Annotated in this window: 109 protein-coding genes and 1 pseudogene (2 of these 110 cut by a window edge); 62 read left to right on the top strand and 48 right to left on the bottom strand. The window is 68.9% G+C overall.

The window, feature by feature from the left end:
- The 4 genes from VMT65_RS24900 to VMT65_RS24885 all read left to right on the top strand — a co-directional run.
- A protein-coding gene (locus VMT65_RS24900; protein ID WP_326311194.1) for an MFS transporter crosses the window boundary here: on the top strand, nt 1–1,277 show its 3' portion. The gene continues 22 nt to the left of window position 1, outside the view; 1,277 of the gene's 1,299 nt are visible here — the last part of the coding sequence; the start codon falls outside the window, past its left edge; the stop codon is at nt 1,275–1,277.
- A 19-nt stretch (nt 1,278–1,296) separates the two neighbouring features.
- A complete protein-coding gene (locus tag VMT65_RS24895) occupies nt 1,297–1,956 on the top strand; it encodes a response regulator transcription factor (RefSeq protein ID WP_326310806.1) in 660 nt (219 codons plus the stop codon).
- 4 nt (nt 1,957–1,960) lie between these two features.
- Entirely contained in the window at nt 1,961–3,418 is a 1,458-nt protein-coding gene (locus VMT65_RS24890) for a sensor histidine kinase (RefSeq protein WP_326310805.1), read from the top strand.
- Between the two features lie 115 nt (nt 3,419–3,533).
- Nucleotides 3,534–4,448, top strand: a complete 915-nt coding sequence (locus tag VMT65_RS24885) for a TAXI family TRAP transporter solute-binding subunit (protein WP_326310804.1) — start codon at nt 3,534–3,536, stop codon at nt 4,446–4,448.
- 179 nt (nt 4,449–4,627) lie between these two features.
- Here VMT65_RS24885 and VMT65_RS24880 read toward each other — a convergent pair whose 3' ends face one another.
- Entirely contained in the window at nt 4,628–5,509 is an 882-nt protein-coding gene (locus tag VMT65_RS24880; protein ID WP_326310803.1) for a hypothetical protein, read from the bottom strand.
- Nucleotides 5,510–5,687: 178 nt separating this feature from the next.
- On the opposite strand from VMT65_RS24880, the gene VMT65_RS24875 reads away from it, so the two are divergent.
- A complete protein-coding gene (locus VMT65_RS24875; RefSeq protein ID WP_326310802.1) occupies nt 5,688–6,110 on the top strand; it encodes an ester cyclase in 423 nt (140 codons plus the stop codon).
- A 7-nt stretch (nt 6,111–6,117) separates the two neighbouring features.
- Here the strand turns inward: VMT65_RS24875 and VMT65_RS24870 are convergent, their stop codons facing one another.
- Nucleotides 6,118–6,696, bottom strand: coding sequence for a TetR/AcrR family transcriptional regulator (locus VMT65_RS24870; RefSeq protein WP_326310801.1), 579 nt, complete (start codon nt 6,694–6,696; stop codon nt 6,118–6,120).
- A gap of 94 nt (nt 6,697–6,790) precedes the next feature.
- Between VMT65_RS24870 and VMT65_RS24865 the strand changes: the two genes are divergently transcribed.
- From VMT65_RS24865 to VMT65_RS24840, 6 genes are all read left to right on the top strand, one after another.
- Entirely contained in the window at nt 6,791–7,609 is an 819-nt protein-coding gene (locus VMT65_RS24865) for an SDR family oxidoreductase (protein WP_326310800.1), read from the top strand.
- Nucleotides 7,610–7,624: 15 nt separating this feature from the next.
- Nucleotides 7,625–8,695, top strand: a complete 1,071-nt coding sequence (locus VMT65_RS24860; protein WP_326310799.1) for an NAD(P)H-dependent amine dehydrogenase family protein — start codon at nt 7,625–7,627, stop codon at nt 8,693–8,695.
- A 109-nt stretch (nt 8,696–8,804) separates the two neighbouring features.
- Nucleotides 8,805–9,197 carry a hypothetical protein gene (locus VMT65_RS24855; RefSeq protein WP_326310798.1) on the top strand — a complete coding sequence of 131 codons (393 nt, stop codon included), beginning with the start codon at nt 8,805–8,807 and terminating at the stop codon, nt 9,195–9,197.
- A 77-nt stretch (nt 9,198–9,274) separates the two neighbouring features.
- Nucleotides 9,275–10,222: a helix-turn-helix transcriptional regulator gene (locus VMT65_RS24850; protein WP_326310797.1), complete on the top strand. Its 948-nt coding sequence runs from the start codon at nt 9,275–9,277 to the stop codon at nt 10,220–10,222.
- A gap of 157 nt (nt 10,223–10,379) precedes the next feature.
- Nucleotides 10,380–12,023: a GMC family oxidoreductase N-terminal domain-containing protein gene (locus VMT65_RS24845; protein WP_326310796.1), complete on the top strand. Its 1,644-nt coding sequence runs from the start codon at nt 10,380–10,382 to the stop codon at nt 12,021–12,023.
- 10 nt (nt 12,024–12,033) lie between these two features.
- Nucleotides 12,034–12,444: a hypothetical protein gene (locus VMT65_RS24840; protein WP_326310795.1), complete on the top strand. Its 411-nt coding sequence runs from the start codon at nt 12,034–12,036 to the stop codon at nt 12,442–12,444.
- 449 nt (nt 12,445–12,893) lie between these two features.
- Here the strand turns inward: VMT65_RS24840 and VMT65_RS24835 are convergent, their stop codons facing one another.
- Complete coding sequence (locus VMT65_RS24835; RefSeq protein WP_326310794.1) at nt 12,894–13,847, bottom strand: glycosyltransferase family A protein; 954 nt, start codon at nt 13,845–13,847, stop codon at nt 12,894–12,896.
- A gap of 139 nt (nt 13,848–13,986) precedes the next feature.
- Nucleotides 13,987–14,649, bottom strand: a complete 663-nt coding sequence (locus VMT65_RS24830; protein WP_326310793.1) for a DUF4232 domain-containing protein — start codon at nt 14,647–14,649, stop codon at nt 13,987–13,989.
- 267 nt (nt 14,650–14,916) lie between these two features.
- On the opposite strand from VMT65_RS24830, the gene VMT65_RS24825 reads away from it, so the two are divergent.
- Together VMT65_RS24825 and katG are read left to right on the top strand one after the other, a co-directional pair.
- Complete coding sequence (locus VMT65_RS24825) at nt 14,917–15,348, top strand: Fur family transcriptional regulator (RefSeq protein ID WP_442790306.1); 432 nt, start codon at nt 14,917–14,919, stop codon at nt 15,346–15,348.
- A gap of 37 nt (nt 15,349–15,385) precedes the next feature.
- Nucleotides 15,386–17,614, top strand: coding sequence for a catalase/peroxidase HPI (katG, locus tag VMT65_RS24820; RefSeq protein WP_326310791.1), 2,229 nt, complete (start codon nt 15,386–15,388; stop codon nt 17,612–17,614).
- Between the two features lie 101 nt (nt 17,615–17,715).
- Here katG and VMT65_RS24815 read toward each other — a convergent pair whose 3' ends face one another.
- The 4 genes and pseudogenes from VMT65_RS24815 to mmuM form a co-directional block, all read right to left on the bottom strand.
- Nucleotides 17,716–18,228, bottom strand: coding sequence for a hypothetical protein (locus VMT65_RS24815; protein WP_326310790.1), 513 nt, complete (start codon nt 18,226–18,228; stop codon nt 17,716–17,718).
- Nucleotides 18,229–18,281: 53 nt separating this feature from the next.
- Nucleotides 18,282–18,905, bottom strand: coding sequence for an HAD-IC family P-type ATPase (locus VMT65_RS24810; protein ID WP_326310789.1), 624 nt, complete (start codon nt 18,903–18,905; stop codon nt 18,282–18,284).
- Nucleotides 18,906–19,014: 109 nt separating this feature from the next.
- A pseudogene (locus VMT65_RS24805) lies at nt 19,015–20,004 on the bottom strand (heavy metal translocating P-type ATPase); the annotation flags it as partial.
- Between the two features lie 333 nt (nt 20,005–20,337).
- Nucleotides 20,338–21,222 carry a homocysteine S-methyltransferase gene (mmuM, locus tag VMT65_RS24800; RefSeq protein WP_326311193.1) on the bottom strand — a complete coding sequence of 295 codons (885 nt, stop codon included), beginning with the start codon at nt 21,220–21,222 and terminating at the stop codon, nt 20,338–20,340.
- Between the two features lie 10 nt (nt 21,223–21,232).
- Between mmuM and VMT65_RS24795 the strand changes: the two genes are divergently transcribed.
- Complete coding sequence (locus VMT65_RS24795; RefSeq protein ID WP_326310788.1) at nt 21,233–22,084, top strand: alpha/beta fold hydrolase; 852 nt, start codon at nt 21,233–21,235, stop codon at nt 22,082–22,084.
- A gap of 44 nt (nt 22,085–22,128) precedes the next feature.
- Here the strand turns inward: VMT65_RS24795 and VMT65_RS24790 are convergent, their stop codons facing one another.
- Complete coding sequence (locus VMT65_RS24790; protein ID WP_326310787.1) at nt 22,129–22,875, bottom strand: SCO6745 family protein; 747 nt, start codon at nt 22,873–22,875, stop codon at nt 22,129–22,131.
- Between the two features lie 239 nt (nt 22,876–23,114).
- Here VMT65_RS24790 and VMT65_RS24785 point away from each other — a divergent pair, with 239 nt between their 5' ends.
- Both VMT65_RS24785 and VMT65_RS24780 read left to right on the top strand, forming a co-directional pair.
- The gene (locus VMT65_RS24785) at nt 23,115–23,825 is read left to right on the top strand and encodes a metal-dependent hydrolase (protein WP_326310786.1); all 711 of its coding nucleotides are present in this window, start codon (nt 23,115–23,117) and stop codon (nt 23,823–23,825) included.
- 39 nt (nt 23,826–23,864) lie between these two features.
- Nucleotides 23,865–24,359 carry a phosphoribosyltransferase gene (locus VMT65_RS24780; protein ID WP_326310785.1) on the top strand — a complete coding sequence of 165 codons (495 nt, stop codon included), beginning with the start codon at nt 23,865–23,867 and terminating at the stop codon, nt 24,357–24,359.
- Nucleotides 24,360–24,431: 72 nt separating this feature from the next.
- Here VMT65_RS24780 and VMT65_RS24775 read toward each other — a convergent pair whose 3' ends face one another.
- The 3 genes from VMT65_RS24775 to VMT65_RS24765 form a co-directional block, all read right to left on the bottom strand.
- Nucleotides 24,432–24,923 (bottom strand): peptidylprolyl isomerase, encoded by a 492-nt coding sequence (locus VMT65_RS24775; RefSeq protein ID WP_326310784.1) that lies wholly within the window; start codon nt 24,921–24,923, stop codon nt 24,432–24,434.
- Between the two features lie 212 nt (nt 24,924–25,135).
- Nucleotides 25,136–25,522 (bottom strand): SMU1112c/YaeR family gloxylase I-like metalloprotein, encoded by a 387-nt coding sequence (gene gloA2, locus VMT65_RS24770; protein WP_326310783.1) that lies wholly within the window; start codon nt 25,520–25,522, stop codon nt 25,136–25,138.
- Between the two features lie 70 nt (nt 25,523–25,592).
- Nucleotides 25,593–26,246, bottom strand: coding sequence for a hypothetical protein (locus VMT65_RS24765; RefSeq protein WP_326310782.1), 654 nt, complete (start codon nt 26,244–26,246; stop codon nt 25,593–25,595).
- Between the two features lie 18 nt (nt 26,247–26,264).
- On the opposite strand from VMT65_RS24765, the gene VMT65_RS24760 reads away from it, so the two are divergent.
- Nucleotides 26,265–26,441 (top strand): hypothetical protein, encoded by a 177-nt coding sequence (locus tag VMT65_RS24760; RefSeq protein WP_326310781.1) that lies wholly within the window; start codon nt 26,265–26,267, stop codon nt 26,439–26,441.
- Between the two features lie 15 nt (nt 26,442–26,456).
- On the opposite strand, the gene VMT65_RS24755 is transcribed toward VMT65_RS24760, so the two are convergent.
- Together VMT65_RS24755 and VMT65_RS24750 are read right to left on the bottom strand one after the other, a co-directional pair.
- The gene (locus VMT65_RS24755; RefSeq protein ID WP_326310780.1) at nt 26,457–27,308 is read right to left on the bottom strand and encodes a fructosamine kinase family protein; all 852 of its coding nucleotides are present in this window, start codon (nt 27,306–27,308) and stop codon (nt 26,457–26,459) included.
- An 84-nt stretch (nt 27,309–27,392) separates the two neighbouring features.
- Complete coding sequence (locus VMT65_RS24750) at nt 27,393–28,184, bottom strand: helix-turn-helix domain-containing protein (RefSeq protein ID WP_326310779.1); 792 nt, start codon at nt 28,182–28,184, stop codon at nt 27,393–27,395.
- A gap of 122 nt (nt 28,185–28,306) precedes the next feature.
- Between VMT65_RS24750 and VMT65_RS24745 the strand changes: the two genes are divergently transcribed.
- Nucleotides 28,307–29,092 (top strand): DeoR/GlpR family DNA-binding transcription regulator, encoded by a 786-nt coding sequence (locus VMT65_RS24745; RefSeq protein WP_326310778.1) that lies wholly within the window; start codon nt 28,307–28,309, stop codon nt 29,090–29,092.
- A gap of 36 nt (nt 29,093–29,128) precedes the next feature.
- Nucleotides 29,129–29,494, top strand: a complete 366-nt coding sequence (locus tag VMT65_RS24740; RefSeq protein ID WP_326310777.1) for a hypothetical protein — start codon at nt 29,129–29,131, stop codon at nt 29,492–29,494.
- Nucleotides 29,495–29,497: 3 nt separating this feature from the next.
- Here the strand turns inward: VMT65_RS24740 and VMT65_RS24735 are convergent, their stop codons facing one another.
- Nucleotides 29,498–30,367, bottom strand: a complete 870-nt coding sequence (locus VMT65_RS24735; protein ID WP_326310776.1) for an NmrA family NAD(P)-binding protein — start codon at nt 30,365–30,367, stop codon at nt 29,498–29,500.
- A gap of 245 nt (nt 30,368–30,612) precedes the next feature.
- On the opposite strand from VMT65_RS24735, the gene VMT65_RS24730 reads away from it, so the two are divergent.
- Entirely contained in the window at nt 30,613–31,449 is an 837-nt protein-coding gene (locus VMT65_RS24730; RefSeq protein ID WP_326310775.1) for an SDR family oxidoreductase, read from the top strand.
- A 54-nt stretch (nt 31,450–31,503) separates the two neighbouring features.
- Here the strand turns inward: VMT65_RS24730 and VMT65_RS24725 are convergent, their stop codons facing one another.
- Nucleotides 31,504–32,061 (bottom strand): sugar O-acetyltransferase, encoded by a 558-nt coding sequence (locus VMT65_RS24725; RefSeq protein ID WP_326310774.1) that lies wholly within the window; start codon nt 32,059–32,061, stop codon nt 31,504–31,506.
- 62 nt (nt 32,062–32,123) lie between these two features.
- Between VMT65_RS24725 and VMT65_RS24720 the strand changes: the two genes are divergently transcribed.
- The 3 genes from VMT65_RS24720 (at nt 32,124) to VMT65_RS24710 (ending at nt 34,760) form a co-directional block, all read left to right on the top strand.
- Nucleotides 32,124–33,023, top strand: coding sequence for a TIGR03619 family F420-dependent LLM class oxidoreductase (locus VMT65_RS24720; RefSeq protein ID WP_326310773.1), 900 nt, complete (start codon nt 32,124–32,126; stop codon nt 33,021–33,023).
- A 49-nt stretch (nt 33,024–33,072) separates the two neighbouring features.
- Nucleotides 33,073–33,432 carry an iron chaperone gene (locus VMT65_RS24715; protein ID WP_326310772.1) on the top strand — a complete coding sequence of 120 codons (360 nt, stop codon included), beginning with the start codon at nt 33,073–33,075 and terminating at the stop codon, nt 33,430–33,432.
- Between the two features lie 116 nt (nt 33,433–33,548).
- Complete coding sequence (locus VMT65_RS24710; protein WP_326310771.1) at nt 33,549–34,760, top strand: hypothetical protein; 1,212 nt, start codon at nt 33,549–33,551, stop codon at nt 34,758–34,760.
- 6 nt (nt 34,761–34,766) lie between these two features.
- Here VMT65_RS24710 and VMT65_RS24705 read toward each other — a convergent pair whose 3' ends face one another.
- The 3 genes from VMT65_RS24705 to VMT65_RS24695 all read right to left on the bottom strand — a co-directional run bounded on the left by VMT65_RS24705 (nt 34,767) and on the right by VMT65_RS24695 (nt 38,683).
- Nucleotides 34,767–36,422, bottom strand: coding sequence for a DUF4153 domain-containing protein (locus tag VMT65_RS24705; protein WP_326310770.1), 1,656 nt, complete (start codon nt 36,420–36,422; stop codon nt 34,767–34,769).
- Between the two features lie 367 nt (nt 36,423–36,789).
- Nucleotides 36,790–37,776 (bottom strand): HAMP domain-containing sensor histidine kinase, encoded by a 987-nt coding sequence (locus tag VMT65_RS24700; RefSeq protein ID WP_326311192.1) that lies wholly within the window; start codon nt 37,774–37,776, stop codon nt 36,790–36,792.
- Nucleotides 37,777–37,969: 193 nt separating this feature from the next.
- Complete coding sequence (locus VMT65_RS24695; RefSeq protein ID WP_326310769.1) at nt 37,970–38,683, bottom strand: response regulator transcription factor; 714 nt, start codon at nt 38,681–38,683, stop codon at nt 37,970–37,972.
- 119 nt (nt 38,684–38,802) lie between these two features.
- Between VMT65_RS24695 and VMT65_RS24690 the strand changes: the two genes are divergently transcribed.
- The 4 genes from VMT65_RS24690 (at nt 38,803) to VMT65_RS24675 (ending at nt 41,675) form a co-directional block, all read left to right on the top strand.
- Nucleotides 38,803–39,354: a hypothetical protein gene (locus VMT65_RS24690; protein WP_326310768.1), complete on the top strand. Its 552-nt coding sequence runs from the start codon at nt 38,803–38,805 to the stop codon at nt 39,352–39,354.
- A gap of 132 nt (nt 39,355–39,486) precedes the next feature.
- Nucleotides 39,487–40,047 (top strand): copper chaperone PCu(A)C, encoded by a 561-nt coding sequence (locus tag VMT65_RS24685; RefSeq protein ID WP_442790305.1) that lies wholly within the window; start codon nt 39,487–39,489, stop codon nt 40,045–40,047.
- Nucleotides 40,040–41,269, top strand: coding sequence for a Dyp-type peroxidase (locus VMT65_RS24680; RefSeq protein ID WP_326310766.1), 1,230 nt, complete (start codon nt 40,040–40,042; stop codon nt 41,267–41,269). The genes VMT65_RS24685 and VMT65_RS24680 overlap by 8 nt, the downstream gene beginning before the upstream one ends.
- Before the next feature lie 70 nt (nt 41,270–41,339).
- Nucleotides 41,340–41,675: a YnfA family protein gene (locus VMT65_RS24675; protein WP_326310765.1), complete on the top strand. Its 336-nt coding sequence runs from the start codon at nt 41,340–41,342 to the stop codon at nt 41,673–41,675.
- 113 nt (nt 41,676–41,788) lie between these two features.
- On the opposite strand, the gene VMT65_RS24670 is transcribed toward VMT65_RS24675, so the two are convergent.
- Entirely contained in the window at nt 41,789–42,418 is a 630-nt protein-coding gene (locus VMT65_RS24670; RefSeq protein WP_326310764.1) for a TetR/AcrR family transcriptional regulator, read from the bottom strand.
- A gap of 118 nt (nt 42,419–42,536) precedes the next feature.
- Between VMT65_RS24670 and VMT65_RS24665 the strand changes: the two genes are divergently transcribed.
- Together VMT65_RS24665 and VMT65_RS24660 are read left to right on the top strand one after the other, a co-directional pair.
- Nucleotides 42,537–44,141 (top strand): MFS transporter, encoded by a 1,605-nt coding sequence (locus VMT65_RS24665; RefSeq protein ID WP_326310763.1) that lies wholly within the window; start codon nt 42,537–42,539, stop codon nt 44,139–44,141.
- Nucleotides 44,138–44,824 (top strand): SGNH/GDSL hydrolase family protein, encoded by a 687-nt coding sequence (locus tag VMT65_RS24660; RefSeq protein WP_326310762.1) that lies wholly within the window; start codon nt 44,138–44,140, stop codon nt 44,822–44,824. The genes VMT65_RS24665 and VMT65_RS24660 overlap by 4 nt, the downstream gene beginning before the upstream one ends.
- Before the next feature lie 83 nt (nt 44,825–44,907).
- On the opposite strand, the gene VMT65_RS24655 is transcribed toward VMT65_RS24660, so the two are convergent.
- Nucleotides 44,908–45,258, bottom strand: a complete 351-nt coding sequence (locus tag VMT65_RS24655; protein ID WP_326310761.1) for a hypothetical protein — start codon at nt 45,256–45,258, stop codon at nt 44,908–44,910.
- Nucleotides 45,259–45,447: 189 nt separating this feature from the next.
- Between VMT65_RS24655 and VMT65_RS24650 the strand changes: the two genes are divergently transcribed.
- A complete protein-coding gene (locus tag VMT65_RS24650) occupies nt 45,448–46,434 on the top strand; it encodes a glycosyltransferase family 9 protein (protein ID WP_326310760.1) in 987 nt (328 codons plus the stop codon).
- 65 nt (nt 46,435–46,499) lie between these two features.
- Entirely contained in the window at nt 46,500–47,324 is an 825-nt protein-coding gene (locus VMT65_RS24645) for a class I SAM-dependent methyltransferase (RefSeq protein WP_326310759.1), read from the top strand.
- A gap of 24 nt (nt 47,325–47,348) precedes the next feature.
- Here VMT65_RS24645 and VMT65_RS24640 read toward each other — a convergent pair whose 3' ends face one another.
- On the bottom strand, nt 47,349–47,792 hold the full coding sequence (locus VMT65_RS24640) for a VOC family protein (RefSeq protein WP_326310758.1): 444 nt from the start codon (nt 47,790–47,792) through the stop codon (nt 47,349–47,351).
- 86 nt (nt 47,793–47,878) lie between these two features.
- Between VMT65_RS24640 and VMT65_RS24635 the strand changes: the two genes are divergently transcribed.
- Entirely contained in the window at nt 47,879–48,340 is a 462-nt protein-coding gene (locus VMT65_RS24635; protein WP_326310757.1) for a phage tail protein, read from the top strand.
- Here VMT65_RS24635 and VMT65_RS24630 read toward each other — a convergent pair.
- Nucleotides 48,324–49,208 carry an EamA family transporter gene (locus VMT65_RS24630; RefSeq protein ID WP_326310756.1) on the bottom strand — a complete coding sequence of 295 codons (885 nt, stop codon included), beginning with the start codon at nt 49,206–49,208 and terminating at the stop codon, nt 48,324–48,326. The genes VMT65_RS24635 and VMT65_RS24630 overlap by 17 nt on opposite strands.
- 72 nt (nt 49,209–49,280) lie before the next feature.
- Nucleotides 49,281–49,610: an ArsR/SmtB family transcription factor gene (locus VMT65_RS24625; RefSeq protein ID WP_326310755.1), complete on the bottom strand. Its 330-nt coding sequence runs from the start codon at nt 49,608–49,610 to the stop codon at nt 49,281–49,283.
- Nucleotides 49,611–49,793: 183 nt separating this feature from the next.
- On the opposite strand from VMT65_RS24625, the gene VMT65_RS24620 reads away from it, so the two are divergent.
- Both VMT65_RS24620 and VMT65_RS24615 read left to right on the top strand, forming a co-directional pair.
- Nucleotides 49,794–50,477, top strand: a complete 684-nt coding sequence (locus VMT65_RS24620; protein ID WP_326310754.1) for a M23 family metallopeptidase — start codon at nt 49,794–49,796, stop codon at nt 50,475–50,477.
- Between the two features lie 253 nt (nt 50,478–50,730).
- Nucleotides 50,731–51,789, top strand: coding sequence for a hypothetical protein (locus VMT65_RS24615; RefSeq protein WP_326310753.1), 1,059 nt, complete (start codon nt 50,731–50,733; stop codon nt 51,787–51,789).
- On the opposite strand, the gene VMT65_RS24610 is transcribed toward VMT65_RS24615, so the two are convergent.
- On the bottom strand, nt 51,740–52,066 hold the full coding sequence (locus tag VMT65_RS24610) for a hypothetical protein (protein ID WP_326310752.1): 327 nt from the start codon (nt 52,064–52,066) through the stop codon (nt 51,740–51,742). The genes VMT65_RS24615 and VMT65_RS24610 overlap by 50 nt on opposite strands.
- A 197-nt stretch (nt 52,067–52,263) precedes the next feature.
- On the opposite strand from VMT65_RS24610, the gene VMT65_RS24605 reads away from it, so the two are divergent.
- On the top strand, nt 52,264–52,599 hold the full coding sequence (locus VMT65_RS24605; protein ID WP_040813164.1) for an RNA polymerase-binding protein RbpA: 336 nt from the start codon (nt 52,264–52,266) through the stop codon (nt 52,597–52,599).
- A gap of 75 nt (nt 52,600–52,674) precedes the next feature.
- Here VMT65_RS24605 and VMT65_RS24600 read toward each other — a convergent pair whose 3' ends face one another.
- From VMT65_RS24600 to VMT65_RS24570, 7 genes are all read right to left on the bottom strand, one after another.
- Nucleotides 52,675–53,340: a hypothetical protein gene (locus VMT65_RS24600; RefSeq protein ID WP_326310751.1), complete on the bottom strand. Its 666-nt coding sequence runs from the start codon at nt 53,338–53,340 to the stop codon at nt 52,675–52,677.
- 99 nt (nt 53,341–53,439) lie between these two features.
- Nucleotides 53,440–54,222, bottom strand: a complete 783-nt coding sequence (locus VMT65_RS24595; RefSeq protein ID WP_326311191.1) for an ABC transporter permease — start codon at nt 54,220–54,222, stop codon at nt 53,440–53,442.
- Between the two features lie 92 nt (nt 54,223–54,314).
- Nucleotides 54,315–55,307 (bottom strand): ATP-binding cassette domain-containing protein, encoded by a 993-nt coding sequence (locus VMT65_RS24590; RefSeq protein ID WP_326310750.1) that lies wholly within the window; start codon nt 55,305–55,307, stop codon nt 54,315–54,317.
- Entirely contained in the window at nt 55,304–68,992 is a 13,689-nt protein-coding gene (locus VMT65_RS24585; protein WP_326310749.1) for a non-ribosomal peptide synthetase, read from the bottom strand. The genes VMT65_RS24590 and VMT65_RS24585 overlap by 4 nt, the downstream gene beginning before the upstream one ends.
- 372 nt (nt 68,993–69,364) lie before the next feature.
- The gene (lnt, locus tag VMT65_RS24580) at nt 69,365–71,038 is read right to left on the bottom strand and encodes an apolipoprotein N-acyltransferase (protein ID WP_326311190.1); all 1,674 of its coding nucleotides are present in this window, start codon (nt 71,036–71,038) and stop codon (nt 69,365–69,367) included.
- A gap of 73 nt (nt 71,039–71,111) precedes the next feature.
- On the bottom strand, nt 71,112–72,707 hold the full coding sequence (locus VMT65_RS24575) for an amidohydrolase (protein ID WP_326310748.1): 1,596 nt from the start codon (nt 72,705–72,707) through the stop codon (nt 71,112–71,114).
- A 121-nt stretch (nt 72,708–72,828) separates the two neighbouring features.
- Nucleotides 72,829–73,260 (bottom strand): MarR family winged helix-turn-helix transcriptional regulator, encoded by a 432-nt coding sequence (locus VMT65_RS24570; RefSeq protein WP_326310747.1) that lies wholly within the window; start codon nt 73,258–73,260, stop codon nt 72,829–72,831.
- Nucleotides 73,261–73,321: 61 nt separating this feature from the next.
- On the opposite strand from VMT65_RS24570, the gene VMT65_RS24565 reads away from it, so the two are divergent.
- Complete coding sequence (locus tag VMT65_RS24565; RefSeq protein WP_326310746.1) at nt 73,322–74,224, top strand: LLM class flavin-dependent oxidoreductase; 903 nt, start codon at nt 73,322–73,324, stop codon at nt 74,222–74,224.
- A gap of 36 nt (nt 74,225–74,260) precedes the next feature.
- Here VMT65_RS24565 and VMT65_RS24560 read toward each other — a convergent pair whose 3' ends face one another.
- The 3 genes from VMT65_RS24560 to VMT65_RS24550 form a co-directional block, all read right to left on the bottom strand.
- Nucleotides 74,261–74,755 carry an FxsA family protein gene (locus VMT65_RS24560; protein ID WP_326310745.1) on the bottom strand — a complete coding sequence of 165 codons (495 nt, stop codon included), beginning with the start codon at nt 74,753–74,755 and terminating at the stop codon, nt 74,261–74,263.
- Between the two features lie 80 nt (nt 74,756–74,835).
- On the bottom strand, nt 74,836–75,498 hold the full coding sequence (locus tag VMT65_RS24555) for a response regulator transcription factor (RefSeq protein ID WP_326310744.1): 663 nt from the start codon (nt 75,496–75,498) through the stop codon (nt 74,836–74,838).
- 26 nt (nt 75,499–75,524) lie between these two features.
- Entirely contained in the window at nt 75,525–76,757 is a 1,233-nt protein-coding gene (locus VMT65_RS24550) for a sensor histidine kinase (RefSeq protein WP_326310743.1), read from the bottom strand.
- A 110-nt stretch (nt 76,758–76,867) separates the two neighbouring features.
- Between VMT65_RS24550 and VMT65_RS24545 the strand changes: the two genes are divergently transcribed.
- Nucleotides 76,868–77,638, top strand: a complete 771-nt coding sequence (locus VMT65_RS24545) for a TSUP family transporter (RefSeq protein WP_326310742.1) — start codon at nt 76,868–76,870, stop codon at nt 77,636–77,638.
- Nucleotides 77,639–77,656: 18 nt separating this feature from the next.
- On the opposite strand, the gene VMT65_RS24540 is transcribed toward VMT65_RS24545, so the two are convergent.
- On the bottom strand, nt 77,657–78,466 hold the full coding sequence (locus tag VMT65_RS24540; RefSeq protein WP_326310741.1) for a TetR/AcrR family transcriptional regulator: 810 nt from the start codon (nt 78,464–78,466) through the stop codon (nt 77,657–77,659).
- Between the two features lie 186 nt (nt 78,467–78,652).
- On the opposite strand from VMT65_RS24540, the gene VMT65_RS24535 reads away from it, so the two are divergent.
- From VMT65_RS24535 to VMT65_RS24525, 3 genes are all read left to right on the top strand, one after another.
- Nucleotides 78,653–80,179 (top strand): TldD/PmbA family protein, encoded by a 1,527-nt coding sequence (locus VMT65_RS24535; RefSeq protein WP_326310740.1) that lies wholly within the window; start codon nt 78,653–78,655, stop codon nt 80,177–80,179.
- A gap of 38 nt (nt 80,180–80,217) precedes the next feature.
- Nucleotides 80,218–81,612, top strand: coding sequence for a TldD/PmbA family protein (locus tag VMT65_RS24530; protein WP_326311189.1), 1,395 nt, complete (start codon nt 80,218–80,220; stop codon nt 81,610–81,612).
- A 92-nt stretch (nt 81,613–81,704) separates the two neighbouring features.
- Nucleotides 81,705–81,992, top strand: a complete 288-nt coding sequence (locus tag VMT65_RS24525; protein ID WP_326310739.1) for a hypothetical protein — start codon at nt 81,705–81,707, stop codon at nt 81,990–81,992.
- Between the two features lie 19 nt (nt 81,993–82,011).
- Here the strand turns inward: VMT65_RS24525 and VMT65_RS24520 are convergent, their stop codons facing one another.
- The 4 genes from VMT65_RS24520 to VMT65_RS24505 all read right to left on the bottom strand — a co-directional run bounded on the left by VMT65_RS24520 (nt 82,012) and on the right by VMT65_RS24505 (nt 84,808).
- Nucleotides 82,012–83,157 (bottom strand): RNA polymerase sigma factor, encoded by a 1,146-nt coding sequence (locus VMT65_RS24520; protein WP_326310738.1) that lies wholly within the window; start codon nt 83,155–83,157, stop codon nt 82,012–82,014.
- The gene (locus VMT65_RS24515) at nt 83,154–83,558 is read right to left on the bottom strand and encodes a YciI family protein (protein WP_326310737.1); all 405 of its coding nucleotides are present in this window, start codon (nt 83,556–83,558) and stop codon (nt 83,154–83,156) included. The genes VMT65_RS24520 and VMT65_RS24515 overlap by 4 nt, the downstream gene beginning before the upstream one ends.
- A gap of 45 nt (nt 83,559–83,603) precedes the next feature.
- Nucleotides 83,604–84,101 carry a pyridoxamine 5'-phosphate oxidase family protein gene (locus VMT65_RS24510; RefSeq protein WP_326310736.1) on the bottom strand — a complete coding sequence of 166 codons (498 nt, stop codon included), beginning with the start codon at nt 84,099–84,101 and terminating at the stop codon, nt 83,604–83,606.
- Nucleotides 84,102–84,202: 101 nt separating this feature from the next.
- On the bottom strand, nt 84,203–84,808 hold the full coding sequence (locus VMT65_RS24505; RefSeq protein WP_326310735.1) for a GNAT family N-acetyltransferase: 606 nt from the start codon (nt 84,806–84,808) through the stop codon (nt 84,203–84,205).
- Between the two features lie 194 nt (nt 84,809–85,002).
- Between VMT65_RS24505 and VMT65_RS24500 the strand changes: the two genes are divergently transcribed.
- Complete coding sequence (locus VMT65_RS24500; RefSeq protein WP_326310734.1) at nt 85,003–85,599, top strand: dihydrofolate reductase family protein; 597 nt, start codon at nt 85,003–85,005, stop codon at nt 85,597–85,599.
- A gap of 126 nt (nt 85,600–85,725) precedes the next feature.
- Nucleotides 85,726–86,694, top strand: a complete 969-nt coding sequence (locus tag VMT65_RS24495; protein ID WP_326311188.1) for a S1C family serine protease — start codon at nt 85,726–85,728, stop codon at nt 86,692–86,694.
- Between the two features lie 36 nt (nt 86,695–86,730).
- Here the strand turns inward: VMT65_RS24495 and VMT65_RS24490 are convergent, their stop codons facing one another.
- Nucleotides 86,731–86,997 (bottom strand): helix-turn-helix transcriptional regulator, encoded by a 267-nt coding sequence (locus VMT65_RS24490; protein WP_326310733.1) that lies wholly within the window; start codon nt 86,995–86,997, stop codon nt 86,731–86,733.
- A gap of 77 nt (nt 86,998–87,074) precedes the next feature.
- Between VMT65_RS24490 and map the strand changes: the two genes are divergently transcribed.
- From map to VMT65_RS24465, 5 genes are all read left to right on the top strand, one after another.
- A complete protein-coding gene (gene map, locus VMT65_RS24485) occupies nt 87,075–87,842 on the top strand; it encodes a type I methionyl aminopeptidase (protein WP_326310732.1) in 768 nt (255 codons plus the stop codon).
- A 201-nt stretch (nt 87,843–88,043) separates the two neighbouring features.
- Complete coding sequence (gene ctaD / locus VMT65_RS24480; RefSeq protein ID WP_442790299.1) at nt 88,044–89,810, top strand: aa3-type cytochrome oxidase subunit I; 1,767 nt, start codon at nt 88,044–88,046, stop codon at nt 89,808–89,810.
- A 101-nt stretch (nt 89,811–89,911) separates the two neighbouring features.
- Complete coding sequence (locus tag VMT65_RS24475) at nt 89,912–90,601, top strand: hypothetical protein (protein ID WP_326310730.1); 690 nt, start codon at nt 89,912–89,914, stop codon at nt 90,599–90,601.
- An 88-nt stretch (nt 90,602–90,689) separates the two neighbouring features.
- The gene (locus VMT65_RS24470) at nt 90,690–94,055 is read left to right on the top strand and encodes a molybdopterin-dependent oxidoreductase (protein ID WP_326310729.1); all 3,366 of its coding nucleotides are present in this window, start codon (nt 90,690–90,692) and stop codon (nt 94,053–94,055) included.
- Between the two features lie 78 nt (nt 94,056–94,133).
- On the top strand, nt 94,134–94,820 hold the full coding sequence (locus tag VMT65_RS24465; RefSeq protein WP_326310728.1) for a TetR/AcrR family transcriptional regulator: 687 nt from the start codon (nt 94,134–94,136) through the stop codon (nt 94,818–94,820).
- A gap of 6 nt (nt 94,821–94,826) precedes the next feature.
- Here the strand turns inward: VMT65_RS24465 and VMT65_RS24460 are convergent, their stop codons facing one another.
- Nucleotides 94,827–95,531 carry a glyoxalase gene (locus tag VMT65_RS24460; protein WP_326310727.1) on the bottom strand — a complete coding sequence of 235 codons (705 nt, stop codon included), beginning with the start codon at nt 95,529–95,531 and terminating at the stop codon, nt 94,827–94,829.
- 115 nt (nt 95,532–95,646) lie between these two features.
- On the opposite strand from VMT65_RS24460, the gene VMT65_RS24455 reads away from it, so the two are divergent.
- Nucleotides 95,647–96,027 carry a PPOX class F420-dependent oxidoreductase gene (locus tag VMT65_RS24455; protein WP_326310726.1) on the top strand — a complete coding sequence of 127 codons (381 nt, stop codon included), beginning with the start codon at nt 95,647–95,649 and terminating at the stop codon, nt 96,025–96,027.
- Between the two features lie 70 nt (nt 96,028–96,097).
- On the opposite strand, the gene VMT65_RS24450 is transcribed toward VMT65_RS24455, so the two are convergent.
- Together VMT65_RS24450 and cobN are read right to left on the bottom strand one after the other, a co-directional pair.
- Entirely contained in the window at nt 96,098–96,634 is a 537-nt protein-coding gene (locus VMT65_RS24450) for a hypothetical protein (RefSeq protein ID WP_326310725.1), read from the bottom strand.
- Nucleotides 96,635–96,930: 296 nt separating this feature from the next.
- A complete protein-coding gene (gene cobN / locus VMT65_RS24445; RefSeq protein ID WP_326311187.1) occupies nt 96,931–100,566 on the bottom strand; it encodes a cobaltochelatase subunit CobN in 3,636 nt (1,211 codons plus the stop codon).
- A 322-nt stretch (nt 100,567–100,888) separates the two neighbouring features.
- On the opposite strand from cobN, the gene VMT65_RS24440 reads away from it, so the two are divergent.
- The 3 genes from VMT65_RS24440 to VMT65_RS24430 all read left to right on the top strand — a co-directional run bounded on the left by VMT65_RS24440 (nt 100,889) and on the right by VMT65_RS24430 (nt 103,355).
- Nucleotides 100,889–101,119 (top strand): hypothetical protein, encoded by a 231-nt coding sequence (locus VMT65_RS24440; RefSeq protein ID WP_326310724.1) that lies wholly within the window; start codon nt 100,889–100,891, stop codon nt 101,117–101,119.
- A 182-nt stretch (nt 101,120–101,301) separates the two neighbouring features.
- The gene (gene cobG / locus VMT65_RS24435) at nt 101,302–102,501 is read left to right on the top strand and encodes a precorrin-3B synthase (protein ID WP_326310723.1); all 1,200 of its coding nucleotides are present in this window, start codon (nt 101,302–101,304) and stop codon (nt 102,499–102,501) included.
- Between the two features lie 302 nt (nt 102,502–102,803).
- Nucleotides 102,804–103,355, top strand: a complete 552-nt coding sequence (locus VMT65_RS24430) for a hypothetical protein (RefSeq protein WP_326310722.1) — start codon at nt 102,804–102,806, stop codon at nt 103,353–103,355.
- Here the strand turns inward: VMT65_RS24430 and ddaH are convergent.
- Nucleotides 103,324–104,196 (bottom strand): dimethylargininase, encoded by an 873-nt coding sequence (ddaH, locus tag VMT65_RS24425; RefSeq protein WP_442790298.1) that lies wholly within the window; start codon nt 104,194–104,196, stop codon nt 103,324–103,326. The two genes, VMT65_RS24430 and ddaH, sit on opposite strands and share 32 nt — an antisense overlap.
- Nucleotides 104,197–104,351: 155 nt before the next feature.
- Between ddaH and VMT65_RS24420 the strand changes: the two genes are divergently transcribed.
- From VMT65_RS24420 to VMT65_RS24405, 4 genes are all read left to right on the top strand, one after another.
- Complete coding sequence (locus VMT65_RS24420) at nt 104,352–104,789, top strand: Lrp/AsnC family transcriptional regulator (protein WP_326310721.1); 438 nt, start codon at nt 104,352–104,354, stop codon at nt 104,787–104,789.
- A 100-nt stretch (nt 104,790–104,889) separates the two neighbouring features.
- Nucleotides 104,890–105,525, top strand: a complete 636-nt coding sequence (locus VMT65_RS24415) for a precorrin-8X methylmutase (RefSeq protein ID WP_326310720.1) — start codon at nt 104,890–104,892, stop codon at nt 105,523–105,525.
- On the top strand, nt 105,522–107,375 hold the full coding sequence (gene cobJ / locus VMT65_RS24410) for a precorrin-3B C(17)-methyltransferase (RefSeq protein ID WP_326310719.1): 1,854 nt from the start codon (nt 105,522–105,524) through the stop codon (nt 107,373–107,375). Before VMT65_RS24415 ends, cobJ begins: the two co-directional genes overlap by 4 nt.
- Before the next feature lie 32 nt (nt 107,376–107,407).
- Nucleotides 107,408–107,956 (top strand): PadR family transcriptional regulator, encoded by a 549-nt coding sequence (locus VMT65_RS24405; protein ID WP_326310718.1) that lies wholly within the window; start codon nt 107,408–107,410, stop codon nt 107,954–107,956.
- Nucleotides 107,957–107,981: 25 nt separating this feature from the next.
- Here VMT65_RS24405 and VMT65_RS24400 read toward each other — a convergent pair whose 3' ends face one another.
- Complete coding sequence (locus VMT65_RS24400; RefSeq protein WP_326310717.1) at nt 107,982–108,308, bottom strand: MerR family transcriptional regulator; 327 nt, start codon at nt 108,306–108,308, stop codon at nt 107,982–107,984.
- A gap of 134 nt (nt 108,309–108,442) precedes the next feature.
- Between VMT65_RS24400 and VMT65_RS24395 the strand changes: the two genes are divergently transcribed.
- The 3 genes from VMT65_RS24395 to VMT65_RS24385 all read left to right on the top strand — a co-directional run bounded on the left by VMT65_RS24395 (nt 108,443) and on the right by VMT65_RS24385 (nt 109,481).
- Nucleotides 108,443–108,865 carry an Hsp20/alpha crystallin family protein gene (locus tag VMT65_RS24395; protein WP_326310716.1) on the top strand — a complete coding sequence of 141 codons (423 nt, stop codon included), beginning with the start codon at nt 108,443–108,445 and terminating at the stop codon, nt 108,863–108,865.
- 92 nt (nt 108,866–108,957) lie between these two features.
- Nucleotides 108,958–109,194 carry a hypothetical protein gene (locus tag VMT65_RS24390; RefSeq protein WP_326310715.1) on the top strand — a complete coding sequence of 79 codons (237 nt, stop codon included), beginning with the start codon at nt 108,958–108,960 and terminating at the stop codon, nt 109,192–109,194.
- An 86-nt stretch (nt 109,195–109,280) separates the two neighbouring features.
- Nucleotides 109,281–109,481, top strand: coding sequence for a hypothetical protein (locus VMT65_RS24385; RefSeq protein ID WP_326310714.1), 201 nt, complete (start codon nt 109,281–109,283; stop codon nt 109,479–109,481).
- Between the two features lie 9 nt (nt 109,482–109,490).
- Here VMT65_RS24385 and VMT65_RS24380 read toward each other — a convergent pair whose 3' ends face one another.
- Both VMT65_RS24380 and VMT65_RS24375 read right to left on the bottom strand, forming a co-directional pair.
- Entirely contained in the window at nt 109,491–110,576 is a 1,086-nt protein-coding gene (locus VMT65_RS24380) for an NAD(P)H-dependent amine dehydrogenase family protein (RefSeq protein ID WP_326310713.1), read from the bottom strand.
- A complete protein-coding gene (locus tag VMT65_RS24375) occupies nt 110,573–111,613 on the bottom strand; it encodes a Rieske 2Fe-2S domain-containing protein (protein ID WP_326310712.1) in 1,041 nt (346 codons plus the stop codon). The genes VMT65_RS24380 and VMT65_RS24375 overlap by 4 nt, the downstream gene beginning before the upstream one ends.
- 175 nt (nt 111,614–111,788) lie before the next feature.
- Here VMT65_RS24375 and VMT65_RS24370 point away from each other — a divergent pair, with 175 nt between their 5' ends.
- The 4 genes from VMT65_RS24370 to VMT65_RS24355 form a co-directional block, all read left to right on the top strand.
- Complete coding sequence (locus VMT65_RS24370; RefSeq protein WP_326311185.1) at nt 111,789–112,343, top strand: TetR/AcrR family transcriptional regulator; 555 nt, start codon at nt 111,789–111,791, stop codon at nt 112,341–112,343.
- A 138-nt stretch (nt 112,344–112,481) separates the two neighbouring features.
- Complete coding sequence (locus VMT65_RS24365; RefSeq protein ID WP_326310711.1) at nt 112,482–113,297, top strand: helix-turn-helix transcriptional regulator; 816 nt, start codon at nt 112,482–112,484, stop codon at nt 113,295–113,297.
- A 45-nt stretch (nt 113,298–113,342) separates the two neighbouring features.
- Complete coding sequence (locus VMT65_RS24360; protein ID WP_326310710.1) at nt 113,343–114,245, top strand: SMP-30/gluconolactonase/LRE family protein; 903 nt, start codon at nt 113,343–113,345, stop codon at nt 114,243–114,245.
- An 85-nt stretch (nt 114,246–114,330) separates the two neighbouring features.
- A protein-coding gene (locus VMT65_RS24355; RefSeq protein WP_326310709.1) for a MarR family winged helix-turn-helix transcriptional regulator crosses the window boundary here: on the top strand, nt 114,331–114,504 show its 5' portion. 291 nt of this gene lie beyond the right edge of the window; the window shows 174 of its 465 coding nt (coding positions 1–174); its start codon is at nt 114,331–114,333; its stop codon lies off the right edge, out of view.

Below are 114,504 nucleotides of genomic sequence, written 5' to 3'. Positions count from 1 at the left end.
TCGTGGAGTGGTACGACTGGTATGTCTATGCGGCGTTCAGCGTGTATTTCGCCAAGACGTTCTTCCCCGACGGGGACGCCACGGCCCAGTTGCTGTCGACCGCGGCGGTATTCGCGGTCGGGTTCTTGATGCGGCCGATCGGCGGGTGGGCGTTGGGCCGCTACGCGGACCGGTTCGGGCGACGCAGCGCGTTGACCTTGTCGGTGACGGTGATGGCGGCGGGATCGTTGTTGATCGCGCTGACCCCCTCCTACGCCTCGATCGGACTGGCCGCACCGGTGATCTTGTTGGTGGCGCGGCTGCTGCAGGGGTTGTCGGTGGGCGGTGAATACGCCACCAGCGCAACCTATTTGTCAGAAGTGGCCTCGCCGGGGCGGCGCGGGTTCTATTCCAGTTTCCAGTACGTGACCCTGGTGGCCGGACAGTTGGTGGCCCTCGGGGTGCAGATCGTGTTGCAGCAGATGTTGACCTCGGCGCAGATGTCGGTGTGGGGGTGGCGGATTCCGTTCGTGATCGGAGCGGCCGCGGCGTTGATCGTGATGGGGCTGCGTCGCGGCATGGACGAATCGGAGTCCTTCCGCGCCGAATCCGGCACCGCCGCCGGTACCGGGCGGGGTTCGCTGGCGGTGCTGTTGCGGTATCCGCGCGAATGCCTGCTGGTGGTCGGGTTGACCCTCGGTGGCACGGTCGCGTTCTACACCTACACCACCTACATGCAGAAATACATGGTCAACACCTCCGGGATCGCGAAATCCACGGTGGCGTGGATCAATTTCGTGGCACTGCTGGTGTTCGTGGTGTTGCAGCCGGTCGCGGGCGCGCTCTCGGATCGCATCGGCCGGCGCAAGCTGCTGATCTCCTTCGGCGTGCTGGGCACCCTGGGCACCGTCCCGATCATGACGGTCCTCGGCGGCACCAAGAACCCCGTGGCCGCGTTCGCGTTGATGCTGACCGCGCTGGTGATCATCACCGGCTACACCTCGATCAACGCGATCGTGAAGGCCGAGCTGTTCCCGACCCGCATCCGCGCGCTCGGGGTCGGGTTGCCGTACGCGTTGACGGTGGCGATCTTCGGTGGCACCGCGGAGATGATCGCGTTGGCGTTGAAGAAGGCCGGACACGAGTCCCTGTATTTCTGGTACGTGTCCGGATGCGTGTTGATCTCGCTGGTCACCTATTTCTTCATGCGCGAGACCTCGGCTGACTCCAGCATCGACGCCGAGGACAACACCACCAGCGCAGGCTCCGGGGCCCCCGATCGGGTGTCGGTGCGCTGAGTCGGGAGAGAATCGGGCCATGCGGTTGGCGGTGGTCGAAGACGATGACGGGGTCGGTGAGGCGTTGGTGGAGGCGTTCACCGTCCGCGGCCACCACGCCACCCGCCTGCGCCGCGGCGCGGACCTGTTGACCGCGCACCGCGGCTTCGACGCGGTGGTGTTGGATCTGGGCCTGCCCGACGCCGACGGGTTGACGGTGCTGCGGCAGCTGCGCGAGGTCAGCACCGTCCCGGTGATCATTGTGACCGCGCGCAGTGACGAACGCTCCATCGTGCGCGGATTACGCGGCGGCGCGGACGATTACGTGGTCAAACCGCCGCGCATCGCCGAACTGCTGGCCCGCCTCGAGAATGTCACCCGCCGCGCGCACCCGGTGGCCGCGCCCACCGAACGGGTGGTGGTGACCGGGGATGTGCGCGTGGATCTCGAGGCGCGCCGCGTGGAGGTGGCCGGGGTGCCGGTCGCGTTGACGGCCAAGGAATTCGAACTCGTGCAGGTGTTGACCGAGCGGCCGGGGGCGGCGGTGAGCCGCCAACAGTTGATGGACCGGATTTGGGGTGACGCGTTCGTGGCGGTGTCGCGGTCGCTGGATGTGCACATGACCGGACTGCGCGCCAAACTCGACCGCCCGGGACTGATCACGACGATTCGCGGCTACGGCTACCGGTGGGGCGACTAGCCGCGTGCGCCGCCGACTGCTGATCGCGTTGACCGTGTTCGCCACCGTGGCCGTGCTGGCGTTCGCGGTCCCGCTGTGTCTGACCGCCGCCACCAGCCGCACCCAGGCGCTCATCGGTGACCGCACCGGCGACGCCGACCGGTTCGCGGCCTTGACCGTCACCGCCGACCGCCTCGGTGACCATCGCGCGCTGGCGATGGAAGTGCAGCGCTACCACGACCTCTACGGCGAACCGGTCCTGATCGTCGATGCCCGCGGCGCGGCGATCGTCAACGCCGGCGTCGACCCGCGCGACATCCACGTCGCCGCCGCGCTGGCCGCGGCGCGACGAAATCAGCGCCCCGCCACCGTGACCCGGCTGCTGCCGTGGAGTCCGGCGACCGCGTTGATCGCGCGCCCGGTCGGCTCGGATCTGCACGTGGACGGCGCGGTGCTGATCGCGGCGTCCACCACGACCGCCCGCACCGACATCACCCGCGTGTGGGTGATCGTCGCCGTCGGTGCGCTCGCGGCCATGGCGGTGTTCACCGGGCTGGCGTTGGTGCTGTCGCGGTGGGTGTTGCGGCCGCTGGCGCGCTTGTCCGGCGCGGTCGCCGAACTCACCGCCAGCCTGCCCAAACCCCGCACGCCCGCGATCGTGACCCGCCGCCACGGCGGACCACCGGAATTGCGGGCGGTGGCCGAATCGGTCGACTCGATGGCCGCCGCGGTACGCGATTCGACGCGCGCACAACGCCGCCTGGTCGACGACACCGCCCACGCCATGCGAAACCCCCTGGCCGCGTTGACAATCCGCCTGGACTCCTTGGAGCCCGCGATCCCCGACGCGGCGGTGGCGACGTTTCGGGGCGCGACCCGAGAGGTGGAGCGGCTGACCGGGCTGCTCGACGGGCTGCTCACCCTGGCCGTGGCCGAGGGCCGCGACTTCGACCCGACCACCGCACCCGCTCTCGAACGCTGCGACGCCGTACAAGTGGTGCGCGACCGAATCGACGCCTGGCACAACGCCTTCGACGACGCCGACATGACCCTGACCCTCACCCCCACACCCGACACGGCCACGACCGACACCGACGCGAGTGCCGCACTCGGCTCCCACGCCGAGACCGCGGTGTCGGCCGAGGTGCTGGCGCAAATCCTCGACGTGCCCTTGAGCAACGCCTGCCGCTACGCCGGTGCCGGCACCCACACCCGCGTGGCTGTGACCACCGAGCCGGGCTGGGTGCGCATCACCGTCACCGACAACGGACCCGGTGTCGCGGCGACCGAACTCGACCAACTCACCACCCGCTTCTTCCGCGGCTCCGCCGCCGCGGGCGTCGGCGGCTCCGGGCTGGGCCTGCCCATCGCGCAGGCCCTCGTGACCGCCCGCCACGGCACCCTCACCGTCGAAACCGCCGACCCACACGGGCTCGCGATCGTCATCCGCCTGCCCGCACTCCCCGGGGGACAGCAGCCGTGAGCCTCGACCACCGCCCGACCAGCGGGCTGCCCGACCCTCGGCACCGGTTGCCCGGTGCGGTGATTCACCCACGGCGGACTTCCGGGCTCGCCCCGATCGAGCAGCAGGTGCGGCGATGATCTCCCGGCGCACGATATTGCGGGGTGCGGTCGCCGCGGCGGCGGGCCTGGTGGTGCCGACAGGGGTGGCGGGCTGCTCGCACGGTGGCGGTGATCGCCTGGTCCGGTTGGCGGCGGGAGAGGCGGGCGGTTTCTATCACGCGTTCGCGCTGCTGTTGGCGCGCGCGGCCGCCGGGTCCGGGGTGCGGATCGAGGTGACCGCGACGGCCGGATCGCTGGACAATCTGACCCTGCTCGCGCGCGGGGACGCCGATTGCGCGCTCGTGCTGGCCGATTCACTGGTCGAGGACCCGGATCGACCACCCGCGGTCGGCCGCGTCTACGAGAACTATCTGCAGTTGGCCGTCGCCGTCGACAGTCCCTATCGCACGGTCGCCGACCTGCGGGGCGCGCGAGTCAATCTCGGGGCGGCCGGGTCGGGGGCCACCCATATCGGTGAGAAGCTGCTCACCACGGCGGGTGTGGATGCGACCGAGGTGACCGTCACGCATCTGCCGTTGCGCGACGCGGCCGCCGAGGTGAGCGGCGGCCGCCTGGACGCGCTGCTGTGGGCGGGCGGTCTGCCCACGGCGGCGTTGAATCCATTGCGGCTGTTGGATCTCGACCCCCTGACCGCGGCCATGCGGGAACGCTTCGGCTACCTCTACGACCCGGTGCTGATCCCGGCGGGCACCTACCCCAACACCGCGGCCGTGCACACCATCGGCGTCGCCAACCTGCTCGTCGCCACCCCGACCCTGCCCGACGACACGGTCGGCGCACTCACCGAAGTCCTGCTCACCCACGCCGATTCCCTGGTCCCCAGCGAGGCCGCGGGCACCCAATTCCTCGACGCCCGTTCCCTCATCGGCACCGGATCGGTACCCCTGCACCCCGGCGCTGCCGCGGTGTATCGCCGCCACCACGGATAGGGACACACCACACCGGTCATCCTTCGACCGGGTGTGCGCACGGCCGCGCCGCCGCGCCCATTCGGCCAGTGCGCCACACGAACTCGGCGCACCTGTCGCCTGCTCGGGTGCCGAGCGCGAAGGATGCGAGCGCACGCAGGTCCTCCTCGACTGTGGCGGCCGAGTTGCGCGCGGTCGGCCTACTGCGGTGGCTGGGCGTGCGTGCCGGAACGATGCTGGGGTGTGGAGGGGTCGTTGGTGGCGGGATAGCCCGGGGTGGACTGGTATCCGGCAGGCGTGCCCTGGCCCGGCGCACCCGCGGTCGGGGCCGGGGGCTGCCACCTGGGTGGTGCGGAGGCGATCACCGTCGGGTCCGCGGTGGGGGCGGCGGGAAATCCCGGGGCGTCAGAGTAGGCCGCGGGCTGCCATTGCTGCGGGGCCGGGGTGCCCGGCTGGGCGGCGAGCTGATGCGGGGTGGACACATTGTGCTGCGGTGCCGGCGCGGCCTGCTGCGGGAACGGCGCGTACTGCTGCACCGGATTCTGGTGCGGCACAGCCGATGTCGGTTGCGCCCTGCCGCCGGGCATCGCCGGGGTGGTCGGGCCGGTGGCCGGGGCGACCGGGACGAGCACGCCGATGATGGCGACCAGCGCGGCGAGGGTGGCGGGGATGGTCAGCCAGTTGCCGACGGAGCCCAGGTCCGGTGCGTAGCGGGTGTGCTGCAGATACAGCAGCAGGAAGCTCAGATTGGGTACCAGCAGCAGTCCCGCCGCGACGCCCGCGGCCGGGCGCGCGGTGCCGCCCTTGGTGGCGAAGCAGACGATCGCGGCGGCCAGCCCGGCCAGTACTTCGAGCACCGGCAGCGCGCTCGACAGCGTGTAATGGGTGGTGGCCCAGGCGATGTGGACGCCGGTGGTGACCGCGGCGAGGATCAGCGCGATGCCGGTGACGATCACGATCGCCGATCGTGGTGCGCTCGCGGGGCGGGCCGGAGATCCGGGAGTGGTTGCGGTGGCGGGGTATCCGGGCGGGGGTGGCCAGCCCGGTGGCGGGGTGTAGGCGTGCTGCGGCGGAATGCTCATGCGGGTGTGTTTCCCCTCCCTGGAAAAGGTCGGCAACCACCCTAGTCCAGTTCGTCGGCATGTGCGCGCCAACCACGGTTTACGTCACTGTGACGAATCATTCTGGGGGAGCGGCGAATCGCCGGGGGAGCGGGGCGAACTCCCGGCGGCGCGACCGCGGCGGAGTTATGGTCGGCCCATGAGCGTTGATCCGAAAACCGTTGTGCGTACCTTCTATTCGACCACCGACGCCATTTCCGCGGGCACCCTGCAGGGTTCGGCTCTCGACGAGGTGCTCGCCGAAACTCTCGTGGTGCACATGCCCGACGGCACCCACGTCGACCGCGATGGCTTCAAGGCCGTCAATCACGCCTTCGCCCAGGGCTTCCCGGGCTCGGTGCACACCCTCGAGGACATCATCGCCGAGGGGGATCGGGTGGTGGCGCGCATGCGATGGCGCGGCACGCATTCCGGTGAGTTCCAGTCCGCGCCGCCGACCGGCAACACCATCGAGTTGGCCGAGACCGGGATCATGCGCGTCGAGGACGGCAAGATCGTCGAGTTCTGGCCGCTGTTCGACTCGCTGGCCCTCATGCTCGGGGTCGGGATCGCGAAAATCTGAACGGGCGCTATTCGGTGGGCCGCTGCCCGAGGATGCCGTAGAGGAGCAGGTCTTCCAGCGAGGCCGCGAAACCGTCCAGATCGTCGATGTCGCGGATGCACATGGCGAACAACGCGGCACCGGCGATGGTGTCCAGCACCGTGTTGGGGTCCAGGCCCGGCCGCGAGGCCCGCCCGGGCAGATAGTCGCGCAACTCCTCGCGGGTCGGGGTGTCCAGACGCGCGGACAGTTTCTCGTACAGGCCCGAGTCCTGGCGCATCTCGGCCATCAGACCCGGCATGGCCGCGCGGGTCTCGGCCGACCCGAACAGCTGGATGGTGCCGCGGATCACCTTGCGCACCTCGGCCAGCAGGTCCGGGGCCACCACCGCCGAACCCACATCCGGGAACACGGCCTGGGCGATGAGGTGGGCTTTGGAGGGCCAGCGGCGGTAGATGGCGGGGCGGCTGACCCCGGCGCGGGCGGCGATGGCGTCGATCGAGGTTGCGGCATAACCCTGTTCGACGAGCAGGGCGCGGGCGGCGTGCAGGACCGCGGCGTCCACCGCGGGGTCGCGGTGCGGGCCCAGCCGGTGGCGTGTGGTCACGAAATCCATTCTTGTCGCTGCCGTCGGGAGTCGTTACAGTCTGTCACATCAAAGTCGTTACATTCTGTAACTGCTGAGGACTCGAGGAGGAGTCGTGTCAGCCCACCCCACCCCCGCGCACCCCTACACACCGGTCCCGCTGCTGCGCGGCAAGGTGATCGTCATCTCCGGAGTCGGCCCGGGCCTGGGCCATTCGCTCACCGTCGAGGCCGCCCGCATGGGCGCGACCCTGGTGCTGGCCGGACGCACCGAGAAACGACTGCGCGAATACGCCGACGAGGTGAGCGCACTCGGCGCCACCGCCCACGTCGTGCGCGCCGACATCACCGACGAAACCCAACGACAGGCTTTGGCCGAGCAGACCCTGGCCGCCACCGGCCGCGTCGACTGTCTGATCAACAACGCCTTCGCCATCCCACCCATGCACCCGATCAGCCAGATCGACCTCGAGGCGCTGCGGGTGGCCAACGAAACCAATGTGTTCGCGCCCCTGCGACTCTCGGCCCTGTTCGCCGACGCCCTGGCCGCCACCCGCGGCTCGATCATCATGCTCAACTCGTGCGTGTCCTACAGCTCCCAACCCGAATACTCCGGCTACAAACTGTCCAAGGGCGCCCTGCAACACCTGGCCTCCTCGCTGGCGACCGAGCTGGGCCCGCGCGGCATCCGCGTCAACTCCGTGGCCCCCTCTTATGTCTACGAGGACATCAACAAGGCCTACTTCGATTGGCTGGCAACCCAATCCGGGGTCGGCCACGGCGACATCTACCGGCAGAAGGCCGCACCCACCGACCTGGGCCGCCTGGCCGACCCCGAAGAAGTCGCGCGCGCGGCCCTGTTTTTGGCCAGCGACCTCGCCACCGCCGTCACCGGACAAATGCTCACCGTCGACTGCGGCGAGTTCCACCGATAAACCCAGGAGACACCCGTGACAAAACGCATCGTGCTGTGGGGGACCGGCGTCGTCGGCTCCATGGTGCTCGCCGAAATCCTGCGCCACCCCGGCTTCGACCTCGTCGGTGTCGGCGTCAGCAATCCGGACAAGGTCGGCCGTGACGCCGGAGACCTGTGCGGGGCCGACAAAACCGGTGTGGCGGCCACCGATTCGGTCGACGAGCTCATCGCGTTGCGGCCCGACGCCCTCGTGCACTACGGGCCCACCGCCACCTTCGCCGAGGAGAACATGCGCGTCATCGGCGCGTTCCTGCGCGCGGGCATCGACGTGTGCTCCACGGCCATGACCCCGTGGGTGTGGCCGCACACCGACAAACTGCCCGCCCCGTGGCGCGACCCCATCACCGAGGCCTGCGCGGCCGGGGGAGCCTCCTGCTTCACCACCGGCATCGATCCCGGCTTCGCCAACGACCTGTTCCCCATAACCCTCATGGGCCTGTGCGGCGAAGTCGCGTCGGTGCGCGCATCGGAGCTGCTCGACTACACCGACTACGAAGGCGACTACGAATTCGAGATGGGCATCGGCCACCCACCCGAATTCACCGCCCTGCTCGAACACCCCGACATGCTCGTCATGGCGTGGGGCGCAACGGTTCCCATGATCGCGGCCGCCGCCGGTATCGAACTCGACGACATCACCACCACCTGGGACAAATGGGTCACCCCCGAAGATCGCCCCTCGGCCAAGGGCATCGTCAAAGCGGGCACCGTGGCCGCCATCCGTTTCACCATCAACGGCGTCTACAAAGGCCGCGAGGTCATCACCCTCGAACACGTCAACCGCATCGGCCTCGACGCCGCCCCCGACTGGCCCGCGGGCACGAAAGACGACGTCTACCGCGTCGATATCGTGGGCAGCCCGTCCATCTCGCAGGAAACCTCGTTCCGTTTCACCGACGGCTCGGGCCGCACCCCGGCCGTGGCGGGCTGTCTGGCCACCGGCATGCGCGCCCTCAACGCGGTGCCCGCGGTCAACGCGCTGCCGCCGGGCTGGGTCACCGCGCTGGATCTGCCGCTGATCCCGGGGGTGGGCACCATCCGCTGACCGTGTGTGGGCGGCGTGCGCGCCGGGCGGGCGCTAATCCGGGGCGAGCACACGAGAGTCGATTAGCGTTGTCGGCGGTCCGCAACCCCGTTCGACACAGGAGGAAGCCTTGCCCGCAGCTGTCCGTGGTGTCCGCGTCCCCGGTATCCGGGTCGCCGTCGTGAGCGGCCTGTGCGGCCTGGGCCTGGCCGCGCTGTCGTGGACCGCGCCGATCGCCGTGGCCGACAACCCGATTCCGCTGCTGCCGGTACCGCCGGTCGCCCCGGTACCGCCGGTCGCACCGGTGGCTCCGGTCACCCCGCCCAGCCCGGGCCAGATCGTCCCCACCGGCAGCTCGAGCCAAACCTCGACCGAGACCACCACCGACTCGAAAACCGAAACCTTCACCGGCACCTGCACCACGACCGCCTCGGGCACCGTGACCAGCACGTGCACGGGAACCACCACAACCACCGAGACCACGACGACGACCACCACGTCGACGACCACCAATTGGCTCTGAAACAGCGAATCCCGCCCGACGGCAGCGACTTCGGCCGAACCGGCGGGCGGGTGTGAACGAAAACAGGCGGCGCACCCATGCCCAGCGGCCAGAACCATTCCAGCGCAACGTCATTGCGGTTGTGGGAGACATTGCTCAGTACCGATGTCGTGCCGATCGCCGTGCAGCCGCTGGCCGGGCGATCGTTTTCGGGGAGTTTCTCCTCGGTGGTCTCGGTCGGCGGCCTGCGGATCGGGACCGGCCGCGGCGGCGGTATGCAGGCCAGTCGCACCGCCCACCATGTCGCGCGCACCGACGATCGTTACGTGGTGGCCATCGCACCCACCGCGGGCTCGGCGCTGGTGGTCACCGAGGACCGGCGCGAGATGTCGTTGACCGCGGGCTGCTTCACGCTGATCTCCACCGACCGGCCGATGATCTTCCGGATCGAGAGCTACTGTGCCACCGCTATCGTCCAGGTTCCGTGGTCGATGCTGTTGGCGCGCAGCGAACTCGGGGAGGCGTGTTTTGCCGGGCTGTTGGCGCAGCCGCTGGCGTTGCCGAGGGTCGGTGCGGCCGCGATCGCGGCCGGTTATTGCCGGGCCGTGGCCGCCCTGCCCGATGACTACGCGGCCGACCGCACCGCGATGGCGACCCACACCGTGGACCTGCTCGCCTCGGTCGTGTCGCTGATCGCCGGTGAACGCCCGCCGCAGGCGCCCGCCATGGCCCAGGCGCGCGAACGAGTGCTCGAGTATCTGCGTCAGCACTTCGCCGACCCGGGGCTGACCGTTGATCACATCGCGGCGGCCTGCTCGATCTCGCGCAGCACCCTGTATCGCGCCACCGAAGCCGATGGCGGTGTGGTGTCGGCCTTGCGGCGGCTGCGCCTGGCGCACGCGCGCAAGCTGCTGCTGACCCGCTCGGCCACGATCTCGTCTATTGCGGCGGGCTGCGGTTTCGGCAGCGAGCGGCAGTTCTATCGCGCGTTCCAGGAGGAGACGGGAATGTCGCCGGGTGAATTCCGGCATCGGCATTCTCGGTGAAATGGGACGGCGTGTCAGTGAATTGATTCCCCATGTCAGTGGCGGGATTTTCGTGACAGGAATTTCTTCACATAGCTGAAATGTGTTCGTTTCAATTGATATTGTGCGCGGCACACGAAGGCCCCGATTCATCGGCCTTCACTCGGAAGGTATTTCTATGCAAGGCAAGCCGCGCACCACAGCATTCGCCTCGTCCATGTCACGGCGAGGATTTCTGGCGGCCGCAGGACTGGCCGCGGGCGCAGCGGGGGCCATGGCACTGCTCCCGGCCCAGCTGACCGCCAAGGCCTCGGCGGCACCGAACCAGATCAGCGACGGCGACCACGTACCGAACCTGATCATCGGCTCCGGCTACGGCGGAGCGGTCACCGCGCTACGGCTCACTCAGGCGGGCAAGCAGGTCGCGATGGTGGAGAAGGGCCAGAACTGGGTCACCCCCGGCTCCGACGGAAAGATCCACCCCACCCTCCTGAATCCGGACGGGCGCTCCTACTGGTTCAAAACCAAGACCGAACAACCGATCAGCAATGTCCTGGGCTTCCCCATCGACAAGAGCATTCCCAGCGACGCGGGCATCCTCGACGCCGAGGACTTCGCCGCCATGCGCGTCTATCAGGGCCGCGGCGTCGGCGGCGGCTCACTGGTCAACGGCGGCATGGCCGTCGTCCCCAAACAGTCCTACCTGCAAACCATCCTGCCCTCGGTCGACATGGGCGAGATGTACTCCAAGTACTACCCGCGCGCCAAGGCCGGCCTGCAGGTCAACAGCATCGACCAAGCCTGGTTCAACACCACCAAGTGGTACCAGTACGCGCGCGTCAGCAGCGACGTGGCGAAAAAGGCCGGCTTCAACACCGTCTTCGTCGACAACGTCTACGACTTCAACTACATGAAACAGGAAGACGCGGGCAGCGTCCCGACCTCAGCGCTGGGCGGACAGCTGCTCTACGGCAACGACTACGGCAAGAAATCGGTCGACAAAACCTATCTGGCCGCCGCCGCGGCGACCGGCAACCTGTCGATCTCACCCCTGCACACCGTCACCTCGGTCACCCCGGCCAACGGCAGCGGCTACACCGTCACCATCACCCAGTCCGACGTCAACGGCAAGGTGCTCGCCACCAAGACCGTCACCGCCGACAAGGTGTTCTTCGCCGCGGGCAGCGTCGGCACCAGCAAACTGCTGGTCGCGATGCGCAGCCAGAACAAGCTGCCGCATCTGGACTGCACGGTCGGCACCGGCTGGGGAAACAACGGCAACGTGATGGTGGGCCGCGCCGGCTGGGACGCCACCGGAACCAGCCAATCCACCGTGCCCTGCATGGGCATCGACGCCTGGGACACCAATTCGGTCTTCGCCGAGATAACCCCGTTCCCCGCCGGCATCGAAACCTTCGCCAACCTCTACCTCGCCATCACCAAAAACCCGAACCGAGCCAATTTCACGTTCAACTCGAGCAGCGGGGGAGTCGACCTGAATTGGACAGCCGACATGTCCCAGCCCTCGATCGACGGAGCGAAAGCCGTCTTCGACAAGATCAACGCCAGCGCGGGGACGATCTACCGCTATGACCTGTTCGGCGACAACAGAATATGGGGCGACTTCTTCACCTACCATCCGCTCGGCGGCTGCCTGCTCAACCAGTCCACCGACAATTACGGGCGACTCAAAGGATATCCGGGCCTCTACGTCACCGACGGCTCCCTGATTCCCGGCAGCGTCGGCGTGAACCCGTTCGTCACCATTACCGCACTCGCCGAACGCAATATCGAAAAAATCATCGCGACCGACCAATTCTAGGAGCATTTCCATGAGCACCCCGCACAGTCGCCGCCTCGGCACCGGCAGGCGACTCGGCATCGGTCTGGCCGTAGCGGCCGCCACGGTCGCCCTGGCCGCACCGTCCTCCGCCGACGTCGTCTCCCTGTCCGTCTCGGACCAGACCCTGCAAACCAACAAGACCTACACCCTCACCGCCACGGTCAGCGGCTCCACCATCGGCCTCTCGGTCTTCTTCGACGACAACGGCCAAAACCTCGGCCCCGCCGGCGGCGTCACCCCCGACACCCTCAAAGGCAAGGCCACCACCACCTGGACCCCCACCAAGTCAGGCTCCCACACCCTGACCGCCTCCCAAGGCAGCACCAAACAATCCATCACCGTCACCGTCACCGACGCCCCAACAACCACCACACCACCCCCGCCCGGTTCGTGCGGCTGACCCACCCACAGGAGCCGGGGATACTGCTCGACGGCCACGAAATCGCCGAATCCGGCCCGACAGCAACAACTTCCACCACCCAGCCAGCCCACCCCATTACGTCACTGTGACGTATTAACCCGGGCAAGCCCAGCAGGGGGGAGCGGATGACCGAACCCCACTGAACCCAATATCCAACCCACACTCGACAATCCACGCCGCTCAGGAAATTTTCCACCAAACAGCCAGTGCGCCAGAAAGTTTCCTGAGCGGAGTCAGCGAGCCGCCGTGCGCCAAACCGACCAGTGCGGCACAGCGCGAGCGTCGGCCGCCAAGTCCATACCGCCGCCGATCGACAACGCACACGAACACACATGCACCGCAAGCCATTTCAAGATCATCTTGATCTTGTAACCGCGCCGATAATCAACACTATGTCAAGTAGAGCTGAGGTGGTGGTCCCCCTGCGGTTATCCCCGCAGGCGACGCTTCAGTTGTTGAGCCAACCGCAGACTCCCCGGCGCGATGGTCAAGGCGGCGTAGACGACGGCCGGGCGCAGGGCGCGGCGTTGTTGGAGGGCCAGGCGGACTTGGGTGCGGGCGGTGTGGGTGTCGGATTCGGAGAGGGCTTTTCGGGCTCGGCCCATGGCTTGGTGGAATCGGGTTTCGCGGAGTTTGTGGTCGACGGCGGCGCGGACGGCCGGGTCCCCCGTGGCGGCGGCGAGGTCGGTGAGGGCGCGTTGCATGTTGTCTTCGTAGACGGCGAATTTGGCGGGGTCGTCGACGAGGCGGCAGGCGGCGAGGAGTTCGGGCAGGACGCGGATGTCGCAGCCGGCGGTCATCATGCGGGCGGAGAGGACGAATTCTTCGACGACGGGCAGGTCGGCGGGGTAGCCCTCCCCCTTGTGCCAGGCGCGGGCGCGGATGGCGGCCGAGTAGTAGATGACCGAGCCGTTGACGAATTCTTCCAGGGTGATGCGGTGGTCGACGCCGGGTTCGACCTCCACCCCGCCTTCGCGGCGGTAGCTGGGGGTGACGATGGCACCGTGGTCGTCGAAGCGATAGGCGTCCACGGCGATGACGTCGGCCTCGGGTGCGGCCTGCAGGGCGGCGTAGGTGTGGGCGCAGAAGTCGGGCAGGAGTTTGTGGTTGCCGTGCACGACGGTGTAGATCTCGCCGGTGGCGTGGGTGATGGCGGTGTTGACCGCGGCGGCCATGCCCTCGTATTCGGTGCGCAGCAGGCGGATTCGCTGATCGTCGGCGTAGGTGTCGACGATGCGGGCGACCTCGTCGGAGCGGCCGTTGTCGACGACGATCAACTCCCAGTCGGTGTCGGTTTGCCCCACCACCGAGTCGATGGCCTCGCGCAGATACTGCTCGTGGCCGTGCGTGTCGCAAACAATGGTGAACGCCGGACTGTTCATGCCGAAACCCCGTTTGATCGAACCCCTACCCGGCTGTCGCCGCCGTGTGCAGACTACCGCCGAATGCGGTGTGCGGCAGTGCAATCACGGCGTGTGCGCGGGGCCGGGCCGGGGCGGGTCGGCTACTCCCCTGTCGTGTTCAGGAGACGGGGGTGACGGCTCGGACGATGAGCATGCGTTGCGGGCCGGGGCAGATCAGGCTGTCCCAGGGCAGCCACATCGATTCGGTGTTGTCGGGTGGGTAGACGCGCAGGGTGTTGGTGCGCAGCGCGTCGCAGTTGTTGACCTGTTTGGGGTAGGTGATGAATTCGAATTGCGCGGCCGCGCCGGGGGTCAGGACGACCGGGGTGGGTTTGGGTGCGTCGGCGCCTTGGTCGCGTTCGGCGGGTTCGCCGACCGGGTCGCCGGTGGGGCCGTTGGTTTGGGATACGCCCGGGAAGCCTTGGATCACACAGGTTTTGGAGCTGGAGTTGATGAATTTCAGGAACCAGTCCCCGCCGACGGGTCCGCCGTGGCCTTTGTCGAGGGTGATTTGGCCGGTGACGCATTTGGGTGGTGTGGTTTGGCCGGGTGTGGTGACGGGGGCTCCGGCGTTGTCGCCGTCGTGGTCGATGCCGCCGGGGCTCGACGCGCCGGGCTGGGTCGTCTGCCCCGGCTGCCCCTGCCCGGGTTGAGTGTTTTGCGCGGGTTGACTGACCTGGGTGGTGGAGGCGGGTCCCGCCGTGGTGGTCGGGTCGCATCCGCTCACACAGATGGCGACCCCCGCCGCGGCCGCGGCGATGACCAGTGACTTGATCCGCATGAGATCCCCTCGAAGTTCGGTACTGCAACCGTTTCGTACGCAAACAACACATCGAACCCCTCGAGCGCCCGTTAGCCTGCTCGGGTGCCCCGAAAAGTCGGGGCCGCTCGGGTCCGGCCGCTCCCCTGGCGTCCCGCCCCGGTGAACCACGCTGCGATCGTTCTCGTGAACGCCGCGAGGACGCGCACAGAATCGAGCCAAGACTTGATTCATTCCAGAAAAACGGGCAGAGTGTGGGTTGTGCCCACGCCCACCGATTTCGAACGCATGTTGCGCGGGGCCGCTTTGCGTGTGACGGCGCCGCGGCTCGCGGTGCTGACCGCGGTGCACGACCATCCCCACTCCGACACCGACACCATCCTCGGCCACGTCCGCCAACACCTCGGCGGCGTCTCCCACCAGGCCGTCTACGACGTCCTGCGCGCCCTGACCAGCGCCGGACTGCTGCGCAGAATCCAGCCCATGGGATCGGTGGCCCTGTATGAGACCCGCGTCGGAGACAACCACCACCACGTGGTGTGCCGCTCCTGCGGCGTCATCGCCGACGTCGACTGCGCCGTCGGCGACGCACCCTGCCTCACCGCCTCCGACAACCACGGCTTCGCACTCGACGAGGCCGAGGTCGTCTACTGGGGCCTGTGCCCCGAATGCTCGAAAACCCCCGAAAACTCGAAACCCGCTGCCACACAACAGAAGTAGCGGCCACACTCGTGGTCGACAACCAGATCGCACCCACATGGAAGGACGACACACCGTGCCTGAACACCCGCCCATCGGTGAAGCCAACACCGAATCCGCCGCCGGTGGCTGCCCCGTCATCCACGACAAGATGACCGCGCCGGTCGAGGGCGGCAACGCCAACCGGCAGTGGTGGCCCAACCAGCTCAACCTGAAGATCCTGCAGAAGAACCCCGACGTCGCCAACCCGATGGACGCCGGTTACGACTACCGCGCCGAGTTCAAGACCCTGGACCTGGCCGCCGTCAAGGCCGACATCATCGAGGTCATGCACACCTCCCAGGACTGGTGGCCCGCCGACTTCGGCCACTACGGCCCGTTCTTCATCCGCATGGCCTGGCACGCCGCGGGCACCTACCGCGTCCAGGACGGCCGCGGCGGCGCCGGCGCCGGCATGCAGCGCTTCGCGCCCCTGAACTCCTGGCCCGACAATGCCTCCCTCGACAAGGCCCGCCGCCTGCTGTGGCCGGTCAAGAAGAAGTACGGCAAGAAGCTGTCGTGGGCCGATCTCATCGTCTACGCCGGCAACGTCGCCCTCGAGGACATGGGCTTCGACACCTTCGGCTTCGGCGGCGGCCGCGTCGACCAGTGGGAGCCCGAAGAGGACGTCTACTGGGGCCCCGAGACCGAGTGGCTCGGCGATGCCCGCTACACCGGCAAGCGCGACCTCGAGAACCCGCTGGCCGCGGTCCAGATGGGTCTGATCTACGTCAACCCCGAAGGCCCCAACGCCAACCCGGACCCGGCGCTGGCCGCGATCGACATCCGCGAGACCTTCGCCCGCATGGCCATGAACGACGAGGAGACCGCCGCGCTCATCGTCGGCGGCCACACCTTCGGCAAGACCCACGGCGCGGGCCCGGCCGACAATGTCGGCCCCGAGCCCGAAGCCGCCCCGCTCGAGGAGCAGGGCCTGGGCTGGCACTCGACCTTCGGCACCGGCGTCGGCAAGGACGCCATCACCTCCGGCCTCGAGGTCACCTGGACCCCCACCCCCACCAAGTGGGACAACAGCTTCCTCGAAACCCTCTACGGCTACGAGTGGGAACTGTCCAAGTCCCCCGCCGGCGCCCACCAGTGGGTCGCCAAGAACGCCGAGGCGATCATCCCCGACGCCTTCGACGGCCCGGCCAAGCTGCCCACCATGCTCACCACCGACCTGTCGATGCGCGTGGACCCGATCTACGAGCAGATCACCCGCCGCTGGCTCGAGCACCCCGAAGAGCTCTCCGCCGCCTTCGCCAAGGCCTGGTACAAGCTCACCCACCGCGACATGGGCCCCAAGGTCCGCTACCTCGGCCCCGAGGTCCCCGCCGAGACCCTGCTGTGGCAGGACCCGATCCCGGCCGTGGACCACGAGCTCATCACCGACGCCGACGCCAAGGCCCTCAAGGCCCAGATCCTCGACTCGGGTCTGACCGTGGCGCAGCTGGTGAAGACCGCGTGGGCGGCAGCCTCCTCCTACCGCGGCTCGGACATGCGCGGTGGCGTCAACGGCGGCCGCATCCGCCTGCAGCCGCAGGCCGGCTGGGAGGTCAACGAGCCCGACGAGCTCGCCCAGGTCATCCGCGTCCTGGAAGGCATCCAGACCGGGTTCGCCAAGCCGGTGTCCTTCGCCGACGTGGTCGTGCTGGCCGGTAACGCCGGTGTCGAAAAGGCCGCCAAGGCAGCCGGTTTCGACATCGAGGTGCCGTTCCACCCCGGCCGCGCCGACGCCACCCAGGACCAGACCGACGTCGAGTCCTTCGCGGCCCTCGAGACCGCGGCCGACGGCTTCCGCAACTACGTCGGCAAGGGCGCCAGCATCCCGGCCGAGTACCTGCTGCTCGACAAGGCCAACCTGCTGACCCTGTCCGCCCCGGAAATGACCGTCCTCGTCGGCGGCCTGCGCGTGCTCGGCGCCAACTACCAGGGCTCGCAGCAGGGCGTGTTCACCGACAAGCCCGGTGTGCTCAGCACCGACTTCTTCGTGAACCTGCTCGACATGTCCACCAAGTGGGCCCCGGTCGACAGCGACAACAGCGCCTACCAGGGCACCGACCGCACCACCGGCGCACCCAAGTGGACCGCCTCCCGCGTCGACCTGGTGTTCGGCTCCAACTCGCAGCTGCGAGCCCTGGCCGAGGTGTACGCCGAGGACGACTCCAAGGAGAAGTTCGTCAAGGACTTCGTCGCGGCCTGGACCAAGGTCATGGAGCTCGACCGCTTCGACCTGACCGGCGCGTAAAACCGCTCGAACGATGCCCCCGGACCTCAGCGGTCCGGGGGCATCGCCCGTTTACGGACGTGCTGCGCGGCAGAAACATTCGCGACCTCGAACGGTTACGGCTACTCCCCTGCCGCACGCACCTCGACGCGACCATGGAAACGCTGGCCGATGTCGGTGCCGTCACGGTTGTAGGCGTTCATGATGTCGGTGAGCTCGGACCGCAGCTGCCGCAGCGCCTCGGACTCGACGCCGATCTCATCCCAACCCCACGCCCGCGGCACCCCCGCCACCGTGATGCGAATACCGGCATCGAACGGCGTGTCCACGGTGTAGGTCAGGCTCGCGGGCGCGTCCCGAACCGCGTTGCGGGTAGCCAACTCTCCTGCCACCACCGCCTCGGCGAACACCCGCGCCAACGCGATGTCCTCGCGGATCATGTCCGCGATCCGCGACAGACCCGCATGCCGACCCACCCGCTGATACCGGTCCCCGTAGCTACGGTCACCCACCGGCCGCACCGAGGTCGCGACAATCCGGTCCAACATGCGCTGCGCCGCCGCACGCTCGGCAGCCCCCGTACGCGGATGCTCGATCAGACTGCGCAGCCGCTGAATTCGACTCGCCGCCACCATCCCGCTCCCCTTCCGACACCGCTCACCCGATGATGCCACCGATCGCGGAACCCTCACATCGGGCGAGACTCGTGCGCGATGCCCGCATGCTCGCCACCCCGGCGAAACCGCAGCAGCCGCAACGCGTTCGCCACCACCAACAGCGTCGAACCCTCGTGGATGAACACCGCCGGACCGATCGGCAAACCGATCAGGGTCGCGGGCACCAGACCCGCCACGATGATCAACGCGACCGCCAGATTCTGGCGAATGATCGTCGCCGCACGACGGCTCAACGCCACCGCGAACGGCAACCGCCCGATGTCGTCGGACATCAACGCCACGTCCGCGGTCTCCAACGCCACCGCCGAGCCGCTCGCGCCCATCGCGATGCCGACCGACGAATTCACCATCGCGGGTGCGTCGTTCACGCCATCACCGACCATCGCGGTACCGCCGCGCGCGTTCAACCGCGCAATCATCGACACCTTGTCCTCGGGCAGCAGACCACCGTGCGCGGCATCCAGGCCCAGACCGTCGGCGACCGCGTCGGCCACCCGCTGATTGTCGCCGGAGATGACGACCATGTCGGCGACACCCAAACCACGGAGCTGCTCGATCACCGGGCCCGCCTCCGCACGCGGAGTATCCATCACGCCGACCACACCCAGATAGACCCCGCCGTGGCGCACGATCATCGTGGTGCGACCCACCCTCGTGCAAACGCTCGACGATCGCCGCGATCTCGGCAGGCACACCGTCGGGATCCAGCTCCTCGAACATGGTCAGATTGCCGATCTCGGTCGCCCGACCGTCCACCAGTGCCGTGACACCGCGACCGGTCACCGAATTCACCTGGCTGGCAGCGCTTTCCACCTCGGCGGGCACCTCCAACGCCAGATCCCGGGTGATCGCCGCAGCCAGCGGATGATCACTGTAGGACTCCACCGCCACCACCGTGGTCACCAGCTGCTCCCGCAACTCCGGCCGTACCGGCTCGACATCGGTCACCCGCGGCCGACCCCAGGTGAGCGTGCCCGTCTTGTCGAACGCGATCGACCGCACCCGACCCAACGACTCCAACGGCCCGCCGCCCTTGGCCAGCACACCGGCCTGCGCGGCCCGCGCGACACCGGCCAGCACCGCACTCGGCGTCGCGATCGCCAACGCGCACGGGCTCGCGGCCACCAACACCACCATGCCGCGATAGAAGCTGTCGGAGAACGGCTCCGACAACGCCAACACCCCGAACCCGATCACCGCGAACACACCCGCGATCACCGCCGGGACATACACCCGCTGGAACCGGTCGATGAATCGCTGCGTCGGCGACTTCTGGGTATCGGCATCACGCACCATGGCGATCACCCGCGCCAGCGTCGAATCCTCGGCGCGACTGGTCACCACCACCTCGAGCGCACCCGAACCATTCAGCGTTCCCGCGAACACCCGATCCTGCGGCTGCTTCTCCACCGGCATGCTCTCCCCCGTCACCGACGACTCGTCGATCGCACTCGAGCCCGCGACCACGATCCCGTCGGCACTCAACCGCGAATTCGGCAGCACCACAACGGTATCGCCCACCCGCAGCGCCTCGACATCGATCTCGTCGACCCGATCCGGGCCACGCCGCACCAGCGCCGTGCGCGGCGCGAGCTCACCGAGCGCCTCGATCGACCGCCGCGCGCGACTCATCGCGTACTCCTCGAGCGCGTGCCCGAGGCTGAACAGGAACAACAGCACCGAGCCCTCGGCCCACTTGCCGACCGCCGCCGCACCGGCCGCCGCGACCAACATCAGGAAATCCACCTCGAAGCGGCCGCGCCGGATCGTGTCCACCGCCGACCGGATGGTGAAGAAGCCACCCAGCACGTAGGTCGCCAGGAACAGCGCGGTCGGCACCCACCCCGGGGTGTCGAGCAGATTCTTCGTCACCATGCCCGCGGTGTAGGTGATGCCGGAACCGATCGCGAAGGCCATCTCCGCGCGTGGACCCAGCAGGCCGTGGCCATGCCCGTCGGTGCCTTGGTTGTTCGCCTTGGTGTCCATACACGCGAGAATAACTTAGATACATGCGCATGTCTGCATGTGAATATTAATCAGTGGATCGACCGGGCGATCCTCGCGCGGCTATCCCGCCACGACGGCGGCCAGCCGCGCGATATCGGCCGGACTCGTGCGACAGCAGCCACCGACGATGGCCGCACCCGCCTCGACCCACTCCCCTACGAGGGACGCGGAGAACCGAGACTCCCCCGCCCAGCGACGGCGCACGGCATCCCACTCCTCCCCGCTGTTCGGGTACACGATCACCGGCTTGCCGGTCATCTCCCGCGCGAGGCCGATCGCGGCCGTGACATCGCGGGGAGCACAGCAGTTCACGCCCACCGCCACGATCTCGGGGATTTCGGCGGCAATGGCGAAGGCGTCCCGCAGCGGCTGCCCGGCCCGGGTACGCGAGCCCTCGATCGTGTAGCTCAGCCACGCGGGCACACCGCTGCCGTCGAGCAGTCCCGCCAATGCCTCGGCCTCGTCGAGATCCGGAATCGTCTCCAGCGCCAGCACATCCGCGCCCGCCGCGGCCAGCACCTCGAGCCGCGGCAGATGCCAGCGCTTCAACTCCGCGATCGAAAGCCCGTAGCGGCCACGATATTCCGACCCGTCGGCCAGCGCCGCACCGTAGGGACCGACCGACGCGGCCACCCAACGCTCACACCCGTCCTCGAACTCCGCCCGCGCCTGCCGCGCCAGCTCGACACTGCGCCGCAGCAGCCGCACCCCCTGTTCCCGGTCGATCCCGCGCGCCGCGAACCCCTCGAACGAGGCCTGATAACTGGCCGTCGTCGCGATCACCGCACCCGCCCGAAAGTAAGCGGCATGCACCGCCCGAATCTCCTCCGGCGCATCCAAAAGCAGTCGCGCCGACCACAACCCGTCCGACAGGTCGTGCCCGCGCGCCTCGAGCTCGGTGGCCAACCCACCATCGGAAAGCAGCATTTCTGCAACCTGTTCTATGTTGGATGCTGTGGATGTCACCTACGAGAACACCCGACGCGAAATCGCCACCGACAAGGGCGTCCTGCGCTATCACGAGGCCGGCGACGGCCCACCCCTGATTCTGCTGCACGGCTCCGGAATCGGCGTGAACGGCTGGCGCAACTTCCGCAGCAACCTCGGCTACTACGCCGACCACTTCCACTGCTACATCCTGGAATTCCCCGGCTTCGGCGTCAGCGACCCGGTCCCCGGACATCCGGTCCTCACCGCCGTCGACGCGGTCATCCGCTTCATGGACGCCCTCGACCTCGATTCCGCCGCCCTGCTCGGCAACTCGATGGGCGGCGTCGTCGCCCTCAACGTCGCGATCGCCCACCCACAGCGCGTCGAGAAGATCATCGCCATCGGCGGCGTCGGCCACAGCCTGCTCGCGCCCAACCCCAGCGAAGGCACCCGGCTGCTGTCGGAGTTCGCCGACAACCCCACCCGCGAGGGCCTGCACCGCTGGCTGCGCTGCATGATCTACGACCCCAAGATGATCACCGACGAGATCGTCGAGGAACGCTGGCAGGCGGCCTCCGACCCGGCCGCCCAGGCCAGCCTGAAGGCCATGTATGGGTCCGAAGCGCTTGCGCTGCAACAGCAGTTCCTGGAGAACTCACCCACCCCGCCGTACTGGTCCATGCTCCACAAGATCAAGAGCCCGGTGCTGCTGACCTGGGGAGCCGACGACCGCCAATGCCCCACCGACATGGCGCTCATCCCCCTGCGTCAGATCCCCAACGCCGAACTCCACGTCTTCCCCAAGTGCGGGCACTGGGTTATGTACGAGGCCAAAGAGGCCTTCGAACGCGTCACCCTCGAATTCCTGCACCGCTGAACAGGATTCCCGGGTGGGCGAGCCACCCACCCGGGGACACCGGCTCACCGGCTGCCGAACACCGCCGCCTGGCAGGCGTCGAGCAGTGTCACCAGCTCCTCGCCCTCCTTGTCGTCGAGCACCGCGAACGCCGGGGCGATCAGGTCGTCGGTGATCGACTCCGCCTGCATCCAGCGGCCTTTCAGCTCCGCGGTGATTTCCTCGTACGGTTCGGGCCATCCGAAGCTGCGCGCGTGGTCGGGGCCGGACTCGAGCGGCGAACCCGCGATCAGCACCGCCTGCAACGGGGTCAGCCCGCTACCCAGGACTCCGACCAGATGCAGGCCGCCGCGCAGCTCCCGCAGAATCTGAATCAGCTGCAGCACCAACCCGGGCGCATCCGCGGCCCGCGGCAACGCCCGCCACCCCGCGAACAGCGGCGCGCCAATCGGATTCGCGGCCGCCACCACCGGCTCCAACAGCTCGGCCAGCCGACCCGCGTCCTCGAAACCGGCCAGCTTGCGCCGACCGAAATCCTGGCAGACCTTCAGATAGCCCAGCGCCGCCGCCTCGGCCGGAGTCGACGCGGTCGCCTCCCACGCCTGTCGCACCGTTTCGGGGCGAAAGAAACCGAAGGCCGAGGCCACCACATCGGCGTCCACCTCACCCAGGACGCCACCGCGTCCGCGCGTGTAGCCCGGCAGGAACCCTGGCACACCGGTGCTGTCGGCGAAGGCTCGCGCCTCCCGGGAGAACATGAATCCCCCACCGATCTGCTGGATCTGATCCTTCACCGCGGACGCTACCGACATGTCCGTTCCTCTCTGAACCGGAAAGCGCTATCGAATTCGACCATATTTCAGAGGCGCGAGCGGCCGCACAGGGGCACCCGGAAAGCGATATGGAACACACTCGCGAGCCGAATTCACCTGCGCCAATACATAATTCACGCCGTCGGCGACCGACCGGCCGGAATCCACTGCCCGGCAAGGCCGCTCACCCACCACTTCACCTGAAAACCCTGTCAGTCAGATCCGCTAACCTTCAAGCGGTGCTAGGACATTCACATGCGACCAGCGGCGCGCTCGCCTGGTCGGCGGCAGCGGCGGCGCTACCGTTCACCGTCTTGACCTATCCCGCAGTGCAATCCGGGGCCATCGGCTCCGTGGATCTGGTGATGGGCACCTTCCTCACCGCGGGCGCCGCGCTCCTGCCCGACGCCGACCACCCCTCGGGCACCATTTCCCATGTGCTGGGCCCGATCTCGCACTACGCGTGCAAGTTCATCTCGTGGATCTCCGGCGGGCACCGCCACGGCACCCACAGCTTCGCCTTCGTCGCCGCCGTCACCTACGGCACCTGGGCCGGGGAACACCTGCTCGGCCGCTACTTCACGCTCTCGCTGGTGTTCTTCCTGCTCGCCCTCGCGGTCAAGGCCCTCGGCCTCGCACCCAACGGCGAGGGCGTCAAATCCTGGGGCACCGTCGTCATACTGGCCGTCTGCGGCACCTTCGCCATCGACCACTGGATCAGCGACAAACCCACCTGGCTGCCCTTCTCCGTCGGACTCGGCGCACTCGCCCACCTCATCGGCGACTGCCTCACCGACCGCGGCTGTCGCCTGTTGTGGCCGTTGAAGATCCGCACCCGCATCCCGATCATCGACCGCACCGGCAACAAGATCGAGACCATGGTGCTGGTGCCGCTGTTCGCGCTCGGCACCCTGGCCCTGCTCTGGTACACGCTCACCCACCATCCGTAGGATTCTCGACACCACGGCAGCGGCAGAACGGAGAGCAGCATGAGCGATCGCGAGGAACTGAGCTGGGAGCTATTCGGTGACGCCAGCCGCGATCTGGCCCAGGAGATCGCCGACGACGGATTCGAACCCGACCTCATCCTGTCGATCGCCCGCGGCGGACTCTTCGTGGCGGGAGCCCTCGGCTACGCCCTCGACGTGAAGAACCTCCACGTCATGAACGTCGAGTTCTACACCGGCGTGGACCAGCGTCTCGATCTGCCGGTCATGCTGCCGCCCGTCCCCAACGCCGTCGACCTCACCGGCGCGACCGTCCTGGTCGCCGACGACGTCGCCGACACCGGCAAGACCCTCAAGCTGGTGCGCGACTTCTGCTCCGCCCACGTCGCCGAGGTCCGCTGCGCGGTCATCTACCAGAAGCCACACTCCGAGGTGGACTGCGAATACGTGTGGAAGCGCACCGACCGCTGGATCAACTTCCCGTGGTCGGTACTGCCCCCGGTGGTCAAACGCGAAGTCCGCGTCCTCGACGCCTAATCCCTTCTCCAGCAACGACAACGGCCCGGAACCCCACGGTTCCGGGCCGTACGTCTATCGCTGCGAAACGGGTCAGACCAGCTCGGCGGAGAAGATGGTGATCGGCTCGACCGGCACGTCCGAGTGCCCGGCCTTGTTGCCGGTGCGCACGCCCTCGATCGCATCCACCACGGCGGTGCCGTCGGTGACCTTGCCGAACACCGCGTAACCCCAGCCGTCCTGGCCCGGGTAGTTCAGGAAGCCGTTGTTGCTGGTGTTGATGAAGAACTGCGCGCTCGCCGAATGCGGGGCCGAGGTACGCGCCATGGCGACGGTGTACTTGTCGTTCTTCAGGCCATTGTTGGCCTCGTTCTCGACCTGGTTCGGCGCGGGCTTCTGCTGCATCTCGGCGGTCAGGCCGCCGCCCTGGATCATGAAGTTCGGGATCACCCGGTGGAACACGGTGTCCGTGTAGTGGCCCGCCTTGACGTAGTCGACGAAGTTGGCGACGGTCTTGGGTGCCTTGGCCTCGTCCAGTTCCAGGGTGATGTCCCCGGCGGAGGTCTTCAGGAGCACTTTGGTCATGCGACCCATCGTATGGGAGCCCCCAACCCAGCGACCGAGCGGCATCGAATAGCCGCTCCCCTCTTCGAGGTTGGAGGGTGATGAGTGTGGTCAGGAGGCTGTGGCGGGTCGTGACCGCCAGAGTATTTTCGGAGCGAGCCGACATGCGTAGATACGCATATTTCCATTTCCTGATTTTCGTGATTGCGGAGCCTCACCGGAAGGCTTCGATCTCAGGCTTCGTACAGCTCGAGCGGCAGATCGTCGGGGTCGGCGAAGAACGCGAACCGCTTCCCCGTGTACTCGTCGACTCGCACCTCTTCCACCGCCACTCCCCTACCCCGCAGCTCGGCCAGGGCCTCTTCCACGTCCGGGACCACGAACGCGAGGTGGCGCAGTCCGGCCGCCTCGGGCCGGGAGGTTCGCGCGGGTGGGTCCGGGAAGGAGAACAGCTCGATCTGTCCGCCGTCGGGCAGGGCGAGATCCAGCTTGTAGGAACGCCTTTCGGCGCGATAGTGCTCCGCGATCACCTTCAGACCGAGGATCTCCGTGTAGAACGCCTTCGATTTCTCGTAGTCCGAGGCGATGATCGCGACGTGGTGGATTCGCTGCAGCTGCACTCCCCCGACGCTAGCGCACAGCTACTCGGCGACACCGGAGATCCTGCGCGGCGGGACCGGGCGTCACAGGTCAGCGCGCGGGCACCTCGACCGCGATTTCCCCGCCGAGGTGATAGCCGTCGGCGAGGCGCAGGTTGTCGCCGCTCCAAAACCGGCCCGGGTCATACCAGTTGGGCCGTTTCTGCGGCAGCAGTCCCATGGCCTGGTAGGTCATGGCGACGATTTCGGCGCAGTAGGCGTTCTCGAGTCCGGCTTCAGCCTCGGGGTCTTTCGTTCGTTTCGGCAGCGGCACACGGCCTTTGAGCCATCGTCCCGCGAGGGCGCTGGTGGAGGGGAAGGGCATGCCGTCGAGTCGTGCGACCGTGCGCAGTGCGGCGTCTTCCATGTCTTTGGTGACGGGTCGATCCAGTTGGCGGATCCAGGCCTGCTGCCCGTAGTCGTTGGCCCACCGCAGGACCGCGGCCCGCAGGTCGTGTAGCTGTGCGCCGCGATGATGGTTGCCCGACCAGACGTCGGGCAGTGCCCGTCCGAGTTCGGCGTGCCAGATGAGGGCGGGCAGATCGTCGATGACCAGCGCCATGCCGACGTGGTTGACCGGGCTGTTGGTGAGTCCGCGAATCGCGCGGTCGGCGTGGGAGTGTCCGCGGAACAGCCACAGGTCACCGGTCCGCGTGAGCTCCACGGCTCGGTCCAATTCGACATGTGAGATCACTTCGCGTGGCACGGCGACTAGCCTAGGCGTATGCGCTGGTGGAAGGTACTCGGCTTGGCAGGTGCGGCGGGCGTGGCGGCGACGGGAGTGGTCATCGTCCGCTCCGAACGCAAGCGTCGCGCCTACACCCCCGATCAGGTCCGCGACCGTCTGCATGCCCGCCTTGCGGAGCAATCCGGCGCGAGCGAGCCGCGTGCCGACGTCTGATTCCTCGGGCTCGAGCTAGGCGGCGAGTGCGGATGCCGCTGCGGCGAGGAGCATTCCGCGGTAGGAGCCGCCGAACAACACCACGTGCACCAGCAGGGGGTGGAGTTGGTGTAGTGGAATGCGTTGCCGCCAGCCCGAACTCAGGGGTGTGACCTCTTGGTAGGCGGCGAGGATGCGGTCGAGGTGGGGGGTGCCGAAGAGGGCGAGCATGGCGAGGTCGGTTTCGCGGTGGCCGCCGTGGGCGGCGGGGTCGATGAGCAGGGCGTGGTCGGTGGCCCAGAGGATGTTGCCGGACCAGAGGTCGCCGTGGATGCGGGCTGGTGGTTCGGGTGGGCCGGCGAGGTCGTCGATGCGGTTGATGACGCGTTCGATCAGGCGGGTGCCGTCGCGGCCGAGGTGGGGTGCTGCGGCGGGGAGGTAGGGGGCGAGGCGGTGGTGGGCGTACCAGGTGCCCCAGTCGTCGGTAGCGGGGGTGTTGTCGAGTGGGAGGGTGGCGATGTAGCCGGTCCAGGGTGCGCCGTAGGTGGTGGGAGTGGCGGCGTGGAGGGTGGCGAGGTCGCGGCCGAGGTGTTCGGCGGCGGTGGGGGTGGCGGATTGGGTTGGCTGCCAGGGCAGGACGAGCATGCGGGGGTCGGCGGCGAGGACGGGTGGGACGAGGTGGGGGTGGCCTTCGGCGAGCCAGCGGAGGCTGGCGGCTTCGGCGGTGAGGGCTTGGGAGGTGTCGCCGTCGTGGAGGGCTTTGATGAAAAGGGTTCGGCCGTCGGTGGTTTCGGCGCGGTGCAGGGTCCAGGCGTGGCTGGCGCCGAGGGGGTGTAGGCGTGCGACGGGTTCGCCGGTGAGGTGGGCGAGGTGGGTGGGCACGTCCATGGGTTCTCATTGTGCGGTATGGAACCCGTTGGGCGGACCGACTAGTCGGAAGGGGTTGTGGTCTCGGCCGGTGGGTGAGGAGGTTCAGTCGGCGGGCATGGCGATGCGGTCGCGGAGCAGGGTGGCGGTGGCGGCGTCGGCGGGGAAGAAGGCTTCGATGGCGAGTTCGGCGACGGTGATGTTCATGGGTGTGCCGAAGACGGTGGTGGCGCTGAGGAAGGCGAGTTCGTGGCCGTCGTGGCGCAGGCGCAGGGGGACGACGGTTTGGTCGGGTTCGGGCAGGCCGGGTGCTTCTTCGCCGCCGGGGTAGGCGCGTAGTTCCGCCAGCAGGGCAACGAGTTCGGGTGAGCCGGTGACATCGATTTGGCGTTGCAGGCGTTCGAAGATGTGGCCGCGCCATTCGGGGAGGTTGATGATGCGTGGCGCGAGGCCGTCGGGGTGCAGGGTGAGGCGCAGGCCGTTGACGGGTGGTTGGAGCAGGGCGGGGTCGATGCCGTCGAGGAACAGGCCGATTCCGGCGTTGGCGTCGACCATGGTCCAGGTGGCGTCGATGGCGAGGGCCGGATGGGGTTCGAGGCCGGTGAGGATTTGGCGTAGCGCGTCGCGGATGGGTTGCATGGTGGGGTTGTCGAGGGTGGGTTCGCCGTAGATGGGGGCGTATCCGGCGGCGAGGAGCATGCGGTTGCGTTCGCGCAGGGGGATGTCGAGTTCGTCGGACAGGTGCAGCAGCATGTGGCGGCTGGGTGTGGCGCGGCCGGTTTCGATGAAGCTGAGGTGGCGGGTGGAGGTGTCGGCGCGGCCGGCGAGTTCGAGTTGGCTGAGTCGTCGGGTGGTGCGCCAGTGTCGGAGGAGGTCGCCTGCCGTGGGTGTCGCCATCTGCCGATCGTACGAATGATCAAGCGCGGCTTTCCATTACCCGGTGGGTAATGGTGGAGCCGCCCAACTCCGATTCGAACTTATACCTGTTCATTCGAACAGCACTCTGTTAGAAATATGGGGTGGATGCTGCCGAACGGTTGGATGTGACGCTGCGGCTGGTGCAGGGCGCGGAGCGGGCGTCGGTGTCGGAATTGGCTCAGCGCCTGGGTGTTTCGGAGATGACGGTGCGCCGGGATCTGGACACCCTGGAGCAGCGCGGGCTGGTGCGGCGGGTGCACGGCGGCGCGATCGCCACGCACCCTCGCACGCGGGCAGGCGGTTTCGCCGATCGCGCGGGCTGGTCGGCCGCGATCAAGGATCGGCTCGGCGCGGCGGTCGCGGCGTTGATCGCGCCGGGTTCGCGGGTGCTGCTGGATGCGGGCACGACGACCGTGCATGTCGCGCGGGCATTGCTCGACCGCGCGCCGTTGACGGTGACTGCGTTGAGTTTGCAGACCGCGGTGTGCCTGGCCGACCAACCGGATATCGATCTTTTGGTGTGCGGCGGCCGTTCTCGTCCGGGTGAGCAGTCGCTGGTCGGCCCGGTGGCATTGCGTGCGCTCGAGTCGCTGGCCTTCGATGTGTTCGTCATGTCGATCGGCGGCGTGCACGCCGAGTACGGCTGGTCGGAATTTTCGCTCGAGGATGCGGCGGTGAAGCAGGCCGGTATCGCGCAGTCGGCGCGCGTGATCGCCGTCGCCGATGCGACCAAGCTCGGGGTGCGTGCCTTCAGCCAGGTCGCTTCCCTGGGCGCGGCGCACGAGTTCGTCACCGACCGCACCGCCGCGGAGGCGTCCATTCATCCGGCCGGACCGGCCACCCTCGATGCCCTGCGGGAAGCGGGCGTCGTCATCCATTCGGCGTGAACCGATTGTGCGTGAACCGATTACGAAGGAGTCCCCGTGTCGAATTCTCAGATGATCCTGGTCGCGGGCCCGTACCGTTCGGGTACCGGCGACGATCCGGCCAAGTTGGCCGCGAATATGCGGGCCATGAACGAAACCGCGCTCACCCTGTTCCGGGCCGGGCATCTTCCGGTCACCGGCGAAGCATTGGCGCTGCCGTTGCTGGAGGTCGCGGGCAGTGCCCGCATCGGTGATCGGGTCTACGACGAGATTTTTCACCCCATCGCCGAACAGCTGCTGTCGCGCTGTGATGCGGTGTTGCGTATCGGCGGCCCGTCCGAGGGCGCGGATCGCATGGTCGCGCAGGCACGCGCCGAGGGCAAGGCGGTGTACGCGGGCCTGGCCGAGGTGCCGCCCGCGTGAGGGTCAGTGTGGGGCGGGCCGGTGGATGGCGAAGTCGGACAAGGTGATCGGCGGGTGGCCGCCATATTTCTCGATCGACGGGGTCACCTGGTAGAGGCCTTTGCCTTCGCCGAGCAGGCGGAAGATCTCCCACAGCTTGCTCAGGTGTTCGGCGGCGTGCGGGGTGCCGTAGAACTCGAGCGCCCAGCGGTGCCAGGCGGCCGGGTCGGTGTCGTGATAGGTGCGGCCCAGGGCGCGGGCGGCGGAACCGATGGTCACGACATCCCCGGTGAGCAGCAGCACCGGGTCGACGTCCAGGCTTGGGTCGCACAGCAGCCCGGCGGCGACGCGAGCGACATCGGAGGCCGCGACCAGCGGTAGTTCGGTGGTCTCGGGTCCCATCGGCAGGCTCAGCCCCTCGCCGCCACCCGTATCGGCGATGCGGGCGAGGTTTTCGTGGAAGACGGCGGCACGCAAGTGGATCGCGCCGATATCGGCCCAGTCCAGGATCTGTTCGGCGACCCAGTGCTGGCGCATGCGCGGGGTCAGCGCCTGGGGCCCGGCGGCGAGTTGGGACACGGCGACGACGCGCGGGACCTCGGCTTCGCGGGCGGCGACGGCGAATGCGCCTGCCGCGTCGAGGAGTCCGTCGATGACCGGATAGGTGAAGTACGCGCCGCGCACACCGTCCATGGCGGTGCGCACGAACGCCAGATCGCGCAGATCGCCGGCCACGACCTGGGCGCCGAGGGCGCGCAGCAGGTGGGCGCGTTCATCGTCGCGGTGGACGAGGGCGCGCACCGGGATGCCGCGGCCGAGCAGTTGTGCGGTGAGGTGCCGTCCGGTGGATCCATCGCGCCCCCCGGCGGCACCGGTGACCAGTACCGGCTCCATGTCTCAACGGTACGGGCTGGGTGGTGGCGGCATGGGCGGTTCGCGGGTGCTCGCGCGTTCCGCTTATGCGGCGGTTGGGCCGGGAGTGTTGTCACCGGGGATTGCGCCCGATGTCGCCGTTCCGGTTCGCAGGCCCGGCCGGGGCTGTTACTCGTTGCGCGGCAGTGTCTTTCGCATGATCAGCCGCACGATCGGGTGTCCGGATCCCGCGACAGCGCGGCTCGGGTGTGGCAGGCTGGCAGGGCATGAGCACCATGCTGATCACGGGGGCCACGTCGGGGATCGGCTTGGCCGCCGCACGCCAACTCGCCGCCGACGGACATCATCTGATCCTGGTCGGCCGCAATCCCGAAAAGCTCGCCGCCACCACCGAACTGGTGCGGTCGCGGGCCACCGCCGACGTCGACGCGCTCGAATGCGATCTGGCCTCCCTCGACGCGGTGCGCGAGCTGGCCGCGACGGTGAACAAGACCTACGACCGTCTCGACGTGCTGGCCAACAACGCGGGCGGATTCCATCTGCGCCGCACCGAAACCCGCGACGGGCTCGAGGCCACCTTCGCCGTCAACCATCTCGCCGGTTTCCTGCTCACCGAGCTCCTGCTGGACCTGATGCGCGATAGCGCCCCCTCACGCATCCTGTTCACCTCCTCGGTCATGCACTACGGCAACACCTTCGACTTCGACGATCCGCAGTTGTGCCACGGCTACAGCGGCACCTCGGCCTACGGGCGCGCCAAACTCGCCAATATCCTCTACACCCGCGACCTGGCCCAGCGCCTGACCGGAACTCGCGTCACCGCCAACGCCTTCCACCCCGGCGTGGTGGCCACCGGCATCTGGGACGCCGCCCCCTGGTTCGCCCGCCCCGTCATGGCGTTGGGCAAACGCCTTTTCATGATCACCCCCGAGGAAGGCGGCCGCGCCCTCACCTACCTGGCCACCGACCCCGACGTCTCCGCCGTCACGGGTTGCTACTTCCAACGCAACCGCGTCAAAGCCCCCTCCCCTGCTGCCCAGGACGACGTCGCCGCCTCCCGCTTGCACCGCCTCTGCGCCGAGCTGACCGGTCTGCCGGAATGAGCCCTGCCGCACCGGCAGCGCGGTGAACGATCGTCGACCACCCCGCCGACCGGGTCAGAGGGTGCGGATGATGCGGGCGGGGTTGCCTGCTGCGAAGACTTTCTCGGGCATATCGCGGGTGACGACGCTGCCCGCGCCGATGACGGTGTTGTCGCCGATGGTGACGCCGGGGCAGACGATGACGCCGCCGCCGAGCCATACGTTGTCGCCAATGGTGATGGGGGCGGCGGTTTCCCAGCGTTGGCGGCGCAGGTCGTGGTCGTGCATCGGGTGCAGGGCGGTGAGCAGTTGGGTGCGGGGGCCGATGGAGACGTCGTCGCCGATGGTGATGGGGGCGCAGTCCATGAAGATGGCGTCGTAGTTGAGGAAGCTGTTGCGGCCCAGGCGGATCAGGTGGCCGTAGTCGCATTGGAACCGCGGCATGATCCAGGAGCCGTCGCCGATCGCGCCGAGGAGCTCTTCGAGGATGGCGCGACGTTGGAGGTCCTGGCCTGACCGGGTGGCGTTGAAGCGGTCCAGCAGGCCCTGGCAGCGCAGGCGTTCGGCGACGAGTTCGGGATCGTTGTCGCGGTAGAGCTGTCCGGCCAGCATGCGGTCTTTGTGTTCTCCCACCCGACCTATCCTGGCGGGGATCACCGTGTCGGGCGCGCACGCGTGTCTGGTATCACGAAAGCGTGAGAATCGGCTTCGCTCTTCCCCAATGCGGTCCGCAGGCGCGCCAGGGCGCACAGATCGCGCACTTCGCCACCGTGCTCGAACAGGCCGGGGCCGACAGCCTCTGGGTCGGTGAGCGGCTGCTGGCCGCCACGAACCCGAAGGTCGGTTACGCGGGCCGCGACACTATCCCCGACGAATTCAACTCCGTGCTCGACCCGTTCGTGCTGCTGGGCATCGCGGCCGCGGTCACCGAACGGGTCACGTTGGGCGCGAATGTGCTCATCGCGCCGCTGTATCGGCCCGCGCAGCTGGCTCGCGCGCTCACCACGATCGACGTGATCAGCGACGGGCGACTCATTCCCGGCTTCGGGATCGGCTGGTCGCCGGAGGAGTACGAGGCCGCCGGAGTCCCGTTCACCCATCGCGGGGCGCGGTTGGACGAGATTCTCGATGCGCTCGAAGCCATCTGGACCACCGACCCCGCCGGATACCAGGGCCGCTACGTCACCGTGCCCGAACATCGCAGTGAGCTGAAGCCGGTGCGGCGCCCGCGACCGCCGTTCTATCTGGGCGCGTTCAACCCGGCCGGGCTCGCCCGCGTCGGTCGTCGCGCCGACGGCTGGCTGCCCGTGGTCCCGGTGCCCGGCCCGCCCGGCTGGGGCAGCCAACTGTTGAAGCTGCGCGCGGTCGTCGACCAGGCCGCCGTCGAGGCCGGTCGGGACCCGCAGGCCATCGACACGATCCTGCGTGTCAATGTCGCGGCGGGCACCGAGCTGGCGCTGGTGGCCGACACCATCGAATCCGTCGTCGCCGATACTGGATTCGACGATGTCTTCATCGACCTGCTCTATCTCGCCGATACCGTCGACGCGTCGCTGGACACCGCCCTGGCATTGCTGCAACGCCTGCGCGGCTGACCGGTACCGTCGACTCGGACACTGTCGGCTGTCGGAAGGGTGGCCCGTCATGGCGAAACCGGAACCCCACACCGTCGAGGAATACCTGGCGGGCCAACCCGCCCCGATGCGCGAAGCCCTGGAGAACGTGCGCGCGGTCGTGCGCACCGCGCTGCCGGAGGCCACCGAGACCCTCAGCTACAAGATGCCGACGGTGGAGGTGAACGGGAAACCGGTCATGTATTTCGCGGGCTGGAAGAAGCACCTGTCGGTGTATCCCGTGCCCGCCGGTGACGCCGCCTTCGAGGCGGCCATCGCCCCGTATCGGGCGGGCAAGGGCAGCTTGAACTTTCCGTTGAAGAATCCCGTGCCCTTCGAGCTCATCGGCGATATCGCGGCCCGCCTGGCCGCCCAGCGCGCCGGGCACTGAGCCGGATAGGCGAATACGGCCCTTTCCGGGCATACTCGATCCCGTTGTGCCGCAGGGCCGCCCGGGTGAAGTGCCCGGAGCACCGGACCAGGGGTGTGTGGAAGGAGTTCGGACCGGTGGGGTTGCGCAGTCCGGTCGCGTTGGCCGGAGTCGTGGGAATCGGGGTACCGGTACTCGCGGCAGGGGTGGTCGCGGGACTCACCATCAAGACCGGGGAGACCGGGCCGTATCCGAGTTCGGCGAGCACTGAGTCGCCGTCGACCACGACGGCCGCCACCTTGCAGGCGGCCACGGTGGTCGCGCCCGTCGCACCGGATCCGGTTGGCTTCCAACCCGATTCGATCAACTTCATCTCCGCCGACGAAGGCTGGACGCTGGGCCGAACCTATCCGTGCGGTAGTGAACCGTGCCAGGCGTTGCGACACACCGCCGATGGTGGTCGAAGCTGGCAGGCGGTCGCGCTGCCCGGTCCTTTGCTGGCGAACTCGCCGACCCGCCATGCGAACGCTCGGGGCTGGGTGAAGTTCGCCGACACCCGCAATGGCTGGGTCGGTGTGGACGGCATGCTATTCGCCACCCACGACGGCGGCAAGACCTGGAAGCAGGTCCCGCTCGACATCAACGCGGTGACAGGCGATTTCACCCTGACCGTCGCCGAGGACAGCGCCTACATCGCCGTGACGCAACCGGGTGAGAAGACGGTGCTGTTCAGCAGTCCCGTCGACAGCGACTCCTGGACGCAGACCGCCGATCTTCCCGTCGCGATGGGCGGGGGTCCGGATCCGTCGGCCGCGGTCACCGTCGTCGGCAACCGCGCCTGGGTGGTCGTCACCAACCGCACCCGCAGCGGCGCGCGTCTCGTGGACGGGACCTGGAGCCCGTGGAAGCTGCCCTGCGGCGGCAACGGGCCCGCCGACTGGCACGCGCTGTCGGAGCGGCGGGTTCTGGCGCTGTGTGGTCGGCCCGGTCCCGCCCAGAACGACAGCGCCACCACCCATCTCATGACCTCCACCGACGGCGGCGCGACCTTCACCGAGACCGGACAACTGTCGGCCGCGTTGGCCAGCTACGCGGTCCTCGTGCCCGCCGATGCCAGCCATCTGGTCGCGGCGCTCGACGATCGCGTGCTCGCCTCGGCCGACGGCGGCGAGTCCTGGACCACCGCCTACACCGCACCGGACCGGGGGTGGGAACCGGTCGCCGGGGAATTCACCACCGAGACAACCGGTTTCGTGATCCTGACGCACACCGGGTCGGCACACAGTGCCTCGATGATGCTCACCACCGACGACGCTGGACGCACCTGGACACCGGTGAGTTTCGGCTGAGCACCGTCAGCGGTCGGCGGTGGCGCGCGAGTAGTTCCAGCCCTGCCACGAATCACCGCTCAGGCGAGCGCGCACGGCATTCACGATCACGGCGCGTTCGGGTTCGGGCAGCCGGTCGGTGGCGGGCAGGACATCGGTAGACAAGGTGCCCAGGTAGTCGGTGTCCAGGCGCTTGCCCGACTGCCAGCGGTCGATATTGCGGTCGGCCACAAAGCCTTCCGGGTTCAGCACGGCCAGACTCAACAGGGTCACCGCCGCCGCCCCGACCGCCGCGCGTGGCACCCAACCGCGCCGCAACCGGACCAGACTCGCCAACACCAGCAGATACACCAGCGCGATCCAGCCCTCGAACACCTCCACCAGCAACCGCATCACGGTGAACCCGTAGGCCTGCTGATAGGTCCACATTCGGTGCAGCGCCGAGGCGACGATCACTAACGTCAACCCGCACACCACCGCGACCGCGCCCCGCAGCCACCGCCGTTCGCCGCCGGTCTCCTGCCGGGCATAGCGCAACACCGCGCCAATCACGGCCAGGGTCAACATGCTCACGATCGACAACTGCCAGAACCCACTGCGCGCGTACTCCGCATATGTGAGCCCGGCTGTGCGCTGCACATACCCGTCCCCGCCGAACAGCACCGCGATCTGCGTGCCTACGAAGGCCGCGAACACAATCGTCAACGCTCCCACCGGAATCCCCCACTCGACCGGTGAGAACCGCCGAATTCCCATCCAGCCCAGCGGATCCAGCCCCTCGCTCGCGAGGGAATCCACGCCCGCCTCGGACCCGTCGCTGGCCTCGGCTCCATTCCGCGCCTCGGCCCCGGTAGTGCGCGCGGCAATCGGCGGCGGCCCGGCCAGCAGATACAGCGCACCCGCCGTCCCCAGGCCCGCGACCACGAACACGAATCCCCACCGCAGCACCGCGGGCACGTCGATGCGCGGCAGCAGCCCGTTCACCAGCGCCGCGAACACCGCGTCGGCCCCCGACAGCAAGGGCACCACCACCAACAGCAGCGCGGCGGCCACCGCCACCGACCACCACACCCGCAGCGATCCGGGCCGCGTCCGCCCCCGAGTCCGCTCGAGCGCCCGATACAGCCACGGCACCGACATCACCGCCGAGAACGGCACCGCCAGCGCGTCGAACCACAGCCCGTAGATCGAACGCGGCACCACCGCCAGCGACCCGGCCACCGCGGCACCCACCAGACACAGCGCGAAAAGCCATGGCGCATCCCGCACCACCCCGACCGCCAACAGCGCCAACGCCAGCCCGGTCCAGCCCGCCCGCTCCCAACGCACCCGATCCGAACCCGCGCGGGCGGATGCGGCGGTCCCCTCCGCCGTCGCATCCGCCTCTGACACGGACTCCGGATGTTCCGGACCTTCGGCTGCCCGCCGATCCTTCGCATCACCCGAATCCTCGGACTCGAGCGCATTATCGGAGTCGTCGGCATCGTCCGAATCGGCTCGCCGCGCGGCGCGATCGACCGCGAACACCGTGCCCGCAATCGTCGCGCCCGCGAGCAGCCACCCCAAGCCCGGGCGGTCCAGGGGCACGAACACCGCCGCGGCCACCCCGGAGGCCACGGTGGCCGCCAGCAACCCGCCGGGCAGCGGGACAATACGCGAGCGCGGCGGAACAGGCTGGGGCACAGGATGATTCGCCGATCGGCGGGGACCGTCAGGAGACAGGTTCGAGCCCGGTCCCGACGGGACAAGTGGGGAGCCGAGCGGACTCGCGTACGCCCGCGCGGCGGCATCCGAGCCCGCCCAATTCAGCGGTGGCGGCATGGCGACGCCCGGCCCCGGCGCGGATGCGGCAGTGGTCGCAGCGGCCGCGGCTGGTTCGGGATCGGATGTGGCGGAGGTCGTCGAAGCGTCTGCGGCGGGCTCGAGATCGGGTGTCGGTGGTTCCGGATCGGGTGTGGTGGAAGGGTTTTCGGGCATGGCGGAGCCTCCGATGGGTGTGCGGGACCGTCCCGGGAGCGCGGGGCGCTGCGGGAGGGTCGGTGATGTGGTGTCAGGAGTTGGGCAGGGTGATGCGGATACGTGAGCCCGGGTCGGCGACGGCGATGGTGCCGCCGTGCAGGTCGATGATCCAGCGGGCGATGGCCAGTCCCAGGCCGGTGCCGCCGCCGGTGGCGCGCCCGCCGCGGGTGAAGCGTTCGAACACGCGGGCGCGCTCGGGGATCGGGATGCCGGGCCCGTCGTCGGCCACCTCGAGGATGGTGTGGGTGCGCTCGGCGCGCGCGTGCAGGCGCACCTCGCCGTGGGAGGGGCCGTGGCGGGTGGCGTTGTCGAGGAGGTTGAGCAGCACTTGGTGCAGGCGGGCGCGGTCGGCGTACACGGTCAGCTCGGGGGTGGCCACGGCGATCGTGAACCGCACCGGCCGGTCGATCGCGGCGGCCATCACTTCGGCCTCGGCGACAACCTCTTTCAACAGCGGCTCCACCGGCAGGGCTTCTCGATCCAGGGCTACCGCACCGGCCTCCACGCTCGACAAGGCCAGCAGCTCGGTCACCAGCAGGCTCAGCCGCTCGGTCTGGGCGAGCGCGGTGCGCAGCGTCGCCGGATCCGGTTCGGCGACCCCGTCCACGAGATTCTCGAGCACCGCCCCCAAAGCCGTGATGGGCGTGCGCAATTCGTGCGACACATTGGCGATGAACTCCCGCCGCTGCTGATCGGCCGCGGCCAGATCGGCGGCCATCTGATTGAACGCCTGCGCCAACTGCCCCACCTCGTCGCGCGAGGTCGCCCGCACCCGCCGCGAATAATCCCCCTGCGCCATCCGTTGCGCGGCCGCGGTCATCTCCCGCAGCGGCAACGTCATCCCGTGCGCGAGCACCTGCGAAAGGATCAACGCCAACAATGTGGCCGCGATCGTCGTCTTGGGTGGCAGCCATCCGATCTGCATGGCGAAGAACCCGAAAGCCACCGCCCCCGACCCCACCATCAGAATCGCCAACTTCACCTTGATCGAGGGCACCCGATCCAACGGCCGAGGCATCCACCCCGCCACTCGCTCCCACACGCCCCTCACCGTTCCCCCTCCCGCCGAGTGGCACATCCTGGAGGCCAATTCGGGCAAATCCCCTCCACGGTGTGCCACTCGGTGTCATGGCCGCGGGGAGATTGCTCGAGGGTCGGTCGGTGGCGGGTCGGGCGCGCACATATCTGGTCTCGGGCGGATCGCTGCCAGGTCATCGGGCCTCCAAGGCATAACCGACGCCGTGGACGGTGCGGATCAGGTCCGCGCCGAGTTTGCGGCGCAGGGCCTTGATGTGGCTGTCGACGGCGCGGGTGCCCGAAGCGTCGGCCCAACCCCAGACCTCGCTGAGTAGTCGTTCGCGGGCCAGGACGGTGCGCGGGCGGCGGGCCAGATGCACGAGGAGTTCGAATTCCAGTGGGGTGAGCTGGGTTTCGTCCTCGCCGCGCCAGACGCGGCGTTGATCGGTGTCGATGCGTAGGTCGCCGACGACGATGGTAGCCCCGGGGGCGGCGGTGCGTTCGACCCGGCGCAGTAGGGCGTGCACGCGGGCGGTGAGCACCCGCATGGAGAACGGCTTCGTCAGGTAGTCGTCCGCGCCGACACCCAAGCCGATCAGCATGTCGGTCTCGTCGGTGCGGGCGGTGAGCATGAGCACCGGCACCGGGCGTCGCGCCTGGATGCGGCGGCACACCTCGAGGCCGTCGAAGCCGGGCAGCATGACGTCCAGGACCACCAGGTCCGGATCGCCGGCGGCCTCGGCGGCCACCGCGGCGGGCCCGTCGTGGGCGATATCGACCGCGTACCCCTCGGCGCGCAGGCGGGCGGCGATGGATTCGGCGATGGTCGGCTCGTCCTCCACCACCAGAATCCGGCGGGCCGTGCCCGGGGCACTCGCCTGGCCATTGCGCAGCGGACTGGTTTCCATGCAGGTGACATTAGGCAACCGGGATGGAGATGGTTCGCGCCGATTGTGAAGATGTCGTGGAGACGCCGGTCATACCACCTGCACACGGCACCCACGACACGGCGTCGTAGCATGTCCGGGTGCGCTCACCGACGGATCACACCGCGCGCCTGCGTGGCGCGGCCGTCGGCGCATCCTCCGGCGCGGTCGCCTTCCTCGCCCACGGACTCGGCGGCGGCGCGACCACACCCGACACCTCCGCGCTGGCGCTGCTGTTCGCGGCGTGCACGCTGATCGGTGTCGTGGTCGCCGCGCTGCGCCCGCGCTACGGCCTGGCCGGGACCATGGCCCTGCTGGGTGCCGGGCAGGCGGTCGGACACGCGGCGCTGTCGATGTCGCCGGGCCACCACCATCACACGTCCTCGCCGTCGATGCTCATCGCGCATCTGGTGGCGATTCCCTTGGGCGCGCTCGTGATTCGCGCCGCCGAGGCGGGCATGCGCCGGGCCATCACCAGCGTGCGGCGGTTCATTCTCGCCCTCGGGTCGACACCGCGACCGCCCGCACGCGCCTGGCGCGGGCGGGCAGCCGATGACCGGGCCGAGGTTCGACGGCTGCTGGTCAGTCCCGGCATCGGACGGCGCGGCCCACCGGTGGCCGCCGCGTTCTGCTCATCTCTCGCTCCGGTGTAATACCGCGATCTCCTCCTTCGACCCCTCGTCGGTCGAATGCGCTCGGTCGACTGTGCCGCGCGCACATCGAGTTTCGTCGCGTCCCGGGGCGCTTTTCCTCACCCCTGACAGATGGAGACCTCCATGTCCCAGATGCCCCGCTGCCATTCCTTCCGCCTGCGCACCGGCGGATTCGCGCGTCGCCTCGGCGCGGCCGCCGCCATCACCACCCTGGCCCTGCTGCCGGTCGCCTGCTCGAACTCCCAGACCGCCTCCGACGCCCCGGCCAAGGCCGCGGACTCGGTGCGCTTGTCCGACCAGTGGGTCAAGGCCGCCGACTCGGGCATGTCCGCCGCCTTCGGCACCCTCTCCAACGCCTCCGACAAGCCGGTCAACCTGGTGGCCGCCACCAGCCCGGCCTCGGCGACCGTGGAGATCCACGAGGTCGTGCCCGACGGCGCGGGCGAGAAGACCATGCGCCCCAAGGCCGGTGGCATCGTCATCCCCGCCCACGGCAGCGCCACCCTCGAGCCCGGCGGCGACCACCTGATGTTCATGGGGCTCAAGGCTCCGCTGCGCACCGGCGCGGACACCCCGATCACGCTGACCTTCTCCGACGGTTCGACCACCACCGTCACCGCGCAGGTGCGTGACTTCGCGGGCGGCAAGGAGAACTACCAGCCCTCCGGCGACAATGCCGCCCACGGTGGCTGAGCCCGCCCTACCCCAGGCCCGCCTGTCGCGGCGGCGACTGCTCGGCGGGTCGGCCCTCGCGGCGGGCGCGGCCGGGGCCGCCGGACTCGGCTGGGGCGCGGCCACCCTCGACCACCGCGACCACGACCGCGACCCCGCCCTGGACACGGTCGCCTTCTACGGCACCCATCAGGCCGGGATCGCGACCGAACCGCCCGGGCACGCCGCATTCGTCGGGTTCGATCTGAAACCCGGTGTGGGACATGACGACATCATCGGTCTACTGAAGATCTGGACCGATGACGCGGCACGCCTGACCCAGGGCCGACCCGCGCTCGCCGACACCGAACCCGAGCTGGCCGCCCGCCCGGCGCGGCTGACCGTCACCGTCGGGTTCGGGCCGGAGCTGTTCACCGCTGCCGGACTGACCGATCAGCGCCCGCATTGGCTCAAACCGTTGCCGCCGTTCGGCATCGACAAACTCGATGCCGCCTGGTGCGGCGGGGATCTGCTGCTGCAGATCTGCGCCGAGGAGGCCACCACGGTCTCCCACGCCGTGCGCGTGCTGTCCAAGCATGTGAAATCGCTGGTGTCGGTGAAATGGGTGCAGCGCGGATTCCGCAACGCCGCCAAGGGCCAGACCATGCGCAACCTCATGGGCTCGGTCGACGGCACCGTCAATATCGCCCCGGACACACCGGATTTCGATCGGCTGGTGTGGGACGACGGCGCGGGACGGCCGTGGCTGGCCGGCGGCACCTCCATGGTGTTGCGGCGCATCGCCATGGTCCTCGAGACCTGGGACGAACTCGACGCCGACGGGCGCGCCATCACCATCGGCCGCACCGTCGACACCGGCGCACCCCTGTCGGGTACCCGCGAATTCGACGAACCCGACTTCGCGGCCGTCGACCAGTACGGGATCTCGAAAATCCCGCCGTCCTCGCACATCGCCCGCGCCCACCACGCCCATGACGGGGAGCGGTTCCTGCGCCGCGGCTACAACTACGACGACGCACCCGCACCCGGGCACGTCTCCAACTCCGGGCTGCTGTTCGCCTCGTTCCACCGCGATATCGACGCCCAATATCTGCCGGTGCAGCAGCGGCTGGCCGAGTTCGACGCGCTCAACCAGTGGACGACACCGATCGGGTCGGCGGTCTTCGCCATCCCGCCCGGAGTGCCCGGACCGGGCGGCTACCTCGGTCAGCAGTTGTTCGAATACGCTGCGGCGCAACGATGATCCGCGACGGTCGGACCGCACGCGGGTGCGGTCCGACCGCAACGCCAGGAGTGGCTCTAAGGTAACCGGCATGACCGTGCTGCGATCGATCGTGCTGTTCGGGCTGGCCGCCGTCGCCGAGATCGGCGGGGCCTGGCTGATCTGGCAGGGGGTGCGCGAACACCGCGGCTGGGGGTGGATGGGGGCGGGCATCGTCGCGCTCGGGCTCTACGGATTCGTCGCGACCCTGCAACCCGACGCGCACTTCGGGCGCATCCTCGCCGCCTACGGTGGCGTGTTCGTGGCCGGATCCCTGTTGTGGGGCATGGCATTCGACGGATTCCGGCCCGACCGCTGGGATGTCATCGGTGCACTGGTGTGCCTGCTCGGAGTTGGGCTCATCATGTACGCGCCACGCTCGACCTAGGACACGCGTGGCATGTGCCACGTGAAACCAACTGCGACAGAACTGCATTCACGCACTCGATGCACACTTGCAGTGCACGAAACAATCACCGGATTCCGCCGGTCGGCGCGCGGTTACCGGGAGTCGCCGAGCAGCCCGTCGACGATCGTGCGCGCCAAATCCAGGGCGCTCTCATCGCCCATGCGGGCCGCGGTGTTGGCGGCGCTGACGATCGCGTCCAGTTGGAACGCCACCGCGTGCGGGTCGAGCCCCGGCATATGGCCCTGCTCCTGGGCGCGGGCGATCTCCTTCTCCAACACCGCGAACCACTCGTCACGATCGGCGACCAGCGCGTCGCGCACCGGGCCGGGGCGGCTGTCGAACTCGGGCACGCTCTGACCGCGGAAGCAACCGCCCGGCAACATCGGCTCCCCGATATAGGCGAACCAGTTCTCCACGATGGCCCGCAGCCGCGGCATGCCACCTGCGTGGGCGTAGGCGGGGCGAATCACGATGTCGATGAACATCTCTCGCGCCGACTGCACCGCGGCCAGCTGCAACTTCTCCTTCGTGCCGAACAGGGTCGCCACCCCGGACTTGCTGACGCCCAGATCTCCCGCGAGGCGTCCCAGACTCAATCCCGTGAGTCCCTCGACCGAGGCGACCTCGGCTGCGTGCCGGGCGATCGTCGCCCGCGCGCGAGCGCCCTTCAAGAGGCGTTGATCGGAAATCTCCTGCTCGGCAGGCCGCACCGGTTCGTTCACCCCTCCATCTTGGCACCACCTGTTGCAAATACGCACGATCGTGCGTACTTTTCAACAATACGAACGATCGTGCGTTCAGTTTACCCTCCGCTTCACCCCGTTCCGTAGAGAGCGCCCGATGACCGAGATCAGCCACCCCGCCCCGCCGACTCCCACCCCACCTGCCGACAACCACTCCGTTGACGAATCCCCTTCAGCCCCAACCACCTCCGACGCCATACAGTCGAACTCCCCTCCCGCCGCGCGGGTCGGCAGCACGCCCGCGGCCGGCACGGCTCCGGGCGCGACCACGACTTCGACCGGTGCCGCGAGGTCGGCAACCGCGAGCACATCAAACCGTTCGGTCGAGCCCGGTGCACCCGCGGCCGCTCGGGCCGCCCGCCTGGCGCTGCTCGTGGCCTCGGGCGCGGCGTTCATGTCCTTCCTCGATCTATCGGTAGTGAACATCGCCTTCCCGGCCATCACCCGCGACTACCCCGGCACCGCCGCGACCACCCTCACCTGGGTGGTGAGCGGGTACGCGGTGGCCTTCGCGGCACTGCTCACCCCGGCCGGTCAATTGGCCGACGCGCTCGGTCGTGGGCGCGTATTCCTCGCCGCGCTGGCCGGATTCGCGCTCACCTCGCTGCTGTGCGCGCTCGCGCCGGGTGCGGACTGGCTCATCGCGGGCCGGTTCCTGCAGGGCGCGACCGCGGCGTTTCTCATTCCGGCCGGGCTCGGTCTGGTGCTGAGCGTCACCCCGCCCGAACGCCTCGGGGTGGCCATGGCCGCGTGGACCGCCGCGGGCGGTTTCGCCGCCACCGTCGGTCCCGCAGTCGGTGGGGCGCTGGTCGATTGGTTCGGCTGGCGTTCGGTTTTCGTCATCAATGTGCCGATCGCGGCGCTGCTCATCCTCGCCGGGCTGCGGCTGGCGCGCGGGGATCAGCGACATCCGCACGGGCTGCCCGACCTCCTCGGCACCCTCGCCACCGGGCTCGGGATCGGCCTGGTCGTCGCGGCGGTCACCCAAGGCCAGCAATGGGGTTGGACCGACCCGCGCACCCTCGGCTGCGGGCTCGGTGGGCTCGTGCTCCTCGCGCTGGCGCTGTGGCGTTCGCGTTCGCATCCGTGTCCGGCCATCGCGGTCGGGTTGTGGCGCAGCCACTCCTACGCGCTGGTCAATGCCGTCGCCTTCGTCTTCGGCGCGACCATGTTCGCCTGGCTGCTGGCCGGGCCGCTGTGGCTCGACGGCCTGTGGCACTACTCGGTGCTGAAATCCGCGGCCGCCATGACCGTCGGCGCGATCGCCTCCATGGTCACCGCCGTCGCGGCCGGACGCGCACCCGTGACCTGGCAGCGCTGGCTCGGCGTACTCGGGGCACTGATGTTCGCCGCCTCCGCGTTCTACATGAGCACCGACGTCTGGAATGCCACGTCCGCGCTGTGGCAGGCGTGGGTGCCCGCCGGAATCCTCGGCGGCGGCGGCATCGGCCTGCTCATCACCGTGCTCGGCACCACCGCCGCCAGATCCCTTCCGCCGCAACGGTTCGCGGCCGGGGTCGGCATGAATCTGACCGCCCGCCAATCCGGCGGCGCGCTCGGGGTGGCCGTGCTGGCCGCCGTCTTCGCCGCCGAGAAGGCACGGCCGCTGACCGCCTTCCACACCCTGTTCGCCGTGTGCGGCGGTATCGCCGTCGTCGCGGCCGCACTCGCCGCCCTGCCCGTGAAGGAGACGATCGCATGAGCGACCGCATCGAGACCACCGACCCGTTCACCCTGTCCGACGCCGCCGCGGCCGCCATGCTGCGCGACGTGCCCTGGCGGCGGCTGGCCGTGATCGGCGATTCCACCGCCGAAGGCATCGGCGACCCGTGGCCCGGCTACGAAACCATCCCGTGGGCAGACCGATTGGCCCGCTGGCTGCGCGCCGCCCATCCCGACACCGCCTACCTCAACACCGGCAAGATGGGCGCGGTCCTCGCCGACGTACGCACCCAGCAACTGCCGACACTGCAGGCGTTTCGACCCGATCTCGTCCACCTCACCTGCGGCGGCAACGACCTGTTCCTACGCGGCGCGAACCTCGCCGACGTGGAAGCCGAGCTCGACGATCTGTGCGCGCGGGTGGCCACCACCGGCGCACGGCTGTCGCTGTTCACGCTCGCCGACTGCTTCACCGGCCGCATGCAACCGCTGCGACCCCTGTTCGCCGGATTCGCCGAGGCCGTGCGTCGCGTCGCGCACCGCCACGACGCCATCCTCACCGAATTCTGGGACCACCCCGCCCGATTGCGGCCCGACTGGCTCTCGGCCGATCTCATCCACCTGAGCATGGCCGGACACGCCGTGGCCGCCGCCGAGGTCGCCAAGAGCCTGGCCCGCCACACCCTGCGCGAGTTGCCCTCCGAATACGCCCAACACGGCTGACACACGGTGAGGCCGCACCGGATGTCTACCCGGTGCGGCCTCGCCGTCGGTCCGTTATGTCGTTGTCGCGCTTGGTGTCCGACTCACTTCCACAGTGCCGCGATCAACACGTTCAGGATCGCCAGCCCACCGGCCGCATCACACATCCACGCCACTTCCTTGCCGCGCTTGGCATCCGCGCGCCCCATCTCGGCGAACGCCGCGACCAACACGGCCACAACAAGTTTCACGATCATCTTCGCCATGTTCGGGTCCTTGCCCAGCGAATGAATCGACTCGGCCATCCCCAACAGCACCACACCGGTGATGATCTGGGCGCGCGCACCCCACACCATCAGTTCCGACACCCGCGGCCGGGAGGCAACATACCCGCCGACCACCGCCGCCATACCGAGCAGATGAGCCGTCACCACGAGGTTGTAGACGAAGGTCATGAGGCACACCGTAATCGATCACACCTCGGCAACGACAGCCGGTAGTACAAACCCGAATTCGCGGCGCGGGCACGGACCCCCGGGTTTCACCTCGCGACCGGCCGGGTAGTCCTCTCCCAATGGCTCTCCGCGGTGTCCGGGTGGAGAGTCTCGCGTCGTGGGCAGCGTGGCCAGGCTAGGAGAAACAAGGTGGCGGTTGTACTGGTGCTGCGAGCACGGGGGCTCGGTGATCTCCTCACCGCGGTCCCGGCATTGCGCGCGCTGCGACGGGCCCGGCCCGACGACCACATCGCGCTCGCCGCGCCGCACCGGCTGAAACCGATCGTCGACCTCATCGCTTCGGTCGACGAGATGGTGCCCGTCAGCGACCCGATCGGACTGCGCTGGGACGGTGAGGCTCCCGCGCTCGCGGTCAACCTGCAGCCCGGCACCGAGGGCATCGTCGAGTTGGCCCGTACCCACCCCGCCCGCATCCTCAGCTACCGCAATCCGGCCTTTCCGGACCTGGCGGGCCCGGACTGGCAGCCCGACATGCACGATGTGGACCGCTGGTGCCATCTGCTCGAATTCGACGGCATCGCCGCCGACCGCCGCAATCTCGGCCTGGTCCCGCCGGTGGCCACCACCAGCCACCGCGACGCCGTGGTCGTGCACATCGGCGCGGGCGCGGCCGCCCGCCGCTGGCCACCCGACCGGTTCGCCGCCGTGGTCCGCCACCTGCTGGTCCAGGGCCGCGAGGTCGTATTGACCGGTGACGAACCCGAACGCGAGACCGCGCTCGGCGTCGCCGCCCGCGCCGGACTCTCACCGGCGCGCGTGCTCGCCGGTCAGCAGAACCTCATCGAATTGGCCGCCACCGTCGCCGAATCCGCCCTCGTCATCTGCGGCGACACCGGAGTCGCCCACCTGGCAACCGCTTTCGGCACCCGCACCGTGCTGCTGTTCGGCCCCAACCCGCCCAGCCGCTCCGGGCCACCGCCGCACCTGCTCGGCCGCCACGCCGTCCTGTGGGCGGGCCAAACCGGCAATCCGGACGCGCCGGGCATCGATCCCGGGTTGCTGAAAATCGGTGTGCCCGAAGTGATCAACGCCGTGGACAAACAACTGCGCAAACGTCCCTGGCCGGGCACCAATCTCGACCGGCGCACCCAACAGTCCTACCGCCGCGTCGGCTGAGCCCACCCGATCCGGCCGAACATTTATCCAAGACACCGGGATCCGGTGGCGGCGATAGTGCGTGCATGACGGAAAGAGAAATCCCCGTGCACGCACAGCTGTCCGGGGTGCCGGAGACCGCGTTGTGGACATTGCGCAATCGGGCCGAGGAAGCATTGCGGGCCGATTCCGGGTTCGCCGACGCCGAGGCGGTCAGGCTCTATCGCCGCCTGGGTGGCGAGGATTTCGAGCGGTTCGGCCCACCCAGCCAGGTGCACGCGCTGCGGGCCCAGGTGATCGACACGGTGATCGCGGAGTTCCTCGGCAGCCATCCCGGTGCGCCGGTGGTCGCGCTCGGCGAGGGGTTGCAGACCACCTATTGGCGGCTGGGCGAACCCGAAAGCGCCTGGTACTCCATCGAATTGCCGGAGATGATCGACGCGCAGGAGCGGCTGTTGCCCGCCGCGCCGGGGATCACTCGGCTGGCGTATTCAGCGCTGGATCGACAGTGGTTGGAAAAGGTGCCGTCCGGGCCCGCGGTGATCACCGCCGAAGGACTGTTCATGTATCTGCCGACCGCGGACGTTCATGCGCTGATCGCCGATCTGGCAGCCCACTTCCCCGGCGGTGTCCTGGTCTACGACTCCATTCCGCGTCTGTTCAGCGCCATGACGCGCACGGGGCGGGTGCGGCTCAGCGATCGGTACACCGCGCCGCCGATGCCAACCAGTCAATCGCCGCGCCAGGCCCGGCGGCTGCCCGGCCGAATCCCGGGAGTCGTTGCCGCGCAAGACCTTCTCCCGCCGCGCGGCCGCGGACGATGGGGCTCACCCGTGCTGCGCTGGGCGGCCGACACCCCGATCGGGCACGCGCTGCGGCCGTCGATCACCCTGCTGCGGTTCGCGCAGTGACCCGCTCTCACCCGCGGTGCGCGGTCACGCGCCGATTTCCTCGGCCAGCCCGACGATGATGCCCTCCGGGCCGCGCACATAGCAGAGCCGGAACATCTGCTCGTAGGGCTCGATCGTCCCCACCAGTTCCGCACCGTGCCCACGCAACCGGGCCACCACGTCGTCGATATCGTCCACCGCGAACATGATTCGCCGGATCCCCAGCGCATTGGCCGGAGCCTGTTTCGGTTCCGGTCGCACCACCTCGGGCGTGTAGAACTTCGCCAACTCGATCGCTCCGGGCGCGTTCGGAATCCGCAGCATCGCCACCTCCTGCCGCACCCCCTGAACATCGATCACCCGCTCCACCCACTCCCCCTCCACCGACCCCCGCCCCTCCAACACCATCCCCAACTCCACGAAGAACGCGATCACCGCATCCATGTCCTCGACCACGATGAGCACATTGTCCATTCGCCGAATCGCCATGTCGGCTCCTTCCCGAGCTGTCGAGTCAGAATATTCGTCGGGGTGTCCGGCGTAGGTCGTCGGCGACGGCGAAACATAATGCGTTCATGACCTATGCCGTGGACTTCACGAACGTTTCGACTGTCGGGCTGGAATCCTCGCCGGTCGCCGAGGCGCTGGCGGGGTTGCGGGCCAATGAGGCTCGCTACTTCAAGAACAAGTACGACCATGTGTTCACCGTCGAGCCCGCGAGCAAGGCCAAGAAGACCGTGGACTGGGTGAGCACGATCCTGAAGCAGGAGCGGGACATCGTGATCGCCTCGCCGCCCTTGGAGGCCACCGAGTTCGAGGTCGAGGGGATCAGGATGGCCTACGTCTTCTACCAGAGCGGGCTGTCGATCAACGTGATGTACACCCTCGCCGACGCGGGCAAGCGCGCGGTCGGGTTCAAGCTCTCCGACGGCATGGAGGTGCCCGAGGAGCTCTCGGCGTTCAAGTTCGCGCGCCAGAAGTCCAAGCTGGCCGGGACGATTCGCGGGTCCTACTTCGTCATCAAGAACGAGCACTGATCGCGCTCAGGATCACCGCCGCCATCACCAGGGCGATGCCGCACAGCTCGGCCACCGACGGGCTCTGGGCCAGGGCGATCGCGCCGATGACGGCCGCGGTCGCCGGGAGTAGCGCCAACAGCAGGGCGAAGCGGGCGCGGCCGACCGTGCGCAGCACCACCTGATCCAGGCCGTAGGGCACCGCGCTCGACAGCACGCCGACCCCGACGCCCAGCAGCCAGGTGCGCGGGTCGGTGAAAGCGCTTGCGTCCAGGACCAATTGGCTGGTCACCAGGATCGGGGCCAGCAGGGCGGCGGCCGCGGCCATGCCCACCGCGAGCGCGTCCAGGCCCGAACCCGCGTCGGCGACCCGCTTGCCGACCAGGATGTAGCCCGCCCACATCGCCGCGGCCAGCAGCGCGAAACCGACACCGAGCGGCTCGGCGTCCGAGGAGACACCGGCGAGCAAATAGACCCCGGCCACCACCAGCGCCACGGCCACGAAATCGCGGGCACGCCGCGAGCCGAGGGTGGCGACCGCGACCGGGCCGAGGAATTCGATCGCCACCGCCGTCCCGAGCGGGATCCGCGCAATCGCCTCGTAGAAGACGATATTCATGCCCAAGGTGATGACACCGAACCCGGTGGCCACCAAAACCGAACGCCGCGTCCAGCTTCCGCGCCAGGGCCGCCGCCACGCCACCAGCGCGAGCCCGGCCGCCGCGGCCCGCAGCCACGCGACCGTCGCGGGCTCGACCGTGCCGAACAGATACACACCCATTGCCGCACCGAGGTATTGCGACACCCCGCCCACGATGAAGATCAACGGCACCGACCACGCGGGCACCCCGGCCCGGCGCTGATTCTCGACTGCGACGGACGTTCCCACGCCCGCCACCGTATCGCTGCCCACCGACCGGTGACGTATCGCCGCCCGCGACGGGTGGGCGCCGCCCGGGGGCTATCCGCTCGCCGGCCGACCCTCGCGCGCAGTCGACAGGGCGGCCGAATACGCGGCCAGGGCGCTGGGCCAGAACTGCTCGAGATAGTCGCGCGCGTCGGCCAGACCGCGCGGATCCAGCGAGTAGAGGCGTCGATTCCCGGCGGGCCGCATCATCACCAGCCGCGCCTCCCGCAACACCTTCAGATGCTGCGAGATAGCCGAACTGGTGACTCCCAGGGCGGCGGCGAGCTCCCCGACCGACTTCTCACCCTGCGGCAGGGACTCGAAGACCGCGCGGCGGGTGTCGTCGGCGAGCGCGTTCAGCACCCGCACTCCATTAGCGACCACTTACATAGAGTGCCCGCATTGCGATCATTGGGTCAATACACGGGCAACCCTCGTTGGCCAACGTCATCCGAGAATTACCGGCGTGTCGTTATCGCACCGTGACACGTCAACTGGGCTTTTGTACCACTGTGATGGTCACAACTTCATTTCTGAACATCAGCTGAGACCTCGTACGTTCGATGCATGCCCGTAACCGTTCCGTTATCTGGACTGCGCGGAGCCGCCCGGTATCGCACGGCCGCCACCCGTGCACTGGCCGTCACCGCCGTCGTCGGCGCCTCCCTGACCGCCCTGGCCGCGGCCGACCCGCACGAGCCGGGCGCACTCACCGGTTACCCCGTCGCTAATGCCGCCGAGAGCGACGCGCCGTTCACCGCGTTCACCCCGCGCGAGGCCCAGATGCCGCAGGTGGTGCCACAGCAGGTCCTCGACTTCCTCAACAACCTGCACGCCGAGCAGGCGCGCCCGAAGACCGTGCGCCCCTCCGACGGTCCGCTCAGCTCCGGCTTCGGCATGCGCTGGGGCGCCATGCACGCCGGGATCGACTTCGCGGGCGCGTTCGGCTCCCCGATCCGCGCGGTCACCGACGGCACCGTCATCGAGGCCGGTCCGGCCTCCGGCTTCGGCCTGTGGGTGCGCGTGCTACAAGACGACGGCACCATCGGCGTCTACGGCCACATGCAGGACATCCTGGTCCAGGTGGGCCAGCAGCTGCGCGCGGGTGACGTGCTGGCCACCGTCGGCAACCGCGGCTACTCCACCGGCCCGCACCTGCACTACGAGGTGCACCAGGGCGAGGGCGCGGCCATCGACCCGATCCCCTGGCTGGCCGCCCGCGGCATCGACGTCGGCATCCCCACCGACTGACAGGCCACCACGGCCCAGTCCGTGAGTCGCTCCGGGCACCGATGAGGGGTGCACGGTGTGGCTCGCGCGGCGGGATACCCGGATCGTCTCGCACCGCGCGGTCCACGTATCGAGTTGCGCGCCAAGGGCGTTCGCGGTGCTGGAACACGGCCTCGGCTCATACCGCCGAGGCCGTTCTCATACCCGGGTACTACGTGCCCACCCCACCGTCGGGGGACGTGGCGCGCGGTTTCGCGCTCCTAACGTCACCGTCATGACCACGCTCGATCGTCCTTCGCTCGTGCCGACCGCCCTCCCGCTCCCCGACCGTCGCCTGCACCGCCCGCTGCTGGTGACCACCGCCGCCATGGCCGCGTTGGCGCTGTTCTCCTTGTGCGCCATGGCCTTCGACGACCGCATGCTGCTCGGCGAATCGGTCTGGCTCAAACCGCTCAAGTTCGCCACCGCCTTCACCCTCTACTGCGGCACCCTGGCCTGGCTGCTCTCGTTCCCGCATCGTGGCCGCCGCCTGACCTGGTGGATGGGCACCGTCTTCGCCGCCACCGGGGTCGTCGATGTCGGCTTCATCGTGCTGCAGGCCGCGCGCGGCACCTTCAGCCATTTCAACGGTCAGCACGACGCGGTCAACGACATCGGCCAACAGGTCTTCGCGTCCGGTGTGCCCGGTTTGTTCCTGGCGAATCTGGTGATCGCCGTGACGCTTTCGTGGCAGCGCGTCACCGACCGACCCACCTCGATGGCGATTCGCGCGGGCCTGGGCATCGCGGTGTTCGGCATGGCGCTGGGCTACACCATGGGCTTCAGCGGCAAGCAGCAGACCACCGACGCCTACGGCCACCCCGTCACCCTCGAGGCCGGGCACACCTTCATGCACGGGCAACCCGAGGTCCGCGATGGCGTCGCGGGCATGCCGGTGACGCACTGGTCCACCGCGGGCGGCGATATGCGGGTCGCGCATTTCGCGGGCCTGCACGGCATTCAGCTGCTCATCGTGGCCGCCATCGTGTTGGCGCGGCTGGCGCCGAGCATCGGCTGGCTACGCACCGAACGCACCCGTACCCGCCTGATCGGCGTCCTGGCGCTCGGTTACACGGGTGTGGTGGCGACGCTGCTGTGGCAGGCGTTGCGCGCGCAGCCGGTGACCCGACCCGACGGTGAAACCCTCACCGCCTTCGGCCTTGTCGCGGCGCTCACCGCCCTCGGTGTCGGACTCGTCTACGCCCTGAGCACCCGCGAGCGTGTCACCGGCCGCCACGCGGCCGTCAGCGCAGCCGTTCCGCCTCGCGCGCCAGTGCCACCAATGTCGCGGTGAGATCGGCGAGTTCGATCATCTCGGCCCCCTCCGCGACGGCCGTGGCCACATCCTCGGCCGCGCAGCGGGCCGCGAACCAGCGATCGGACAGGTCGGCGACCTCCTGGGCACTCAGTACCACCGAATCCTCGGGAATACCGGTGCCCTTCACGCTGTTTCGATGTTCGTACGCCCGCTGGCGACACGATTGTCGGCAATACCGCCGGCGGCGTCCGATCTCCGATTCGGCGATCTCCCGCCCGCACCACTGGCAGCAGGACAGCACGCGTCGAGACATGGTCCGTCACAATAGCGCTTTGCGGCCGCGACCGGGCGGAAGGGCACGCCGCGGCAACACGGCCGCGCCGGACGAGTAGAATGGCGGGGTTCTCCTCTGCGGGAACCTCCGCGTTCGCGTCTGCGTTGTAGTGACGTAGCGCAGATGCAGAAACACTGTTGTAGAACATTGCCGACAGGCGAGAAGGGACCGCACTCATGGCAGATCGCGTACTCCGGGGCTCTCGGCTCGGAGCGGTGAGCTACGAGACCGACCGCGACCACGACCTGGCTCCGCGTCGGATGGCGCGGTACCGCACGGACAATGGCGAGGAATTCGACGTTCCGTTCGCCGATGACGCCGAAATCCCGCCGACCTGGCTGTGCCGCAACGGCCAGGAGGGCATCCTCCTGGAGGGCACCACCCAGGAGCCCAAGAAGGTGAAGCCGCCGCGCACCCACTGGGACATGCTGCTCGAGCGCCGCAGCAAGGAGGAGCTCGAGGAGCTGCTCCAGGAGCGCATGGAGCTGATCAAGAACCGCCGCCGCGGCTAGCCGCAACGGCACACGACGAACGGGTCCCCCGCACCGAATCGGTGCGGGGGACCCGTTTTTCGCCTCCCTGGGCTCTCACAGCCGGACGGTGATGGGCACCGACGCCTGACCGAGTGCCTTCAGGCCGGTGCCGGGCTCTTCGAGGGTCACGTTCAGGCTGCCGGACCCTGCGGTGTAATTCACCGCCGGATCCTGCTGGAGCCGCACCTTCATGTGATAGGTGATGGACTGGCCGGGAGCCAGCGTGACCGACGGGACGACAGGCGCGAGCAGATAGTCCATCCCGGTGCCCTCCCGCACGAAGGTCACCTGCTTCCAGGTGCCGGTGCTCGGGTCGAGCAGTTGCATGGTGCCCTGCGGACTCATGTGAGCCCCACTCGGCCCGCACGAGCAGTGGCCCATGGCGGCGACGACGCCCACCGGCTGTGCGGTGGCGGTGGCCGAGGGGTTGGTCAGGGTGAAGTCGAACGCCAGCGCGTCACCGCCCAGCGTGATGGCGGTCGAGCCCGGGACGGTCAGCGTGATGTTCACGCCGCCACCGGATCCCGTGGCCTGGGCCGCGGCGGCGGGCGCGGTGCTGCCGGGCGCGGCCACCGATGTCGGCGCGGTCACCGGTGTCGGCGCGGCCGGCGCGACCGCGGACGGCGTGGGGCTGCCGGCGTCCGGGCCGCAGCCGGACAGCATCGCGGCCGCGGCTACACAGCCCGCCACCGCTCCCAGACGAAGCGACGTATTTTTCATGATGTCCCCCGGGGTTCGGGGCCGCGAATGAGGCCCACGCTACGAATCATCCAGGTATCGCCGAACACCCCGAATCCCGTTAATCCGTCCGCGGATGGCTCAGTGGCTGGCCACCTTCCGGTACTGCAGCAGCGCGATCGGCACCGCGACGGCCAGGATCGCCAGCGAGCAGTAGATGGAGTATTCGACGCAGTGTTCGGCGGGCCAGCCGGTGGCCGGTTTGAAGATCGGCGGGGACCCGTTGTCGAACAGCTTGCGTCCCGCCGCCGACACCGCGGTGATGGGATTCCACTCCGCGACGGTCTTCAGCGGCCCCGGCAGCGTCTCCCCGGAGATGAACGCCGAGGAGATGAAGGTGAGTGGGAAAAGCCAAATGAGCCCGGCACTTTGGGCCACCTCGACACTCGGCGACATGAGCCCGGTAATGGCTCCCACCCACGACATGGCGAACGCGAACAGCAGAATCACCCCGAACGCCAGCACGGCGTCCATGATCGCGCCATTGATCCGCCACCCCACCACGTACCCGCACGCGACCATCACGGCCAACGCCAGAATGTTGACCACCAGATCCGAGAGCGTGCGCCCCATCAGCACCGCCAGCCGCGACATCGGCAGCGTCCGCATCCGGTCGATAATGCCCTTGTGCAGGTCGTTGGCCAGCCCGACGGTGGTGAACGCGGCATTGAAAGCGACTGTCTGCGTGAAGATTCCGGCCAGCAGGAATTCCCGATACTGGCTCCCGCCCAGCGACGCCCCGAAGATGTATGCGAACAGGAACACGAACATCAGCGGCTGAATCGTGGCGGTCACCAACAGCGTCGGCACCCGCAGAATGGTCAGCAGATTGCGGTACGCGACGATCGCGCTGTCGCGCACCACCCGGGGTAGCAGTATCGCGGGCCCTTCGGCGCGGTGCCGGCCGTGGACGGCCTCGGCGGTCGGAGCGGCGGCGGGCTCGGCGGGGACCGTCGTCACGACAGAATCTCCTCTTGGACGGGCTCGGCGGTGGGGGCTGGAACTTTGCGGTCGGCGGATTTGCCGGTGAGGGAAAGGAATACGTCGTCGAGGCTGGGCCGGTGCACGGTCGCGTCGATCACGCACACCCCCGCGTCGTCGAGTCGGCGCAGGGCCTCGACCATGGTGCGGGTCCCGTCCCCCACCACGACGGTGACCTCGTCGGCGCCCTCGTCGGTTTCGGGTTCCCCGATGCCCACCCCGGCCAGCACGCGCCGCGCGGGCGCGGGATCCTGTCCGGCGGCCAGGGTGACGGTGAGCTTGTCGCCGCCGATGGAGGTCTTGAGTTCGTCGGCCGAGCCGCGGGCGATGACGCGGCCGCGGTCGATGACGGTGATGCGGTCGGCGAGGAGGTCGGCCTCCTCCAGGTACTGGGTGGTAAGCAGCACGGTGGTGCCGTCGTCGACGAGTTCGCCGATGACACGCCACATATCGAGGCGTCCGCGCGGGTCGAGTCCGGTGGTCGGCTCGTCGAGCACGACCACCGGGGGTCTGCACACCAGCGCGCCGGCGAGGTCGAGCCGCCGGGCCATGCCGCCGGAGTAGGTGCCCGCCCGCCGCCCGGCCGCGTGCTCGAGCCCGAGCGCGGCCAGCAGTTCCTCGGCGCGCGCGGCGGCCCGCTTGTGGTTCATTCCGTACAGCCGCGCCACCATGCGCAGGTTCTCGAATCCGGACAGATTGGCGTCGACCGCCGCGTACTGGCCGGACAACCCGAGCCGGGTGCGTGCGCGGGCGGGATTCTTCAACACATCCACGCCCGCCACGTACACCGATCCCGAGGACGGGCGTAGCAAGGTGGTGACAATGCGGACCGTGGTGGTCTTGCCCGCCCCATTGGGCCCGAGCAATCCCATCACGGTGCCGGACGGAATCGACAGATCGATCCCGTCCAGCACCCGCACCTTGCCGTAATACTTCACCAGCCCTTGGACTTCCACCGCGAGACTCATGCCTTCCCCTCCCGCCGGGCCTCGATCGCCGCCAGGTGATCCCGCAATACCGGCCCGATGACGGCGAGGGATTCGGGCGTGGTCATACCGGCGTGCGTGCAGCGCACCAGTTGGTCGTGCACGACACCGGTGACATACGGCTCCCACGCGGCGGCGCAGCGCTCCGGGTCGGCACGGTTGATCTCGTCGTCGGCGGCGGTGAAGAACAGCAGATCGCCGTCGAAGACGTGGGGTTGGAAGCCGTGGGCCTGCTCGGCACCGTTCTCGTATCCGGTGTAGAGCCGTTCCAGGTGTTCCACGGTCAGCGCCGCGAACGGCCCGGAGCGCGAGCGCAGCAGCTCGGCCGCCTCGTGCAGGGTCATGCGCGGGTCGATGTCGGCGTCGCCGCCGAGCAGATCGCTGCCGAATTCGGCGATGATGGCCGACACCGACGGCACCGCCGTTTCCAGCCACTGGTCCGAGAGCTGGTAGCTGTCCATGAGTCCCAGCAGCGCGACCTCGTCGCCGCCCTGCTGCAACTGCACGGCCACCTCGTGGGCGATGAGCCCACCCAGCGACCAACCGATCACATGGTACGGACCCTCGGGCTGCACCGACTTCATGTGCGCCACATAGTATTTCGCGGCCTCGGCGATGGTGCGGTGGCTCTCCTCCCCGGCGACGTGCGGGGCCTGCAGCCCGTACACCGGCCGCTCGTGCGGCAGATGCGACAGCAGTCCGGCGAAGCACCACGACAACCCGATCGCCGGGTGCACGCAGAACAGCGGCGGCACGGTCGAATCCGGGGCGGCGGGCCGCAGCGGCAGCACCGCGCCCAGGGCCGCGGCCAGCGCGGCACCGGCGTCACCCTTGGCGTCGGCGAGGCGGGCGGCGATGGCGGCCGGGGTGGATTCGCCGAACATGGCCTGCACCGGCAGGTCGATGCCCTCGGCCCGCAGCGCCGCCACCACCTTGGTGGCCAGCAGCGAGTTGCCGCCCAGTTCGAAGAACCCGTCGTCCGCGCCGACCTGTTCGATGCCCAGCACCTCGGCGAAGGCGGCACACAGCGCCGCCTCGATAGGCGTGGTCGGGGCCCGGTAGCCCTCGCGGGCCGCGAACACCGGTTCCGGCAAGGCCTTTCGATCCAGCTTGCCGACCGGTGAGAGCGGCACCCGCTCCAGCAGCATGATCGACTGCGGGACCATGTAGTTGGGCACCAGTTCGGCCACGTGCGCGGTCAATTCGGCCGTGGTGGGCGCGGTTCCGGTGCGCGGCTTCACATACGCCACCAGCGCGGTGGATCCGGCCGGGGTGCGATGCCCGATGGTGGTGGCGAACTCGACATCCGGGTGCTTGGCCAGGGCCGCGTCGATCTCGCCGAGTTCGATGCGGAAGCCGCGGATCTTGACCTGGTGGTCGGTGCGGCCCACGTATTCCAGATCCCGTGCGCGACCGCCGTGTTCGAGCCAGCGCACCAGGTCACCGGTGCGGTACATGCGCTCGCCGGGCTTGCCGAACGGGTTGGCCACGAACCGTTGCGCGGTCAGCCCCGGCCGCCGCAGATAGCCGCGCGCGAGGGCGGCACCGGCCAGGTGCAGTTCGCCGGTGACCCCGCTCGGCGCCGGGTGCAGGCGCGCGTCGAGCACGGTCGCGCCGACACCGCGGATGGGTCCGCCGATGGTGATCTGCGCGCCGGGTGCCATGGGCCGCGAAATCACCGTCACGATGGTGGTTTCCGTGGGTCCGTACACGTTGTAGAGCTTGCGGCCCGGGGCCCACCGGGCGACCAGATCCGGTGGCAGCGCCTCGCCGCCGACCAGCACGTGCCGCAGCGCGGTCACGCCGGTCGGGTCGACGGTGCCCAGCGCCGAGGTGGTGATGAAGGCGTGGGTGATGCCCTCCTCGATGAACACCTGCCCCAGTTCCTGCCCGCCGACCACGCCGGGTGGGGTGATCACCAGGGTGGCCGCGCCGCCGAGGGCGAGCAGCAGGTCGAGCATGGCGGCGTCGAAACTCGGTGTCGCGAAATGCAGGACGCGGCAGCCGGGGCCGACGTCGAAGCGCTGCGCGGTCTCGGCGGCGAAGTTGGACAGGCCGCCGTGGGTGACGACCACGCCCTTGGGGATGCCGGTCGATCCGGACGTGTAGATCACATACGCCGGGTTGTCCATGCGCAGCGGCACGGTCCGCTCGGCGTCGAGGATCGGCGAGTCCGAGGTCGCGAGCACCCGCCGCCGGAACGACGGCGCGTCCAGCACGGTCCAGTTGGCCCCGTCGGGCATGCGCTCTCGATACGAGGACAGCGTGATCCCCACGGCCGCACCGGAATCCAGCAGCATGTGGCTGATGCGCTGTTCGGGGTAGTTGGGGTCGACGGGCACGAACGCGGCACCGGCCTTGGCGATGGCCAGCATGACCGCCACCGATTCGGCCGAGCGCGGAATGCCCATGGCGACCAGGGTTTCGGGCCCGACGCCGTAGCCGATGAGCACGCGCGCCAGCCGGTTGGTCCACCGGTCGAGCGCGTCGTAGGAGATCTGGGTGCCCGCCGAGCGGACCGCGATGGCCGACCGGTTGAGGTTGGCGGCGGCCTCGAACACCTCCGGGAAGGTGATGGGCAGCCCGGGTTCCGCACCGCGGACCGGGGCCAGCGCCGACCATTCGCCGGAGTCGAGCAGTTCCAGATCGCCCACGGCGGTGGCCGGATTCGCGGCCGCCGCGCCGAGCAGGCGGACGAAGCGTTCGGCGAGTCGGTGGGCGGTGTTCTCCTCGAACAGGTCGGCGGCGTAGTTGACCGAGACCGTGATGCCGTCGGGTTCGCGCTTGTCGGTCCAGGATTCGGTCAGCGTGAACTGCAGATCGAATTTGGCGATGCCCGGGTCGGCGTCGTCGGCCTCGATGCGCATGCCCGGCAGTTCGAGGACCCGCACCGGCTGGTTCTGCACCGACAGCATGACCTGGAACATCGGGTGATGCGCCTGCGAGCGCACCGGATTGAGCACCTCGACGAGGCGCTCGAACGGCACGTCGGCGTGCGCGAAGGCCTCGAGGTCGGTGTCGCGGACCGCGCGCAGCAGGTCGGCGAACGCGGCCCCGCCCGCGATGTGGGTGCGCAGCACGAGCGTGCCGACGAACATGCCGACCATGCGGTCCAGGGCCGGATGTCCGCGCCCGGCAATGGGTGTGCCGACGGTGATGTCGTCGCCGGAGGTCAGTCGATGCAACAGTGCGACCAGTGCCGCGTGCAACACCATGAACATGGTGACGCCGTGCTCGGCGGCCAGAGTTTGCAGTTCACGGTGGGTGAAGGCGTCCAGCTTGCATTCGACGGTGCCGCCGCGATAGGTCGGAACCGGCGGTCGCGGCCGATCGGCAGGCACCGCAAGCAGTTCCGGAATACCGTCGAGCGCGCGCCGCCAGTAGTCGAGCTGGCGGCTGATGACCGATTCCGGATCGTCCTCGCGACCCAGCGCATCCTGCTGCCACAGCGTGTAATCGGCGTACTGGATGGGCAGTTCGGGCCAGTCCACCGCCTGTTTGGCGCTGTGGGCCCGATAGGCGGCGGCGACGTCGGCGGCCAGGGGTTGCAGCGACCAGCCGTCCATGGCGATGTGATGCACGACCAGCACCAGGATGTGTTCGGTCTTGCTGCCGTCCAGCCGCAGCAGGGCCGCCCGCAGCGGAATGCTGGTGGCCAGATCGAACCCGTTGGCGGTGACCCGGCGGATCTCCTGGGGCACTTCGGCTTCCGACACCGTGCGCAGCGGCAGGGTGACCGCCGCATCGCCGGGCTCGAGGATCTGCTGGCAGGGTTCGCCGTCGATCTCGGGGAAGATGGTGCGCAGGGTCTCGTGCCGGCGCTGCACCTCGTGCAGGGCCGCGCGCAGTGCCGCAATGTCGAGTTCGCCGTGCAGGCGCAGCGCGACGGGAACGTTGTACGCGCCCAACGCCTCCGCACCGGCGAGCTGACCGCGATCCCCGGAGGCGTTGAACTTCTCCAGGAACCACAGCCGCCGCTGCGCGGCCGAGAGCGGAATCCGCGCGGGCCGGGTGCGTTTGCGCGGTTCGGGCCGCAGATCCGTCGACGCCGTTCCGGCATCGAGGGCCGCGGCGAGCCCGGCCACGGTCGGCGCGGCGAACACCGCCCGTACCTCGAGGCGCACCCCGGTGGCAGCGGCCAGGCGTGCCACCAATTGCGTGGCCAGCAGCGAGTTTCCGCCGACCTCGAAGAAGCTGTCGTCCGCGCCGAGGGCCTCGGCCCCGACCAGCTCCCCCATCACCTCGGCGACCAGGCGCTCGGTGTCGGTCTCCGGATCGCGGGACACGACGGCGACGACGGGCTGCGGTTGCGGCAGCGCCTCGCGGTCGAGCTTGCCGACCGGGGTGAGCGGAATGCGGTCGAGCAGGGTGATGGCCGACGGAACCATATGCGCCGGAAGGTGTTTGGCGCAGTAACCGCGCAGTTCCTCGAGGTCCGGAGCGGCGGCCGGGTCGATGGGCAGCACGTAGGCCACGATGCGGCGCACGCCCGCGATCTCGCGCACCTCCGTGTGGGCGAAGCGGACCGCCCGGTGGCCGGTGAGCACGCCGTCGATCTCGCCGAGTTCGATGCGGAACCCGCGCACCTTCACCTGGTGGTCGCTGCGGCCCAGGTACACGATCTCCCCGTCCGCGGTCCAGCGCACCACATCACCGGTGCGGTAGAGCCGCGAGCCCTCGGGGCCGTACGGGTCGGCCACGAAGCGGGCGGCGGTGAGGTCGAAACGCTCGAAATAGCCGCGCGCACCGCCCTGTCCGCCGAGGTAGAGCTCGCCGGGCACGCCGACCGGGACCGGCCGCAGCCGCTCGTCGAGCACCAGCGCGCGGGCCCCGCGCACCAGGCTGCCGATGGTGATCGGCTCGCCGACGGTGAGCGGTCCGGCGATGGTGACCACGACGGTGGTCTCGGTGGGCCCGTAGCCGTTGAACATCATGCGCCCGGGTGCCCAGCGCGCCACCAGTTCCGGCCCGCAGGCCTCCCCGCCGACCATGACCGAGCGCAGGTGCGGCAGCGCCCAGCGTTGCCGATCGATGGTGGCCAGGGCCGCGGGGGTCATGAAGGTGTGGCTGACCTGTTCGCGGTCCATGAGCGCGGCCAGCTCGTCGCCCCCGTACACGTCCGGCGGGACGATGATCATGGTCGCGCCCGCGCCGACCGCCAGCAGCAGGTCGAAGATGGCGGCGTCGAAGCTCGGCGAGGAGAAGTGCATGGTCCGCGAGTCCCGGTCGACCTTCATGCGGTCGCGGATCTCGTCGGCGAAGTTGGACAGGCCGCCGTGAGTGACGGCCACGCCCTTGGGTTTTCCGGTGGACCCGGAGGTGTAGATGACGTAGGCCAGCTCGGCGGTCCACAGGGTGGTGGTGCGTTCGGCGTCGGTGACGGGTCCGTCGTCGAGCACCTCGAGTTCGTCGAGGAGCTCGGCATTGTCGAGCAGCAGCCAGTCGACGTGATGGTCGCCGGCGGCGGTGAACAGGTCCGCGGCGTGCTCGGTCATGCTGATCCCGACCCGGCAGCCGGAGTCGGTGAGCATGTGCCGCACCCGATCCGCCGGATAGTTGGGGTCCACCGGCACGAAGGCGGCCCCGCACTTGGCGACGGCCAGGGCCGCCAGCACCGATTCCACCGACCGGGTCAGCCCGAGGGCGACGCGGTCGCCGGGGCCCAGGCCGCGGTGAATCAGGGCCCGCGCCAGGCGGTTCGAGTAGACGTCCGACTCCAGGTAGGTGAGTTCGGTGTCGTCGAAACGCAGGAACACCCGGTCGGCATTGAGGTGCGCGGTGGCCGCGAAGTAGGCGGCCAGGCTGCACTGCGGTTCCGGCGCGGGACCCCAGGCGGGGGTGAACAGTTCGCGTTCGACCTCGGTGCGCGCGTCGATGTCGCGCACCCGCACCCGCGGGTCGGCGGCGATGGCGTCGAACACGCGCAGCAGCCGCTCGGCCAGGGTCTCCACCGTGGACTGGTCGAAAAGCTCGGCGGCGTAGACGAATTCGAAGACCCGATCCTCGGCGTCGACGCCGGGCAGCACCCGCAGTTCGAGATCGAATTTCGCCAGGGCGATATCGAGTTCCTCGGCGTGCAGCGACAATCCGGGCAGCCGCAGCGCGGGCACCGGGGTGTCCTGCACGGTCAGCGCTACCTGCAGCAGCGGGCGCGCGCCGTAGCGGCGCTGCCGGTCCTCGCCGGAGCGGTCCCGGTCGGCGGCCTGGATTTCCTCCACGACCCGCTCGTAGGGCACCTCGGCGTGGGCCATGGCGGCCAGTTCGGTGTCGCGATCGGCTTGCAGCAGTTCGGCGAAGCTGCGGTCGGGGTCCACGTCCGAGCGCAGGATCAACGTATTGACGAACATGCCGACCAGTTCGTCGAGGCGGGTGTCGGTGCGCCCCGCCACCGGGGTGCCGATGACGATGTCACGGCCGCCGGTGACCGTGCGCAACAGCACGGCCAGCGTGGAGCGCAGCACCATGAACAGGCTGACCCCGTGGGCGCGGGCGACCTCGGCGAGCTTGCGCTGCACGGTGTCGGGCACCTCGAAGCGCAGCGACCCGGCCCGCTGGGTGGGCTCGGCCGGACGCGGCCGGTCGTAGGGCAGCGGCAGTTCCTCGGGCAGGTCGGCCAGCGCGGTGCGCCAGTAGGCCAGCTGGGCGGCGGCCTCGCTGTCGAGATCGCTGTCCGCGCCGAGGATCTCGCGCTGCCACAGGCTGAAGTCGGCGTACTGCACCGGCAGTGGCGTCCACGCGGGTGCCGCGCCGCCGTGGCGGGCGGTGTAGGCGATGGCCAGGTCCCGGGTCAGCGGGCCCAGCGACCAGCCGTCGGCGGCGATGTGGTGCAGCGCGATGCCGAGCAGGTGCCGCCGGTTCCCGGTGCGCAGCAAGGTCATTCGCAGCGGGATCTCACGGGTCAGGTCGAAACCGCGGCGGGCCAGCGAACGCAGCGCGGTGCGCGCGCCGACCTCGTCGGTCTCCACGGCCTCGAGCACCGGCAGGCAGCGCGCGGTGTCCAGGACCACCTGGTAGGGGCCGTGTTCGTCCTCGGGGAAGACGGTCCGCAGCACCTCGTGGCGTTCCACCACGTCGGCCAGCGCGGCCCGCATCGCCTCGATATCCGGATCGCCGTCGATCCGCAGGACGAAAGCAATGTTGTAGGCGCTGGATTCGGGGGAAAATCGGTTGAGGAACCACAGTCGCTGTTGCGGCAGCGACAGTGGCACGCGCTCCGGGCGTGGCGAGTGCACAGCCAGCGCGACACGCTGCGTCCGGGGCGCTTCCGCGAGCCGGGCGGCCACGCCCGCGACCGTCGGGGCCTCGAAGATGGCGCGCACCGGCAGCTCGACACCGAATTCGGCGTGCAGGGCCGCGGTCAGGCGGGTGGCCAGCAGCGAGTTGCCGCCGATCTCGAAGAAATTGTCCTCCGCGCCGGGCGCGACCCCGCCGAGCACGGTCCCGAAGATGAGCGCGACCTGTTGCTCCAGTTCGGTTTCCGGGGCGCGGGTGGGCGCGGCGGACACGAATACCGGCGCGGGCAGCGCCTTGCGGTCGAGCTTGCCCGACGGCGTGACCGGCAGGGTCTCGAGGATGGTGAGCGCGGAGGGCACCATGTAGCCGGGCAGCCGCCCGCGCGCGGTCTCGAGCACCGCGGCCGGGTCGAGGTCGGTGTCGGCGGTGAGATAGGCGACCAGGCGCGGGATTCCGCGTTCGTCGTGATGGACGACGGTGAGCGCGAAGGTGACTCCCGGGTGCGCGGCCAGCACATGGTCGATCTCGCGCAGTTCGATGCGGAAGCCGCGAATCTTGATCTGGTCGTCGGCACGGCCCAGGAAGCGCAGCTGCCCGGTGCCGTCGGCGACCACGAGATCGCCGGTGCGGTACATGCGTTCGCCGCGGCGGCCGTGCGGATTGGCCGGGAAGCGTTGCGCGGTCAGCCCGTGGCGGCCGAGGTAGCCGCGCGCGAGACCGGGTCCGGACAGGTACAGCTCGCCCGCGACGCCCGGCGGCACCGGGTGCAGGCGCGCGTCGAGCACGAACAGCCGCATGCCGCGCACGGGCAGACCGATGGGCACCGGCTGCCCGGCGATCATGGGTCCGGTGGCGGTGGCCGCAACGGTGGCCTCGGACGGGCCGTACATGTTGTGCATGCGCCGCGGCGGGTGCCCGGGCCGGGAATCCGGTGCGGTCCAGACCTTCACGAGATCCTCGGGGCAGGCCTCGCCGCCGACGATGACGGCCTCGAGCTCGGGCAGGTCGTCGGCGGGCACGGTGCCCAGGGCGGCGGGAGTGACGAAGGCGTGGGTCACCCGCTCCTCGCGCAGGATGCGCGCGAGTTCGATACCGCCGAAGACCCCGGCGGGCGCGATGACGATGGTGGCCCCGGCAGCGAAGCCGAGCAGCAGCTCCAGCACCGAGGCGTCGAAGCTGGGTGAGGAGAAGTGCAGGGTGCGAGCCGAATCGGTGACCTTGAACAGGTGCATCTGCTCGTGTGCCAGCGACGCCAGGCCCGCGTTGGTGACCACCACGGCCTTGGGTTGGCCGGTGGAGCCGGAGGTGTAGATCAGATAGGCCGGGCCGCCCACGCGCAGCGGGTGGTGCCGGTCGGCGTCGGTGACCGGGGTGTCGGGGAACTGCGCGCATTCCTGCGCGAGCTGTTCGGAGCCGAGCAGCAGCCAGTCCACATAGTTCTTGCGGTGACGCCCGCGGCTGCCGGGCCAGTCCGGCATGTCCTCGCGCCGTTCGGCATTGGTGATGCCGAGCATGGCACCGGAGTCCGACAGCATGTGCGCGATGCGGTCGGACGGGTAGTCCGGGTCGATGGGCACGTACGCCGCACCGGTCTTGGCGACCGACCACACGGCGAGGATGCTCTCCAGGCCGCGCGGCAGGGCGATGGCGACCACGACCTCCGGGCCCGCGCCGTGCTCGATGAGCACGCGCGCCAACCGGTTCGAGCGTTCGTCGAGTTCGCGGTAGGTGGTGTCCTCACCGAGGTAGCGCACGGCCACCGCGTCGGGGACGCGTTCGGCGGTGTCGGTGAGCAGCCGGGCCAGGGTGATCGCGGGTTCGGCGGGGGAACCCATGATGGGCACCAGTTTCGCGGTCTCGCGCGCGTCCAGCAGCGGCAGATCACCGACCGGGATCGACGGATCGGCGACGGCCGCGGCGAGCAGGGCGACGAAGCGGCGGGCGATGGCCTCGACCGTGGGACGATCGAAAACATCGGCGGCATAACCGAATTCGGCGGTCAGCGGAGCCTCGTCGGCGGGTGCGCCCGCCGGTTCGTGCACGGTCAGCTGCAGGTCGAACTTGGCGATGTCGGTGTCCATCGGCACGACTTCGGCGCTGACGCCGGGCAATTCGATACCCAGTTCCGGACTGCTGTCGTAGGACAGCATGACCTGGAACAGCGGGTGCCGGGCGGCCGAGCGCTCCGGGTTGACCACCTCGACCAGCCGCTCGAACGGGACGTCGGCATTGGCGAAGGCATTGAGGTCGGTGTCGCGGACCTCGGTGAGCATGCGGTCGAATCCGGCGGCCGGGTCGATGCGGGTGCGCAGCACGAGGGTGTTGACGAACATGCCGACCAGGTCGTCGAGCGCGGGATCGCTGCGCCCGGCGATGGGGGTGCCGATGGCGATGTCGGTCGTATTGCACAGGCGCGCAAGCACGGTCGCGAGCGCGGCGTGCAACACCATGAAGGTGCTGACGCCCCGTTCGGCGGCGACGGCGGCCAGGGCGCGGCGGGTGTCGGCGGGGATGGTGAACCCGACGGTGCCGCCCTCGGTGGACCGCTGCCGCGGGCGCGGGCGATCCAGGGGCAGGTCCAGCTGATCGGGCAGATCGGCCAGGGCGGCACGCCAGTAGGCGAGTTGGCGGGCCAGGGCGCTGGCCGGGTCGGCCTCGTCGCCGAGCAGCTCGCGTTGCCACAGCGCGAAATCGGCGTACTGCACCGGCAGCGGCGTCCACTCGGGGGCACGGCCTGCGGCGCGGGCGGCGACCGCGGTCATGATGTCGCGGATCAGCGGGGCGATGGACCAGCCGTCGCCGCTGATGTGGTGCAGCACCATGAGGAACAGGTATTCCTCGGGCCCGGTCGCGTACAGGGCCACCCGCACGGGGGCCTGGCTGCGCAGATCGAAGCTGTACCCGGCGAATTCGGTGGCCAGGGCGACGACGTCGGCGTCGGTGGCGTCGACGGGTTCGAGGGTCAGCGGGATCTCCGCGGCCGGGTGCACCACCTGGCAGGGGCCGTCGGGGGTGTCGGGGAAGGTGGTGCGCAGGCTCTCGTGCCGGTCGAGGACGTCGACGAGTCCGGCGCGCAGGGCCGGAATGTCCAGGGGCCCGGCCAGTTTCACCGCGAACGGCATGTTGTAGGCGGCGGCGTGCTCGGCGAACCGGTTGAGGATCCACAGCCGCTGCTGCGCGAGGGACAGCGGAATCTGTTGCGGGCGCGGCCCGGCCACCAGTTTCGGGGAGGCGTGCTCGGGGCGCGCCCCGGCCAGGCGGGCGGCCAGCGCGGTGACGGTGGAGCTTTCGAACAGGTCACGAATGGTGAGCGAGACCCCGAGCGCGGCATTGACGCGGGCCACGGCCCGGGCGGCGGTCAGCGAGTTGCCGCCCAGGTCGAAGAAGCTGTCCTGGACATCGATGTCGTCGGTGCCGAGGACCTCGGCGAAGATGGCGGTGAGCTGGCGTTCGACGGCATTGCCGGGCGCGGCGGCGGGCCGGGCCGGGCGGCGCGCGCCCGCGTCGGGCTCGGGCAGTGCCTTGCGGTCCACCTTGCCGTTGGCGCTGAGCGGTAGTTCATCGAGCACCATGAGTATCGACGGCACCATGTAGCCGGGCAGGGTGCGGCGCAGTCCGGCGGCGAGCTCGGCGGTGTCGAGGGTGCCCGCGCCGGGGGCGGCGACCACGTAGCCGATGAGCTCGTCGCCGCCGCGACCGCGCCGGGCCACGCACACCGCGCGGGCCACGCGCTCGTCGGCGAGCAGGGCGGCCTCGATCTCGCCGAGCTCGATGCGCAGGCCGCGCACCTTGACCTGGAAGTCGCTGCGGCCCAGGTATTCCAGCACGCCGGAACGGCCGCTGCCGCGCCAGCGCACCAGGTCGCCGGTGCGGTACATGCGGGTGCCGGGGGTGAACGGGTTGGCGACGAACCGGTCGGCGGTCAGGCCCGCGCGGCCCAGGTAGCCGCGGGCCAGCTGCACGCCCGCCAGATACAGCTCACCCACGACGCCGGGGGCGACCGGTTGCAGGCGGGCGTCGAGCACGTAGGTGCGGGTGTTCCAGATCGGTGCGCCGATGGGCACGTCGGTGGTGCCGGGCGTGCAGTGCCAGGAGGTGACGTCCACGGCGGCCTCGGTGGGCCCGTAGAGGTTGTGCAGCTGTGGGGATTCCGGGCCGGTGCCCAGCGCGGCGTGGAATTCGGCGACGGTGGCGGCCGGCAGCGCCTCACCGGAGCAGAACACGCGGGTCAGTCCGGTGCAGCCCGCGACATCGGTGTCGGTGAGGAACACCGACAGCATGGACGGCACGAAATGCGCCGTGGTGACGCCCTTCTCAGCGATGATCCGGGCCAGGTAGCCCGGATCGCGGTGCCCGTCGGGGGCGGCGATGACCAGTCGGGCCCCGATCTGCAAGGGCCAGAAGAACTCCCACACCGACACGTCGAAGGTGGCGGGGGTCTTCTGCAGCACCACATCGGAGCTGTCGAGCGGGTAGGCGTGCTGCATCCAGCGCAGCCGGTTCACGATGGCGGCGTGGGTGACGCCGACGCCCTTGGGTTTGCCGGTGGAGCCGGAGGTGAAGATGACGTAGGCCAGATGGTCCGAGCGCAGGGGTGCGCGCCGGTCGGCGTCGGTGACCGGGCGGCCGTTGCGGGCGGACAGGTCGGCCACGTCGATATCGAATCGCGGTGCGCGGCGCGGCAGTTCGAGCCGGTCGCGGCGGGTGGTGAGCACGCACAGCGGCCGGGCCTGCTCGAGGATGGCCTCGATGCGGTCGGCCGGGTGATCGGGGTCGATGGGCAGGTAGGCCGCACCGGCCTTGACGATGGCGTACATGCCGATCAGCAGGTCCAGGCTGCGGCGAACGGCCAGGCCCACCAGGGTGTCCGGGCCCGCGCCGCGTGCGATGAGCTCGCGCGCCAGGCGGTTGGCGCGTTCGTCGAAGGCGGCGTAGGTGAGGGTGTCGCCCTCGAAGTCCAGGGCGACGCGTCCGGCGGACATGGCGGCCCGGTCGGCGAACAGTCCGGCCAGGGTGCCTTCCTGGCGGGCGACCTGGGTCGAATTCCATTCGTGCAGGACGCGTTCGCGTTCCAGCTCGGTGAGCACCGGCATGTCGGCGATCACCGTCTCGGGGGCGGCGGAGACGAAGCGGGCCAGGTAGTCCAGGAAGCGGCCGTGGTGCATGGACAGTTCGGCATCGCCGTAGAGGCGCGGGTTGGCCTCGAAGTCGATGTGGATGCGGTTGCCCAGGCCGTTGTAGAGGTTGATCGACAGGTCCTCGACCGGGCCGGTGGACAGCACGTTGATGGAGCCGACCAGGCTGCCGAACCGCAATTCGCTGTGGAACAGCATGAGATTGACCATGGGCCCGAAGAAGCCGCGGGCATCGCGCGAGTAGCCGCAGTCGCGGCGGATGTCGTCGCTGCGGTAGCGCTGGTGGCGCAGCGCGCCGGTGATCTGCAGTTCGATGGCGCGCACGGTGTCGGCGACGGTGTCGGCGGGCGTGAACTGCACGCGAATGGGCACCACGTTGGACACGACGCCGCCGGAACGGCGCAGCGCCACCGTGGTTCGCGCCGAGACCGGCAGGCTCAGCACCACGTCCTGGGTGCCGGTGACCGCGCGCACGTATCCGGCCAGGGCGGCCACGAACAGCGCGGAGCTGTTGGTGCCGTAGGCGGCCGCGGCGGCCTCGATGGCGGATTCGACATCGCGGCCGATGACGGCGGTGGCGGTGCGGCGGCCCGCGTCCGAGGCCGTCGGCAGGGATCCATTGCTGGACAGGGTGATCGGCTCGCCGACCCCGGCGAGTTGTTCGCGCCAGTAGTCGCCGTCAGTGACGAAACGGCTGGTCTCCCGGTAGCGGTTCTCGTCGGCGTAGATGGTCGCCAGCGGGGTGGCGCGCGAGACCGCCGGTTCGGTCTGGTTCTCCAGCGCGGTGTAGATCTCGGCGGCGCGGGTGGTGGCGTTCATGGCGCCGTAGCCGTCGATGACGATGTGGTGGCCGCGGGTGTACCAGATCCAGTCCGAATCCCCGACGCGCAGCACCACATTGATGGTGAGCGGGTCGTGCTCGATATCGATGGGCGAGCTGGCGTGCTCGTTCATCCAGGCCATGGCCGCGGCCCGCGGATCGGGCTCCTCGCGCAGGTCCATGCGCTGCCAGCCGGGCCGCCACGCCGGATCGACCACCTGGTGCGGGACGCCGTCGATCTCGAGCAGGCGCACGTGGCCGACTTCGCTTTCGGCGCCGAAGCGTTCGATGGCGTAGAGCAGCCGTCCCACGTCCAGATCGCCGTGGATCTCCACGAATTGCGCGATGGTGAGCGGGATATCGGGTCGGATGCGTTGGGCGTACCAGAGGGCCGATTGCGCGGGAGAGAGCGCGAAAGGTTGAGCCGAGAATTCACCCGAAGAACATTGGTCGACACGGTCGGTGGCCAATGAACTCATCAAACACTCCGTTCTGACGCTGTAGACGCAACTCCCCGAGCCCCGAAAATCGATCAGATGGGTTCCACGGTCCGGCTTTCGCGCGCACGCGCGAGCCGTAGGACGTGGCCCACGCCCTATGATTCGGAGCATCCCGCCGAGCGGATCGGTGGTGATCTCGAGTTGCCCGCAACGAACAGCGTTGGCGGAGCGCAGATTTAATTCAGTTACCTCATGGCAAACCTCGCGATGGTCGCTTAACTCGCATAAGGGAACCGCGCAAACTCGGACATACCAGCCAAACAGTAAGTCCGAGCTACGAACTGGCGAATCTTGTGTCGCCGCAGCGGGACGGCCCTCGTCGCACGTGCCCGCTGGTATTACGCCGAAAGGTTAATCGACATCCCGGCCGGTCTGTTCCACCGGGTGCGTGTTCCGCCGCCGAGTGATCCCCGCCACAGTGGCAGCCGCGGCAAGAATACACAATCCGACCTCCGGCGCGGGACCCAATCGTGTCGCGAGTGTCGTGTTGTCGCGCAGCGGCAGGGTCGCTACCAGCGCCGCGGGCTCGAACTGCGGGGTCTGCTGCTGGATCGTGCCGTCGGCGGTGATCATCGCGCTCACGCCGGTGGTCACCGAAACCACCACGGCGCGACCGTGCTCCACCGCGCGCACCCGCGACATGGCCAGCTGCTGATAGGTCATCTCGCTGCGGCCGAAGGTGGCGTTGTTGGACGGCACGGTGAGCAGCTGCGCCCCGGCGCGCACGGATTGTTCGAAGGCGCGGTCGAAGGCGACCTCGTAGCAGGTGGCCACGCCGATGGTGACGGGCGCGCCGCCGCCCGCGGGCTGCACGTGCACCACGCCGTTACCGTGGCCGGGGACGAAATAGCCTGCGCGGTCGGCGTATTCGGAGAAGTGGCGGAAGAAGTCGCGGAAGGGCAGGTATTCGCCGAAGGGCTGGATGATCTTCTTGTCGTGGCGCTCCCCCGGCCCGGCGTCGCCGTTCCAGACGATGACCGAGTTGGTGGTGGTGCGATCGTCGTTGACGAGCACCGCGCCGACCAGGATGGGCGCCTTCACATCCTTGGACGCCTGCGAGATCTCTTGGGCCGCATCGGCATTGCGCAGGGGGTCGATATCGGAGGAGTTCTCCGGCCAGATCACCACGTCGGGCTGTTTCGCGCGGCCGGCGGCGATGTCGCGGGCCAGTTCCTCGGTGCGCTTGACGTGATTGTCGAGAACCGCGCGGCGCTGGGCATTGAAGTCCAGGCCCAGGCGCGGCACGCTGCCCTGGATGGCGGCGACCGTGATCGGCCGGTTGCCGTCCTCCGGGCCGGGCAGCGCGGTCCGGAGGATCACTCCGGTAACGGGAACTATAGCCACAAGCATTGCCGCAGCAACAATCCGGTTCCAGGATGTGAGACGCGAGGCCCCCCATCTGGGAGAATTCGATGTGACCGCAGCCACTTCCGAGCTATCGGCACCGACGCCTCGCAACCTTCGCAATGTGCGCAGAATCAGTGCCGCCAACCCGGTTCCGGTGAGTGCCACCGCGAAGCTCACCAACGGCGCCCCGCCGATCATCGCGAACGGCAGATACCACCCGTCGGCCTGCCCGAAAGCCAGCTTCCCCCAAGGAAACCCGCCGAACGGAAAACTCGCCCGCCCCCACTCGGTCAACGACCACACCGCCGCCACCCACACCGGCCACCCCGGCAGCGTCGCGACCCACCGAGTCAGCAGCCCGAACAACCCGACGTACACCGAACACGCCACCGACAACGCGATCCACGGCACCGGCCCGACGTAGATCCCCGTCCACGGCAACAACGGCAGGAAGAACGCCATCCCCCCGACAAACCCAACCCCGAATCCCCCACGCGCCCGCGACGTTCCACGCACAGCAAGCGTGAGCACCGCGATCCCCACCGGCGCGAGAAACCACAGCGTCCGCGGCGGAAAACTCAGATACACCAGCAGCCCGGCCACCACGGCCGCGGCCGATCGAGTCACCGTGGGATGCGAACGGGCCCAATCCAGGGCCCGTTCTCCGAGCGAAGCCATGTCGTCGTTCCCATTGTCGTCGTTCTGGTTCGGCTCGGATACGGCGGTCCCGGAAGGGGTTTCGGGGTCGTGCTCAGGCTTCATGGATGGTGACTCCGCGGTGCACGGTGCGCAGGCAGCGCGGGGCGGGGGCGTCCGGGGTGAGGGGCGGGAGGCCGGGGACGCGGGAGCGGGGGTCGGTGGACCAGCGCTGGACCGAGTCGGCGGCGGCCGCGACCACGAGGTCGGGGGCGTCCCAAATGGCGTAGGAGGCAGGGGCTCCGGGGACGAGGGTGCCCGCGATGCCGTCGCGGACGCCGCCCGCGCGCCAGGCGCCGCGGGTGGCGGCGGCGAAGGCGGCGCGGGGGGAGATCTGGTGGCCGGGGGTGCGGTGGTTGACCGCGGCGCGCAAGGCTTCCCAGGGGGCGAGGGCGGTCACCGGGGCGTCGGAGCCGATGGCCAGGGAGATGCCCGCGGAAGCCATGGCGGCGAAGGGGTTCAAGGTGGCGGCGCGGTCGGCACCGAGGCGTTGCGCGTACATGCCGTCGGGGCCGCCCCAGGCGGCGTCGAATCCCGGTTGGACGCTGGCGATCACGCCCCAGGCGGCGAGTTTGGCGATCTGCTCGGGGGTGATCATCTCCGCGTGCTCGAGGCGGTGCCCGCGCGCGGCGACGGCCGGGCCGCCGAGCGCGTCCACGGCCCGCTCGAATCCGGCGACGACCGCGTCCATGGCGGCGTCGCCGATGACATGGAAGCCGGTCTGGATGCCGGCCTCGGTGCAGGCGAGCACATGGGCCGCAATGGTTTCGGTGTCCAGATAGGACGTGCCCGTGGTGTCGCGGTCCGCGTAGGGCTGCCGCAGCCAGGCGGTGTGCGAGCCGATCGCCCCGTCCACGAACAGGTCACCGCCGAGCGCGTGCACCCCGAGTTCCTTGACCACCTGGCGCGCCTCATCGGCGGTACGCACCGCCTGCCCCCAGTAGGCGCGCACCTCGACACCGTGCGCGAAGTCGAGCAGTTCGCGCACGTCGGTCGCCCCGGAGATCTCGGGTCCCGCGCATTCGTGCACGGCCACAACACCATTGGCGGCAGCCGCATCCAGCGCCGCCTGCCGCGCGCCATCGCGCTGCTCCCGGCTCAACGCGCCCAGCGCCGCCCCCCGCACCCGGTGATGCGCGTCAGCCCGCAGCGGCTCACCCCGCGTGTATCCGGTGGCCTCGGTGATCCCCTCGACCTGATCCAACAACGCCGAGGACGCCACCGCCGAATGCGCGTCCACCCGAGCCAAATACACCGCCCGCCCCGGCGCGGCCGCGTCGATCTCCTCCACCGACGGCGGACGCCCTTCGGCCCACCGCGTCTCGTCCCATCCCTCCCCGAGGATCACACCCTCGGGTCGCGCGGCCGCGAATTCCCGCACCGCCGCAAGACATTCCCCGAGCGACCCGGCCCCCGCCAAATCCAGCCCCGTCAGCTTCAACCCCAGCGCCGTCACGTGCAGATGCGGATCCACGAACCCCGGCGCCACGAACGCCCCGTCGAGCTCCACAACCTCCGCATCCGGATGCAACGCCCGCCCCGGCTTGTCCAACCCCACCCACACCACGACCCCATCACTCACGGCCATGGCCGTAGCGTCAGGATTGCTCGAACTGTAGATCCGACCGCCGACAAGCAACTGGGTACTCACGAGCGCCCAGTCTGCCCCACTCCCGCCTGACACCGGCAACCGCACTCACCGACTGTGACCTGTGCCCACCATTCCACGCGGCAGCTATCCGCCGCCGCGCTTGTCGATCCAGGGACCGCGCTCACCGGGTGAGTGTGCGCAGCGCCTCGATCAGACTCGAACCGTCCGCGCCGAGCGGTTCGAGGAAGCGTGCCTCGGCTTCCGCGCGGAGGCGCTCGGCGGCGGCCAATCGCTGCTGACCGGCCGGGGTGAGTTCCACGATGTTCTTGCGCCGGTCCTCGGGACTGCGCCGCCGGGCGAGCAGTCCTTTGCTCTCGAGGAGGTCGGTGAATTGCATCATCGTGGTCCGGTCGATCCCGAGTCGCTGTGCCACCTCGAGCTGCGACAGCGGGGTGTCGGTCGCGTCGAGCAGTACCAGCACCGCCAGTTCGCGACTGTCGATCCCCAAGGGCCGCAAGGCTGTTCCGATCTCCTCGGCCAGTCGAGCGTAGGCGTGTTTGAGCAGGTAGCCGAGGCGGGAGCGAAGCACATCATCGGGCGTGGGCGAGGCCATGCAACGAATATTACCGCCCTACTGATAGTCAGCTCTCCTGACGATCAGTAGGATTGATGGAGTGACGAATATCAGTTTCGGCCTCAAGACCACCCCCATGCGCGTCGAATACCGCGACATCCTGCACGTGTGGGAGGAAGCCGACGAGCTGCCCGAGATCGCCGACGCTTGGCTCTGGGATCACCTGCTCCCCTTGGCCGGTCCCCCGAACGGCTCGATCCTCGAGGGCTGGACCCTGCTGGCCGCCCTCGCAGCCCGCACCCGCCGCCTCCGCCTGGGACTCCTGGTGACCAGCAATCGAATTCGCGAGCCGGCAGTACTCGGCAAGATCGCCAGCACGGTCGACGCCATCTCCGGCGGCCGACTCATCATGGGTTTGGGCGTCGGCGGCACCCGCCAGCCCGCCGACACCGGCGGCATTCCCGGCCCGAACCCCGCCGAGGCCGAATACGCCGCCTACGGCCTACCTCTGGTCTCCCCCGGCGAGGGTCTCGCCCGACTCGCGGAAACCATCCGCATCCTCGAAAACATGTGGACCGAACCGCAATTCGACTTCCACGGCCGCTACTACACCCTCGAAGCCAACCGCAACGAACCCAAACCGCCCCGCCGTCCGCCGCTGCTCCTCGGCGGCTGGGGCGACCGCACCCTCCGCCTCATCGCCGCACACGCCGATCTGTGGAACCTCCCCGGCCCACCCCACAACGACCTGGCTTTCCTGACCGAACGCTCACGCGTCCTGAACACCCACTGCGCGGCCCTCGGCCGCAACCCGTCCGACATCACCCGCTCGGTGCAGTACATCGTCGACCACGACAACCCCGCAGCCACCCGCCGCACAGTCTTGGATCTCATCGACGCGGGCTTCACCCATATCGTGCTGAGCCTTCGTGCGCCCTACCCGGACAAAGCGGCGACTTGGCTGGTCGAAAACGTAATCACCCCGGTCCGCGACCAACTTTGAGGCCGCACGAACCGGGGTGACGAAACAAATCGAAGCTCAGCGCGGATCGATGGCGCGGTGGCCGTTGCCCTGACCGTCGTCGTAGTACTCGGTGACCACGGTGGCGTCGATGACCTCACCGTCGGGGTCGATCACGACATTGCGGTACCCGTAGGGGCCCACCGCGGTGGCGACCCGGCTCAGGCGGCGCGCGGCGAAGGCCGCGACGATCGGGCGGAACACGAACCGCGTCACCGGCAGTAGAGCCAGCAGACCAAGGGCGGTCGTGAGCAGGCCGGGCACGAACATCAGCACCGCGCCGACACCGACCAACGCCCCATCGGCCACCGCGGTCCCCGGATCGAGCTCACCCCGCGCGGCCCGCCGAAACCCCTGAAACACCCGCCGCCCCTGCGACCGCACCAGCACCAACCCCACAGCCGACCCCGCCAACAACAGCAGGATGGTCGGGAAAACGCCGATGAAATGCCCCACCACGATGAGAGTGGCGATCTCGGCAACAAACCAGGCTAGGAACAACAGTGCAGCCATCGGGCGATCCTTTCGATCGATCTACCCATGCAACGCGCAAGCCTCGCGTTTTTCTCCCGTCTGCGTCCCCGATCACACCCTCAGGCGCTGCCGGGGCGGACTAGGCCGGTTTCGTAGGCGAGGACTACGGCTTGGACTCGGTCGCGGAGGCCTAGTTTGGTGAGGACTCGGCCTACGTGGGTTTTGACGGTGGCTTCGGAGAGGAAGAGGGCGGCGGCGATTTCGGCGTTGGAGCGGCCGGCGGCGATGTGTTCGAGGACTTCGCGTTCGCGGGCGGTGAGGACGTCGAGGACGCCGGGGTCGCGGCCGGCGGCGGGGTCGTCGGCGATGAGGCGGTCGAGGAGGCGTTTGGTGACCTTCGGGGAGACGACCGCGTCTCCGGCGGCGACGCTGCGGATGGCGGAGATGAGGTCCTCGGGCGGGGTGTCCTTGAGCAGGAAGCCGCTGGCGCCGGCGCGCAGCGCGCCCAGGGCGTGCTCGTCGAGGTCGAAGGTGGTCATGACGAGAACGCGGCTGCCGCAACCGGATTCGATGATGCGGGCGGTCGCGGTGACGCCGTCGGTGATCGGCATGCGCACATCCATGAGCACCACGTCGGGCCGCAGCTCAGTGGCTCGCGCGATGGCGGCCGCCCCGTTGTCGGCCTCCCCCACCACGTCGATATCGGGGTGGGCACCGAGCACCATCCGCAATCCCGCGCGCATGAGCTCCTGGTCATCGACAACTAGAACGGTGATCGGCACCCTGACAACCTATCCGTACCGCGCGCTCACTCGCGGTCGAGGGGGATGGTGGCGCGGACGGTCCAGCCGCCGAGGGGGTTTCGGCCCGCGGTGAGGGTGCCGCCGAGGACGGCCATGCGTTCGCGCATGCCGACCAGGCCCAGGCCGCTGCCGGGGATGCGGGTGGGGGCCGGCTCGGCAACCGTGAGTTTGGTTGCGGTGGTGGTGGATCCGTGGGGGCAGGCACCGTTCGGGGTGGCCGGGGTCAGGGGTGGGCCGCCGGAGTCGGTGATCTCGACCAGGACGTCGGTGTCGCGGCGGGTGACGCTGACCTCGGCGTGCGGGTCGGGGCCCGCGTGGCGCAGGGTGTTGGTGAGCGATTCCTGGACGATGCGGTGGATGCCGAGGCTGACCTCGGGGGTGACGGTGTCGAGTTCGCCGGACAGTTCCAGCGACACGTCCAGTCCGGCGCTGCGCATCATGTCCACGACCTTGGCGATGCCCGCGGTGCCGTGCTGCGGAAGTTGTTCGGGCGCATGCTCGGTGCGCAGCAGCTCGACGGTGCGGCGCAGTTCGCGCAGCGCGTCCCGGCCGGTCCCGGCGATCGTGGTGAGGGCCTGTTCGGCGGCGTCCGGATTCTGACGCAGGGCATAGCGCGCCCCGTCGGCCTGCACGATGATGACGCTGACCGCGTGGGCGACCACATCGTGGAGTTCGCGGGCGATGCGGGTGCGCTCGGCGGCCACGGCGTCGTGGGCGCGGCGTTCGCGGTCGTAGTCGGCGACGGCCAGCCGGGCCGCGACCTCGGCGTCGTAGGCGTGGCGCGCGCCCACGAATTCGGCCAGCGTCCAGCACAACGCGTAGTAGAGCGCGGTGAACGCGATGTCGGTGCCGCTCGGTTTGCCGATGGCCGCCGCCGAGATCAGGCTGTCGAGGATCAGCACGCCGAGATAGAGCAGCCCTTCGCGGCGGCCGACGTAGGCGACCAGCGTGTACAGCATGATGCCGAGCCCCAGCAGCGCGGGATGCACGGACTTGTCGTCGACACCGCCGTGCACCACCGAGGTGGCGACCGACAGTGCCACCATGCCGATGGCCGCCGCCCGGGTATGGGTGCGGCGGAACACGATCGGCACCACCAGCAGCACACTCATCACCAGGTAGCTGGCCTTGGAGGTGCTGTTGCTCACCGCCAGCACATCGATGCCCAGCAGCAGCACGGCCAGGGTCGAATCGGTGATGACGGGCTTGCCCCGCAGCCACAAACTGAACCGACGCACCCATCCACCCTACGGTCGCGGCGGCTCCACCCTACGGCCGCGGCGGCGAAGCGCCCGCCCCGGCACTCAACCGTTTGATCTTGCTCGGCCCTTTCTGGTTGGGTCTGCCTGTGAGCCTTGCGGACTGGGCGGTCCTACTGACCGCGGCGACGGCGGCCGGTTGGGTCGATGCGGTGGTCGGTGGCGGCGGATTGATCGTCCTGCCGACCTTGTTCGTCGTCCTGCCGGGCCTGGCCCCGCAAACGGCCCTGGGCACCAATAAGATCGCGGCCTTCTCCGGAACGAGCGCGGCCGTGCTCACCTTCTCCCGCAAGGTCCCGATGCGCTGGAAGGTCCTGCTCCCCGGCGCGGCGATCGCCGCGGTCGCCGCCGCCTGCGGTTCCGCGGCGGTCGCGTTGATCGACAAGCGGCTGTTCATCCCGATCGTGATGGTCGTGCTCGTCGGCGTGGCGATCTTCGTGACGATGCGCCCCTCGATCGGGGTCACCATGGCCACCCATCCCCCGACCCGCCGCAAGACGATCCTGGTCGTGGCCCTGGCCGCGGGGTTGATCGGCCTCTACGACGGCGTACTCGGCCCCGGCACCGGCACCTTCCTGATCATCACCTTCGCGACGCTGCTCGGCACCGAATTCGTCCGCGCCGCAGCCATGGCGAAGGTCATCAACTGCGGCTCGAACCTGGGCTCGCTGATCTTCCTGGCGAGCACCGGCCATGTCCTGTGGGCCCTGGGCCTGTCCATGGCGGTGGCGAACATCGCCGGTTCGATCGTCGGCTCGCGCATGGCGATCGCCAAGGGCGCGGGTTTCGTCCGCGCCGTGCTGCTGGTCGTCGTCATCGTCATGGTCGTGCGCCTGGGCTGGCAGCAGTTCGGCAGCTGACCCCAACCCCGTCGACGATCAGACGCGAGCGTCTTCCGGCTGACGGACCGGGTGGTAGCGGGAGGGGTCGAAACCGGGGCGCGGCAACGACTCCTGGGTGAGGCGGTGGACCGTGCCGATGGGGCGCATCGGCTCGGGCTCGGGGCGTAGTGGGACCTCCGGCAGCAATTGGGTTTGCTCGCCGGGCAGTTCGCGCGGGGCGGGGGCGGGTTGAGTCAGCCAGGGGGCCAGCACCTTCGAGGTGGTCTCCTGGATCTTGCGTTGCAGCGCTTCACCGTCCTCGAGCCCGGGCCGCTGGAACAGCACGGTCAGCGCGCCCGACACGGCCCCGACGACCGCGCCGACGAGCGCGGCCGCGCCCACGTCGTCGAGCTCCTCGGGGAAGGCGGCGCGCAGCTGCCGCGCGATCTCCTGCTGGGAGGCGAGCTGGGCGTAGGCGGCGCGCCCGGACACGGCCGGCACGGTGCGCGAAACCTGTGCGCGCAGTACGGCGATGCGCGCGGCCAGGGTGTCACCGAGGTGGTCGCCGGGATTGTCGCCGGCGGCGCGCAGGGCGCGCAGCAGCACCTCGACGGGGCGTTCCCCGGGGCGGCGGGTGGCGATGGCGCGCACGGCGGCCTGCACTCTTTCGTCCGGCTCGGGGAACAGCAGTTCCTCCTTGCTGGCGAAGTAGTTGAAGAACGTTCTGGTGCCGACTTCGGCGGCGGCCGCGATATCGGCGACGGTGGTCGCCTCGTATCCTCGGCTCTCGAACTGTTCTACGGCGGCTTCGAGCAGGGCTCGGCGGGTACGTTCCCGTTTGCGATCGCGGAGTGCGGATGGCGGCACGCGGGCAGACAGTACGGCATCCGGTCAGCAAAACGTGGCATGTCCAGCGCGTGTGCGTGCCGTTTCACGCTGCGCGCGTTGGCACTTCACGCATTGTTGCAGCGTATGCAGGTTTGCACGGCGTGATTTTCTTTCGGGGTGAGTCGATTGTTGAACCCTCGGCGTGTCGGCCTCTAGGTTGGTTCGGTGAGCATCGCTACCACCGTCGTGGACGACCAGTTCCGCGCGCTGCCGCTGTCCGCGCTCGCCGACGCCGCCCTGAGCGCGGCCCGGGCGGCCGGGGCCGAGTACGCGGACCTGCGCGTGCATCGACTTGTGCAGCAGTCCATCAGGTTGCGTGACGGGCGTGTCGAATCGGTGTCCGACAGCACCGATCTCGGGTTCGCGGTGCGCGTGATCGTCGACGGCACCTGGGGTTTCGCCTCGCACGCCGACCTGACCGTCGACACCGCCGCCCAGGTGGCCCGGCAGGCGGTGACCGTGGCCACGACGCTGCGGGCACTCAATCGCGAACGCGTCGAGCTGGCGGACGAGCCGATCTACACCGACGCGCAGTACGTCTCGGCCTACGACGTCGACCCCTTCTCCGTCCCGACCCCGGAGAAAGTGGCGCTGCTGCTGGACTATTCGGAACGCCTGAAGGCCGCCGACGGTGTGGACCACGTCACCGCGTCGGTGCTGCAGGTCAAGGAACAGACCTTCTACGCCGACACCTTCGGCTCCCGCATCACCCAGCAGCGGGTGCGCCTGCACCCGCAACTCGAGGCCATCACCGTCGACCCGTCGGCGGGCGTGTTCGAGACCATGCGCACCCTCGCCGCCCCGGCCGGTCGCGGCTGGGAGTATGTGACCGGCGCGGACGGAACCTGGGACTGGACAGGCGAACTCGCCCAGATTCCGGAGTGGCTGGCCGAGAAGGTGAAGGCCCCGACCGTGCAGGCCGGTCCCACCGATCTGGTCATCGACCCGACGAATCTGTGGCTGACCATTCACGAGTCCATCGGCCACGCCACCGAGTACGACCGCGCCATCGGCTACGAATCCGCCTACGCGGGCACCTCTTTCGCCACCCCCGACCAGCTCGGCAAACTGAAATACGGCACCCCGATCATGCACGTGACCGGTGACCGCACCCAGGAGCACGGCCTGGCCAGCGTCGGCTGGGATGACGAGGGTGTGGCCGGACAGCAGTGGGATCTGGTGCGCGACGGCATTCTCGTCGGCTACCAGCTCGACCGAGTCTTCGCGCCCCGCTTGGGACTCGAACGCTCCAATGGCTGCTCCTACGCCGACTCCGCCCACCACGTCCCGATCCAGCGCATGGCGAACGTGTCGCTGCAACCGGATCCGGTCAACGACACCAGCACCGCCGAGTTGATCTCCCGCGTGGAGAACGGCATCTACATCGTCGGCGACAGGTCCTGGTCGATCGATATGCAGCGCTACAACTTCCAGTTCACCGGCCAGCGTTTCTTCCGTATCCGCAATGGCGAGTTGGCCGGGCAGCTGCGCGATGTCGCCTACCAGGCCACCACCACCGACTTCTGGGGTTCGATGGAAGCGGTCGGCGGCCCGTCCACCTGGGTGCTGGGCGGCGCGTTCAACTGCGGCAAGGCGCAGCCCGGACAGGTGGCCGCGGTCTCGCACGGCTGCCCGTCGGTCCTGGTGCGCGGCATCAACATTCTCAATACCCGCGCCGAAGCCGGGCAGTAGGCAGCATCTTCTCCACGAAAGGACCGACAACGGTGAGTGTGCTCCCCGCCCCCGAGGTCGTCGAACGCGCGCTGCGATCGTCCCGCGCGGACGAGGCCGTGGTGATCGTCACCGACGCGCACGAGGCGTCGCTGCGCTGGGCCGGAAATTCCATGACCACCAACGGTTCCTCGGTGGCGCGGGACTGGGCGGTCGTCTCGGTGTTCCGGGATGGACCGAATGCCGCCCGCGTGGGCAGTGTCAGTTCCACCAGTGTGGATCCGGCCGATATCGAGGCCGTGGTGTGCGCCAGCGAGGAGGCCGCGCGCACCGCCGAACCCGCGCGCGACGCCATGCCGCTGCTGAACCCGGACGCCGTCGTCGACGCCGCGGACCAGCGCCTGGACTGGGCGGGCGATCCGGCGACCACCGATATCGGCGTGTTCACTGCGCTGGCAAGCGATCTCGCCACCGGATTCGACGGCGCGGACCGCCTCTACGGTTTCGCCCACCACCAGATGCACTCCACCTGGCTGGGCACCTCCACCGGCGTGCGGCGACGCTGGGTGCAGCCGACCGGTTCGGTCGAGATCAATGGCAAGCGCGGCGCGGGCGCGGAGCTGGCCAGCGCCTGGGTCGGCACCGGCACCACCGATTTCACCGACGTCGACACCCCCGGACTGCTCGCCGAGCTGTCCCGCCGCCTGGACTGGAGCAAGCGCCGCGTCGAGCTGCCCGCGGGCCGCTACGAAACCCTGCTCCCGCCCTCGGCGGTCGCCGACCTCATGATCTACATGGCCTGGACCATGGAGGGCCGCGGCGCACACGAGGGCCACACCGCCTTCTCCCGCGCGGGCGGCACCCGAATCGGCGAGCGCCTCACCGACATTCCCCTCACCCTCTACTCCGATCCGGCCGCCACCGGCCTGGAGTACCGGCCGTTCGTGGCGACCCCGTCGTCCTCGGAGTCGCTGTCGGTCTTCGACAACGGCCTGACTGCCCAGCGCACCGACTGGATCGGCGCGGGCGTCATCGAATCCCTGGTCTACCCGCGCGCCACCGCCGCCGAATTCGACGCTCCCGTCACGGTTCCCGGCGAGAACCTGCTCATGACCGGCGGCACCGACGCCACCCTCCCGGACATGATCGCCAACACCGAACGCGGCCTGCTGCTGACCTGCCTCTGGTACATCCGCGAGGTCGACCCCGCGACCCTGCTCCTGACCGGCCTCACCCGCGACGGCGTCTACCTGGTCGAAAACGGCGAAGTCACCGCCGCGGTCAACAACTTCCGCTTCAACGAAAGCCCCCTCGACCTCCTGCGCCGAGTCACCGAGGCGGGCCGCACCGAAATCACCCTCCCCCGCGAATGGAAGGACTGGTTCACCCGAACCGCCATGCCACCGCTGCGCATCCCCGACTTCCACATGTCCTCGGTCAGCCAGGCCACCTAGCCCGATACTCCTTGGCTGGCGGCCATGGAACATCTTGCCTACGTTGCGATCTGCGGCGAAGAATCAAGGGACCGTCGGCGTAGGAAGAAGCTATGACCCCCGTCCCGCACATCGATGGGCCCCCACCGCTGTGGTATCTGGCGCTGCTGCTGGTGAGTGGGATCGTTCTGCTGGCGTTGGCCATCCCGCGGTCTCTGGATTGGTGGTGGCGCTCGGCCAATGCGGCGTGCGGCAGTTTGTGTGTCGGTTACTGGATCTATCTCGCGTTCTTCTTCCATACCGGCACCTATCTGATCCTTCTGAACTTGTTCGTGCTGCCCGCCATGCTGGTCGTCATATCGGTGTCGGCGTTGCGCGGCAAGCGATCACGAAATAGGTGATCGCCAGGGTGGCTGCCGATCAGCGGCGGAGGAGTTGGTGGAGTCGGGCCGCCTCGCGGGTCAGGTGGTCGCGTTCGGGCATGCTGGTGGCCGTGTGGGCGGCCTCGACATACAGCTGGGCGGCCTGTTCGAGGTCCCCGGTCCGTTCGAGCAGGTAGGCGCGAACCGCGGTATAGCGCGGCAGATTCGGATCCAAAGCCTTCAGTTCCGCCAAGCCCGCCTGCGGCCCATCCGCCTCGCCGACAGCCACGGCGCGGTTGAGGCGGACCACGGGGTTGTCGGTGAATCGCAGCAGTTCGTCGTACCACTCCACGATCTGCACCCAATCGGTGTCGGCGGCGGTCGGGGCATCGGCATGCAGGGCGGCGATCGCGGCTTGGGCTTGGTATTCGCCGAGGCGATCGCGGGACAGGGCCGCTTGGAGGATCATCACCCCCTCGGCGATAAGGCCGGTGTCCCATAGGGATCGGTCCTGCGCCGCGAGTGGGATCAGCCGACCGTCCGGGCCGAGACGGGAGGCGCGGCGGGCGTGATGTAACAGCATGAGCGCCAGCAGCCCCGCCGCCTCGGGTTCGTCGGTGGCGGCGGCGAGTTGGCGGGTGAGGCGGATCGCCTCGGCCGCTAGGTCGATATCGCCGCTGTAGCCCTCGTTGAACACGAGGTAGAGCACGTGCAGGACCGTCGCCGGATCGCCGGGCCGATTCAACGGCAGACCGGACAGGCGCTTCTTGGCGCGGCTGATCCGTTGTGCCATGGTCGCTTCCGGCACCAGGTAGGCATTCGCGATCTGTCGCGTCGTGAGACCGCCGACCGCCCGCAGCGTCAATGCCACCGCCGAGGCGGGCGACAGCGACGGATGCGCGCACAGGAAATACAGCCACAGCGAGTCGTCGGTCCCCGAGACCGGCCCGCTCTCCGGCTCCGCCTCCACCGCGAGTTCCCTTCCACGCCGGGAGTTTTCGGCCCGGGTGGCATCGAGGAACTTGTGCCAGGCGGCGGTGACGAGCCAGCCTTTCGGATCGCGCGGCGGATCCTGCGGCCAGGTTTCCACCGCGCGCACCAGCGCCTCCTGCACGGCGTCCTCGGCCGACGCGAAATCGGCTCCGCGCCGGACCAGGACACCGATCACCGCGGGCACGAGCTCCCGCAGCAGCGCCTCGTTCATTCGGTCACGACGGGCAGCGAGGACAGCACCGGCCGCAGTTCGAGCCACTCGTGAATCGGTTTGCCGCCCGCGCCCGGCGCCAGGGACAGTTCGGCGGCCAGTTCGAGGGCGCGCTCATGGGATTCGACGTCGATCACCATGAAGCCCGCGATCAGGTCCTTGGTCTCGGCGAACGGCCCATCGGTGATCGGACGGCCGTCGGCGTCGGCGGTGACGAAGCTGCCCTGCGGGGTGAGGGCCAACTCGTCGACGAACTCGCCGGTGTCCACGAGCCGGTTGGCGAAGTCCTGCATGTATTTGATGTGGGCGCTGACCTCGTCGGGGGTCCACTGATCCATCGGGATGTCGTTGGCCGAGGCCGGTGCGCCCCGGTAGTGCTTGAGCAGCAGGTATTTGGCCATTGTCTTCTCCTGGTGTGTGTAGGGCCATTCTGGCCGGAATCGATCTCAGGCGTCTTGGCGTTCGGCGCGTTCGCGGACCAGTTCCTCGACTGCGCTGGGCAGGGTGGTGTCGAAGTCGATGAGCTTGGCCCAGGTCGGGGTGACGACAATGCGGACCATGCCGTCATAGAGCGAGCGCACCTCGGCCTCCCACTCGACGCGCTGCTCGGCGGTCATCTCATAGCTGCCGTTCATCTGCAGGTACTCCCACGGAATGCCGTCCACGACATCCAACTCGACCCGACCGCGAATGAGCAGGATCTTGGGCGGATGCACCTCGGTGTCGATGGTCAGCGCGACCATCGGGTTCTTGCGCAGCGCGTGCAGTTTCGGGGCGTTCTTGCTGGTGCACAGCACGATCTCGGTGCCGTTCCAGTGGAAGGCGATGGGGATGCTGCGCGGGGTGCCGTCGGTGGCGACATACGCCAGGCGGGTCAGGTCGCGGGCCAGCAGTTCCTGGCTGAGCGGACGGTTCAGGATTTCGGTGATCTCGTTCGGTTCCATGCACCAGGGACGAAGCCGCCGACAGGTTCTCGACATCCACCGCGAAATTTCTCGAAATTTTTTTCGCACCCGCTCGAGCAGCGCAAACGCCGCGGCGCGCACTACATGCGCGGTCGGCGCATGAACCAGTTCGGCACGCCCAGCACCTCGGCCTCGTCGATGACGGAGAAGCCGAATCGCTCGTAGAACCGCACGTTCTCGGGCTTGTCGGTTTCGAGGTAGGCCGCCGCGCCCCGATCGTCCACGCGCGCACAGAAATCGGTGAGCATCATCGTCCCGATGCCCAGCCCTTGCAGACCGGCATCGACCGCCACCGGCCCCAGATGCCAATGCGGTTCGGCCAGATCGCGCTGTGCCCACGCGGTACTCCAGCGCACCACCCGCCCGGTCGTACCCGGTGGGGTGCCCAGCACGACCGTGGGCAGAATCCGCGCCTTCTCCCCCGGCGTCGTGTGACAGCGACCCGGCGGGGCCATACCGCACACCCCGACAACCCGCCCCTCCCGCAGCGCCCCGCCCACGGTCCCGCGCCCGGCCAACCCGTGCACGGCCGGACGGAAGAACCTGGTCAACGCCCGTTCCCGCCGCCCCGAATCCGCCGCGAACGCGGCCCGATTGATCGGGTTGTCACGCATTCCGCGCCCGAGCACCCCCGCCGCCTGGCGCAGTTGCCCCCGAGCCAGCTCTCGCACCTCGATCTCGACCATCGCCGCGCCCCTGTCGTGCCTGGATCTGCGTCCATCATCCCCGCGTCGGCGATGCTCGGGCGCGAAACCGTTGCGCGCCAAGAGTTCGGCGAAAATTCTCTCGAGATAAACGATGATTCCCCGATACCGGCTCCGACTTCATCGCAGAGACGGCAATCCTCGCCGTTTCCTTCCACACATGAAGGAGTAAGACCATGAGCAAGGTAGTCACCGGCGCGAGCATGTCCCTCGACGGCTTCATCGCGGGCCCCGGCGAAACCGGGTTCGAGCACCTGTTCGCCTGGTACCAGAGCGGTGATGTCCCCATCGCCAGCACCCATCCCGAGATCCCGTTCAACCTCACCCCCTCCGATGCCGCCTACCTGCAGAACTGGCTCGACAGCGTCGGCGTCTACGTGGTCGGCAAGCGACTGTTCACCCTGACCGACGGCTGGGGCGGCATCCACCCGGCCGACAAGCCCATCGTGGTGGTCACCCACACCGTGCCCGAGCAGTGGATCGCCGACCACCCCGACGCCCCATTCACGTTCGTCACCGGTGGCGTGAAGGCGGCCATCGATGTCGCGCGCGGTATCGCCGGAGACAAGCTGGTCGGCGTCAGCGGCGGCGACATCGCGCGCCAATGCCTGGAACAGGGCCTGCTGGAAGAGATTTCGGTCGATATCGTGCCGGTGCTGCTCGGCGGCGGCGTCCCGCTGTTCGGCGCGCTGGGCAATGCGCCCGTGCTGCTCGAGGATCCGGAGATCATTCCCGGCACCCGCGTCACCCACCTGAAATACACCATCCGCTGAACGCGGTTGCGCTGTCGGCGAACCGGTTGTCGCGATGCCCGATGCGCGCGCATCCTGGTGCCAGAGCAATGTAATCATGTAATCGGGATGGTGGTCGTCGTGGACGACGAAGCTGCCCTCTCGTCGATGGACGAGAACGCGAACCCCGAGCCGGTCGCCCAACCCGGCTTCGGAACCCCCGACGCCGCGGCGCTGGACTCCTACTCGCGCACCGTGATCGCGGTCGCCAAATCGGTGACCCCGCACGTGGCCAGTGTGCAGACCCGCCGCGGCGGCGGCTCGGCGGTGGTGTTCACCGACGACGGTTTCCTGCTCACCAACGCGCACGTGGTGGGCGAGGCGAGCAATGGGACCGTGGTGTTCGCGGACGGGCTGGAAGCGAAATTCGATGTGGTGGGCGTGGATCCGCTCTCGGACCTGGCGGTGATTCGCGCCCGCGGGGGCGCACCGCGGGCGGTGGTACTCGGGGACGCCGACCGGCTGGTGGTCGGCCAACTGGTCGTGGCCGTCGGCAGTCCGCTCGGTTTGGCCGGATCGGTGACCGCCGGGGTGGTGAGCGCGCTGGGTCGCTCGGTGCCGGTGGGCAATCGGCGCGCTGCGCGGGTGATCGAGGACGTGATCCAGACCGACGCCGCCCTCAACCCCGGCAATTCCGGTGGGGCGCTGGCGGATTCGGCCGGACGCGTGGTCGGGATCAATACGGCGGTGGCGGGAATCGGGCTGGGACTGGCCATTCCGATCAACGCCACCACGCGGCGGATCATCAGCACCCTGCTCACCGAGGGGCGGGTGCGGCGCGCCTATCTCGGGGTGGTCGGGGTGCCCGCACCGCTGCCGACAGCGGTGGCCGCGCGCACCGGGCAGGATGCGGGTCTGCGCATTGTCGAGGTGGTGCGCGGCGGTCCGGCCGAGCGGGCCGGATTGCGGCGTGGGGACCTGGTGCTCAGCATCGCGCGCACGGAAATCCGTGACGCGCAGGGCATTCAGCGGCAGCTGTTCGCCGACGCCATCGGCCGGTCCCTGCCGGTGACGGTGCTGCGCAATGGGGCGATGGTCGACGTGATCGCGGTGCCGGTGGAGCTGACCGTCGACTGACCGCAACGCCGAGCCGGGTCCGGGCGCGGCAGTGGGTCAGGACGCCGAGCGGTGCGCCACGCTCGGCTGCCAGATGTCGGCCAACTCCTCGAGCGGAATGCCGAGGGTGCGGCTCAGCGCCACGACGGTCCCGAAGGCCGGGGTGGGCAGCCGCCCCGATTCGATCTTCCGCAGTGTTTCCGGTGAAATGCCCGCGTTCGCGGCCACGTCCAGCAGATCCCGGTCGCCGCGCGCGGCACGCAGCGCGGCACCCAACCGGCGACCGGCCTCGAGCTGAGCGGGCGTGAGCGGCAGTCGAACCATGCCGCCACCCTACGTCTGGTATTTAAATACCGCAACCCGCTACGCTGGTATTAAAATACCGAACGAAAGAGGTTGTGATGGTAGAGCTCAAGAGCCCCGCCGAGATCGAACGCATGCGCGTCACCGGACAGTTCGTGGCCGAGGTCCTGGCCGAACTGCGCGACAAGGCCCAGATCGGGGTGAACCTACTGGAACTGGAAGCCCTTGTGCGCGAACGCATCCGCCAGCGCGGCGCGGTCTCCTGCTACTGGGACTACTCCCCCTCGTTCGGTCGCGGCCCGTTCCGCAACACCGTCTGCCTCTCGGTCAACGACGCCGTGCTGCACGGCCTCCCGTTCGACTACGCCCTGCGCGACGGCGATGTGCTGACCATGGATCTGGCCGTGAGCCTCGACGGCTGGGTCGCCGACTCGGCGATCACCACCATCGTCGGCACCCCCGACCCGGAAGACGTGCGCCTGATCCGCGCCACCGAGGACGCCCTCGACGCGGCCATCGCCGTCGCTCACGCGGGCAATACGATCGGCGACCTGTCCGCCGCCATCGCCGCCGTCGCCCACGCCGCGGGCTACCCCATCAATACCGAATTCGGTGGCCACGGCCTGGGCCGCACCATGCACGAGGACCCCCACGTCCCCAATTCCGGCCGCCCCGGCCGCGGCTACCGCCTGCGCCCCGGCCTCACCCTCGCCATCGAACCCTGGTTCGCCCGCACCACCGACCGCATCGTCACCGACCCCGACGGCTGGACCCTGCGCTCGGCCGACGGCTCCCGCACCGCCCACTCCGAACACACCATCGCCATCACCGACGCGGACCCGCTGGTGCTCACCCGCGCGGCCTGAGCGCGGGCGCCCCGGGTCGACACGCCGGCCCGGGGTCCCACGGCGCGTAGACCAAGGTCCCCGATCGCGCGCTGAAGGTCATCGACCCTGCTCGGAGGGATTCTCCAACTACTACATCGGTTAGTAGCGTGCGGCTGTTCGTGCTTCACACCTCGTCCTCGCGCCTCCTTCGGCGCGCGGACCCGCACCCGAGCCAGGAGGATGTTGGTGACCGCAGTCTCACCGAAATCCGAACTACCCCTTCCCGTTTCGCGTCCCTATCCGGCGCGGCGAGGTCCGCGGGGATCGTTGCTGTACAAGCTGGTCACCACGACCGACCCCAAGGTGCTCGGCACGATGTACCTGGTGACATCGATGGCGTTCTTCCTGATCGCCGGTGTGATGGCGCTGCTCATGCGGGCCGAACTCGCGCGCCCCGGTATGCAGTTCCTCTCGCCCGAGCAGTTCAATCAGCTGTTCACCATGCACGGCACCATCATGCTGCTGTTCTACGCGACCGCCATCATCTTCGGCTTCGCGAATATCCTGCTGCCCTTGCAGATCGGTGCACCCGATGTGGCGTTCCCGCGCTTGAACGCGCTCAGCTACTGGTTCTATGCCTTCGGCGCGACCCTGGCGACCGCGGGCTTCGTAACCCCCGGCGGCGCTGCCGATTTCGGGTGGACCGCCTATACGCCGCTGTCGGATGTGATCCATTCCCCCGGTGTCGGCGCGGACATGTGGATTGTCGGGGTGGGCGTGTCGGGTCTGGGCACCATTCTCGGCGCGGTCAATATGCTCACCACCGTCGTGTGCCTGCGCTGCCCGGGCATGACCATGTTCCGGCTGCCCATCTTCACCTGGAATGTCGTCGTCGCGAGTTTCCTTGTGCTGCTGGTCTTTCCACTGCTCACCGCGGCCGCGCTGGCGCTGTACTACGACCGGCATCTGGGCGGGCACATCTACGACCCGGCCGCGGGCGGGACCATGCTTTTCCAGCACTTGTTCTGGTATTTCGGCCATCCCGAGGTGTATGTCATCGCGCTGCCGTTCTTCGGCATCGTCTCGGAGATCTTCCCGGTGTTCGCCCGCAAGCCGCTGTTCGGCTACACCGGCATGGTCTACGCGACGCTCGGGATCGCGGCCCTGTCGATTGCGGTGTGGGCGCACCACATGTATGCCACGGGAGCCGTTCTGCTGCCGTACTTCTCGTTCATGACCTTCCTCATCGCCGTCCCCACCGGCGTGAAGTTCTTCAACTGGATCGGCACCCTGTGGAAGGGGCAGCTCACCTTCGAATCGCCGATGCTGTTCTCCCTCGGCTTCCTGGTGACCTTCCTGTTCGGCGGCCTGTCCGGGGTCCTGCTGGCCGCGCCGCCGCTCGACTTCCATATCAGCGACACCTATTTCGTCGTCGCCCACTTCCACTACACGCTCTTCGGCACGGTGGTGTTCGCGACCTTCGCGGGCATCTATTTCTGGTTCCCCAAGATCACCGGCCGCCTGCTCGACGAACGCCTGGCCAAGTGGCACTTCTGGACCACCTTCCTGGGCTTTCACCTGACCTTCCTGGCCCAGCACTGGCTGGGGAACATGGGCATGCCGCGCCGCTACGCCGACTATCTGCCCACTGACGGATTCACCGCGCTCAACACCGTGTCCACGATCGGGTCGTTCATCCTCGGCGCATCTATGCTGCCGTTCCTCTGGAATGTCTTCCGCTCCTACCGCTATGGCGAAGTCGTCACCGTGGACGATCCGTGGGGCTACGGCAACTCCCTGGAGTGGGCGACCTCCTGCCCGCCGCCGCGCCACAACTTCTACGAACTGCCCCGCATCCGATCCGAGCGACCGGCGTTCGAATTGCACTATCCGCACATGGTCGAGCGCATGCGCGCCGAAGCGCATGTCGGGTGGGGCGCACACTCCCACGCGGTCACCGAAAGGCAAGCGCAGGAGGCCAAAGGAGACGACACCCGGAGTTCATAACCGCGCGGTTCCCACTGTGGGCTTGACCACAGAGCTGTGATCCAGCTAACGTCTCGGCGAACTAAGCGCCCGCTTAGTGACTGCTCGTGAAGGACCCGCTGATGAGGAAAATCGCCGCCACCTCCGCCCTGTTGATCGGCTCGGCCGTCATCGGTTGCGGAACGGCTCACGCCGCCCCGGCCACCGCCGATCCGGCCCCGGTGAACTACGTCGCCAATGCCGCCGAGGACGGCACCATGGTGATTCGCACCGACGCCGGATCGATGGGTGTCGACAAGGGCGTGTTCACCATCAAGGCCGCCGACGGCACCGTGCTCGCGGGCACCGAATTGTCCTTCCGCGTGGACGATTTCGTCTTCCCGATCGCCGCGCGAATCACCGATCGCACCGCCACCCTGACCCCGCAGTTCGACGAGGTGCACGCGGTGTACCGGCCCGTCGCGCTGCCCTACGAGGACCAAGCCCCCTGGAAGACCCAGTACGACCGCGAGCAGGTGGCGTGGAACCGCCTGCGCGACACCATCGGCATGGGCGCGACCCTGGGCACCCTGGTCGGCGGCATCGGCGGCGCGGCGGTGGGCTGCGCGGTCGGCGCCGGTGTCGGCCTGGTGGCCACCGGCGCGCTGCTCACCCTGTTCGGCGCGGGCCCGCTCGGCGGCTGCGTGCTCGGCGCGGCCACCGTCGGCTTCCTCGGCACGCTCGCCGGCCAGCTGTTCGTGACCGCCCCGGTCGCCATCGCCGCCGCGATCCAGTACTTCTCCACCATCAATTCCCCGTTCCAGGGACATTGATTCGGCCCGGTGTCCGGCCGTGGTGGCCGCCGGGCGATCGGGGCATTCGTCCATAGGATTGGCCGCGGCGGCCTCGTAGCCTGAACGGGTGGAGATCGCTGGCTTTTGCACGCTCTGCAAGTCGCGGTGCGGCGCAATCTATACCGTCGAGGACGGCCGGTTGACCGGGGTCCGGCCCGACGGGGCGCACCCGACGGGAAAAGCCCTGTGCCCCAAGGGGCGTTCGGTCCCCGAGCTCGTGCACGGCACCGGGCGTTTGACCCGGCCGCTGCGGCGCACGCGCCCCAAGACCGATCCGGATCCGGGATGGGAGCCGGTGAGCTGGGACCAGGCGCTGGCCGAGATCGCCGCCCGGTTGCGCGCGATCGCCGCGCAGGACGGCCCGGAGGCGGTGGCGTTCGCATTGTCGACACCCTCGGGGACGTCGCTGTCGGATGCCACGGAATGGATCGAACGGTTCGTGCACGGGTTCGGCAGCCCGAACACGGTGTACAGCACCGAGATCTGCAACTGGCACAAGGATGTCGCGCACGGCTTCACCTTCGGCGCGGGCCTGCCGGTGCCGGAGTACGCGAACACCGATCTGGCGGTCATGTGGGGTTTCAACCCGGCCAAGACCTGGCTGGCGCAGTCGGCCGCGCTCGGCGAGGCGCGGGCGCGCGGGGCGCGGCTGGCGGTCATCGATCCGCGCCGCTCCACGACCGCACTCGGCGCCGACCACTGGCTGCGGGTGCGCCCGGGCACCGATGCCGCGCTGGCGCTGGGACTGGCCGGACGCCTCATCGACGGCAACGGCTTCGACGAGCGCTTCGTGCGGGCCTGGACCAACGCACCGCTGCTGGTCCGCGCGGATACCGGACGACTGCTGCGGGCCGCCGAGATCTGGCCCGACACAACCGGTTACGTGGTCTGGGACGAGGTCGACGGCGCGCCCGCCCCGTACGACACCGCGACCGCGGCGCGGGCACCGCAACGGTTCGCCCTGTTCGGCACGCGCCGCCTGCCCACCCGCGCCGGGCTCGTCACCTGCGCACCGGCGTTCGAGCACTACGCGCGGGCGTGCCGGGACTGGCCGGTGGAGCGGGTCGCGCGCGAAACCTGGGTCGGTGAGGGCGATATCGCCGCACTCGCCGACGACATCGCGCACGCCGACGCGGTGTCCTATTACGGCTGGACCGGAATCGGCCAGCACGCCAACGCGACTCAGACCGATCGCGCCATCGCCACCCTGTTCGCCCTCACCGGGTCCTTCGACGCGCCCGGCGGCAATGTGATGCTGCCCCGCCCCGCGGTCAACACCGTCTCCGATCGCGCCAACCAGCTCGCGCCCGAACAGCGCGCCAAGACCCTGGGACTGGCGCAGCGGCCGCTGGGTCCACCCGCGAGCGGGTGGATCACCGCGCGCGACCTGTGCCGGGCGGTGCTCGACGGCGAGCCCTACCGGGTGCGCGCACTGGTCGGCTTCGGATCCAATCTCCTACTCTCCCAACCGGATTCCGCACGCACGGCCCGTGCCCTGGCGGGCCTGGACTTTCACGTGCATCTCGACCTGTTCGAGAACCCGACGGCCCGCTACGCCGATTTCCTGTTGCCGGTCAACAGCGCCTGGGAGCACGAGGCGCTGCGGATCGGTTTCGAGGCCGACCACCGCGCCCAGGAGCAGGTGCAGTTGCGCCCGCGCATGGTCGAGCCGGTCGGGGAATCCCGCTCCGACACCGAGGTGGTCTTCGATCTGGCCACCCGCCTGGGCCTGGGTGAACTGTTCTTCGGCGGCGATCTCGAGGCGGGCTGGGACCATCAGCTCGCACCGCTCGGCTACACGGCCGCCCAGCTGCGCGCACAGCCGGGCGGAGTCCGGGTTCGGCTGCCGCGCGCTTACCGCAAGTACGAGGCGTCCGGGTTCGCAACACCGACACGACGCGTCGAGCTCTACAGCGAACGGCTTGCCGCGCACGGCTATTCACCGGTTCCGGAATACACCGCGCCGCTCGCTCCCGACGCCGCGTATCCGCTCGTGCTCACCTGCGCGAAGAACGGCTACTTCTGCCACAGCCAGCACCGCCAGATCAACTCCCTGCGCCGCCGCAGTCCCGACCCGCGCCTGGATTTGAGCCCGCGGGCCGCCGTCGCCCGCGGCATCACCGACGGGCAGTGGGTCGTGATGTCCACCCGTATCGGGAGCGTACGGATGCGGGCCCGTCTCGACGCGACCCTGCATCCGGACGTGGTGGTCGCCGAATACGGCTGGTGGCAGTCCAATCCCGATCTGGGCCTGCCCGGCGCGGACCCGCTGACCGCCGAAGGCAGCAACTACAACCTGCTCATCGACGACGACCGCGCCGATCCGCTCTCGGGCTCGGTCCCCCTGCGGTCGACGACCTGCCAGATACGGCCCGCACGCGCCGAGGACAGCTGGGCGGGCGAGCGGACCTTCACCGTCGAGACCGCCGAGACCGTCAGCGCGGGTATTCGAGCACTGCGCCTGATACCCGGCGACGGCGGACCGCTGCCGGATTACCGCGCGGGCCAGCACCTGACCGTTCGTGCGGTGAAACCGCTGGGCGAGGACGGTGATGCGGAGGCAGTGCGCACCTATTCGTTGACCGGACCGGCTTTCGAGGCAGGTCGTGACAGCTACGGGCTGGCGATCCGCCATGTTCCCGGCGGTGTCTTCTCCGGCTACGTGCACGGCGATCTGCGACCGGGAGATCGCCTCGAAGTACGCAGTCCCGCAGGGTCTTTCCTCATCCCCACCGACTGCGACCATCCGGTGGTGGCGATCGCGGGCGGCATCGGGATCACGCCATTCCTGTCCTACCTGGAAACCCTGGCCGCCACCGGGGGAACCGTCCCCGAGGTTGTCCTTCACTACGGTGTGGCCAATTCCGCCGACCACCCGTTCCGGGACCGACTGCGCGAACTCACTGCGGCGATCGGGCCTCGGCTGCGCCTGATCACCCACTACCGCCACCCGCTGGACCGGGACCGACACGGCATCGACTACGACCTGCACGGCATCGTGCGCGCCGCCGACATCGACGCCGACCTGATCGACCGCCGCGCCCGCTTCTACCTCTGCGGCCCGACCCCGATGCTCGAGACCGTCACCGCCGGCCTCCGGGCCCGGGGCGTACCCCGCTGGGAGATCTTCTCCGAACGCTTCACCGCACCCACACCCACCCTCGTCACCCCCGAGAATTCCCGTCACACAGTGCGTTTCGTTCGATCCGAGCGTGAACTCACCTGGACCGAGCGCGACGGCACCCTACTCGAACTCGCCGAGAAATCCGGCCTGGCACTGCCCAGCGGCTGCCGCGTCGGTCAATGCGAAAGCTGCCTGTGCACCGTCCGCAGCGGCACCGTCGGCCATCACGTCGACACCGATCACCTCGACGACAACACCTGCCTCCCCTGCCAGGCCATTCCCACCACCGACATCGAAATCGACGCCTGAACACCCGTCGACCGGCCGGGCCCGACCTCGAGCCCGGCCGGTGGCAGGGTGAAACATTCACTGGGAGATACTCGTTCGATGGGTAACGACGACGTGACGACCGACGCCGCGCGCGACGTAGCGCCGAATGCCGAGACCGACGGCCGCGACACCGCCGCGGTGGCGCATCTCGAGCTGTCCCAACGCCGCTTCCCCGAGGGCCAGCGCCGGATCTTCCTGGCCGCCATCGACGCCTTCGCCGAACGCGGCTTCCACGCCACCACCACCCGCGATATCGCGGCCCGCGCCGGCCTCAGCCCCGCGGGCCTGTACGTGCACTTCGGCTCCAAAGAGGAAGTGCTCTACCGCATCTCGCTGTCGTCCATGCGGTTGACCCAGCAGGTGGCCACGGCCGCCGCGGCCGGACCGGGCACCGCCGCCGACCACCTGACCGCCGTGGTCCGCGACCTCACCGTCTGGCACGCCGACCACGCCGCCTCGGTGAAGGTCGTGCTGCATCACCTCGGCGACCTGACCCCCGAGCACCGAGCCGAGGTCATCGACATCCAACTCGCCATCCACCGACAGCTGCGCGATCTCGTCGCCGAAGGAGTCGCCGAGGGCACCTTCGACGTGCCCGACACGCACGCGACCACACTGGCGCTGATGTCCCTGTGCGTCGACACCTCCCGCTGGTACACCAAGGGCTACCGCCGCACCCCCGACGAGATCGGCGCGGACTACGCGGCGATAGCGCTGCGCATTGTCGGCGCACCACCCGCCTGAGCCTCCCTACTCCTGTGCGTCGGCGATCGCGGCCAGATCATCAGCGATCGCGGCCCGGTCGCGGTCCCCGAGGCCCAGCTCCTCGATCTGGGCCAGCAGATCGGTGACGCGCTCGGAATCGCCTGCGGCCGCGGCGATTTCGGCGAGCATGGCCAGTGCCCGGGCCCGTTCGACGGGTGTGGCCGTCGCGCCGTGGCGGCGCAGTCCGGTTTCGATGGCACGCGCCGCCGTCGCGTCGTCGGTCTTGGAGTCACGGAAGATGCGGGCATTGTCGAGCACCCGCGCCAGGCCCTCGAGCCGCTTCGACCCGCCGTATTCGGGGTCGGGTTCGTCGCGCTGGACGTAGATGATGGTGTTGCCGACCGGGTCGACCACGCTGAACCGCGTCTGCCCCGGCCGGAATCGCGTGATCCGCGGGACCCCCTTGCTGGGGATCTTTCCGTAGCGCGCACGCAGGGCCGCCTTGAACTCGGCGTGCCAGGGCTCGACGTCGTCCACGGCGACCAGGCAGCCGATATGCGCTTCCTCGCCCTTGCCGTTCATGCCCTTCGGTGTCGGCCCGAAATGCAGCTGGTATCCGTCGCGTTCGACCATCCCGTAGGTGTAGGGCCGGGTCATCTCGTAGGTGACCCGGTAGCCCAGGGTCCGATAGAAGTCCAAGGTCTCCGATAGCTCCCCACCCCAGAGCACCGGAACCGAAATTGCCGCCATCATGCGCCTCCTCGCCGATCGGGTACCGAGCCCAAGGTACGGATCCGCGGGGGTCACGCGCATATGGCTCGGCGCGTGATCCACGTCTCGCCCGCCGAGCGGATAGGCTGCGGGCGTGGACAACACGTTCGAGTCACTGGCCAAGGCGAATTATGTACAGCTGACCACCTTCAAGAAGGACGGCACGCCGGTCGGGACGCCGGTGTGGGCCGTGCTCGACAATGGCCGCCTGTACGTTTGGACGGTCACCGACAGCTGGAAGGTCAAGCGCATCCGGCGCAATCCCGAAGTCACGGTGCAGCCGTGCGACTTTCGGGGCAAGACCCACGGCGAGGTGGTCAAGGGTTCGGCGCTCATCCTCGACCCGGCGGGCACGGAACGCACCCGCGAACTGATCAAGCGCCGCTACGGCATCATGGGCTGGATCAGCATCACCCTGAGCAAGCTGCGCCGCGGCGACACCGGCACCATCGGCATCGAAATCGCTCCGGCATAACGCTTTTCGCGCAGCGCGGCCGCCGAACCGACGGGGACCGGTCCGGCGGCGAGGTGCGCACCTCCCGGTTCTAGGGCTGGTCTCCGGCGATGATCGCGCCGAGCAGACCGCCGACGCCACAGCCGACAATCGCGCCGACGACAAAGAAGAAGAAACCGATCACCGCGCCGACCACGCAGCCGATGAGCGCCCCGGCCACGATCGATCCGGCATTGGCCACGCTCTGCAGGGCCACGACATCGGCGGTGGGAGCGGCGACCTGCGTGGGATCGGCGGGCCGCACCGTCAATTCGGTTCCGGCGGCGTTCACCTCGGGGACGACGGTGAGCACACGATCGGCGGCCTGATAGACCAGCGGCAGCGAGCCGATGATCTCGCCCGAGGGCGCGATCACGTTCACCCCGGTGCCGCCGAGTTCGAAGTGGCCCGCGGTGAGGGTGGTGGTGACCGCGCTGCGATCCGGTGCGAGCGTCACCGAATAGTCCACGCCCCGATCAGCACCGGTAATGCCGGGCGCGGCGACGGGTGCGCCGTGCGCGGTCACGGTGGCGACGCACAGCGCGGCGACGGAAAGTAAAGCGGTAGCGGCGATTTTGGCAATTCTCATGATGGTTCCCTGCGATCTACGAGCCGATTCGCCGCATGGCCGAGCAGGCGTACCCGAAGGTAACACCGTGAGACCGCAACGATTGCGCGTACCCGTGACGCGGCAAATCGGGGAATTCCCAATTCGAATTTTCAAACCCAATAACATCATTGGGCGGCCCGACGTCTCCCCGAGTACGACGCCGGGACGATTCTTATGATCCTCTTAGGGACCTGCGCAGGGAAGACCCAGGTGCCGGGGTTGTCCGCCTTTGTCCTGCGCGTCACCCCGACACGCCGCCGTCGACCGGAATTCGCTTACTCCAGTTCGCCTTCGGTTTCCAGGTAGATCTGCCGCAGTCGATCCAGCGTCTCGGCCTCGGGCCGTTCCCAGAGTTTCCGCTCCGTCGCCTCCAGCAACCGCTCCGCAATACCGTGCAGCGCCCACGGATTCGACTGTTCCATGAACTTTCGGTTGGTCTCGTCGAAAACATAGGATTCGGCGAGCTTTTCATACATCCAATCGGCGACCACATTCGTGGTGGCGTCATAGCCGAACAGATAGTCGACGGTGGCGGCCATTTCGAACGCGCCCTTGTAGCCGTGCCGCCGCATGGCCTCGAGCCAGCGCGGATTCACCACACGCGCACGGAAGACGCGGGTGGTCTCCTCCGACAGCGTGCGGGTGCGCACCGCGTCGGGGCGGGTGCTGTCACCGATGTAGGCCTCCGGGTTCTTGCCGGTGAGCGCGCGCACCGCCGCGACCATGCCGCCGTGGTACTGGAAATAGTCGTCGGAGTCGGCGATGTCGTGTTCGCGGGTGTCGGTGTTCTTGGCCGCCACCGCGATTCGCCGGTAGGCGGTGCGCATGTCGTCGGCGGCGGGCGCGCCGTCGAGATCGCGGCCGTAGGCGAAACCGCCCCACGCGGTGTAGACCTGCGCCAGATCGTCGTCGGTGCGCCAACTCTTGGAGTCGATGAGCTGCAGCAGGCCCGCACCGTAGGTGCCCGGCTTGGAGCCGAAAATCCGTGTGGTGGCGCGGCGTTGGTCGCCGTGCTCGGCGAGGTCGGCCTGGGCGTGGGCGCGCACATAGTTGGATTCGGCGGGCTCGTCGAGCTCGGCAACGAGGCGCACCGCGTCGTCGAGCAGGGCCAGCACGTGCGGGAAGGCGTCACGGAAGAAGCCGGAGATGCGCACGGTCACGTCGATGCGCGGGCGACCCAGCTCCGCGAGCGAGATGGCCTCGAGGCGAGTCACGCGGCGGCTGGCCTCATCCCACACCGGCCGCACACCCAGCAACGCGAAGACCTCGGCGATATCGTCGCCGGAGGTCCGCATGGCCGAGGTGCCCCACACCGACAGGCCCACCGAACGCGGGTACTCGCCGTGGTCGGCCAGGTAGCGGGCGAGCAGCGAATCCGCCATGGCCTGACCGGTTTCCCACGCCAGCCGCGACGGCACGGCCTTGGGGTCGACCGAATAGAAGTTGCGACCGGTCGGCAACACATTGATCAGGCCGCGCAGCGGCGAACCACTCGGACCCGCCGGAATGAATCCGCCATTGAGCGCATGCAGGATCCGCGCGATCTCCACGCCGGTCTGCCGCAGCCGCGGCACCACCTCGGTGGCCGCGAACCCGAGCACCCGGCGCACCTCGGCCAAAGGCCCCGCCATGTCGGTGATTCCGGCCGCTTCGGCCAGCTCACCGCCGAGCAGGGTTTCGGTGACCGCGTCGATGGAGTCGACGTCCCAGTCGACCTCCTGCATGGCCGCCACCAACTCACGCGCCAGCCGCTCGAACGCGTCCACCCGCTCGCGGGCCTCGTCCCCGGCTTCGCTGAGCCCCAACGCTTCTCGCAGGCCCGGCACATTCACCTCGCCGCCCCACAGCTGCCGCGCACGCAGCATGGCCAGCACCAGATCGACCTCGGACTCCCCCGCCGGGGCCTCGCCGAGAATGTGCAGGCCATCGCGGATCTGCACGTCCTTGATCTCGCACAGCCAGCCGTCGACGTGCAGCAGCATGTCGTCGAAGACGTCCTCGTCGGGCCGCTCGGTCAGGCCCAGATCGTGGTCCATCTTGGCCGCGCGCATGAGCGTCCAGATCTGCTGGCGAATGGCGGGCAGCTTGGCCGGATCCAGCGCGGAGATATTCGCGTGCTCGTCGAGCAGCTGCTCCAGACGGGAGATGTCGCCGTAGGTTTCGGCGCGCGCCATCGGCGGAATGAGGTGGTCGACCAGCGTGGCGTGGGCGCGACGCTTGGCCTGGGTGCCCTCGCCCGGGTCGTTGACCAGGAACGGGTAGATCAACGGCAGATCGCCGAGGGCGGCATCGGTGCCACACGACGCCGACATGCCGAGAGTCTTCCCCGGCAGCCACTCCAGATTGCCGTGCTTGCCCAGGTGCACCACGGCGTCGGCGGCGAACCCCTCCGGGGCGGCCAGCCAGCGGTAGGCGGCCAGATAGTGGTGGCTCGGCGGCAGATCCGGGTCGTGGTAGATCGCGACCGGATTCTCACCGAACCCGCGCGGCGGCTGCACGATCAGCACGACATTGCCGAAACGCAGTGCGGCGATGACGATTTCGCCCTTGGGGTCGGCCGAGCGATCGACATACAGCTCACCCGGCGGCGGTCCCCAGGCCTCGATGACGGCCTCGCGCAGATCCTCGGGGAGGGTCTCGAACCACTGCGCGTACAGGTCGGCTCCGATGCGAATCGGGTTGCCCTCCAACTGTTCCGCGCTCAGCCAGTCCGGATCCTGACCGCCCGCGGCGATCAAGGCGTGGATCAGTGCGTCGCCATCACCCTGCTCCAGACCCGGGACCTCTCCTTCCGCGCCGAGATCGTAACCGGCCGCACGCATCTCGGTGAGCAGCTTGATCGCACTCGCCGGAGTGTCCAGACCCACCGCATTGCCGATGCGGGCGTGCTTGGTCGGGTACGCCGACAGCACCAGCGCGATCTTCTTCCGCGCGGCCGGAATGTGCCGCAGCCGGGCATACCGCACCGCGATACCGGCGACCCGTGCCGCGCGTTCCGGGTCGGGCACATAGGTCGACAGCCCGTCGGCGTCGAACTCCTTGAACGAGAACGGCACCGTGATGATGCGCCCGTCGAACTCGGGCACCGCCACCTGGGTCGCCACATCCAGCGGCGAGAGACCGTCGTCATTGGCCTCCCACTGCTCGCGACCGCTGGTCAGGCAAAGGCCCTGCAGGATCGGCACATCCAGATCCGCGAGCGCGCCCACATCCCAGGCCTCGTCATCGCCACCCGCCGACGCGGTGGCGGGCTTGGTGCCACCGGCCGCCAGCACCGTCACCACCAGTGCGTCGGCCTTGCGCAACTCCGCCAACAGCTCCGGCTCGGCGGTGCGCAGCGAGGCGCAGTACACCGGCAGCGCCCGCGCACCCTTGTCCTCGATGGCCGAGCACAGCGCGTCGATGTAGCCGGTGTTCCCGGCCAAATGCTGGGCGCGGTAGTAGACGACCGCGACCGTCGGGGCGTCCTCCGCGACCTCCCGCGAATCCCGTTCCAGCTCACCCCAGCTCGGCATCTCCACCGGCGGCTCGAACCCGTGCCCGGTGAGCAGCACCGTGTCGGAGAGGAAGTTGTGCAGCTGCAGCAGGTTTCGCGGTCCACCCGCCGCCAGGTAGTTGTGCGCGTCCGCCGCCACACCGCCCGGCACCGTGGAGCACTCCATCAGCTCCGCGTCCGGCGCGATCTCACCGCCGAGCGCCACCATCGGAATCCCGCTGGCGCGCACCGTCTCCAGCCCCGCCTCCCAGGCGCGCTTACCACCCAGAATGCGCACGATCACCAGGTCGACGCCCGCGAGCAGTCCGGGCAGATCCTCCGGCAGCAAACGCGCCGGATTGGCGAGCCGGTACTCGGCCCCGCTGGCGCGCGCGCTCAGCAGATCGGTGTCGGACGTGGACAGCAGCAGAATCACAGGTCTCAAGCCTTCCTAGGGTGACGCGCCCAGCACGGTTCGGCGCCCGCCGGAAGGTCTGACTGTCACAGTGGCGCGACCGCACCGGAATTGCACCGGTTTCTTCCGTTCGACGAGCTCGCCGATGCTATCGCGCCCGCTCGCGAACTCCGTCAACGCGCCCGGATCACAGTGCGGCAAAGGCTCGTCCGCAACCCTGGGCGACCGACCGGTTCGCCCGTATGCTGCCGGTATGCCAACCACTCCAGGATGGGTCAGGCGGAATCGCTTTGCTGCCTGGTCGGGATACTTTTGTGCACTGGTTGCTTTCGCAACGCTGGCCATGGCTCTCACGGCCGCCGGATCCGGTCACACACAGTGGGCCATGCTCGCGGGCATCATCTGCGCCGCGACCATCCTCTTCGGCATCACGGTCATGACCACCACCATCCACCGCGACCACGTCGAACACCACAACGTCCCCAGCCTCCTCAACGACACCTGGGAAGTCTCCCCCGCCTTCGCCCGCCGCCGCGGCGCCCCGAAAGCGATCGAACCCCACCAAGCCGGCTGACCCACCACCCGAAGCTCCGGAGCACCCCTCGCTCCGGAGCTTCCTCTTTTCCTCTTCTTCTCCCACGTGCGATTTACATGCATAAATCGCAATATCTCCAGATTCGGATATCCAAAACCTACCGTCCGCGATCGCGACCACCGCGTGCCCGACCTCGGCGTCCTCCGTAGGCTGGGGAGGTCATGATGCGATCCGATCCCGATTCCTGCCCCGGCGTGCTGCGCCTGCACGAGGCGGCCGACGGTCCCCTCGCCCGCATTCGCGTGCCCGGCGGGCAGCTCTCCCCCGAGCAGCTCCAGGCCCTCGCGGCGGCGGCCGTCGAATTGAGCGACGGCAATATCGAACTCACCTCGCGCGGCAATGTGCAGTTCCGGCAGGTCCGCGACGCGGCCGCGCTGAGCGAGCACCTCACCGCGGCGGGCCTGCTGCCCAGCGCCACCCACGAGCGGGTGCGCAATATCATCGCCTCGCCCCTCTCGGGCCGAGTCGGCGGCTGGACCGATGTGCATCCCCTGGTCCCCGCCCTCGACGCGGGTCTGCGCGCCGCCCCCCGCCTGGCCGAGCTGCCCGGCCGCGTCCTGTTCACCCTCGACGACGGCCGCGGCGACGTCAGCGGCCTCGGCGGCGACATCGGCGTCCACGCCCTCGACGAGAACACCTACGCACTCCTGTTGGCAGGCAACGACACCGGCGTCCGCGTCCCGCCCGCCGAGGCCGTCGACCTCATGCTCGCCGCCGCCCACAGCTTCCTCGAACTCCGCGACGCCCAGTGGCGACTCCACGAAATCCCCGACGGCCGAGCCCGAGTCACCGACCACCTCCTCACCTCCCGCACCGACCTCGACGCCTCCGGCGAGCCCATCGAAGTCGTTGCGCGCCAAGACATTCCAATCGGCTGGCTGACCCAGCACGACGACAAGATCGCCCTCGGCGCAGGCATCCGCCTCGGTTCCCTCCCAGCCCGCACCGCCGAATTCATCGCCGCCATCGAACGCCCCATCCTCCTCACCCCCTGGCGCAGCCTGGTCATCACCGACCTCGACGAATGGCCCGCCGAACAGGTCGTCCGAGTACTCGCCCCCATGGGCCTGATCTTCGACGCAAACTCCCCCTGGCTCCAGGTCAGCGCCTGCGCGGGCATGCCCGGCTGCGCCAAATCCCTCACCGACGTCCGCGCCGACGTCACCGCAGCCGTCGATTCCGGCCGCGTACTCCCCACAGCCACAACCCAATCCCCCCAAGAGGGCCTGGAGTCGGCCGAGGTGATCGCCTCCGGCCGCCAACACTGGTCCGGCTGCGACCGACGCTGCGGCCGCCCGAAGGGCGCGGTAACCGACGTCATCGCCACCCCGGATGGCTACAGCATCACCCCCGCCGACTAGCCGCACTGCCCGCACTAGGCGCTTTCGCGGACCGCAGCCAGCCGCGAATGGGCCTGAACGCCCCCGAAGCCACTGGAATTGGCAGAAATCCGCCCGCCAACGGCCCTTCGGGTGCGAATAGGCCCATCCACATCCCCTGGCCGCAGCCCACCGGCCGCTCCACCATCGACGAGCATGCAATTCAGCAGGCAAACGTCGAGAAGATCCCTGCCGGATTGCGTGCTCGTGGGGATTGCCCCACCAGACAGGGGGTCTGGGGCAGAGTGGGGGTGGCGGGGGGTGATCGAGTTGGGGAGGCGGGTATGACTGCGGCGTGGATCAGTGATGACGAGATCGCGGGGATGTCGGATGAGGAGCGGCGGGAGCTGATTCGGCGGTTGCAGCCGCCGCCGGAACGGGTGCTGCCGCGGCCCGAGGTCGTCAAGGTGCATCGGCGGGTTCGGTTGGCGCTGATGGTCGGCGGCTGTATCGCGTTGATTCCCTGGATCGTCTATCTCGGGTTCTCGCTGCCGACCGAGTATTACGCGCGGCACTGGTCGATGGCCTGGATCGGTTACGACATCCTGCTGGTACTCATGATGGCGACCACCGCCTACCTGGGCTGGAAGCGCCGCGTCATGCTGCTCCTCCCGGCCTTCGCGACCGGAATCCTGCTGCTCGTGGACGCCTGGTTCGACATCGTGACCGCCGGTGCCGGGGACATCTGGATGTCCATCGGCACGGCGGTCCTCGGCGAGATTCCCTTGGCGGGCCTACAGATCAGCGGTGCGATCATGCTGCTGCGCTTTCTCGTGCTGGCGCATCCGCTGCACGATCCGGCGATCAATCCGTTTCGGACGCGTCTCCCGTTTTGACGCGATGCAGCTCGAGGGTGCAGCACTTCACGCTGCCACCGGACTTGAGCAGCTCCGACAGGTCGATGCCGACCGGTTCGTAGCCCCGGGCGCGCAGCTGCTCGGCGAGCCCGATCGCCTTCTCGGTGAGAAAGACGTGGTACCCGTCGCACACGCCGTTGAGGCCGAGCACATTCGCGTCCTCGTCGCTGGCGATGATCGCGTCCGGGTACAGCTGCGCGAGCAGTCGGGCGCTGGGGCCGCTGAAGGCCGCCGGGTAGTAGGCGACGGTGTCGTCGAGCACCATGAGGGCGGTGTCGAGATGGTAGAAGCGCGGATCCACCAGTTCCAGTGAGACGACCGGCAATCCGAAGAACTCGGCCACCTCTTCGTGCGCGCCACGGGCACTGCGGAAGCCGGTTCCGGCCAGGATGCGGTCCCCGACAATGGCGAAATCGCCTTCGCCCTCATTGATTTCGCGGGCGGCGGCGACAGCGGCGAAGCCCTGGGCGGCCATCCATTCGTGGTAGGCCGGACCTTCCTCCGCGCGTTCGGGATTGGCGAAGCGGGCGGACAGCGCGCGGTCGCCGATGACGAGTCCACCATTGGCGGCGAACACCATATCCGGCAGTCCCGCAACGGGTTCGATGACCTCGACCCGATGCCCGTGGGCCTCGTAGGCGGCCCGCAGCGCATCCCATTGCGCGAGCGCCAAGGCGGTATCCACGGGGTCGGAGGTGTCCATCCACGGATTGATCGAATAGGTCACCTCGAAGTGCTCCGGGCGGCACATGAGGTAGTGGCGGGGAACGGGCCGACGGGCGGCGGGATCACGGGCGGGCAGGGTGGCTACGGACGTCAACGAGACTCCCTCGGTGGCGGCGTGGACGGGGCTGAGCTGAAGGTATGTGGCGTACCGTTGCACAGGAAATAGCGATTCGTTGCGTTGATCATGGATCTAGCGGCGATTCGTTGTGCCGAGGCGCTGCGAGTGCACGATTGCGAAAGGAACGATCCGTGGACGATCTCGACCGCCAGATCCTGTCCCACCTGCTCGACCACGCCCGCGCCTCGTTCCAGGACATCGGCGCGGCCGTCGGACTGTCCGCGCCCGCGGTGAAGCGGCGCGTCGACAAAATGGTCGCCGGTGGCCAGATCACCGGCTTCACCGCCGTCGTCAACCCGGCCGCCCTCGGCTGGCGCACCGAGGCCTACGTCGAGGTCTTCTACCGCGACAACATCTCCCCCGCCGAACTCCGCCGCAGCCTCGAACCCATCCCCCAGGTGGTCGGCGTCTGGACCATCGCCGGCGAGGCCGACGCCCTGGTCCACGTCATGGCCACCGACATGGCCGAAATCGAAGCGACCGTCGAGCGAATCCGCGAGAACGCCCGAGTCGGCCGCACCCGCAGCAACATCGTCATGTCCCGCCTCCTCGAACGCCCCCGCACCTGAACCCCAGAATCCCGGCCGATATCGCCGAACACACCCGGCCCATCGCCGAGCGCACCACCCGCTCATGGCCGCTCGTGGGCCGAAATCTAGGGTGGACGCCATGTCCGATGTGCGTACCAGCTACCTCAAAGACGGGGCCGAGATCTATCGGCGCTCGTTCGCGACCATTCGGGCCGAGGCCGATTTGGCTCGGTTTCCGGCGGATGTGTCGCAGGTGGTGGTGCGGATGATCCATGCCTGCGGGCAGGTGGATTTGGCGGAGGATGTGGAATTCAGCACCGATGTGGTGGCCAAGGCGCGGGCCGCGTTGCGGGCTGGTGCGCCGATTCTGTGCGACGCCAATATGGTTGCCTCGGGGGTGACGCGTAAGCGGCTGCCCGCCGACAACGAGGTGCTGTGTCTGCTGCGCGACGAGCGGGTGCCCGAGTTGGCGGCCCGCATCGACAACACCAGATCGGCTGCGGCCCTGGAGCTTTGGCGCGACCGCCTGGACGGCGCGGTGGTGGCCATCGGCAATGCGCCGACCGCGCTGTTCCATCTGCTCGACATGCTCGACGCGGGCGCTCCCCGTCCGGCCGCGGTGCTCGGGATTCCCGTCGGCTTCATCGGTGCGGCCGAATCCAAGCAGGCGCTCGCCGAGTACGGCGGGGTCGAGTTCCTGACCGTCCGTGGCCGACGTGGCGGCAGCGCCATTACCGCCGCCGCCCTCAATGCGATTGCGAGCGAACAAGAATGAGCAAGCTCTGGGGCGTGGGTCTGGGCCCCGGCGATCCGGAACTGGTGACGGTCAAGGCCGCCCGCGTGATCGCCGAGGCCGATGTCATCGCCTTCCACAGCGCCCGCCACGGCCGCAGCATCTCCCGCGCGATCGCCGCGCCCTACATGCGCGCGGGTCAGCTCGAGGAGCACCTGGTCTACCCGGTCACCACCGAGACCACCGATCACCCCGGCGGCTATCAGGGCGCGATCGACGAATTCTACGAGCGTGCAGCGGCTTTGCTGGCCGAGCACCTCGCGGCGGGCCGCACCGTGGCCCTGCTCGCCGCCGGTGACCCGCTGTTCTACAGCTCCTTCATGCACATGCACCGCCGCCTGGCCGACCGCTTCGACACCGAGATCATCCCCGGCGTCACCTCGGTCAGCGCCGCCTCCGCCGCCCTGGGCACCCCCCTGGTCGAGGGCGAACAGGTCCTGACCGTCCTCCCCGGCACCATGCCCACCGAGGAACTCACCCGCCGCCTCCGCGAAACCGACGCCGCCGCCATCATGAAGCTCGGCCGCACCTTCCCCGGTGTCCGCCAAGCCCTTTCGGACTCCGGCCGCCTCGACGACGCCTACTACGTCGAACGCGCCAGCTCCACCAAACAGCGCATCCTCCACGCCGCCGACGTCGACGACTCGACCGTCCCCTACTTCGCGATCACCATCGTGCCGGGCCCCACACCCGCCACCCGGATCCCATTGACCGAACAGGAAACCGACACAGCGCCCGCGCCGAGGAAGCAGACACCCACCTCGACCGAAAGCCCCCATTCCGCTGTCACCGCGCGATCAGATCACCCCAGCGGGGGCGCCGGGGGCGAATACGACTCCGGGACAAGGCAATCCACCGCGGCTGCGGCGCACAACGACGCTCGGGCCGCTGTCCCCGCGGCCGCCGCGACGGTCCGCTCGGCGAAGTCTGGCGGCACGCAGTCCGGGGACGCCGCCGGGTTCGGCACTGCGCGACCGGGTCACCCCGGTGGGGTCACGGCGGCCGGGCAGGGATCCTGGACTACCGCCCCCGCCGCCCCGACACGCGCCGACGGCGCGTCGGAATCGACTGCGGTCCAGGCGAATCAGGTCGGCGAGGTCGTGGTGGTGGGGCTTGGGCCGGGGGCGGAGGGGTGGACCACGCCAGAGGTGGCGCAAGCGCTGGCCGAGGCGACGGACATCGTCGGGTACACCACCTACGTGAATCGGGTGCCGGTGCGGGTGGGGCAGCGGCGGCATGCGAGTGACAATCGGGTCGAATCCGAGCGGGCCGCAATGGCTTTGGACATGGCCAAGGCGGGGGCGAAGGTGGTTGTGGTGTCGTCCGGGGATCCCGGGGTGTTCGCCATGGCGGCGGCGGTGATCGAGGAGTCGGCGGATCCGCAGTGGCGGGACGTGCCGGTGCGGGTGCTGCCGGGGGTGACGGCGGCCAGTGCGGTGGCCAGTCGGATGGGTGCGCCGCTGGGGCACGATTTCGCCATGATCTCGCTGTCGGATCGACTCAAGCCGTGGGAGACGGTGGCGCAACGGATTTCGGCGGTGGCGTCGGCGGATATGGCCTTCGCCGTTTACAACCCGGCCTCCTCGCAGCGGCAATGGCAGGTGGCAGCCATGCGGGAGCTGGTGCTCGAGCATCGCAAGCCCGAGACACCCGTGGTGATCGGTCGCGATGTGGGCGGGCCGACCGAGTCGGTGCGTGTCGTCTCACTCGCCGATCTGGATCCGGCGGAGGTGGACATGCGGACGCTGCTGATCGTCGGCGCGTCCACCACCACGGTGTTCGACGCGGCCGGCGGCCCCCGGGTGTTCACGTCGCGTCGCTACGGCGACTAATATTCCACTGTAGAACGTAGCTGGAAGGAGTGGTGGTGCCAGAAGACAAGGCTCGACGCCCGCTCAACTCGACGGCCGCGTCCCTACTCGGCTTCCTCCATCAGGGCGAAATGTCCGGATGGGATCTGGTGGCGCTGGCCCAGGAGCGCATCGGCGACTTCTGGACCATCACCCAGAGCCAGGTCTACCGGGAGCTGGCCACCATGCATCAGCTCGGCCTCGTCGAGAAGGGCGAGTCCGGCGCCCGCGACCGCACGCCCTATCGGATCACCGAGGAGGGCCGAGAGGCGTTCGCGGAGTGGATCGCCCGCGATCCGGGCGCGGAAACCATTCGCGTGCCACTGCTGTTGACGCTGTCCTTCGGCGAATTCGTGGACCCGAACCGCCTGGAACGCATTGTCGCGGCCAACCGTACGGTCCACGAGCAGCGACTCTCGGGCTATCTGTCCGGCCAGGACGAGCAGCGCATGTCCCCGTTCGAACGCGCCACCCTCGATTTCGGCATCCGCTACGAGCGCGCCGTGCTCGAATGGTTCGACCGCCTGCCCGAACTGCTGGACCGCACCAGCCGCCTGTCCTGACGACAGCGTCCATGTCCACCGCGCCTCAGCGCCGACCGCACTCGCGCTCGCGTCGCGCGCTGAGCTGCGAATTGGATTCGCGCAGTCGAGCATTGGCGTCCTCGAGCTCGAGGATGCGCCGAATCCCGGCGAGGTTGACGCCCTGCGCGACCAGCGCGGTGATGCGAGCGACCCGCAGGAGGTCGTCGCCGCTGTAGCGGCGGGTGCCGCCCGCGCTGCGGGTGGGGGTGATGAGCCCGTGCTGCTCGTAGAGCCGCAGGGTCTGAACTCCCACCCCGGCCAGTTCGGCGGCCACCGAGATCGAGTACACGGCCTGCGCCGGGGACGGCAGATGGCTCGGTTCGCTGCTCATAACACCCACCTCAGATTATCTGTCGTCGAGCCTTGCACTCTCCTGGCTCGAGTGCTAAATAATATCTCTGTCAGATGACATAGGTTATCTGAGTTTCCTTCGATCGAGAATGGAGTGACTTGGAGGTGGCGACCATGCTGATGCGCACCGATCCCTTCCGAGAACTGGATCGTCTGACTCAGCAGGTGTTCGGCACGCCGGCCCGACCGGTGGTGATGCCGATGGACGCCTGGCGCGACGGAGACCAGTTCTTCGTGGAATTCGACCTGCCCGGCATCGACCCGGATTCCCTCGACCTGGACGTCGAACGCAATGTGATCACCGTGCGAGCCTCCCGCCCGCAGCTGGACCAGAACCGGTCGATGATCGCGGCCGAACGCACCCGCGGCGAATTCAGCCGTCAGCTGTTCCTGGGCGAGAACCTCGACACCGAGCAGATCCGCGCCGACTACACCGACGGGGTCCTGCGCCTGACCATCCCGATCGCCGAGCAGGCCAAACCGCGCAAGATCGAAATCGCCCGCCACAACGGGCAGCGTCAGGCCATCAACGCCTGACCCAGCGCGGTTCCAGCGCGGGTGAGCCCGCTCGATGACAGCGTGCGGGCCCACCCGGCCCCGACGCTCGCACACCCGAATCGGACACACCCATGACGACCGCCATCCTCGAAACCGACTACGCCCCACCCGCAGACGCGGCCCGTGAACCGACCGTGCCCGTCGTGTACCGCCTCGAAGGCACCGTGCGGCCCTGGTGGAAATCCGTGATGCCACCGGCCATGCCCGCCGATCCGGCCACGCCCAGATCACCCGACCCCCGATATCCTCGGGCCCGCAATCCGCATGTGCCGCGATCCCGGCCCGCCAGGAGCGCCGCTTACCGCTGACCTCGCGGCCCGCGAATCCGCTTGCGGTGCAACAGGACAACTATCTGACAGACATGCTGTCTCATGGCTGAGGAGGTGCTGTCCCGATGCAGGACGTCGAACGATCACAGGATCTGCTGGCCTCGATCCAGGTGCGGTGGTCGCCGGAGCAAGCGGCGTTCATCGCATGGTCGGACCGCTACCCCGGTCTGACCTGCAGCGATCGGTGGTCATCGCTGGCCGCGGTGGACGGGTTCATCGAAGCCGCCAGCGCCGATGCCCTGCGCGGGCGACTGTCGTCGGCCTGATCTACCGACTCAACGGCGGAATCTGCCCGCGAAGGCGCGCAGCGGCAGGTCGGCACTGGTGATGATGCCGGGGCGGGCCGCTACGACGGCCGCGATGGCGTTGAGGGCGGGCAGGCCGGTGACCGTCATGCCGAGGGAGGCGAAATTCTCGGGGTTGCCGAGGTCGAAACCCTTGGGCGGCAAGATCATGTGCTTGCTGTAGATGGTCGGGTCACCGGTGATGCGAGTGATGTAGCAGCCCTTGATGTTCCACGACGGCTCGGTGTGCGGGGTCATCTGCCATTCCAGGTGGGATTCGATGCGCGGTACGCCGTCGACCATGCCTTGGTACTTGATGTAGTTGGCCCCGAGCGAGCCCTTGGGCAGGGCGTACCAGCCGAGGTCGATGTCCTTGGTGCACGCGCCGAGTTCGTAGCGGAAGGCGACTTCGTCGAGTTCGAGGTCGAAGGCGTCGGCCATCAGGTAGACGGCGTCGGCGAAGACCGCGGTGTACTTGTGCAGTGACTCCGGAATGGTCGGATCGTCGACCGGGCGGCCGTAACCGACCGCCTTCCAGGTGTCGACGGAGTGGTGACAGGAGACGTCCACCGATTCGATGACGGTGACGTTCTCGATGTCGGCGACGTCGGCGGAGTTCACGATGCCCATGATCTGGCACAGGCCCGGATTCATCCCGGTCCCATAGAAGGTGGAACCGCCTCGCTCGCACGCGGATTGGATGACCTGGCTGACCTTGCGCCCCGAGGGGTGCGGGTGGTTGGTGTCGCGGTGGAAGCCGGTGATCCAATCCGCCGTGGTGACCACATTGATTCCGGCCTCGAGGACCTTCTCGTAGAGGTCTTCGTCGGGGAACACACCGTGGAAGGTCAGTACATCGGGCCCGGCGGCGATGATCTCGTCCACCGAGCCGGTCGCGAGCACCCCGATCGGGTCGATCCCGGCGATCTCACCGGCGTCGCGCCCGATCTTGTCCGGCGAGTAGCAATGCAGCCCAACGAGTTCCAGGTCGGGATGGTTGCGAATGCGGCCGATCATCTCGCTACCGACATTGCCGGTCGCGACCTGGAAGACCCGGATCTTGGTTGCGGATTTCATCGGGTGCGAGCCCTTCCATCGATAGCGTCTCGGGGAGATTCCGGCGCGACCTCGGCCGCCTCGGGGTAGAACTGTCGCGCCCAAGTCCGCAACGCGGTGAATCCCTCGAATTCCTTGCGCGACAACGCGGGTGGGTCGGAATACCGCTGGTGCGCCCAGATCGCGATGTCGGCCTCGAACTGGCCGATCACGTAGTCGGCCATGGCCTTTCCGTACGGCGTGATCTCCGGCCCGTCCTCGCCGGGCTTGCGGCCGATCCAGACGGTGAAGCGGACATCGCAGGTGTATTCGTCCACCGGTGTCACCGCGGGCATGGTGCGGTTGTCGACCATCCCCCAGCTCTTGGTGATCGAGCAGCCCAGCCCGGCATTGATCGATTCGACCCCGCTGTGCACGTCCTCCTGGGTCACCCCGGCGTCGAAGGCGATGGTGAAGTCGACATACGAGACGGGCCCGGAGAAATCGTGGCGGGTGAACTCCGGCACGAACGGCGTCTTGTGCACGAACTTGAAGTGCGCGAAGTCGACCCCGTTCTCCAGCACATACTGCGGATGCAGTTCGAGTCCCGGCCGGAACAGGGTCGCCGCGGGGACCGGCGGGTAGTAGTCGTCCGCGGTCTTGCCGTCATCGAAGGCCGCGAACAGGTCGGGCACCTCGAAATACGGTGGGCGGCCGTCGATATCGAACCAGATCCACACCGCCTCATTGCGCTCGACCACCGGGTAGCTGCGCATGCGGCGGCCCTTGTTCGGGTGACTCTCGTAGGGGATGCAGACATTGCGCCCCTCCAGATTCCACTCCCACCCGTGGAACGGGCACACCAGGTTCTCGCCCTCGACGTGCCCGCCGTAGCCGAGGTGCGCGCCCAAATGCTCACAGTAGGCGTCGAATACCGCGACGCGCCCCAAAGCCGTTCGCCACGCGACCATTTCGCGGTCGAAGTACTTCATGGTGTGCACGGCGCCCACGCCGATCTCGGCGCTCCAGGCCACTTGGAACCAGCCGGTCGGCCGCATGGGCAGCGGTGGTTTCGCCATCTCGATCCTCCCGGGCCGGGGCAGTGAGAATCACGGTAGAAGCCGCCGCTACAAAATACAAGAGCCCTCTATGAAACTTGATCTCGCTGGTCGAGGGCTACAATCTGGCTTCGTGACAGAGGTGGCGGCGGGAGCTCGACGCGCGAATCGGCGCGGCATCCAATCCCGGGAGAGCATGCTCGAGGCGGCCATCGCCTCGCTCGCCACCGGCGATCCCGCCGCGGTCTCGGGCAATCGCATCGCGCGCGATATCGGCGCGACCTGGGGCGTCATCAAATACCAGTTCGGCGATATCGACGGCCTGTGGGCCGCGGTGCTGCGTCACACCGCCGACAAACGCGGCGACCTGCCCGCCGCCATCGCCCGCGAAGGCACACTGGCGGAACGGGTTTCCGCGCTCGTCCACGCCATGGCCGCGGGCCTGCGCCAACCCGAATCCCTGGCCATCGAAACCTTGCGCGCCGCCCTCCCCCGCGACCACGCCGAACTCGAACGCGAATATCCCCTCACCGCCGCCGAACTCGCGTCCTGGAAACCCAACTGGGACAACGCCTGTCAACGCGCCTTCGCCGACCTCGACCTCGACCCGGTCAAGGTCCGCAAGGTCGCCGCCCTCATCCCCGCCGCCATGCGCGGCATCACCTCCGAACGCACCCTCGGCACCTACGGCGACCTCGACGACGCCCTGGAAGCGCTGATCGGCGGCATCGTCGCCTACCTCGACCGATGATCGGAGACGGGAATCCACGCCCGACGCCCGCGACGGTCGAGGCCACGAAGGCCGTGGAAGTCATGGAGAGCGAAGGCACACGTCGGCCAGCGGGCCGGCCGCCGCGAGGTTCCGGCCCGGGACGTTAGCGTGGTCGGCATGACGGACAACGAGCTCGGCGATTTCCTGCGCGCCCGCCGGGCGGCGCTGCGGCCCGAAGAGATCGGGTTGATCTCGCATGGCCGCCGCCGCGTCGCGGGACTGCGCCGCGAGGAGGTCGCCGAGCTCGCCGGGATGAACGCCGACTATTACACCCGCCTCGAACAAGGACGCGAGCGGCGTCCGTCGGCGCAGGTGCTGGAGGCCTTGAGCGGGGCGCTGCGGTTGAACGAAGAAGTGCGCGACCACTTCTACCGGCTCGCGGGCGTGGCCCCGCCCGGCCGTCCGCGCCCGGACGACACGATCAGCCCCACCCTGCGCCGCATGCTCGAGAGCTACCGGGACGCACCGGCCCTGCTGCTCAACCCGGCCATGGACATCCTGGCCACCAATGCCATTGCCGACCTGTTCTTCTCCGGTTTCCAAGGCATCGACAATCTGGCCCGCATGACCTTTCTGGATCCGGCCGCGTCGGAGTTCTGCGGGGACCGGACGTGGACATGCCAGGCCATGGTGGCGGGGTTCCGGCAGGCGGGCGCACTGTATCCCGACGATGCTCGACTGCGCGAGGTGATCGACGAACTCCTCACGGCCAGTGCCGAATTCGCCGAACTGTGGCATTCCTACAGCCTGTGCGTGGCGACCGCCGAGCCTCGGGAGTTCCATCACCGCGAGGCGGGTCGGCTGCTGCTGACCTACGAATCCTTCGACGTACGTGGGGCCGTAGGTCAGCGGCTGATGGTGTATCGGGCCGAGCCCGGGAGTCCGACCGCCGCCGCCCTGAACCGCCTCGGTGGCGAGCGAGCCTGGGTGTAACTCACCCAGGTAACCGACCGGTCCGGATGCCTAGCATCACCGACCGTGAACCCCTTCGCCCACAGACTCACCCGATGCGCCGCGACGAGCACCACCTTGGTCGCGCTGGCGGCGGCCGTGGCCACCGCGCCCGCGCAGGCCCAGCCGCCGTCCTGCCCGGCCGTGACCGTGTCCACGATCGCGACCGCGGTGATCCCCTTCGTCGACTGGGCGGAGAACCTCGGCTTCGACGCGCAGGGCAATCTGTGGGTCGCGCGGCTGTATCGAAACGAGGTGCAGCGCTACGACAGTGCGGGCCGGGTCACCGCGACGGTCGCGGTGCCCTCGCCGGGCGCGATCCGGCCGGGACCCGATCGACTGCTGTACGTCGTCTACGGCGACAACTCGATGAACTTCCTACCCGGCGCGCACGACAGCGGAGTGGTCCGCTTCGACCCGACCGCCGACGCGCCCGTGCCGGAAACCTTCGTGCGCGGTCTGCGCATGGCCAACGGCGCGGGATTCGACGACACGGGCAATCTGTATGTCGCCGATACCGGGACGGGGGTGGTCCGCGTCCGGCCCGACGGGACCGTCGATACCGAATGGACGGCCCAGACGGGGCAGTTCGGCGTCAACGGCCTTGCCGTGCAGGGTGATTCGGTCTACACCACGGTCTACCTCACCCCGCAGGGTCGACTGTTGCGCATCCCCATCGACCAACCCGCACGGTCGAGCACTGTCATCGACACCCTGCTGGCCGATGATCTGACCTCCGGTCCGGGCGGATTCCTCTACACCGCGACCACTCTTGGCACCCTCGTGCGCGTGGACCCCGTCACCCAGGCCACCTGCACGCTCATGAACCGCGATGCCCTGGCAGCGGTCGCGGCCGTCCCTGATTCCGACCGCGATCTCGTGGTGGCCACCGGTCGCGGCGATATCCTGCGCGTTCACCTCGACGCGTGACGGGCGCGGGCGTCCATGGCAGGCCGGTTTGTGCCGACTACACTCGATATGCACCTAGCACATCAACTGGTGAAAGAGGCCCCGCATGGACGAGCTCACCGACCGGCTCGAATTCGAATCGATGCTGTTCGGCCGCTACAGCCTCGCCACCCGCCGGGGCGTACAGCAGCTCGACCGGAGTGCCTACACGATTCTCAGTCGTTTGCTCGCCGAGGGTCCGATGTCCATCGGACAGCTCAGTGAGGCGTTGGGGCTGGAC

It is taken from the genome of Nocardia sp. CDC153 (genome assembly GCF_035818515.1).
Classification (GTDB): domain Bacteria; phylum Actinomycetota; class Actinomycetes; order Mycobacteriales; family Mycobacteriaceae; genus Nocardia.
Note: the sequence above shows the minus strand (reverse complement) of the source record. Positions and strands in the feature narration are given on the sequence as shown.

Excerpts from the sequence above, each read along its gene's own strand:
- VMT65_RS24600 (WP_326310751.1), bottom strand. The coding sequence starts at position 53,340 with ATGAAAAATACGTCGCTTCGTCTGGGAGCGGTGGCGGGCTGTGTAGCC.
- VMT65_RS24585 (WP_326310749.1), bottom strand. The coding sequence starts at position 68,992 with ATGAGTTCATTGGCCACCGACCGTGTCGACCAATGTTCTTCGGGTGAA.
- VMT65_RS24840 (WP_326310795.1), top strand. The coding sequence starts at position 12,034 with ATGAGCACCCCGCACAGTCGCCGCCTCGGCACCGGCAGGCGACTCGGC.
- VMT65_RS24885 (WP_326310804.1), top strand. The coding sequence starts at position 3,534 with ATGATCTCCCGGCGCACGATATTGCGGGGTGCGGTCGCCGCGGCGGCG.
- VMT65_RS24825 (WP_442790306.1), top strand. The coding sequence starts at position 14,917 with ATGTTGCGCGGGGCCGCTTTGCGTGTGACGGCGCCGCGGCTCGCGGTG.
- VMT65_RS24520 (WP_326310738.1), bottom strand. The coding sequence starts at position 83,157 with ATGAACGAGGCGCTGCTGCGGGAGCTCGTGCCCGCGGTGATCGGTGTC.
- VMT65_RS24715 (WP_326310772.1), top strand. The coding sequence starts at position 33,073 with ATGGCGAAACCGGAACCCCACACCGTCGAGGAATACCTGGCGGGCCAA.
- VMT65_RS24835 (WP_326310794.1), bottom strand. The coding sequence starts at position 13,847 with ATGAACAGTCCGGCGTTCACCATTGTTTGCGACACGCACGGCCACGAG.
- VMT65_RS24370 (WP_326311185.1), top strand. The coding sequence starts at position 111,789 with ATGCTCGAGGCGGCCATCGCCTCGCTCGCCACCGGCGATCCCGCCGCG.
- VMT65_RS24660 (WP_326310762.1), top strand. The coding sequence starts at position 44,138 with ATGAGCGACCGCATCGAGACCACCGACCCGTTCACCCTGTCCGACGCC.
- VMT65_RS24605 (WP_040813164.1), top strand. The coding sequence starts at position 52,264 with ATGGCAGATCGCGTACTCCGGGGCTCTCGGCTCGGAGCGGTGAGCTAC.
- VMT65_RS24460 (WP_326310727.1), bottom strand. The coding sequence starts at position 95,531 with ATGGCGGCAATTTCGGTTCCGGTGCTCTGGGGTGGGGAGCTATCGGAG.
- VMT65_RS24395 (WP_326310716.1), top strand. The coding sequence starts at position 108,443 with ATGCTGATGCGCACCGATCCCTTCCGAGAACTGGATCGTCTGACTCAG.
- katG (WP_326310791.1), top strand. The coding sequence starts at position 15,386 with ATGGAAGGACGACACACCGTGCCTGAACACCCGCCCATCGGTGAAGCC.
- VMT65_RS24560 (WP_326310745.1), bottom strand. The coding sequence starts at position 74,755 with ATGGCTGCACTGTTGTTCCTAGCCTGGTTTGTTGCCGAGATCGCCACT.
- VMT65_RS24400 (WP_326310717.1), bottom strand. The coding sequence starts at position 108,308 with ATGAGCAGCGAACCGAGCCATCTGCCGTCCCCGGCGCAGGCCGTGTAC.
- cobG (WP_326310723.1), top strand. The coding sequence starts at position 101,302 with ATGATGCGATCCGATCCCGATTCCTGCCCCGGCGTGCTGCGCCTGCAC.
- VMT65_RS24525 (WP_326310739.1), top strand. The coding sequence starts at position 81,705 with ATGACCCCCGTCCCGCACATCGATGGGCCCCCACCGCTGTGGTATCTG.
- VMT65_RS24505 (WP_326310735.1), bottom strand. The coding sequence starts at position 84,808 with ATGGTCGAGATCGAGGTGCGAGAGCTGGCTCGGGGGCAACTGCGCCAG.
- VMT65_RS24380 (WP_326310713.1), bottom strand. The coding sequence starts at position 110,576 with ATGAAATCCGCAACCAAGATCCGGGTCTTCCAGGTCGCGACCGGCAAT.
- VMT65_RS24590 (WP_326310750.1), bottom strand. The coding sequence starts at position 55,307 with ATGAGTCTCGCGGTGGAAGTCCAAGGGCTGGTGAAGTATTACGGCAAG.
- map (WP_326310732.1), top strand. The coding sequence starts at position 87,075 with ATGGTAGAGCTCAAGAGCCCCGCCGAGATCGAACGCATGCGCGTCACC.
- VMT65_RS24735 (WP_326310776.1), bottom strand. The coding sequence starts at position 30,367 with ATGGAGCCGGTACTGGTCACCGGTGCCGCCGGGGGGCGCGATGGATCC.
- VMT65_RS24375 (WP_326310712.1), bottom strand. The coding sequence starts at position 111,613 with ATGGCGAAACCACCGCTGCCCATGCGGCCGACCGGCTGGTTCCAAGTG.
- VMT65_RS24500 (WP_326310734.1), top strand. The coding sequence starts at position 85,003 with ATGAGCAAGGTAGTCACCGGCGCGAGCATGTCCCTCGACGGCTTCATC.
- cobJ (WP_326310719.1), top strand. The coding sequence starts at position 105,522 with ATGAGCAAGCTCTGGGGCGTGGGTCTGGGCCCCGGCGATCCGGAACTG.
- VMT65_RS24415 (WP_326310720.1), top strand. The coding sequence starts at position 104,890 with ATGTCCGATGTGCGTACCAGCTACCTCAAAGACGGGGCCGAGATCTAT.
- VMT65_RS24755 (WP_326310780.1), bottom strand. The coding sequence starts at position 27,308 with ATGGACGTGCCCACCCACCTCGCCCACCTCACCGGCGAACCCGTCGCA.
- VMT65_RS24700 (WP_326311192.1), bottom strand. The coding sequence starts at position 37,776 with ATGCCTCGGCCGTTGGATCGGGTGCCCTCGATCAAGGTGAAGTTGGCG.
- VMT65_RS24780 (WP_326310785.1), top strand. The coding sequence starts at position 23,865 with ATGAGCGATCGCGAGGAACTGAGCTGGGAGCTATTCGGTGACGCCAGC.
- VMT65_RS24685 (WP_442790305.1), top strand. The coding sequence starts at position 39,487 with ATGCCCCGCTGCCATTCCTTCCGCCTGCGCACCGGCGGATTCGCGCGT.
- VMT65_RS24365 (WP_326310711.1), top strand. The coding sequence starts at position 112,482 with ATGACGGACAACGAGCTCGGCGATTTCCTGCGCGCCCGCCGGGCGGCG.
- VMT65_RS24875 (WP_326310802.1), top strand. The coding sequence starts at position 5,688 with ATGAGCGTTGATCCGAAAACCGTTGTGCGTACCTTCTATTCGACCACC.
- VMT65_RS24570 (WP_326310747.1), bottom strand. The coding sequence starts at position 73,260 with ATGGCCTCGCCCACGCCCGATGATGTGCTTCGCTCCCGCCTCGGCTAC.
- VMT65_RS24810 (WP_326310789.1), bottom strand. The coding sequence starts at position 18,905 with ATGATCGTGCGCCACGGCGGGGTCTATCTGGGTGTGGTCGGCGTGATG.
- VMT65_RS24790 (WP_326310787.1), bottom strand. The coding sequence starts at position 22,875 with ATGTCGGTAGCGTCCGCGGTGAAGGATCAGATCCAGCAGATCGGTGGG.
- lnt (WP_326311190.1), bottom strand. The coding sequence starts at position 71,038 with ATGGCTTCGCTCGGAGAACGGGCCCTGGATTGGGCCCGTTCGCATCCC.
- VMT65_RS24675 (WP_326310765.1), top strand. The coding sequence starts at position 41,340 with ATGACCGTGCTGCGATCGATCGTGCTGTTCGGGCTGGCCGCCGTCGCC.
- VMT65_RS24880 (WP_326310803.1), bottom strand. The coding sequence starts at position 5,509 with ATGAGCATTCCGCCGCAGCACGCCTACACCCCGCCACCGGGCTGGCCA.
- VMT65_RS24490 (WP_326310733.1), bottom strand. The coding sequence starts at position 86,997 with ATGGTTCGACTGCCGCTCACGCCCGCTCAGCTCGAGGCCGGTCGCCGG.
- VMT65_RS24760 (WP_326310781.1), top strand. The coding sequence starts at position 26,265 with ATGCGCTGGTGGAAGGTACTCGGCTTGGCAGGTGCGGCGGGCGTGGCG.
- VMT65_RS24895 (WP_326310806.1), top strand. The coding sequence starts at position 1,297 with ATGCGGTTGGCGGTGGTCGAAGACGATGACGGGGTCGGTGAGGCGTTG.
- VMT65_RS24450 (WP_326310725.1), bottom strand. The coding sequence starts at position 96,634 with ATGAGAATTGCCAAAATCGCCGCTACCGCTTTACTTTCCGTCGCCGCG.
- VMT65_RS24850 (WP_326310797.1), top strand. The coding sequence starts at position 9,275 with ATGCCCAGCGGCCAGAACCATTCCAGCGCAACGTCATTGCGGTTGTGG.
- VMT65_RS24430 (WP_326310722.1), top strand. The coding sequence starts at position 102,804 with ATGACTGCGGCGTGGATCAGTGATGACGAGATCGCGGGGATGTCGGAT.
- VMT65_RS24635 (WP_326310757.1), top strand. The coding sequence starts at position 47,879 with ATGACCTATGCCGTGGACTTCACGAACGTTTCGACTGTCGGGCTGGAA.
- VMT65_RS24775 (WP_326310784.1), bottom strand. The coding sequence starts at position 24,923 with ATGACCAAAGTGCTCCTGAAGACCTCCGCCGGGGACATCACCCTGGAA.
- VMT65_RS24695 (WP_326310769.1), bottom strand. The coding sequence starts at position 38,683 with ATGGAAACCAGTCCGCTGCGCAATGGCCAGGCGAGTGCCCCGGGCACG.
- ctaD (WP_442790299.1), top strand. The coding sequence starts at position 88,044 with ATGTTGGTGACCGCAGTCTCACCGAAATCCGAACTACCCCTTCCCGTT.
- VMT65_RS24610 (WP_326310752.1), bottom strand. The coding sequence starts at position 52,066 with ATGTCTCGACGCGTGCTGTCCTGCTGCCAGTGGTGCGGGCGGGAGATC.
- VMT65_RS24640 (WP_326310758.1), bottom strand. The coding sequence starts at position 47,792 with ATGGCGATTCGGCGAATGGACAATGTGCTCATCGTGGTCGAGGACATG.
- VMT65_RS24515 (WP_326310737.1), bottom strand. The coding sequence starts at position 83,558 with ATGGCCAAATACCTGCTGCTCAAGCACTACCGGGGCGCACCGGCCTCG.
- VMT65_RS24615 (WP_326310753.1), top strand. The coding sequence starts at position 50,731 with ATGACCACGCTCGATCGTCCTTCGCTCGTGCCGACCGCCCTCCCGCTC.
- VMT65_RS24620 (WP_326310754.1), top strand. The coding sequence starts at position 49,794 with ATGCCCGTAACCGTTCCGTTATCTGGACTGCGCGGAGCCGCCCGGTAT.
- VMT65_RS24495 (WP_326311188.1), top strand. The coding sequence starts at position 85,726 with ATGGACGAGAACGCGAACCCCGAGCCGGTCGCCCAACCCGGCTTCGGA.
- VMT65_RS24510 (WP_326310736.1), bottom strand. The coding sequence starts at position 84,101 with ATGGAACCGAACGAGATCACCGAAATCCTGAACCGTCCGCTCAGCCAG.
- VMT65_RS24465 (WP_326310728.1), top strand. The coding sequence starts at position 94,134 with ATGGGTAACGACGACGTGACGACCGACGCCGCGCGCGACGTAGCGCCG.
- VMT65_RS24845 (WP_326310796.1), top strand. The coding sequence starts at position 10,380 with ATGCAAGGCAAGCCGCGCACCACAGCATTCGCCTCGTCCATGTCACGG.
- VMT65_RS24645 (WP_326310759.1), top strand. The coding sequence starts at position 46,500 with ATGACGGAAAGAGAAATCCCCGTGCACGCACAGCTGTCCGGGGTGCCG.
- VMT65_RS24440 (WP_326310724.1), top strand. The coding sequence starts at position 100,889 with ATGGCTCTCACGGCCGCCGGATCCGGTCACACACAGTGGGCCATGCTC.
- VMT65_RS24655 (WP_326310761.1), bottom strand. The coding sequence starts at position 45,258 with ATGACCTTCGTCTACAACCTCGTGGTGACGGCTCATCTGCTCGGTATG.
- VMT65_RS24730 (WP_326310775.1), top strand. The coding sequence starts at position 30,613 with ATGAGCACCATGCTGATCACGGGGGCCACGTCGGGGATCGGCTTGGCC.
- VMT65_RS24385 (WP_326310714.1), top strand. The coding sequence starts at position 109,281 with ATGCAGGACGTCGAACGATCACAGGATCTGCTGGCCTCGATCCAGGTG.
- VMT65_RS24665 (WP_326310763.1), top strand. The coding sequence starts at position 42,537 with ATGACCGAGATCAGCCACCCCGCCCCGCCGACTCCCACCCCACCTGCC.
- VMT65_RS24390 (WP_326310715.1), top strand. The coding sequence starts at position 108,958 with ATGACGACCGCCATCCTCGAAACCGACTACGCCCCACCCGCAGACGCG.
- VMT65_RS24475 (WP_326310730.1), top strand. The coding sequence starts at position 89,912 with ATGAGGAAAATCGCCGCCACCTCCGCCCTGTTGATCGGCTCGGCCGTC.
- VMT65_RS24830 (WP_326310793.1), bottom strand. The coding sequence starts at position 14,649 with ATGCGGATCAAGTCACTGGTCATCGCCGCGGCCGCGGCGGGGGTCGCC.
- VMT65_RS24750 (WP_326310779.1), bottom strand. The coding sequence starts at position 28,184 with ATGGCGACACCCACGGCAGGCGACCTCCTCCGACACTGGCGCACCACC.
- VMT65_RS24815 (WP_326310790.1), bottom strand. The coding sequence starts at position 18,228 with ATGGTGGCGGCGAGTCGAATTCAGCGGCTGCGCAGTCTGATCGAGCAT.